The following is a 111,958-nucleotide window of genomic DNA, read 5'->3' as shown; positions in this document are numbered from 1 at the left end:
GAACCGATCGGCTCCGGTTCGGGGAGGGTCAAGTCCCGCACGGACAGGGCGACATGGATGACGACGGGCAGCAGCAGGCTCCCGGTCGACACATAGAGCCCGGCGAGCAGCGCCCCCACGACGGCGAAGGCGATGACACCACTGCGGCCCTGGTAGAAGCCCGCGACGGCGTACACGAGCACCGAAAGGGCCGCCGCCGCATAGAGGTCGAGGCCGAGCACGCCGACGCCGAAGGCGATCAGGAGCCCGCGGTAGACGAGTTCGGCGCAGATGCCGTCGGTCACGGCGACGGCGATCGCGAGGCGGCGCTCCTGTGCCGTGCGCGGCAGCATCGCCCGGATGGAGGCGAGCCCCGGCACGTTCCTGCCGCCTTCGGCGAGGTCGTGCATCTTCCGCCCGGACACCACGGTGACGGCCACCACCGCGACGATGACGACGGCCGTGGACACCGGCGATTCGGGCGCCGCGATGCCGAGGTCGGACGCGGCCATGGCCGGCGAGAGCAGCAGCGCCAGCAGGGCGAGCGCGGCGAAGAGCCACCAGAAGACGAGCACGAAGGTGAAATAGCCGACGAGAGCGCGTGGTTCGGTGTCGCGGCGGCGGGCGAGCGAGTCATAGAGACGGCGGCCGAGCCAGGGCTCACCGAGCAGCAGATAGGCGCCGAGCGCGGCCGTGACGGCCGTGGACGCGGCCGAGAAGTCCGGCGAGACGGTCATGGCGGGATCCCCCTTCCCGAAGGGGCCGCGACGGCGTTCCGCGCGGCCCCATGAGCATGTGAGCTACCTAGACCGTAAGGCGACCTAGTCAGGAATGCAACCTATCTCGCGATGCCGACACCGGCCCTGAGACCGGCACCGGCACTCCCGCACCGGGCCTACTCCACGAAGTACGTCGGGTTCGGCAGCTTGTACGTCTTGTCCGCGTAGCCGCCCGCCAGGTCGGAGACCTGGTCGCCGAAGCTGCCGACGATGTCGTAGCCGGTCGACTCGATGTGCTTGCGGGTGCCTTCCTTGAACTGCACGGTGGTGCACTCCCACTTGGCAGGGGTGGCGCAGTCGCTCAGGTAGGCGGGCGGGTTGGTCTTGTCCTTGGTGAACACGTGCCGCCGGTCCAGCTGCGTGTCGTACCCGGCCTTGGCGAGGTTGGTGACCGCGCCCTCGCGCTGCGACTCGCTCAGGCCGGTGAGGAAGAAGACCTCGACGCCCTTGCCCTTGGCGTACTCGACGAGTTCGGGCATGCCGAAGACGGCGGGGCGCTTGGCCGCCTTCACATAGGCGTCCCAAGTGGTGTTGTTGTAGGTGTAGTTGGTGGTCTTCTCGTAGTCGAAGCTGAGCAGCGAGGTGTCGTCCACGTCGAGCACGATCGCGGGCTTCTTGCCGTGGCCGCCACCCTTGCCGCCATGACCGCCGCTCTTCGCGCCGTGCGCCGCGGCCTTCCTGATGTCCTTCTTCGCCTTCGCCTGGATGCGCGCCAGGTCCTTGGCGTACGGACTGTCGGGCGAGGAGCGCCAGACGCCGTCGGCGTCCTGGTACGCGCCGTAGTAGTCGTCGATCTCGCCGACGAGCACGCCGATGTTCTGGGGTTCGGCGGTGTGCCGCGCCGAGGCGTTGTCGGCGGTGGCGGCGCCGGTGCCGTACAGCGCGGCGCCGGCGACGGCACAGGCGGTGGCGATCCCGGCCATCCGTAGGGACTTGCGCATAGGTCGATTTCTCCGGATCAGAGTCAGATTCAGGGTGTGTACAGGGCGACAAGTTCGAGCAGGTCAACACCTGTCTACGCGCACTGTCTACGCGCATCACTCCGTACCCCGCGAGACCCTTTACCCGATCGATACTCGATCCTGGGAAAGCCTGGGCCTACGTCCCTGGCCCGCGCCCCCGGCCTACACCCCTGACCTGCGTCCCCGACCTACGCCCCGGGCGACCACCCCGGGTCCCGCCCGCTGAGACCGATCACGCGGTCGAGCAGCGGGGCTCCGTCCGGCACCGGAACCACGGGCCCGAACAGGCTGTTGCCGGACGTGTCGCCCTCCTCGGGCGTGAGCAACGCCTCGGCCACCCCGAGGCTCGCCTCGTCGGGGTCGTACGCCTGGCCCGTCGCCCGCGCCAAGTCCCAGCCGTGCACGACGAGTTCGTCCATGGCGACGGCTCCCGCGACGGCGCCCGGCAGATCGAGGCCGCCCGCCCGGGTCATGCCCTCCCACGCGGCCGGATCGCGCCACACCTCCACCAGCTCGTCGAGCAGCTTCGGCAGGTCGGTGCGCCAGCCGGGGCCGAGCTCCGGCACGGCGCTGCCCGGGTCCTGGTCGAGCCCCGGCCCCAGGTCCTTGCGCCCGGCGTCCCGGAACGCGCCCGTGAGCCCGACGAGATGGCCGAGCAGATGGCGCACCTCGTACTCAGGACAGGGCGTGGGCCCCGAGAGCTGCGATTCGGTGACGCCCTCCGCGATGCCCGCCACGAGCCGGGCCTGCGGCGCGAAGTCGATCATGTCCGTCATGGATCCTCCCGCTTCTCGGCGGCCCTGTCCCACGGACCGCTGCTGTCCTGCCCTGCTGCCCTGCTGCCCTGCCCTGTAGACCGGCCCGGAGCCCGGAACTCATCGCCGAATCCGAGGGGCACGTCTACCGCACCTGCCCTATGCCCGGCCGGGTTCCTTAGCGCCACCATCACCTGCCATGACATCCACGATCACGCGGGTCCTGCGCAACCGCGACGCGAGCCTCTGTCTGGCCGCGGTGGTGGTCTCCGGCTTCGGGAGCTCCGCGATGTGGCTGGTCTCCGGGATCTGGGTGAAGGAACTGACCGGCTCGGACGGCCTGGCCGCCCTCTGCACCTTCGCCCTCTGGGCCCCAGCTCTGATCGGCCCCCTCCTGGGCACGATCGCCGACCGCACCCGCCGCGTCCCCCTGCTCATCGGCACGAACCTGGCCCTGGGCGCTCTCCTGACGTCCCTGGTGTTCGTCGACTCCCCGGCCACCCTGTGGATCCTCTACACCGTGCTCTTCCTGTACGGGGCGTGCGGCGCCGTCACCGACGCGGCGGAGGCGGCCCTGGTGACGGCGGCCGTCGGCAAGGACCTGACGGGCGACTTCAACGGCCTGCGGATGTCCGCGAACGAGGGCATGAAGCTCATCGCTCCGCTCGCCGGAGCCGGTCTCTTCGCCGCCTTCGGAGGCGCCCGGGTGGCGCTCCTGGACGCCGCCACCTTCGTACTCGCGGCAGGGATGTTCACGCTGCTGCGGGTGCGGGAGGACGTGCCGGTGCGCGCCGCGTCGGGCTGGCGGGCGCAGACCGCGGAGGGGGCACGCCACTTGTGGAACAGCCCGCAGCTGCGCCCCCTCGTCCTCGCGGGCGGCCTGACGATGCTGACGTCGGGGATCAGCGGGGCGGCGATCTACGCGGTCGTGGAGGGACTCGGCCGCTCCCCCGCGTACACGGGCGTGCTGTACGTCGTGCAGGGCGCGGGGTCGGTGGCGGTGGGCGTCGCTTCGGGCACGCTGATGCGCCGCTTCGGAGGGCGCCGCTTCGGCGGGGCGGGCATCGCGCTCACCGCGCTCGCCGTGGTCCTGCACGCGCTGCCGTACGACGCGACGGCCCTGGCGGGCAGCCTCGCCAACGGTCTGGGGCTGCCGTGCGTGCTGATCGCGGGCATGACGGCGGTGCAGCGCGAGACACCGCAGGCCCTCATCGGACGCGTGGCGGCGACGGCGAACACGCTGATGTTCACGCCGACGGCAGTGGGCATCGCCATGGGCGCGGCCCTCGTCGAGACCGTCGACTACCGGGTCCTGCTGCCGGTCCTCGCAGGGGCACGGCTCCTGATCGCCGCGCCCCTGTTCATGTCCCGTTCGCGGCCCGCTACTTCACGTCGGCCCAGCGCTTGATGGTCGCGATGGCCTCGGCCTGTTCGGCGGCGGGCAGTTTGGCGATGGAGGCGCCGTGGTTGGAGCCGGGGACCTCGTAGCGGTAGGAGTCGCGGTGGCTCGGGGTGAACTTCTCCGCGCTCCACGGGTCGTTCTCGCCGTAGATGAACATCATCCGCTGGCCGCGGGTCTTCACCCAGCGGTCCACGTCGGCGATGGTCCTGTTGTTGTACGAGCCGCGCATCGCCTCGGGAAGCACCGAGTTGGGCTGGTAGATGTCCGGGTAGTGGCGGACGTCCTTGAGGTGCTTGAACTTCAGGTCGGCCCAGCCGAGTTGGGTGGCGGCCTGGCGGTAGTAGGGGCCGGTGCCGTTCGTGCCGAGCGTCTCGTCCTGGTAGACGCTGAAGCCGTGCCCCTTCGACCAGTCGTAGAGCTCGTCGTCGGTTGCCTTCTTGGCGTCGGGCACGGTCGGGCAGTTGTCGACGGTGCCGCTCTGCCAGAAGTTCCACACCTGGTCGAGCACGGCGAACTCGTAGGCGCGGTCGGTGGTGCCGAGCGTCTCCTCGAAGGTGTCGCCGTTGGCCTTGGCGTCCGCCTCGAACTTGGGGATCAGCGCCTCACGGCGCAGCAGCATCTCGCGCTGCACGGCGTTGAGCGCGCTCCGGCACTCGGCCGTCCCCACCGTCCTGAAGAACCGCTCGTAGCCGCTGTCGTCCTTGTTGTTCGCGTCGTTGGGCGCCACGAACGCGACGACCGCGTCCAGGTCGCCGGGGTAGAACCGCTCGTGGTACGTCACCGTCATCCCGCCCTTGCTGGCGCCCGTGCCGAGCCACTTGCCCTTCTCGATGCCGCGCAGCGCCTGGGTGAGGCGGTGCTCGTCGGCGGCCTCCTGCTGGACGGTCATCTTGGACCAGTCCGAACCGGCGGCGCCCGAGGGACGGGACTGCTCGAAGTAGCGGTGCTCGATGCTGACTTGGTTGCCGTCGATCAGCTTGGTGAGGGCGGTGGTGTTGGACGCCAGGGTGTATCCGCCGGTGTAGAGGACGGTCGGCTTGTCCGTGGCCTTGTGCCAGAGCGTGGCGCGCTGGGTGAACGTACCGGCGCGGGGGTTTCCGTGGTCGACGGGCTGGGCGTACGTGAGCGAGTAGAGGGGGTAGCCCTCCCTGTCGGCCACGGAGACGACCTTCATGCCGGGGATCTTCTCCAACTGCTCCCGGATGTCGGCCTTGGCGTCCGCCGCCGGTCTCGCGTCGCCCTGCGCGGCCGCGGGTGCTGCCCCGCCGAGCACGGCCGCGCCGGCCATGAATCCGGCACAGACCAGCGCGGATATCCCCTTGTTGCGCACCTTGTCTCCTCGTCCTCTTGTCGCCGCCCGTCCGCTCGTGGCTGGGGCGACGGTGGTGTGGTGCGCGGATGGTAACCGCTTCCACTTACGGTGCGACAGAGGCTATTTGAGGTGGGCGAGGGCCTTGGTCACCTGCGCGAGATCCGCGCCGGATGCCAGCCCCGCGTGGTAGAGCCGCAGTTCGTCCGCGCCAAGGGTGGCCGCGTGCGCGGCGTCGGCGGCCAGGGTGGCTGGGTTGCCGCCCATGCCGGAGACGACCGTGAGGTTCGCGGCGAGGGTGGTGCGGGCCGTGCGGTGTTCATTGAAGGGCGCAAGCGCCTGCGCGCCGCCCGTGCAGGGCACGACCACGCCGTCGGCCACGGAGAGGACGTGCTCCGGGTCGACTCCGGCGTTGGCGCCGCAGTGGTACGCCACCGGGTCGGCGTGCAGCAGCACCCGGAAGCCGTCCGGGGCGGCGGCACGCACGGCCGCGATCGCCGCCTCCTGGAGCGTGCGTGCGGTTTCCTCGCGCCACGCGCGCGTGGCGTTGGCCGTCTCGGCGCCGATGAGCTTCTCCACCGCCTGCCAGCCGCCGGGGGGTTCGTCGCCGCGCCACACGGGTTCCAGGGCGCGGCGGACTTCGGCCGCCAACTCGTCGGGGGCGAGTCCCTGTTGCGCGTACCCCGCACGGCAGTCCGCGCAGAAGCACAGCGACATCAGGTACTGCCCGGCCTCCCCGAGCGGCACTCCCGCGATCTTGTCGTGGGCGTGCAGATGCGCGAGGCCGTACCAGCCGAGGGACTCCAGTTCGGTGCCGCGCGCACCGGGGCGCACGGCAGCCTCCGCCGCGAGGTCGACGAGGTACGCGCGCGTGGCGGGCTGTGCGATGCAGGGCGCCCAGGGGTAGCGGTCTCCGTAGGCATTGACGACGGAGGTGCCCGGATGGTCGGCGCCCATACGGGAGTTGTGGGCGAGGACGACCCAGGTGTGCACGTCGAGCCCGGCGGCCGCCAGCGCGTCGGCGGCCTCTCCGTAGGCATCGCCCGGGGCCCAGGCCCCGGCCGCGTACGGACGCAGCTCGCGTCCCTGCCACCGGTCACCGGGCTCGTACAGGACCGCGGCGTGCTCGGCCGTGACGATGCGGTGGCGGGGGTGGCGGGGGGTCAGCGCGCGCGTGGAGTGGTAGGCGGAGGCGAGGGTGACCTGCTGGACGCCGAGGTCCGCGACGCGCGCGGGCGCCGCGGGGTCGCCGACGACGTCCCAGGGGTACAGGAAGGCGGAGGCCCTCATGCGCTCTCCTCCCGCAGCAGGGCGCGCCCGCGCTCGGTCAGTTCGGCCAGGCGCTTGATGTGTTCGTCGGCGGGTTCGTGCAGCGGCGTCCGCACGCCGCCGACGTCGAGCCCCGCCAGGCGTACGCCCGCCTTGACGAGGGAGACGGCGTACCCGCGCCCCTCGGCGCGCAGCTCCACGAAGGGCCGGTAGAAGCCGTCGATGAGGCGGTTCACGAGGGCGTCGCCCTCGGCGGTCCGGGAGTTGAAGGCACGGTGGAAGGCGAGCGCGATGTCGGGCGCGAAGCAGAAGACCGCCGACGAGTAGAGCGTCACGCCGATGCCGCGGTAGGCGAGCCCGGTCAGCTCGGCGGTGGGCAGGCCGTTGAAGTAGAGGAATTCCTCCGGGACTTCCGTGCGCACGGCGCTGACGATGCGCTGCATCAGGTCCATGTCGCCGAGGCCGTCCTTGAAGCCGATGATGCCCTCGGTGCGGGCGAGCTCGACCACGGTCTCCGGAGTGAACACGGCGTTGTCGCGCTGGTAGACGATGGTGTCGAGGGAGGTCGCCGCGGCCAGTTCGGCGTAGTGCCGCAGCAGGCCCTCCTGCCCGGCGACGACGAGGTAGGGCGGCATCGCGAGCAGCCCGTCCGCGCCCGCCTCCTCGGCGATCTTCGCGTACCGCACGGCGAGCGCGGTACCGTACCCGGCGCCCGCGACCACCGGCACCCGTCCCGCCGACTCCTCGGCGGCGGCGGTGACGCACGCCCCGAACTCCTCGGGCGTCAGGGCGTGGAACTCGCCGGTGCCGCAGCAGGCGAACACGGCGGCGGCACCCGCCTCGATCCCCGCGCGCACGTGCGCGCGGAAGACGTCGAGGTCGATGGAGCCGTCGAGGCCGTAGGCGGTGACCGGGAAGAACAGCGGCCCGCTGGGGATGTCGAGTCGAGCGGCGAGGGGTGCTGACGTCACGGGCTCTCCCTTAGCGTGCACGTTTCTGATCCACGTCCATATTTCTGAACGCACCCACGCTAAGCTGCCCTCTGAGCCCCGGTCAAGCAGCAAGGTCGGCAAGAGAACCGCGATTTCAAGAGCGGATTCCCCGCCTCCGTACGACACTTGACGCGACGAGGCGTTGATCCCTAGCGTGTCCACACATGTGAATGCTGTACGTACACGCGAATATACGTACACACGAATGTGCGCACACGCGACCGCAGCCGCTGATCCGAGGAGACCCCCTCATGCCCGCTCCCCGCACCGTCCTGCTCACCGGCGCCGCAGGCGGCCTCGGCACCCTGATGCGGGGACTGCTCCCGGCCTACGGCTACGACCTGCGGCTGCTCGACGTGCGGCCCATCGAGGGCGAGCCGGACGCGATCACGGCGGACCTCGCCGACAAGAAGGCGCTGCGGGAGGCCGTGCGGGGCGTGGACGCGGTCGTCCACCTCGCGGGGATCTCCCTGGAGGCCTCCTTCGACAAGATCCTGCGGGCGAACATCGAGGGGACGTACAACCTCTACGAGGCGGCGCGCGAGGAAGGCGTGGGCCGTGTCGTCTTCGCGTCGTCGAACCACGCGGTGGGGTTCACGCCGCGGCCCGTCGGCGACGATCCGCTGATCGCGGTGGACGCGCCGCACAGGCCCGACACCTTCTACGGCCTCTCGAAGTCCTTCGGCGAGGATCTCGCCCAGTTCTACTGGGACAAGCACGGGATCGAGACGGTCTCGGTGCGGATCGGTTCGTGCTTCCTGGAGCCGTCGAGCGTGCGGATGCTGTCGGTCTGGATGAGCCCCGGTGACGGCGCCCGCCTCTTCCACGCGGCGCTGACCGCTCCCGCGGTGGGGCACACGGTGGTGTACGGCTCGTCCGCGAACACGCGCCTGTGGTGGGACCTCTCGTCGGCGCGCGCGCTCGGCTACGAACCGCGGGACGACTCCGAGCAGTACGCGGACAAGCTCGTCGCCGAGCAGGGGGAACTGGACCCCGCGAACCCGGACCACGCGCATCTGGGGGGCCACTTCTGCACGAACCCTCCGGTGTGGCCGTACTGAGAGCTCCCCACGGCAGCACGACAGGCTGAAACCAGCCGTCCGGTGGGGTGCGCCGAGCCGCCTCAGCCCGCATACGGGCACCGAACGGGCAGACCGCACCCCCCGAACGGGCACCCCTGTCCCCCGGCACACAGGCCGTCGCCCCGCCAAGCGGGCAGAAGCGGGCATCATCGCCCCGGTTTCGAGCCTGTTCACACACCGTCCCCCGCTGTAGAACTTTCCACCAGGGCCCGAACGGGCACAGCGAGGGAAAGAGGCGGCACCCATGACCGCGGAAGAGCGCCAGCGGGAAATCGTCCGGGCAGCACGGACCTCCGGCTCCGTGGACGTCACCGCGCTCGCCACCAAACTGGGCGTCGCCAAGGAGACCGTCCGCCGTGACCTCCGCGCCCTGGAGGACCACGGCCTGGTCCGCCGCACCCACGGCGGCGCCTACCCCGTGGAGAGCGCGGGCTTCGAGACCACCCTCGCGTTCCGCACCACCATGCACGTCCCCGAAAAGCGGCGGATCGCCACCGCCGCCGCCGAACTCCTGGGCGACGCCGAAACGGTCTTCGTCGACGAGGGCTTCACCCCGCAGCTCATCGCCGAGGCGCTCCCGGAGGCCGCCAAGGGCCGCCCGCTGACCATCGTCACGGCGTCCCTGGCCACCGCGGGCGCCCTCGCCGAGGCCGACAACATGTCCGTCCTCCTGCTCGGCGGCCGCGTCCGCCCCGGCACCCTCGCGACCGTCGACCACTGGACGACGCGCATGCTGGCCGGGTTCGTGATCGACCTCGCGTACATCGGGGCGAACGGCATCTCCCGCGAGCACGGCCTGACCACGCCCGACCCCGCCGTCAGCGAGGTGAAGACGCAGGCCATCCGCGCGTCACGGCGCACGGTGTTCACGGGCGTGCACACCAAGTTCGGGGCGACCAGCTTCTGCAGGTTCGGGCACGTCGGCGAGCTCGAGGCCATCGTCACGAGCACGCAGCTGCCCGCGTCCGAGGCCCACCGCTACTCCCTCCAGGGCCCGCAGGTCATCCGCGTCTGACTCACCCCCGCTCGCCCTCCCCCGCTCAGCCCTCACCCGCCGCACGCCGGCACCTCCCGTGATCCCGCACGCCCCCATGCACCCAAGACGCACCCCCGCACACCCCCACACACCTCCTCCCACCCCATACGTCCCCATACGTCCAGGAGCATTCATGCGAACCCAGAGCCGACGGAGGCCGCGCGCACTCGCCGCGGCAGCCGCAGGGACGCTGCTTGCCCCGCTGCTCTCCGGCTGCTGGGCCGGGGCGGGCGGGACCGGTTCAGGCGGCGACTCCATCAACGTACTGATGGTGAACAACCCGCAGATGGTCGAACTGCAGAAGCTCACCGCCGCCCACTTCACCAAGGAAACGGGCATCAAGGTGAACTTCACGGTCCTGCCCGAGAACGACGTCCGCGACAAGATCAGCCAGGACTTCGCCAACCAGGCGGGCCAGTACGACGTCGCCACGCTCAGCAACTACGAGATCCCGATCTACGCCAAGAACGACTGGCTGCACGAGCTCGGCTCGTACACCCGCAAGGACAAGGCGTACGACGAGAAGGACGTACTGCCGTCCATGCGCCAGTCGCTCACGGGCGACGACGGCAAGCTCTACGGACAGCCCTTCTACGGAGAGTCGTCCTTCCTGATGTACCGCAAGGACGTGTTCAAGAAGGCCGGTCTCACCATGCCTAAGCACCCCACCTGGAAGCAGGTGGCGCAGCTCGCGGGTGACGTCGAAGACGCCGGCGTCGAGTCCGGGATGAAGGGCATCTGTCTGCGCGGACTCCCGGGCTGGGGCGAGTTGATCGCGCCCCTGACCACCGTGGTGAACACCTTCGGAGGGACGTGGTTCGACAAGGGGTGGAAGGCGCGCCTCGACTCCCCCGAGTTCGAGAAGGCAACTCGCTTCTACGTGGACCTCGTTCGCGAGCACGGCGAGTCCGGAGCCGCCCAGTCCGGCTATGCCGAGTGCCTGAACAACCTCACCCAGGGCAAGACCGCCATGTGGTACGACGCCACGGCCGCCGCCGGTTCGCTGGAGTCCGCCAAGTCCCCGGTCAAGGGCAAGATCGGCTACGTACCCGCGCCCGTGGAGAAGACCAAGAGCTCCGGGTGGCTCTACACCTGGGCATGGGGCCTGCAGAAGGCCTCGCGCAACCCCGACAAGGCCTGGAAGTTCGTCTCCTGGGCGTCAAGCAAGGAGTACGAGCAGCTGGTCGGCGAGAAGATCGGCTGGTCCAACGTCCCCGCGGGCAAGCGGGCTTCGACGTACGACAACCCCGCTTACCGCAAGGAGGCCGCCGCCTTCCAGGACGTCACCCACGACGCCATCGAAGGCGCTCGGCCGACCGATCCCGGCGTGCAGCCCCGGCCCGCGCCCGGCATCCAGTTCGTCGGCATCCCCGAGTTCACCGACCTCGGCACGAAGGTCTCCCAGGAGATCAGCGCGGCCATCGCCGGGCGCCAGTCCGTCGAATCGGCCCTCAAGAAGTCACAGAAGCTCGCCGAGAAGATCGCCGAGGAGTACGAGGGACGATGACCGCCACCGCGAGTACCCCCACCGTCGCGCCCAAGACCGCGCGCGCCCCCGGGCCCAAGGCGCCAGGAAGGCTGCGCGCCTGGGCCACCAGGGCCCCTCTCCTGCCCGCCCTGATCTTCATGGTCGTGGTGACCCAGCTGCCCTTCGTGGCCACGCTGGTGATCTCCTTCTTCGACTGGAACGCCCTCTACCCCGACGCCCGCAGCTTCGCGGGACTCGACAACTACTCCGAGGTCCTCACCGATCCGGACCTGCGCAAGTCGGTCCTGACGACCATCGTGCTCACGGCCACCGTGGTCATCGCGAGCCTCGTCATCGGGCTCGGGCTCGCCCTGCTCCTGGACCGGAGGTTCCGGGGCCGGGGTGTGGTCCGCACGCTGCTCATAGCGCCGTTCCTGCTCGTTCCGGTGGCCGCCGCGCTGCTGTGGAAGCACGTGCTCTACAACCCCGAGTACGGCCTCTTCAACGGCCTGCTCCACTGGGTGGGCGGTGACGGCGCGACCCAGCCCGACTGGGTGTCGAACACCCCGCTGATCGCCATCGAGGCCTCCCTGATCTGGCAGTGGACGCCCTTCATGATGCTGATCCTGCTCGCCGGGCTGCAGAGCCGCGACAGTGAACTCGTCGAGGCGGCCCGCATGGACGGCGCGGGGCCCTGGCAGGTGTTCCGCTATCTGACGCTGCCGCATCTGCGCCGCTATCTGGAGCTGGGGTCGCTGCTCGGCTCGATCTACATCGTGCAGAACTTCGACGCCGTCTTCACGATCACCTCGGGCGGCCTCGGCACGGCCAACCTGCCCTACACCGTCTACCAGAGCTTCTACCAGGCCCACGAGAACGGCCTGGCGTCCGCCGCCGGCGTCCTCGTCGTCATCGGTTCCCTCATCATCGCGACCTTCGCGCTGCGGGTCGTCTCGTCCCTGTTCCGTGAGGAGGCGTCCCGCTCATGAGCACTGCCGTGACGCGTGACAAGCCACGCACCCGGACCCCGCTGAAGATCCGGGGCTCCGCGGGCCTCGGCCTGGCCGCCTGGCTGGCCGGAATCCTGTTCTTCCTGCCCATCGCCTGGATGGCGCTGACCTCCTTCCACTCGGAGGAGGACGCCGCGACCAATCCGCCCTCGCTCGCCGCCTCGCTCACCCTGGACGGCTACCGCGACTTCTTCGGCGCGGGCGGCGGCGCGAGCCCCTGGCCCTCGCTCATCAACTCGACCGTGGCGTCGGTCGCGTCGACGCTACTCGTGCTGCTCCTGGCGCTCCCTGCCGCGTACGCGCTGTCCATCAGGCCGGTGAAGAAGTGGACGGACGTCCTGTTCTTCTTCCTGTCGACGAAGATGCTGCCGGTCGTGGCGGGACTGCTGCCGATCTATCTCTTCGCGAAGAACACCGACATGCTCGACAACATCTGGCTGTTGGTCATCCTCTACACGTCGATGAACCTGCCGATCGCGGTGTGGATGATGCAGTCCTTCCTCGCCGAGGTGCCGGTCGCGATCATCGAGGCCGCGCAGATCGACGGGGCGCGCCTGCCCACCATCCTCACGCGCGTGGTGGCCCCCATCGCGCTGCCGGGGATCGCGGCGACGTCCCTGATCTGCTTCATCTTCAGCTGGAACGAACTCCTCTTCGCCCGAGTGCTCACGGGCGTCGTCGCCCAGACCGCGCCCGTGTTCCTGACCGGCTTCATCACCAGCCAGGGCCTGTTCCTGGCGAAGGTGTGCGCCGCGTCGCTCGTGATCTCCCTGCCGGTGCTCGCCGCGGGGTTCGCCGCCCAGGACAAGCTGGTCCAGGGCCTGTCGTTGGGAGCCGTCAAGTGAAGGCCGCCATCATCGAGTCCGTCGGCAAAGCCGTCGTCGGCGAGGTGCCCGACCCCACCCCGGGGCCGCGCGATGTCGTCGTCGAGGTCGCCGCGTGCGGACTGTGCGGGACCGATCTGCACATCCTGCAGGGCGAGTTCGCGCCCACACTGCCGGTGGTGCCGGGGCACGAGTTCGCCGGGGAGGTGGTGGGGCTCGGCCGCGAGGTCACCGAGCTCGCGGTCGGCGACCGCGTCGCCGTCGACCCCTCGCTCTACTGTTACGAGTGTCGCTACTGCCGCACCGGCCACAACAACCTCTGCGAGCGCTGGGCCGCGATCGGCGTCACCACCGCGGGCGGCGCCGCCCAGTACGCGGTCGCGCCCGTCGCCAACTGTGTGCGGCTCCCCGAGAACGTACGCACCCAGGACGCGGCCCTCATCGAGCCCCTGTCGTGCGCGGTGCGCGGCTATGACGTCCTGCGGGCCCAGCTCGGCGCCCACGTCCTGATCTACGGCTCCGGGACGATGGGCCTGATGATGCTGGAGCTCGCCAAGCGGACGGGAGCGGCGAGCGTGGACGTCGTGGACCTCAACCCGGACCGCCTCGCCACGGCGCGGCAGCTGGGCGTCTCGGGGTCGGCCGCCGGGGCGGACGAGCTCGACCGGCCCCAGGGGTGGGACATCGTGGTCGACGCCACCGGGAACGCGGCGGCGATCCAGGACGGCCTCGGGCGGGTCGCCAAGGCGGGAACGTTCCTGCAGTTCGGGGTGGCCGACTACGCGACGCGGGTCAGCATCGATCCGTACCGCATCTACAACCAGGAGATCACCATCACCGGGTCGATGGCGGTGCTCCACAGCTATGAGCGGGCGGCGGAGCTGTTCGCCGCGGGTGTGCTGGATCCTGATGTGTTCATCAGTGATCGGATGCCGCTGGACTCTTATCCGCAGGCGCTCGAGCGGTTCGCCTCCGGGGTGGGCCGGAAGATCGTGGTGGTGCCGTAGATCACCGGCTTCGCCGAGTTCGTCCTCAAACGCCGGACGGGCTGAGATCCAGCCCGTCCGGCGTTCTGGGGGCAAGGAAAAGAAACTTCCGCGGGTAAGGGAACGGCAAAGCCGGGACGTTCGTTACCCCATGCATGACAGCTATGACCCCCGGCTCGAACATCCCTCTCACCGCCACTCGCGTAGCGGTGGACGTCGCCGCACCGGTGCGGCTCGACGTATCGGGCCTGCTGCTCACCGCCGACGGCAAGGTGCGCTCCGACGACGACTTCATCTTCTTCAACCAGCCCTCCGGGCCCGGTGTCACCTACCAGTCGGGGGGCGGCACGACCCCCGACAAGATCACGGTGGACACCACGGCCGTGCCCGCCGGCATCGAGAAGATCGTCGTCACCGCCAGCCCGGACGCGGCGGGCCAGACCTTCCAGGGCGTCGAGCCCACCGCCACCATCCGCAACGCGGACGACGGTTCCGTCCTCGCCACGTTCACGCCCCCGCAGCTCGGCGGCGAGACCGCCCTGGTGATCGTCGAGGTCTACCTGCGCAACGGCGCGTGGAAGGCGCGCGCCGTCGGCCAGGGGTACTCGAACGGCCTGGCGGGCATCGCGACCGACTTCGGCGTCTCGGTCGAGGAGCCCGCGGCCCCGGCCGCTCCGGCCGCCGCCGCGCCCGCCGCCCCGATGGCGCCCCCGTCCGGCGCCCCGGTCCAGGGCCCGCCCCCGCCGGTCGCCGACCCCCGCCTCGCCGCCCCGGCAGCGCCCGCGGCTCCCCCGGCGCCGCCCGCGCCCGGCGCGGGGAAGATCAACCTGGACAAGGGCCGGGTCAGCCTCCAGAAGAACCAGACCGTGTCCCTGGTCAAGGGCGGCAAGCCGCTGCTCTCGCAGGTCAAGATGGGTCTCGGCTGGGAGCCCGCGTACGGCGGCAAGGACATCGACCTGGACGCCTCCGTCATCGCGTACGGCCCGCAGCGCAACCACGTGGACAGCTGCTACTTCGGCAAGCTGTCGATCGTGAACGGCGCGATCAAGCACTCCGGCGACAACCTCACGGGCGAGGGCGGCGGTGACGACGAGGTGATCGTCGTGGACCTGGGCCGTCTGCCGCAGGACGTGACGGGTCTCGTCTTCACGGTGAACTCGTTCTCGGGCCAGAAGTTCACGGCCGTCGCCAAGGCGTACTGCCGCCTTCTGGACGCGGCGACGGGCGAGGAGCTGGTCCGCTTCGACCTCACGAACGCGGAGGCGCAGACGGGCGTGATGATGGCCAAGCTCATCAAGCAGTTCACCGGAGAGTGGGAAATGACCGCGATGGGCGACTTCGTGAAGTCACGGACCGTGCGCGGAATGGTGAAGCCCGCGGCGCAGGCGCTGTAGCCGCGGCGGGAGTGAGCAGGGGCGGCCGCCGGGAGGGTTCTCCCGGCGGCCGCCCCTTTGTCGTACGCAGATCAGGGAATCAGAGCTTGGACAGCTTGGGGTACGGGCTCAGGAACCGTCCCTGGCGGCCTGCGAAGTCGATGACCACCGCTTCCTCGCCTTCGACTCCGACGATCCGCCCGAGTCCGTACTGGTCGTGCGAGACCCGGTCGCCCACGGCGAACTGCTCGATGGGCGGTGCGGGGGGCGGCGGAACGTTAAAGGGGCTGTTCGGCAGGTGGCGTCGGGTACCGGGGGGCCTCGTCATGTTCTGAGTATGCGCCCTCCGGACCCCGACGCACCATGCTCCGACCTCACACGGTCCTCACATCGGCATCAAACCGACACACAATTTCCCGTTCCCCGTAGCGTTACGTAGTTGCTCCGTGGCACCGCGCGCACATGTGTGCCCCAGGCGCCCCTCGGTCAGAACAAGGCGCTGTAGGCGTTCAGCGCGGGCTGCCCGCCGAGGTGGGCGTAGAGCACGGTCGCGTCGCGCGCGATCTCTCCCCTGTCCACCAGGTCGATCATCCCGGCCATCGACTTCCCCTCGTAGACCGGGTCGGTCACCATGCCCTCCGTGCGGGCCGCGAGCCGCATCGCGTCGAGGGTCGCCTCGTCGGGGAGGCCGTAGGTGCCCGCGTGATAGCGCGCGTCGAGCTCGATGTCGGCGTCCTTCACCTCTGCCTGCACGCCGATGAGTTCGGCCGTCCCGCGGGTGATCCTGGCGATCTGCTCGCGGGTGCGGTCGGGATCGGCGGATGCGTCGATGCCCAGGACACGGCGCGGGCGCTCGCCCTCCTCCGCGAGCGCGGCGAAACCGGCGACCATCCCCGCCTGCGTGGACCCGGTCACCGAGCAGACCACGACGGTGTCGAAGAAGACCCCAAGTTCCGCTTCCTGCTCCGCCACTTCGTACGCCCAGCGCGCGAAGCCCAGACCACCCAGACGGTGCTCGGAGCAGCCGGCCGGGATGGCGTACGGCCTGCCGCCCGCCTCCTCGACCTCGCGCACCGCCCGCTCCCAGCTCTCCTTGATGCCGATGCCGAATCCGGCGCGTACGAGGCGTACGTCGGCGCCCGCGAGCCTGCTGATGAGGATGTTGCCGACCTTGTCGTACACGGAGTCGGGCCAGTCGACCCAACTCTCCTGGATCAGCACGCACTTGAGTCCGGCGCGGGCGGCGACGGCCGCGACCTGGCGGGTGTGGTTGGACTGGACGCCGCCGATCGACACGAGGGTGTCGCAGCCCTGCGCGAGCGCGTCGGCGACGAGGAACTCCAGCTTGCGCGTCTTGTTGCCGCCGTACGCGATGCCGGAGTTGCAGTCCTCCCGCTTGGCCCAGAGCGCGGCGCCGCCGAGGTGGTGGGTGAGGCGGTCCAGGGGGTGGACGGGTGAGGGGCCGAAGAGGAGGGGGTAGCGGGCGTAGGAGTCGAGGGGTGCGGGCACGGGGGCCTCCGGCGGGTTCAGGGGTGGGCGAGCTCTTCCAGGACGCGCCAGATCTCCGTGGTGACGGCCACCGCCGCCTCCGGGTCGCCGTCCGCGCACGCGTCGATGAGGCGCTCGTGCAGCTCGGCGGAGCCGCAGGTCACGCCCTCACCGAAGCGCTGCCTCTCCAGGCGGCGGATGAGGGGGGTGTACCGGGTGATGGTGGCCGTGGCCGCGTGGTTGCCGCAGGCCGCGACGAGGACGCCGTGCAGGTCGTCGTCGGCCCGCAGGGCCCCCTCCACGTCGCCGGCCGCGACGGCCGCCGCGAACCGGCGGCTTGCATCACGCATCGCGTAGAGGTGCGCGGGCTCCAGGCGGGGCACCGCGCCGCGGGCGACGAGTTCGTGCATGGCGCGGACGACGGCCGCCGCGTCCCTGACGCCTGCCTCGTCCAGCGCCGTCACACGGGTGTGGCTCTGCGGTTTGGACTCCAGGAGGCCTTCGTCCACGAGCCGCGAGAACGCAGCGCGGACGGGAGCGCGCGACAGGCCGAGCGAGGCGGCGAGGTCGGCGTCCCGCACCACGCTGCCCGGCGGGATGTCCCCGCCGACGATCGCGTCACGGATCGATGTGTACGCCTGGTCCCTGAGGAGGGTGCGGCGCACCGGTTGCATGGCTCCCATGCACTGAAATGTTAGATACCAATTCCCGGCGCGCACAAGGGTCTTGCCCTCACTTCAGTCGTCTCCTCACCTGAGCCGTACCCTCACTTCCGCGCCCACGGCCAATCGCTCGAAGCCCCCGCCTCGAGCAGCGCCACCATCCGGAACGCCGCGTCCGAAAGGCCGCCGAACACATGGCGGTTGCCCGTGCCGGACGCGCCGTGGCCCACCCGGTATCCCGCCAGGTTCCAGGTGTAGACCGGGACGTGCGCCGGAACCTGCTCGGTCGGGTCGCCGTAGTGGTGGTACGTCGCCTGCTCGTCGGTGACGATCAGGACGCGGTCGTGGTTCTTGTGGAAGCGGCGCACCGCCTCGGTGGTGTTCGTGCCGCCGAGGCTGCCGAACCGCTCAAGGACCTTCAGGACGGACTCGCCCTTGCGGTACCTCACCTTGGCGCTGCTCGTGCCGAACTCGACCAGGTCGGCGTCCGCCGCCCGCAGCGCGAGCGCCGTGCCGAAGACCGCGGCCGCGTCCGCGCGGTTGAGCTGCGAGCGGTCCGAGAGCGGCGACCACATCGAGCCCGAACGGTCGACCAGGATCAGTGAACGGCCGGGCAGCGCCGGCACGTTGCCCAGCGAGTGGCCGAGCGCCTGCTCCAGCGGGTACGCCCAGCGCAGCGACGGCGCGTGCTGGTAGGCGGCGAGGTAGCGGAAGGGGAACTGCCGCGACCTCGCGACCTGTACCGGGTCCGAGAGCTTCGCCGCGACGACGCCCGCCACCTCGTCCGAGACGCCTGCCTCGTCGAAATTCCGCAGGTTGCGCACGAGTGCCATCGCGCCCATGGAGGGAATGACCGCCTCCCAGGCCGCCTTGTCCATCGGCCCCTGCAGCCAGCCCGCGAGCGCCTCCCAGGTCATGCCCGCCGAGGCGAGCCGCTCCGCGCCGCCCGCGCCGGTCACCACCGCGCGCCGCTCGGCGACCGGCACCGCCATCAGCTCGCGGTGCGCGGCCAGGATGCGGGCGGACGCGGGCGGCATGGCCGTGTCGGGGTGGTGGCGGCGGTCGAGCGCGTACCGGAAGAGGTCGCCCTGCCACGGCCTGTCCGGGTCGGGCGCGGCGTGCACGAGGTTGAGGATGTCGCCGAAGCGGTAACCCTTGGACGCCGTGTCGTACTTGAGCAGCGCCTTCTCGCCGTACAGGCGGCGCACGGCATCCGCGATGCCCCGCTTCACGGGCTTGGGGACGTTGCGGCCGTACGTCGCCGTCCAGTACCCGAGCAGCTCGCCGGGCTCGTCCGGGCGGCGCAGCACGGAGGCGACGACCTCGCGGTTCGCGGGGCCCTCGGTGGCGCCGGCGTCGAGGCGCGCCTTGACGTACTCGGCGGCGCCGACGATCGATGCCGTCCGCATGTTGCCGTCGCCGCGCAGCCAGCCGAGGAGGCCCGCGGTCCACTCCGGGTCCTCGACGGCGAGGCGTCGCACGAGCGCGGAGAAACGGTCGTCGCGGTCGCCGCCGTTCTCGTAAAAGGTCTGCTGGGAAACGAAATTCGCCACCGCGAGCAGAAAGAGCTCGGAGCGCGGGTCACGCAGGTGACCTCGGCCGCCCTGCTGGGTCGGCGCGGTGCGCCCGGTCGACTTCACGACGGAAGTGACGAGCGCCTTCGCGGACTTGGTGTTGAAGCGTGCCATGTGAATTCCCCCGAAATGATTCTTCCGAGATCAGAAAGGGATGCGGCGTGATTTCTTGAGAGGAAGTAGCCGCTGCCCGCGCACCGGAAGGAGTTTCACTTTAGGAGATTGAATTGGCGGGGCACCAATTCTTTTTCGGCACGACCGCGGTCAGTCACGACCGCGGTCAGTGGCGTTGGCGCCGCCACGGTCCGGTGATCGCCAGCAGGATGCCGGGTGTCTGGATACTGGCGTAGAGCGTCTTGCCGTCGGGCGAGAAGGTGACGCCGGTGAACTCGCTGTAGGAGGGTTTCTCGGGTGTGCCCGCGTTGAGTTCGTTGCGCGCGATCGGGTACGTACGGCCGTGCTCGGTCGCCCCGAAGAGGTGCTGGATGCCTTCGCCGTCCTCGGCGATGACCAGGCCGCCGTACGGGGAGACGGTGATGTTGTCCGGGCCGTCGAAGGCGCCGTCCTTGCCGGGGTCCGGGTTGACGCCGAGGAGCACCTTCAGGGTCAGGGTGCGGCGCGAGGGGTGGTAGAACCACACCTGTCCGTCGTGCGGGGCGGGGCTCTCGTCGCGGGCGAACGAGGCGACGATGTAGACGCCGCCGTCACCCCACCACATGCCTTCGAGCTTGCGGGCACGCGTGATGTCGCCGTCGTCGAACTGCTGGCGCACCGGGACCGTGCGGGCGTCGCGGTCCGGGACCTCGACCCAGTCCACGCCGTAGACCGTGCCGATCCTGGTGGCGCGGGACAGGTCGTCCACGAAACGGCCGCCGGAGTCGTAGCACTTGGGCGCCTTCAGGACGCCCGCGTCGTCGGCGAGGGTACGCAGCTTGCCGCGGCCGTGCTTGAAGCCGTGCGGAGGGGTCCAGCGGTAGAGCAGGCCGTTGGGTCCTGAGGCGTCCTCGGTGAGGTAGAGGTGGCCGCGCCTGGGGTCGACGACGACGGCTTCGTGGGCGTAGCGGCCAAGGGCCTTGATCGGCTTGGGTGCCCGGTTGGCGCGCCTGTCGTAGGGATCGACCTCGAAGACGTAGCCGTGGTCCTTGGTCATGCCGTTCTGGCCGGCCTTCTCCTCGGTCTCCTCGCAGGTGAGCCAGGTGCCCCAAGGAGTGCTGCCGCCCGCGCAGTTGGTGGCGGTGCCCGCGATGCCGACCCACTCGGCGACGTGTCCGCCGCGGCGGACCTCGACGACGGTGCAGCCGCCGGACGCGGCCGGGTCGTAGACGAGGCCTTCGGTGAGCGGGACCGGGTGCTTCCACTTGGAGCGGGGGCCGCTCAGCTCGTGGTTGTTGACGAGCAGCGTGACGCCGCGCGGGCCCTCGAAGGTGGCCGTGCCGTCGTGGTTGGAGGGCGTGAACTCGCCGGTCTCCAGTTTGGTCTTTCCGCTGTGGGTCAGGACGCGGTACGAGAATCCGGCGGGCAGTGCGAGCAGGCCCTCGGGGTCGGGGACGAGGGGGCCGTAGCCGAAGGCGCCGCCGAGCATGTCGGCCCCGTCCTCCGTCGTCTCCTGGGCGGCGAGCGCGCCGGGCGCGGTGGCGAGTGCGCCGACGCTGCCGGCAAGGGCGACCCCCGCGCCGGTGACCGCGGAGCGTCTGGCGAAGTCCCTGCGAGTGAGCGACATGATGTCTCCTGAGGCGCGTACGAGCGGGCTACGGGCTGACTGTGCACGTGCTGCGACTCTCGGCCTGCGTTCGATTCTCGGCCGGGCTGCTGTCGGCGTCACGTTCCCGCTCACGTATAAACGGCGGTTGAACGCTGTCCGACATCAAGGGGCTTCCTTCCATGAACCTGCCAGCCACCGGCCGCCGTGTCCTGATCAGCGGAGCCTCCCGAGGCCTGGGGAGAGCCCTCGCGCAGGCCTTCGCCGAGAACGGCGACCGCGTCGCCGTGCACTACGGCTCGCGCGAGGAGGAAGCGCGCGCGACGCTCGCCTCGCTCAAGGGTGAGGGCCACGCGCTGGTGGGCGGGGACCTCTCGGATCCGTCGGGCGCGGCGGACGTCGCGGGGCGGTCCGCCACCGCCCTCGGCGGTCTGGACGTCCTGGTCAACAACGCCGCCGTGAACCTGCCGCATCCCCTCGCCGACACGTCGTACGAGGACTGGGCGGCCCTCTGGCAGCGGCACGTGTCGGTGAACCTCCTGGCCACGGCGAACCTCAGTCACCTGGCGGCCCGCCGGATGATCGACCAGGGCACGGGCGGCCGGATCGTGAACATCGGCTCGCGCGGCGCGTTCCGCGGGGAGCCCGACCACCCGGCCTACGGAGCGACCAAGGCGGCCGTCCACGCGCTCGGACAGTCCCTCGCGGTGTCGCTCGCGCCGTACGGGATCGCGGTGGCGTCGGTGGCGCCCGGCTTCTTCGAGACGGAGCGGGTCGCGCACCGGCTGAGCGGGGACGAGGGGGCCGCGATCCGCGCGCAGAGCCCGTTCGGGCGCGCGGGCACGGCGGACGAGATCGCCGCGGCGGTCCTCTGGCTCGCCTCGCCGGTCGCGGAGTGGGCGTCCGGCACGGTCCTGGACCTCAACGGCGCTTCGCATCTGCGCACGTGAAAGGGAAACGACGCACGGGGGCCACGGGTTGGAAGAATCTTCGTAGACAAGGTCAACAGGAACGGATCACCCGCAAAGCCAAGATTTCGTGCAGAACGCCTTGACCCGCCCTCCACACGGCAATAGACATCCCCTACGTGCATCACCCGTAGGGGGAGGCGAGCCGCGTGGACGCACAGCAGGCACGCAGTCTCCATGAGGACCGGCTGATGAAGCTGGCCAATGTCACCGGTGTCGGCACCGGGAGGGACGAGAACTCGGGTACGGACGTGATCGTCGTCTTCGTCACCCGCAAAGTTCCCCGTGACCGGCTCCGTGACGAAGACGTGGTTCCGGCGGTGCTCGAAGGCGTCCCCGTGCGCGTACTCGCGATCGGCGGCGTCGACGCCCAGGCCCAGGCCTAGGACAAGGCCCAGGACAGAGCACGGACCGGAACTCCGACCCGGCAATGAAGGCGAAGAGGTGGTCTGGCGTGAGCCAGCCCGAATTGATGCGAGGACCCACCGGCGGTCAGCTCAGTGACAGCTCCCGCCAGCAGGCGACATCCGACTTCCTGCGGCCCCAGTCGCCGCTGGCCAACGTCGTCGGCTTCGGCCACGGCGTGAAGTGGACCGAGGGACAGCCCACCGGCGAACCGGCCGTCATCGTGTTCGTCACCCAGAAGGTCCCGGAGTCCATGCTCCCGGAGCGGGACGTCGTCCCGCGCCAGATGGACGACGGCACCCCCACCGACATCGTCGCGGTCGGCCATGTCGCCGCGCAGCGGCAGCAGCGCCAGTCTTCCCGCGCCGATGACCGCTCCTCGGCGGTTTACGGCCCCGACGGCAGCGTGAGCGAACAGCTCGCGGGCCTGTCGCAGCCCCAGCTCCAGGAGCTCGGCGGGCTCGGCGCGTTCGAGCCGCAGCTTCTCAAGCGCCGCATGCGCCCGTGCCCCTCCGGCGCATCGGTCGGCAACGTACGCGTGACGGCCGGCACGCTCGGCAGTGTGGTCTACGACTTCCTGCCCGGCGCCGCCGTCGACCCGCCGGGCCCCGGCCTCGGCGTACCGGCGAAGTTCTACATCCTCTCCAACAACCACGTGCTGGCCGACTCCAACCGCGCGCAGCTCGGCAGCGCGATCGTGCAGCCGGGCGTCTTCGACGGCGGCCAGGACCCGGCCGACCGCATCGCGACCCTGGAGCGCTTCATCACGATCCAGTTCGCCCCGCAGATTCCGCTGGAGCGTCACAACAACGTCGTCGACGCGGCCCTTGGCACCGTCGACTTCCAGGACGCGACCCGTGAGACGTACTTCAGCGGTGCGCCGCGCGCCTGGCGCCGCAAGGCGAACGTCGCGGTCGGCGACCAGGTGAAGAAGACCGGCCGTACGACCAACATCTCCTTCGGCCGGATCATCGCCGTCGACGCGACCATCGACGTCAACTACGGCACGGCGGGCACGGCCCGCTTCAAGGACCAGATCCTGACGACGAACATCTCCGCGGGCGGCGACTCGGGGTCCTTGGTGACCTCGCTCGACAACGTCGCGATGGGGCTGCTGTTCGCCGGATCGTCCACCGTGACGGTGCTCAACCACCTCGAGAACGTCCGCGCGCTGCTGCGGGTCGAGGTCTCCGAGCAGCTGGCCTGACCGGCCTCACCACGAGAGGAGGGCTTCATGACCACTCAGTCACGCAAGCAGAAGGGCCAGGCCCGCGCGGAGCACCGTTTCCACAACCCGCAGGGCGCCGAGGTCAAGACGCGCGACGAGGCGTTCGCCGCGCCCCAGGACGTGTCCGCCGAGGCGGTCTCCACCACCTGCAAGCTGGAGCTGCACAACGGCGCGATCACGTTTGCCATCGAGGCGAAGTACAACCCCAACACCCACCCGCACGTGGTGACCGGCGGCCAGATCACCTCCGGCATCTGCGGCGCCCCCTGGGACATCACGGGCGGCTTCATCGGCGACACGATCCGCCTGGACGCCAAGCGCACGGGCCAGGGCTCCTGCGCGAACACGATCACGATCGTGGGCGAGTACCAGAACCCTCCGGCGTACCGGGGGACGTACGGCTTCGACGGCGCGACGTCGTCGTTCAAGCACACGACGAGGTACGAGTGCTGAGCTGACACCACTACCGGGCGGGCCGGGAACTCCGGCCCGCCCGGTACGGCTCTGTGCTCATCACATCCCTTGCTGCGACCGGGCCTTGAACGCCGCCTTCCGCGCTTCCTTGGCCACCTTCTTGTCGGGGTGCAGCCGCCCCATCGCCTCCAGGACATCGGCGGTGGCGGGGTGCTCGACCCGCCAGGCCGCGGCGAAGAACCCGCTGTGCTGCTCCGAGAGCCCCTCGACCAGGCCCTGCAGCTCGTCCGAGTTGCCCTCGGCGGCGAGCTGCGCGGCGATCGTGTCGATGGTCAGCCAGAAGACCAGCGCCTCGGAGGGCGCGGGCACGTCCGCCGCCCCGTGCTCGGCAAGCCACACCCGGGCGAGCCCACCGAGCTCGGCGTCGTCGAGCACGTCCCGCAGCGCGGGCTCGGCCTCCCGGCCCACCAGCGAGAGCGCCTGCTGGCAGCGGAGCCGCCTGAGCGGCGCGCCCTCGTCACCGCCCCGCGCGGCGGCCAGCAACTCCCGTGCCGCGTCCAGCGGTTCGTGCCGGGCGAGCCACAGCTCGATCTCGGCCTGCGCGGCTGCCTGCGGGAAACCGGCCGTCCCTTCGAGCAGCGCGTCGGCGCCCTTGTCGGCGAGATCGCCGACGGCGGGGGCGTCCACGCCCGCCTCCAGCATCCGCGCCCGGATGCCGTACACACCGAGCGGGGTAAGCCGGACCATGCCGTACCGCGTGACGTCCTCGTCGTCCGGCAGCGGCGCCTCGGCCTCGTCGATGTCGGCCATGAGGGCCTCGTCGACCGGCTGGTACTCGACGAGCCCCAGCGGCTCGAAGAGCCGGAACTGGTCGTCGAGCTTCATCATCGCGTCCGACACCTGCTCCAGGATGTCGTCCGTCGGCTCGCCCATGTCGTCGGGCACGATCATCGACGCGGCGAGCGCGGGCAGCGGCACCGCCTCGCCCGCGCCCGCGTCCCCGGCGGTGAGCAGGTACAGGTTGCCGAGCACGCCGTCCAGGAAGTCCGCCTCCGCCTGCGGGTCCCAGCCGAGCTCCTCGAAGTCGATCTCGCCGTTCTCCTCCAGGACGTCCAGGAGGTTGTCCATGTCGGGCACGGTCGCGTCCCCGTACACGGTGTCCAGGGCGCCGAGCCAGACAGCGAGGATGTCCTGGGGGCTGCCGGAGGTGAGGGCGGCGAGGTCCTCACCCGCGGTCACCGTGCCGAGCGCGTCCGCTCCGTCGGGGCCCTCGGCCTCGTCCCCGTCCGTGACGTCCACCAGGCCGGTGTCGACGGCCACGCGCCAGGCCTCGCTCGCGTACGCGGCGGCGTCCGGGTCGTCCACTGCGAGGCCCAGTTCCGCCGCGGCGGCCGGCAGCTGCTCCTCGACGAGTTCGCCGCCTGCTCCGACCCGTGTCTCGGGGCCGGCCCAGCGGGCGAGCCGCGCGGCGCGGGAGAGCAGCGGCGTGGCGAGCGCGGCCCGCGCGAGTTCCGCTTCGGAGTGCAGCAGCACCGGCGGCAGGGTGGCGGGACTTACGGACATCGGCTGATTCTCCTCCGAAGGATGGGGCCTCCCCTGGTCGAGCTGAGTCGGGAGCCTGGGGAAGGGTCGGCTGGGCTGAAGCCTAGACGGATTTGAACCCATGCCGCCCGGTTCATGTCCCTGTCAGAAGACATACACGGTGAGAACACCCGCCGAACCTTGACAACTCCCCTGGCCACGCAAGAGATTGACGCGCGTAGAGCGCTGGGCGCGGCGGGTCACCTCCCTGGCTCCGTCCGCCCGTCCGACCTGTCTGCCCCGTCTGCCTCGTCCGCCCCAGCAGCTCTCACTCGCTTCATACGACCTCACCCTCATCCGGAGTCCCTCCATGCCGCACATATCCCGTGCCACCCGGCCCGCCGTGAGATCCGCCGCCGTCTCCGCGGTCGTGGCCACCGCCCTCGCGGCCGGTCTGCTCGCCGTGAGCTCCTCGTCCGCGTCCGCCGCCGAGGTCCGCGTCCACGACATCCAGGGCACCACCCGCCTCTCGCCCCTCGCGGGCCAGCAGGTCAAGGACGTGACGGGCATCGTGACCGGTGTCCGTTCGTACGGCTCGAAGGGCTTCTGGATCCAGGACCCCGAGGCCGATGCGGACCCCTCGACCAGCGAGGGCGTCTTCGTCTACACCGGGTCCGCAGCCCTGACAGTGAAGGCCGGTGACGCGGTCCGTGTCTCCGGGACCGTCAGCGAGTACGTTCCCGGCGGCGAGGCGTCCGGCAACCAGTCGCTGACCCAGCTCACCAAGCCGACGGTCACGGTCGAGTCGTCCGGCAACGCGCTGCCCGCGCCGGTCACGGTGAGCGCCAAGTCGGTGCCTTCCCGGTACGCGCCCGACGGCGACCCCGGAGACGGCGGCAGCGTCAACGCGCTCCCGCTGAAGCCCCGCTCGTACGCCCTCGACCTGTACGAGTCCCTGGAGGGCATGAACGTACGCGTCGGCACCTCGCGCGTGGTCGGGGCCACGGATCCGTACTCGGAGCTGTGGATCACCGTGAAGCCGCACGAGAATCCGAGCCGGCGCGGCGGCGCGGTGTACAAGTCCTACGACGACCAGAACACCGGGCGCCTGCAGATCCAGCAGCTGGCTCCGGTCTCCGAGCAGCCGTTCCCGAAGGCGAACGTCGGCGACGCGCTGTCCGGTGGCGCGGAAGGCCCCCTGGACTTCAACCAGTTCGGCGGATACACGCTGGTCGCGCGGACGCTGGGCAAGGTCACGGACAAGGGGCTCGTACGGGAGAAGACGCGGCGGCAGGCCAAGGACGAGCTCGCCGTCGCCACGTACAACGTCGAGAACCTCGACCCCGGTGATCCGCAGACGAAGTTCGACGCACTGGCGGAGGCCGTCGTCTCGAATCTCGCCTCGCCCGACATCCTCGCCCTGGAGGAGATCCAGGACGACAACGGCGCGAAGAACGACGGGACCGTCTCGGCGGAGGCGACTCTGAAGAAGTTCACGGACGCGATCGTCGCGGCGGGCGGGCCCCGCTACGCGTGGCGGTCCATCGACCCGGAGAACAACAAGGACGGCGGGGAGCCGGGCGGGAACATCCGCCAGGTGTTCCTCTTCAACCCCGAGCGGGTCTCGTTCACGGACCGGGGCGCGGGGGACGCGACGACGGGCACGGGTGTCGTACGTTCCTCCTCCGGACGCGCCGCGCTGACCCTCTCCCCCGGGCGCATCGACCCGGCGAACACGGCCTGGGCGGACAGCCGCAAGCCGCTGGCCGGGGAGTTCAGCTTCCGGGGGCGGAGTGTGTTCGTGGTCGCCAACCACTTCGGGTCGAAGGGCGGCGACGAGGGTCTGACGTCGCGGCATCAGCCGCCGGTGCGGTCGTCTGAGGCGAAGCGGCTGCGGCAGGCTCAGGCGGTGAATGCGTTTGTGCGGGATGTGGAGAAGGTGCAGAAGGGGGCGGATGTGGTGGTCGTGGGGGACGTGAACGACTTCGAGTTCTCGGCGACGACTGCGGCGCTGGAGGCGGGGGGTGCGTTGAAGTCTGCCGTCAAGTCCCTCCCGCGGGCGGAGCGTTACTCGTACGTGTACCAGGGGAACTCCCAGGTCCTGGACCAGATCCTGACGAGTCCGGGGGTGGGGGGTTCAAAGGGCTCGAAGGGCTCGAAGGACTCGAAGGGTTCGAAGGGCTTCGCGTACGACAGCGTGCACATCAACGCGGAGTTCGCGGAGCAGAACAGTGATCATGATCCGCAGGTGCTGCGGTTCCGGCCGTAGGCCGGCTGCTGGGCGGTTCGGTCTCTCTCGCTACGCGTAGAGCCTGAGCAGCCAGTCCCTCCAAGCCATTTCGGTGCCCTTGGCGTCCGCCTGCGGGGCGAAGTCGTGGATGCTGATTCCCACGGGGGCACCGAAGTGGTTGCGGCCGAAGAAGCGGTGGAGCGCGGTGTCCGTGCGCAGGCCTATGAAGTGCCGGCTGCGGAAGTCGACCACCGCGTCCAGGGATTCGCCGGGGGCGTCCACGCGTACGCGGGCGCCTTCCGCCGCGTCGTCGGGGAGGCCCAGGCGGCGGCCCAGTTTGGCGAAGGCGTCCGGGGCGGTGGCGGGGGCGGGGCCGTCGAGGGCGGTGAAGGTGACGGGCAGGCCCGTGAAGTACGTCAGGTACTGGCGCAGGGTGTGCAGGTAGAAGTCGGTGTGCTTGCCGGCTCCGTCGTACTGGTTGGCCCAGTCGGTGGTGAGGATGCCGCTGTGCACGTAGCGGACCCAGGAGCGGCGGCCTCCGTCGCGGGGTTCGATGGTGCGGTCGAGCTGGTTGAAGGTCTGGCCCGGTGGGAGGCCTGCGGGGTTCTCGACTCGGTCGGTGAGGCGGTGCGGTGGCTCCCAGTGGGTGACGATGCCGCCGGAGGGGGCGGCGCCGCCTTCCCGGGGTTCGTACTCCATGGGCCACAGCCAGCCGCCGGTGCCGGTGGTGAACGCGTCCCAGACCTCAACAGGAGAGGCATCGACCTCAAACTCCCGCTCGATCTCAAACTCCTTGCCACTGCTCATGGCGACTCCTTAGGGGTGCGGGTGCGGATGGTGCTGCGGGGCTGGTGCGTCGTGGGGCGGGGCGAGGCGGGGCCGCACCCCACCATCTCGGCCTGAGCGCTTGCCACTTCGGCGGGTGCGGTGCTGGTCCGTCCGTGGGTGCGGGGCCGCGCCGGTATGTCCGTCCTCGCCATCGTCCGGTGACCGCAGAGCTACTTCGCTACCGGAACGCCGCGAACCGTGCTCCGGGCAGACATACCGCCACGACCCCTCGGGCGCGCTCCCGACCGCAGGAGCATGCGAGCTACGGCACCCGTCCGATTGTGGGTGCGGGGCCGCGCCGGTATGTCCGTCCTCGCTATCGTCCGGTGGCCGCGGGGTTGCTTCGGCACGGGAGTCCTGCGAACCGTGCTCCGGGCAGACAAACCGGCACGTCCCCTCACGAGCGCCGCCGACTGCAGGTGCATGCGAGCTACGGCACCCGTCCGATTGTGGGTGCGGGGCCGCGCCGGTATGTCCGTCCTCGCTATCGTCCGGTGGCCGCGGGGTTGCTTCGGCACGGGAGTCCTGCGAACCGTGCTCCGGGCAGACAAACCGCCACGACCCCTCGGGCGCGCTCCCGGCTGCTGAAGAGTCGCCGCATCCCGAGGGCAGGGCCCCCTCACGCCAGTGTGGGTCGGGTGCGTGGCAGCCACAGTGGGTGTTCATGCCCCGCTCGTACGGATCGCCCAGCCGCCCCACTGCCGTAGGCACCCCCCACCCGCCCCGCTGCTCCATGCCCCCGCCCACCCCCATCTCGCTGCTCACCCGCCTGTCCCGGCGCCCCCCATCCGCCCTCCTCAACTCCCCGACACCGCAGGGCAATCGGGTGGGTGGGCGGGAGAGCTTGTTCGTGTGGGGGATGCGGGGATCGAGTTGGTGGGGAAGGCTTGTTCGGGGGCTTGTGCCGGTGGGGACTCCACCGTCCCACCGGCGATTGTTCTCGTCCAGAGGGCTGTTGTCGTGGGGGACGACGGGGAGTGCGGGGGCTGAGGCCACCGGCAACGGGTGCTCCGTGGCCTCCTCTCAGCGCCCCGGCTCGAAGCCGTACGCCAAGCGGTAGCTGTCCTCCTCGGGCAGGCCCTCCCCGCTCTCCCACTCCTCGTAGCGGAGCACCCGCCCGCCCTCCGTCGTCTCATGGAAGTGGACGGAGATCAGGCCCGGCGCCGCCCCCGGCAGCCCCTCCCCCTCACTGATCACGACCACCCCCACCACCCGCACGTCACCCGCCGCCCGCGCCACCCCACCCCGCAGCCGCGTCTTGTGCAGCCCGAGCCGTTCGATGCCCGGCACCGCCTTGTCGATCTCGGCGTTCCGCTCGTCCCTGCCGTGGGCGAAGAAGTCCTGGTACGCCTCGTCGTCACGCCAGTGCGAGCGATGCGCCACCGTCGAGCCGTCCGCACCGGCGTACACGGTGTACGAGAGCAGGCCCTCGTGCGGCCACGGACGGCTCCCCCAGGCCTCGGCGATGGCCTCGACCGTCGCCCGCTGCCGCTCCGCCGTACCCGTGCTCCACGTGCTGAGGAAGACGAGTCCGCCCTCCGCGCGGGCCGGGTCGGGGAGAGTCGTGGTGTCCGTGCGTGTCTTCGTCATGGGCTGCTGCTCCTTCAGTGTGTGCGCCGTACGCCGGTAGGCGGTACGCGGTACGCGGGTGGCTCCGCGTCCGTCACGTACACACTGCGACCTCAAGTTTGGTTGACGTCAAGCCCGTTCAGGCGAAGCCACCGGACCCAGATCCGGCCGCTTCGCCTCGCGGCCGTCGCCCGACGAGCGCCCCCTGACCCGTCGCCACAGCCACGGGCCCATGAACCCCGCGAACCATGCCGCCTCCGCCACCGCCGTCCGCAGCACGGACACCGCGGGCGGCGGTGGCAGCAGCGGCCGCACCCAGTCCTCGTGGCCGGGGACGCCCAGCGCGTCCGCCATCCCGGCGGCGATCCGGGCGTGGCCCAGCGGGCTCGCGTGCAGGCGGTCGACGCTCCACAGGCGAGGGTCCGTGGTGACCCGGTGCGGGAACGTGTCCAGGACGACGACTCCGTGGCGGTCCGCCGCCGCGCGGATGCGGGCGTTCAGGTCGAGGACGCGGGGCAGCGCCCTGCGCGCGAGCGGCGAGATCCGCCCGAGGTCAGGGAACGTCACCGTGGCCACACGCGCGCCCGCCGCGGTCAGCTCGGTGAACATGTCCTCGATGTCGCGCGCCACCTGAGCCGCGTCGAAGCCGGGACGCACCAGATCGTTCATGCCCGCCATGACCGTGACCAGGTCCGGGCGCAGCGCCAGGGCGGGGCCCAGTTGCTCCGCCTTGATGCCCGCCGTCAGCCTGCCCCGTACCGCGAGGTTCGCATAGCCGAACTCCGGGTTCCCCCCGGCCAGGATCTCGGCCAGCCGATCGGCCCAGCCGCGGTAGCCGCGGGTCTCGTCGCCGTCGCCGACACCCTCCGTCTGGCTGTCACCTATCGCGACATAGCGAGCGTACGAATGTGTCGTCATGGCCAGAGCCTCCCCCCGGAGTCAGGGCACGTCAACGCGGTGGTGACCGGGCGTGGACCCGGCGCCGGCCGCCGTCGACGCCGTGCCCGTGCGGCTGCGCGCCGGCCCCTTTGGGAAGTGGCCTCAGAGGAGGTGGCCGCCGCCGTCCACCAAGAGAACCTCACCGGTGATGTACGAGGCGTTCACCAGGTCGAAGACCGCGTCCGCGATGTCCTGCGGCCTGCCCACGCGACGCAGCGGGAGCCGCGCCGCCGTCTCCTCCATCGCGGACTCGATGCCCTCCACGCCGTCGAACCACGGGGTGTCGATCATGCCGGGCGCGACGGCGTTGACCCGTACGTCCGGGCCGAGCGTCTTGGCGAGCAGCTTCGTCATGTGGTTCACGGCGGCCTTGCTGACCGAGTACGGGATCGAGCTGCCGCCGGGGCGCACTCCCGCCTGGGAGGAGATCGTGACGATGCTGCCCGTGCCGCTCGCCCTGAGGTGCGGGACGGCGGCCGTGATCGTCTGCCATACGCCGATGACGTTGATGTCGTACAGCTCGCGCCAGACCTGGGGGTTGGCGGACTCGAAGTCGTCATGGGCGATGAAGCGCGTGGCTCCCGCGCAGTTGACCAGGATGTCCAGGCGTCCGTACGCGTCGACGGCGGACTGCACCAGGCGCTCGGCGTCGGTCTCGTCGGCGACGTTCGCCTGTACGTAGACGGCGTCGGGGAGTTCGGCGGCGAGTTTCTCGCCCGCCTCGACCGAGCGGGCGGAGTTGACCACCACCCGGACTCCGGCCGCGGCGAGGCGTCTGGCCACCTCCGCGCCGATGCCCGACGACGAACCCGTCACCAGGGCCACGCGCTTTTCTTCTGTCTCTGTTCGGTTGTCGCTCTTGTTCATCAAGCCTCATGCCCTTGTCATGTCGGCCTGCCGCGCCCCGCCGCCGATCATGCCAGACGGCGCGCGACTACCCCTTCTCCTCCCCCGCACCCTCTCCCGAGAGACGTGCCAACTCGCCCTGGAACAGGTCGAGCCTGGCCTGGAGCAGCGCCGCCTCCGCGACCAGCTCGGGCACCCCCATGGCCTCGGAAGGCGTCCCCGGCACAAAATCGGGGCGCGCCGCGGTGACCGTGAGGCCCTCCCCGGCGAGGCGGGCGAACTCCGCGAGCCGCAGCGACGCACGCCTGCCCGCGCAGCCGCCGCACGCTCCTTCGACCACCCGCCACCCGGGCCTGCCCCACCCCGCGTCCGCCAGGACCGATGCCCGCGCGCCGCAGCCGCACGGCCGCACGGTCACCGAGCGCACCCGCTGCCGCGCGTACCGGAAGCCGCGCTCGAAGCGGATGTACGCGCCGAGCACCGTCACCTCGAGCAGCGCCGCCCCGCGGTGCCCGCCGGTGCACAGGAGCGCCTGAGCCGCGGCCCGCTCGTGGACGCAGTGGAAGCCGCAGTCGCAGCGGCGGTGCGGGGCCGTGTGCCGCCGGCCGTAGACGCAGTGGGCCACGTCGAGCGTGCCGTAGGGCAGGGCCGCACCCAGGGAGATGCCGGTGAACCCGGCCCTGGCGCCGTCGTGGGACAGCGCCAGGCGGGCGATCTTGTATCCGGTCGGCGGCTCCTTCGGACGTTCCTCGGGGAGCCGCAGCCTCATCGTGCCGCCGACGCCTCGGCCGCCAACTCCTCGGCCACGGCCTTCTGTTCGGGCTCCGGAGCCACGTGCTCACGTACTTCCTGCCGCGGCTGCTCCCGCGGGGCTTCCTCGGCGATCCCGGTGGCGAGTGCTTTGCCCAGCCTCATGACGCCTCCTGTGGCCGGCGGCCCTGCGGCCGCCCGTCGACTACCGTCCGGCCCATGGTGGCTCATACGGGGGCGAGTTGGCACTAGGGAGTGTGCCGACCGCCCCCGGGGACCAGTGGGTCGGGGGCGTCCTGACGCGTGCGGTAGCCGTCCTGGAAGACGGTGGTGTAGACGTCGTCACCCAGAGCGAGACGAGCCTGCTCCTCACAGGTCCGCCGGGTGGCGATCCATTCGGCGACGCCGATCTGCGATGCGCCGAGTGTGTCCCACAACTGCTGCGCGAGGCCCAGGAGATGGGCGGTCTGCCGGGCATCGCCGGCCGCGGCCGCGGCCGCGCCGAGTACGTCCAGGGCGACCGCCATCCCGAGCGAGTCGTCGAGGCGCCGCTTGGCGACCCACGAGGCCCTGCCGTGTTCGAGCGCGGCCTGCACCCGGCCGCGGGCCAGCTCGGCGCGTGCGCACATGTAGTCGGCGAAGGCACGCGACCACTGCTCACCGTGCCGGTCGCAGTCGGCACGTACGTGCTCCAGCACGCCGACGGCCTCGTCGATGCGGCCTTCGCCGATGTACACCAGGCTGCGTACGAAACCGGCCGAGTGTGCGGGCTGGGCCAGCGGGGTGCACCGGTGCCGGTCAAGTACCGCCTGGGACAGGGTCGCTGCGCGTGCGTGGTCGCCGAGCATCACCGCCGCGATCGAGGCCAGGGTGTCGGCGCGGTCGGCCGTCGCCGCGCAGCCGAACCCGGCGCCCGTCGCCGCGATCTCAGGGACTCGCGCCCCTGCCGCCGCCGGCTCTCCCAGGGTGACGAGCACCAAGCCCTCGGCCCACAGGGCCTTGGCGCGCTCCGGACACGGTTCGGGGTCGGCGGCGATGGCCTGTGCCAGGTAGTACTCGCCCTCCCTCGGGAACCCGCAGGCGTGCCAGAAGAACCAGAGGTTCCCGGCCAGCTCCAGCGCGGCGTGTCCCACGGGCCGCAGCAGGCTGAGGTCCAGGGCGGCGCGCAGGTTGGCGTGTTCCGATGTCGTACGCGCGTACCAGGTGAGCTGCTCCGGGCCGAGCCACCCGGAGTCCGCCCGGTGGGCGAACGCGCGGTAGTAGGCGAGGTGCCGGTGGCGCAGGCGCTCCTCCTCGCCCAGTTCGCGCAGCCAGTGGGCGCCGTACTCCCGAAGCGTGTCCAGCATCCGGAACCGCTCCGAACCCTCGGGGCTCGGCCGCCAGTTGGCGACGGAGTTGTCCACGAGCACGCCGAGCAGCCGGGGGATGTCGTGACCGGGCAGGTGCTCGTCGGCGCAGACGGCGACGGCCGCCTCGGTGTCGAAGGACCCGGCGAAGACCGAAAGCCGTGCCCACAGCAGCCGTTCGGCCGGTGTGCACAGCTCGTGGCTCCAGCCGATCGTGGTGCGCAGCGCCCGATGCCAGGGGGGTGTGTCCCTGCCCGGTCGCGACCGGGAGGCCGGGGACGGTCCGGCGTCCGGCGTCTCGTCGGCGTCGTGCAGGACGCCGAAGCGGTCCGGCAGCCGCTCGAGAAGTTCGCCGACGGGGATCTCGCCCAGCCGGGCCGCGGCGAGTTCGATGGCCAGAGGCAGCCCTTCGAGGAGCTGGGAAAGGTGGACGACATCGGCCCTGTCGGCGGTGGACACAGTGAAGCCGGGCACTGTCTCCGCGGCCCGTTCGACCAGCAGCGTCACGGCCTCCGACGCGTCCATGTCTTCCCGGCCCCGGGGCACCGGCAACGGCTCCAGGGTGAAGACCTCCTCCGCCACGAGCCCGAGGCGGCGGCGGCTCGTGGCCAGGATCCGCAGTCCCGGCGCGGCACGCAGCAGGGCCTCGACGGCGATCGCGCACGTCTCGGTCAGGTGCTCGCAGGTGTCGAGCACCAGCAGCAGTTCCCGCTCGGCCAGGTAGTCGGCCACCACGTCGAGCATGGGCCGGGTGGACTGATCGGCCAGGGGCAGGGCTTCCGCGATCGAGTGGGCGAGGAGTGCGCCCTCCCTCAGCCCGGTCAGTTCCACCCACCACACACCGTCCGTGAACCGGGGCCACAGTCCGGCGGCCGTCCGTCGGGCGAGCCTGCTCTTGCCCACGCCGCCGACACCGGTCAGCGTGACGAGCCGGGAGCGGCGGCACAGCCGTTCCAGCTGCTCAAGCTCGGTGCTGCGGCCGACCATGCTGGTGGTCTCCGTCGGCAGGTTTCCCGGCCGGCGCTCAGTCGGCTCCATCGCTGCGCCTCCCTGGTTGCGGAGTCATGAGCCGCTCATGGGCGACGGGGGAATCGTGGGTCCTGCCCGCATCGCCCGTGGGCGTCGCGCAGCGGGGCTCACACATGATCAGGGCCAGGTCGTCCTGGAGCGCGCCTCCGGCGTGGGCGGTCGCCAGGGAGAGCAGGGCGTCGAGGCACTCCGGCAGTCGGGGCCGGCACGCGGCCTGCCTGACCCGGTCGTCCAGGGGGAGCATCGTCCCTTTCGCGTCGCGTGCCTCGCTCAGGCCGTCGGTGTAGAGCAGCAGCCGTTCGCCGACGCCCAGCCGGGCCCGTTGCAGCTGGGGCAGGGGGTCGAGCCCCAGCGGGGCCGACGGCCGGATCGGTGTCAGCGGCTCGGCGCGCAGGCCGATGCGCAGCGGGGCCGGATGCCCGCAGTTCACCAGCCTCACCTCGCCCGGTGCGAACTCGCCGAGCAGGACGGTGACGAAGTCCTCCGGGCCGAGATCGCCGCTGATCCGAGCGTCGAGGTGGGCGGCCAGGTCCACCAGGGCGGGCGTGCTGCAGGCGCCCTCACGGAACGCTCCGACCGTGGCCGCGCACAGCGCGGCGGCCTTCGGCCCGTGGCCCCGCACGTCCCCGATCAACACCCTTGGCCCGTACGGCGATGGGGCCAGGTCGTACAGATCGCCGCCGAGGCCGACTCCCGAGACGGCGCGGTACAGGGAGGAGAAGCCGACCCCGTCGACCTCCGCCCCCAGTGGACGCAGTACCGCGTCCCGCGAGCACTGTGCGACGTGGATCAGCTCGGCTTCCCGCCCGACGCGGCAGCGCGCACCGTAGACGGCCGCACCACCGCCGATGACCAGCAGGAGGCAGTCGAGGACGACGGCGGACGGGGAGACTCCGCCCGTCAGCCGCCACTCCGTGACGGCGCCGTGGGCTGTCAGGGCTCCGCTGGTGAGGACCACCCACATCTCCGGGGCCCACCACACCCCAAGGGCTTTTCGCCGAGCCGCAATTGCGCCCACCCCCTCACGTTCTGTGAGCGGGAGATTAGCGGGATCTCTCCCGTAGCTGGTGGTGTGGGCCGGAGGTGCCTCGAAATGACAGATCAAGGTCGGATGTCGCCACAATCTGTCACGGCATATGCCGGATGGGCGTACATCGGCGGGTGCTCCACCGCTGCCGGGAGGGGAGTCGGCGCAGCGGGACCACTGCCTCCCTGGGCGGCACCTCGACGGCCACCTCGTAGCATTCCTGTCGAACATCTCGTAGCAGAATTAAGTGGAGCTTCAGCGTCGATGTGCCGACACTGCCTCCATGGCCCCTCCCTCATCAGCGCTTCCCCTCTTCGGCCGCGCCCTCTGCGCGATGGTCACGCCCTTCACGGACGACGGTCTGCTCGACCTCGACGGCGCCCAGCTGCTCGCCGAGCGCCTGGTGGCCGACGGCTGCGACGGGCTCGTGCTCTCCGGCACCACCGGCGAGTCGCCCACCACGTCCGACAGCGAGAAGGCCGCGCTCGTGCGCGCCGTCGCCGAGGCGGTCGGCGACCGGGCCACGGTCGTCGCGGGCGTCGGCAGCTTCGCCACGCGGCACACCGTCGAGATGGCGCTACAGGCCGAGAAGGCGGGCGCGGACGGCCTGTTGGTGGTCACGCCCTACTACAGCAAGCCGCCGCAGGACGCCGTCGAGGCGCACTTCCTGGAGGTCGCCGACGCGTCCGGTCTTCCGCTCGCGCTGTACGACATCCCGGGGCGCACCGGCACCCGCATCGAGCCGGAGACGATGCTGCGCCTCGCGGAGCATCCGCGGATCGTCGCCGTGAAGGACTGCGCGTACGACCTGATGGGCAGCCAGAAGGTCATGTCCCGGACGGACTTAGCGTACTACACGGGCTGCGACGAGTTCATCTTGGCGCTGTACGCGGTGGGCGGAGTCGGCTACATCAGCACGGTGGCCAATGCGGTGCCCCGCCAACTCCGGGCGATCCTCGACGCGTTCGACGCGGGCGACACGGACGGAGCCCGGCGCCGTCAGCAACAGTCCATGGAACTCATCGAGTTGATGATGGGCTCTGGCCTTCCGGGCACGGTCACCTCCAAGGCACTGCTCGGCTCGCTCGGTCTGCCCGGCGGCCCGGTCCGCGCACCGCTGCGGCCCGCTGGCCGCGAGGCGACCGACGGGCTGCTGAGTGCGTACGAAGCGCTGCGGCAGGCGGACCTGGTGTCAGCGGGTGGCGAACAGGGGTGACCAGCGGCCCGGGTAGGTGTCAGACGCCTTGCGGAAGTCGCTCAGCGGCACGACCTTCTTGCTGCCGACCGTCACCAGCAGGAGCTGATTGCGGAACTCGCCCTTGCCGCCGCACTTCTTCGGGTCGCAGCCCCACGCGATGATCCGCTTGTTGTCGGCCCAGGCGAGCAGCTGCTGTCCGGGCACCTTGGTGATCTCCTTGCCGGTCCTCGGGTCGAGGACCGGTGAGCCCTTGTCGTTGCCGTCGCTCGCGAGCAGCTTGCCGTCGGGCGACAGGCCAGCCTCGGGCCAACCCGCGTACCGCTCGGCGGCGGGCTCCTTGGTCTTGTCGCCCTTCAGCGTGTACCAGGCGCGGTTCTCGCCGTCGGCCCCCATCGCCAGCTGTACGTAGAGCAGCTTGCCGTCGCGGCTCCACTCCAGGTCCTCGCGCGAGTTGCCCTCGAAGAAGCCGAACTCGCTGTCGGTCTTCTGCGGCAGTTCACGGAACGTGCCCACCTGGCCCGACGAGGAGTCGATCACGTAGAACCCGGTCCGGCTGCCGTGCCGCTGGGGTTCGTTGTCGGGGTGGTCGCCGGGCAGGTCGATGAGCCGGTCGGGGTTCTTGCTGTACGCGGTGGCGACCAGCTTGCTGCCGTCGGGTGACCAACTCACCCCCGCCACCTGGTGGTCGACCGGGATCCAGCGCGCCACCTTCCCGGTGATCAGGTCGAGGATGCCGATGCGCCGGGCGGGGAGTTCGCCCTCCAGGACGGCGGCGGTCCGCATGCCCGGCGCGACATCGATCCAGGCCCACTTCTCGGGGGCCTTCTCGTACTTTCCGGTCTTCTGGTCCAGGAGCCCGTACGTGCGGGTCATGAGCTCGTCGCCGCCGGGCTGCTTGGTGTTCTTGACGGTGTAGAAGGCCGCGAGCGCGGTGTTCCCCGCCGCGATCAGATCTCGCGGCGGCGACTGGTCGGGGTGGGCGATGACATCGCCGGGCTGCTTGTCGCTCGCCGGGCGTACGTCCTCGCCGCCCCCGTCGAGCGCGGGTACGCCCACCGCGGCGGCGACCACGGCCGCGGTGGCCACCGCGAGGCCGGCGATGGCCCGCGTCCTGCGGCGGCGCCGCACGGTCAGCACCCGGTCGGCGAACCCGGCGGGGGGCCGCATGCCGTCGTCCGCCTGCTCCCGGAGCGAGGCGCGCACCAGTTCTTCCACGTTCACGGCTGTACCTCCACGGACGACACGGGCGACACGGGCGAGTGGTCACGGGACGGCTGCCGGCCGGTGCCGGGGTCCGGCCCGTCGAGCGCCGCCAGTTCGGGGGCCAGGCCCCGCAGCTTGGCGAGCGAGCGGTGCGTGGTGCTGCGCACGGTGCCGACGGAGCAGCCGAGGAGCCGGGCCACGTCGGCCTCCGGCAGGTCCTCGAAGTAGCGCAGGACCAGGACGGTGCGCTGCCGCGTGGTGAGCCGGGCGAGCGCCGCCCGCATCACGATCCGCAGCTCGGCGGCGCCCGCGCCGTCCCGCACGGCGCTCTTCGGGCTCTCCGGCGGTTCGGCGACGGCCAGTTCGCGCCGCGGCCACTTCAGGCGCCAGCGGCTGACCTGCTGCCGGTAGAGGATCTGCCGGACGTACGCCTCCGGGTCGTCGATCCTGTGCCAGCGTCCCGCGGCCTTGACCAGCGCGTTCTGCAGCAGGTCCTCGGCCGCGTGCCGGTCGCCGCCGCTGAGCAGCACAGCGGTCTTCAGCAGCGCCGGCGTACGGGTCGCCACGAACTCCCGGAAGCTCTCCTGTGCCTGGGCATCCATCGTCACCTTCGCTCCCTGGCGGGCCTGGTGCCCCCCTCACCCATGAAGACGGTCCCGGGCGCCCCCGGCTATGCCTGCGTCCCGGAACGGAACGCGGAGGGAGCGGCCACCCCCGAGGGGTGGCCGCTCCCTGACGTACGGAATGTCAGCCCGCGGCGGGGAAGCCCCCGGCCTTGGTCCACAGGAGCGTGTCGCCGCCCCCGCTGAACGTGACCTTCTTGCCCCCGGCCGCGACGGCGATCTTCTCCCAGCCGTCGAAGTCCTTCGTGAGGTGCGTGGCCCACTTCGTCAGCGGGCCCGTGGCGACCGCGGCGACCGACTCGGTCGGCGGCTCGCCGTCGGCGCAGTACACACCGAAGTCCCCGAAGGCCGCGACGGTGCCGTCCTTGGCCTTGAGCGTGATCCCCTGGCAGGCGTCGGTCTTCGTCTTGTGGACGAGTGCCGACTTGGACCAGCCCTTGGTCTTGGGGCTGTAGTCCTGCACGAGGAGCCCCTTGCCCTTCATGTAGTGCATCGCCACGCGGCGCCCGTCGGTGAGCTTGACCTGGGCGTTGAACGGGCTCGGGCTCCCGCTCCACGGGATGTCGCTCTTCTCCAGGGGATGGCCGTGGTCGCCGGTCGAGATCCGGCTCGCCCCCTGCGCCGCCCCGCTGCCGACGCCCGCGCTCTGACCGCACCCGGCCACCAGCGCGAGCGCCACCGTTCCACTGAGGGCCAGGGCCCGGACACCCGCTCGCTGCATGTCGCTCTCCTTGTCTCCGGCGCGACATACGCGCGCATGACAGGGCAGCCTACGCAGGCACGGCGGCCCCAGGGGAGTCACCGGGCCCGTCCGCACCACGCGAAAGAGCGCCCTCCGGCTGACCGGAGGGCGCTCTCGACAAGCGGAGGTGCTCAGTTGTGGCTGTGCAGCACGTCGTTCAGGCCGCCCCACACCGCGTTGTTCGGGCGGGCCTCGACGGCGCCGGTGACCGAGTTGCGGCGGAAGAGGATGTTCGAGGCGCCGGAGAGCTCGCGGGCCTTGACGATCTGCCCGTCGGGCATGGTCACCCGGGTCCCGGCGGTGACGTAGAGCCCGGCCTCGACGACGCACTCGTCGCCGAGCGCGATGCCGACGCCCGCCTCGGCGCCGATCAGGCAGCGCTCGCCGATGACGATGCGGACGTTGCCGCCGCCGGAGAGGGTGCCCATCGTGGAGGCGCCGCCACCGATGTCGGAGCCGTCGCCGACGACGACACCGGCGGAGATGCGGCCCTCGACCATGGAGGTGCCGAGCGTGCCCGCGTTGAAGTTCACGAAGCCCTCGTGCATGACGGTCGTGCCCTCGGCGAGGTGCGCGCCGAGCCGCACGCGGTCGGCGTCGGCGATGCGGACGCCCTTGGGCGTGACGTAGTCCGTCATGCGCGGGAACTTGTCGATGGACGTCACGGCGAGGTGCAGGCCCTCGGCGCGAGCGTTGAGGCGCACCTTCTCGACGTCGTCGACGGCCACCGGGCCGAGCGAGGTCCAGGCGACGTTGGGCAGGAAGCCGAACTGGCCGTCCAGGTTCAGGCCGTGCGGCTTCACCAGGCGGTGGCTGAGCAGGTGCAGACGCAGGTACACGTCGTGCGCGTCGAGCGGCTTGTCGTCGAGGGACGCGATGACCGTACGTACGGCGACGATCTCCACGCCACGGCGGGCGTCCTGGCCGATCGCCTTGGCCGCGCCCTCACCGAGGAGCTGCACGGCGCGCTCGGCGGTGAGCCGCTCGGAGCCTGCGGGGCCCGCTTCGGCGACGAGCTCGGGCGCGGGGAACCAGGTGTCGAGGACGGTGCCGTCGGCGGTGACGGTGGCGAGGCCTGCGGCGACGGCGCCGGTGGTGCGGGAAGCGTTCGTGTCGGTCATGGGGAAAACCTAACCGGCGGCGCGCCGCGCGGGCGAACCGGTCTCAGTGACCGGGCCGCGACGTGGGGAGGACCGTGCCCCGGACGGGGACAGCTGCGTCCCGGATCGCCGGACGCGTCCCGCCGTCCGCGGCGGTCAATGGCCCGCCGGGGACGGCGGCGCGCCGCGCGGGCGAACCGGTCTCAGTGACCCGGCCGCGACGTGGAGCGGACCGCACCGACGACGGGGACGCCCGCGCACCGGCTCACCGACGGCGGCCCGCCGTCCGCGGCGGTCAATCGCCCGCCGGGGACGGCGGCGCGCCGCGCGGGCGAACCGGTCTCAGTGACCCGGCCGCGACGTGGAGCGGACCGCACCGACGACGGGGACGCCCGCGCACCGGCTCACCGGCGGCGGCCCGCCGTCCGCGGCGGTCAATCGCCCGCCGGGACGAGCCGGTTGAACACCTCCCGCGCGTACGCCTCGTCGTACGGCACCCCCGTGAGCAGCACCTGCAGACAGATCCCGTCCACGAGCGCGACCAGCGCCTGCGCGGTGACGGGGTCGGTGCGCCGCCGCAGCACCTCGGCGAGCCCCTCGCCGCACTCGGCGGCGACGGGCTTCAGGGCGGGCTTGCGCAGGGCGGCCAGATAGAGCTCGTACTCCAGCTCCAGCTCCGTCCGGTCCCCCGCGAGCCACTCACCCAGCAGCGAGGCGAGCTCACCGGCGATGCCGACCCGCGTGTCCTCGAACGCGCCGCTCGCGGTGACCGCCTTGGCGAACCCCTCGTTGGCCTGCCGCAGCGCGGCCACCATCAGCTCGTCGAGTGTCTTGAAGTGGTAGGTGGTGGAGCCGAGCGGCACATCGGCCTCGGCGGCGGCCGAGCGGTGGCTGAGCCCGCCGATGCCCTTCTCCCCCACCACCCGGATCGCGGCGTCGATGATCCGCTGCCGCCGCTCGGGATCGTAACGCCGGGCCATCAATGCGCCCCGCCGAGATTGAGCACGACGACGCCCGCGATCACGAGGGCGATCCCCGAGATCTTGACGAGGCTGGCGGACTCGCCCATGAAGAGCATCCCGATGGCGGCGACCGCGGCCGTCCCGATCCCCGCCCAGATCGCGTAGGCAGTGCCGACGGACAGCGTCTTCAGGGTCTGCGCGAGCAGCGTGAAGGCGATCACGTATCCGACGACGGTGATCAGCGAGGGCCAGAGCTTGCTGAACCCTTCGCTGTACTTCATGGCCGTCGTCCCGGCCACCTCCGCCGCGATGGCCGCGGCCAGCAGTCCGTATCCCATGCGTACGAGTGTACACAGCGTTGCGTACGAGCGTACATAACGCGGGCGAACGGACCGGCTAAGGTGACGCGATCACTGTGGGGGGCCACAGAGGACACGCGGCGAGAACCGCACGACACCACGGAGCGCAAGAGCGATGTCAGACACATCGGGGTGGGGACCACAGGCGCCGTATCCGGGGCCTTATCCGGGGCCTTATCCGGGGCCTTATCCGGGGCCTTATCCGCCGGGACCGTACGGCGGGCCACCAGGTCCGTACGGCGTGCCGCCGGGCTGGGGCTGGACGCCGCCGCCCCCGCCGCCCAAGCCTGGCGTCGTCCCCCTCGCGCCGCTCGGCGCCAACCACATCATCGGCGGCGCGTTCGCAACGATGCGGTACTACGCCAAGCCGCTGTTCGGCACCGCCGCCGCGGCCTACGGCCTGCTCGCCGTCGGCCTCGCGGCCGGTCTCGGGCTCGCCTACGTCGCGACCCAGGAGCACGTCAGCGCCATGTACGAACCGGGCGCGGACTTCTCCTGGGACGACGGCAGGCCGATCCTCGTCGCGTTCGGCCTTGCGTGGCTGCTGTTCATGCTCGCCACGCTGGTCGTCAACTCGTTCATCCAGGCCTCGTGCGCCGCCACGCTGCACGAGGCGGTCCTCGGCCGCCCGGCGACGTTCGCCGCGGTCTGGCGCAGAGCGTGGTCACGGACGCCGTCCGTGCTGGCCGTGACCTTGCTGCTCTCGCTCATCCTGATGCTGCCGGTGGCCGCTTTCGCGCTGGTCCTCTTCTCCATCCTCTTCCTGATGATGACCCAGTCGATCATCCCCATCGGCCTGGTCTTCCCGCTGTTCCTGGTGACGATGCCGCTCGCGGCCTGGCTGTACGTCCTGTTCGCCTTCGCCCCGGCGGCCGCGGTCCTCGAAACAGCGGGCCCCTTCACGGCGTTGCGGCGCTCCGTGCGCCTGGTGCGCGGCGCCTGGTGGCGCACCTTCGGCATCTCGCTGCTCGCGGGCCTCATCGTGGTGGGCGTCTCCCTCGCCCTGCGGCTCCCCCTGCAGTTCGCCGCGCCGACCCCGCCCCCGGTCGACCCGGACGACTCCGCGTCGGCCTACCTCCTCGACCAGCTGCGCTCCCAGTTCGGCCTGTACGCCGTCCTCGGCCTGGTCGGCAGCTTCCTCACCCAGCTGGCAGCCACGGTGTTCCTGCCGCTGGTGACCGCCCTGCTGTACATCGACCGCCGCATCCGCAAGGAGGGCCTGGCGCACACCCTGACGGAAGCCTCATCGGCCCCGCGGCCCGTGCCGTAGAAAACAGTTCGGCCCCCCGCGCCGAAGCGCGGGGGGCCGAACCATGCGTACGTGCCTCAGACGTTGAACCCGAGCGCACGAAGCTGCTCGCGGCCGTCGTCCGTGATCTTGTCCGGGCCCCACGGCGGCATCCAGACCCAGTTGATCCGGAGCTCGTTGACGATGCCGTCGGTGGCGGACTTCGCCTGGTCCTCGATGACGTCCGTCAGCGGGCAGGCCGCCGACGTGAGCGTCATGTCGATCGTCGCGATGTTCGCGTCGTCGACGTGGATGCCGTAGATCAGGCCGAGGTTGACGACGTCGATGCCCAGCTCGGGGTCGACCACGTCGTACAGCGCCTCGCGGACCTCTTCTTCCGAGGCCGGCTTGGTCAGGGTCTCGTTCTCGCTCATGCGGTCTTCCTCTCAGCGACGTCGTCGGTACCGAGTGCCTGCGCCGTCGCGTCCTTCCACGCCATCCAGCTCAGCAGAGCACACTTCACACGCGCCGGGTACTTCGAGACCCCGGCGAACGCGACGGCGTCCTCCAGGACCTCCTCCATCGCGTCGTCCGGCTCCAGCTTGCCCTTGGACTGCATCAGCTCCAGGAAGACTTCCTGGACCTTCTGCGCCTCGGCGAGCTCCTTGCCGACAAGGAGGTCGTTCAGGACGGATGCGCTGGCCTGGCTGATGGAGCAGCCCTGGCCCTCGTACGACACGTCGGCGATCGTCGACCCGTCGTACTTCACGCGCAACGTGATCTCGTCGCCGCACGTCGGGTTGACGTGGTGCACCTCGGCGTCGCCATCACGCAGACCGCGCCCGTGCGGGTGCTTGTAGTGGTCCAGGATGACTTCCTGGTACATCGAATCCAGCTTCACGTTCCCGGTCAGCCCCTCAGCCGAAGAAGTTCCGTACGTGCTCCAGGCCGTCGATCAGCGCGTCGATCTCGCCGGGCGTGGAGTACAGATAGAACGACGCTCGCGTGGTCGCAGGAATTCCGTAGCGGAGGCAGACCGGGCGGGCGCAGTGGTGACCCACGCGGACCGCGATGCCTTCCTCGTCCAGGACCTGGCCCACGTCGTGCGGGTGGATGTCGCCGAGCGTGAAGGAGATCGCGGCGCCGCGGTCCTCGGCCGAGGCCGGGCCGATGATCCGGAGGTCGGGGACCTCCAGGAGGCGCTTGACCGCGTACTCGGTGATCGCGTGCTCATGAGCGGCGATCTTGTCCATGCCGATCGCGGAGAGGTAGTCCACGGCCGCGCCCAGGCCGACGGCCTGGGAGACCGGGGGCGTACCCGCCTCGAACTTGTGCGGCGCGGGAGCGTATGTCGACGAACTCATCGACACCGTCTCGATCATCTCGCCGCCACCGAGGAACGGCGGCAGGTCCTCGAGAAGCTCCTGGCGTCCCCACAGCACGCCGATGCCCGTCGTGGCCAGCATCTTGTGGCCGGTGAAGGCCACGAAGTCGGCCTGCAGCGCCTGCACGTCCAGCACCATGTGCGGGGCGGCCTGCGAGGCGTCGATGAGGACGAGCGCGCCGACCTCCTGCGCACGGCGCACGATCGCCTCGACGGGGTTGACCGTGCCCAGGATGTTCGAGACCAGGACGAAGGAGACGATCTTCGTCTTCTCCGTGATGATCTCGTTGATGTTGGACAGGTCGAGCCGGCCGTCGTCCGTGAGACCGAACCACTTCAGCTTCGCGCCCGTGCGCTGCGAGAGCAGCTGCCACGGCACGATGTTGGAGTGGTGCTCCATCTCCGTGATGACGATCTCGGTCTCGTGGTCCACGCGGTAGGGCTCGTCGGCCCAACCGAGCATGTTGGCCACGAGGTTGAGCGACTCCGAGGCGTTCTTCGTGAAGATCACCTCGTCGCGGCTCGGCGCGTTGATGAACGCGGCGACCTTGTCACGGGCGCCCTCGTAGAGCTCCGTGGCCTCCTCCGCGAGGACGTGCACTCCGCGGTGGACGTTGGCGTTGTGCTTCTCGTAGTACTCGTTGAGTACGTCGAGCACCTGGCGCGGCGTCTGCGACGTGGCCGCGTTGTCCAGGTAGACCAGCTTCTTGCCGTCGTGGATCGTGCGATCCAGGATCGGGAAGTCCTTGCGGATCGCCTCGGTGTCGAGGAGGCCCGGCAGCTGTGTCACGCGGATACGCCACCCTTCGTGTAGGCCTCGTAGCCCTCGGCCTCGAGCTTGTCGGCGAGCTCGGCGCCGCCGGACTCGGCGATGCGGCCGTTCGCGAAGACGTGCACGAAGTCGGGCTTGATGTAGCGCAGGATGCGCGTGTAGTGCGTGATCAGCAGAGTGCCGACCTCACCGGTCTCGCGGACGCGGTTGACGCCGTCCGAGACCTGGCGCAGGGCGTCGACGTCCAGGCCGGAGTCGGTCTCGTCGAGGATCGCGATCTTCGGCTTGAGGAGCTCCATCTGAAGGATCTCGTGGCGCTTCTTCTCACCGCCGGAGAAGCCCTCGTTCACGTTGCGCTCGGCGAAGGCCGGGTCCATCTGGAGCGTCTCCATCGCGGTCCTGACCTCCTTCACCCAGGTGCGCAGCTTGGGGGCCTCGCCGCGGATCGCCGTCGCCGACGTACGCAGGAAGTTGGAGACCGAGACGCCGGGGACCTCGACCGGGTACTGCATGGCGAGGAACATGCCGGCGCGGGCGCGCTCGTCGACGGACATCTCCAGGACGTCCTCGCCGTCGAGGGTGACGGTGCCCTGCGTGATCGTGTACTTGGGGTGACCCGCGATGGAGTAGGCGAGCGTCGACTTGCCGGAGCCGTTCGGGCCCATGATGGCGTGCGTCTCGCCCTGCTTCACGGTGAGGTCGACGCCCTTGAGGATCTCCTTCGTGGCGTTGTCGGCCTCGACGGTGACGTGCAGGTCGTGGATTTCAAGCGTTGCCATGTGCCTCAGGACTCCTGGGTGAGGGAGACGAGCACATCGTCCCCTTCGATCTTTACGGGGTATACGGGGACGGGGCGCGTCGCGGGGAGGCCGGACGGCTTGCCGGTGCGGAGGTCGAAGGCGGAGCCGTGCAGCCAGCATTCGATCTGACAGTCCTCCACCTCGCCCTCGGAGAGGGAGACGTTCGCGTGCGAGCAGATGTCGTTGATCGCGAACACCTCGCCCTCGGTGTGGACGACCGAGACCGGCGTGCCGTCGAGTTCCACCCGCTTCGGGGTGTCCTCCGACAGCTCGCTCAGGCCACAGGCGCGTACAAAGGTCATGCGGCGGACGCCTCCAGCTCCTCTTCGATCTTGGTGAGGAGGCGCTCTTCGACGTCGGGCAGGCCGATCTGCTGGATCAGCTCGGCGAAGAACCCGCGGACGACCAGGCGGCGCGCCTCGCCCTCCGGGATACCACGCGACTGCAGGTAGAAGAGCTGCTCGTCGTCGAAGCGGCCGGTCGCCGATGCGTGACCCGCGCCGACGATCTCGCCGGTCTCGATCTCCAGGTTGGGGACCGAGTCCACGCGGGCGCCGTCGGTCAGAACCAGGTTGCGGTTCATCTCGTACGTGTCCGTGCCCTCGGCGGCGGCCTCGATGAGGACGTCGCCGATCCACACCGCGTGGGCGTCGTCGCCCTGGAGCGCGCCCTTGTAGACGACGTTCGACTTGCAGTGCGGCTGGTTGTGGTCGACCAGGAGGCGGTGCTCCTGGTGCTGGCCGGCGTCGGTGACGTACAGACCGATGAGCTCGGCCTCGCCGCCCGGGCCCGCGTACTCGACGCGGGGGTGCAGGCGCACGACGTCGCCGCCGAAGGTCACGACGACCGACTTGAAGGTGGCGTCCCGGCCGATCAGCGCGTTGTGCTGCGCGATGTGCACGGCCTTGTCGTCCCAGTCCTGGACGGAGACGACGGTGAGCTTGGCGCCGTCGCCCAGGAGGTAGTCGACGTTGGCCGCGAGCACGGCGTCACCGGTGTGGTCGATGACGACGAGGGCCTCGGCGAACGCGCCCACCTCGATGACCTGGTGCGCGAAGGCGGTGCCGCCCTCGCCGTGCACGGCGATCCGGATCGGCTCGGTCAGGACCGTCTCCTTGGGGACGGTCACCACCGAGGCCTTCTCGAAGGAGCTGTAGGCCTGCGCGGCCACGCGGTCGACGGGCTTGCCCGCCTTGCCCACGCGGGCGTCGTCACGGCCGACGGTCTCCTGGGTCACGCCGGCCGGGGCGCTCACCTCGACGCGGATGCCGCCGGTGGCGACCGCCGTGCCGTCGTGCAGCCCGCGCAGGCGCTCCAGCGGCGTGAACCGCCACTCCTCCTCACGGCCGTGGGGGACCGGGAAGTCCGCCACGTCGAAGGACGGGGGCGCGCTCATGCGGGTGGCGACGGTGGACTCGGCGGCCACCGCGATGGACCCGGCGGTGGTGGACCCCACCGGAATATTCTGAGCCTCAGCCATGGCTGTCGTCGTGCTCTCTCTCTGCGTCACTGCGTAAGAAGTCAGTCGCTGCGGGGGACGGCGGCCGGTCTTAACCGACCGAACCCTCCATCTGCAGCTCGATCAGCCGGTTCAGCTCCAGGGCGTACTCCATGGGCAGCTCCTTGGCGATCGGCTCGACGAAGCCGCGCACGATCATCGCCATGGCCTCGAACTCCGTCAGACCGCGGCTCATCAGGTAGAAGAGCTGGTCGTCGGAGACCTTGGAGACGGTCGCCTCGTGGCCCATGGACACGTCGTCCTCGCGGACGTCCACGTAGGGGTAGGTGTCCGAGCGGGAGATCGTGTCGACGAGCAGTGCGTCGCAGAGCACGTTCGACTTCGATCCGGCGGCGCCCTCGCCGATCTCGACGAGACCGCGGTAGGAGGTGCGGCCACCGCCACGCGCCACGGACTTCGAGACGATGTTGGAGGACGTGTTGGGCGCCATGTGGACCATCTTGGAACCGGCGTCCTGGTGCTGGCCCTCGCCCGCGAAGGCGATGGACAGCGTCTCGCCCTTGGCGTGCTCGCCCATGAGGTAGACGGCGGGGTACTTCATCGTCACCTTGGAGCCGATGTTGCCGTCGATCCACTCCATGGTCGCGCCCTCGTACGCCACGGCGCGCTTGGTGACCAGGTTGTAGACGTTGTTCGACCAGTTCTGGATCGTCGTGTAGCGGCAGCGGCCGCCCTTCTTGACGATGATCTCGACGACGGCGGAGTGCAGGGAGTCCGACTTGTAGATCGGCGCTGTGCAGCCCTCGACGTAGTGAACGTAGGCGTCCTCGTCCACGATGATCAGGGTCCGCTCGAACTGGCCCATGTTCTCCGTGTTGATGCGGAAGTAGGCCTGGAGCGGGATCTCGACCTGTACGCCCTTGGGGACGTAGATGAACGAGCCACCGGACCACACGGCGGTGTTCAGCGACGCGAACTTGTTGTCGCCGACCGGGATGACGGTCCCGAAGTACTCCTTGAAGAGCTCGGGGTGCTCCTTCAGCGCCGTGTCGGTGTCCATGAAGATGACGCCCTGCTCCTCCAGGTCCTCGCGGATCTGGTGGTAGACGACCTCGGACTCGTACTGGGCCGCGACACCGGCGACGAGGCGCTGCTTCTCCGCCTCGGGGATGCCGAGCTTGTCGTACGTGTTCTTGATGTCCTCGGGCAGGTCCTCCCAGGACGCCGCCTGCTTCTCCGTGGACCGCACGAAGTACTTGATGTTGTCGAAGTCGATGCCCGACAGGTCCGAGCCCCAGTTGGGCATCGGCTTCTTGTCGAAGAGCCGCAGGCCCTTGAGGCGCAGCTTCGTCATCCACTCGGGCTCGGACTTCTTCTGCGAGATGTCCTTGACGACGTCTTCGTTGATGCCGCGCTTGGCGGAGGCCCCGGCCACGTCGGAGTCGGCCCAGCCGTATTCGTACGTGCCCAGACCCTCGAGTTCGGGGTGGGCAGTCTCCGTGGGGAGCGTCATGCGGGGTTCCTCCCGGCCGTGCTTGCGGATGCGTTGTCTGTGGACTCTGGGGGCTGCGAGGCGTTGCGGGGAATGAACGTCGTGCAGACGCCGTCGCCGTGGGCGATGGTGGCGAGCCGCTGGACGTGCGTCCCGAGGAGGGCGGAGAAGATCTCCGTCTCCGCCTCGCAAAGTTGTGGGTACTGCTCGGCGACGTGAGCGACCGGGCAGTGGTGCTGGCACAGCTGCTCGCCTACCGGCGCCGTGCGGGCCGTAGCAGCGTACCCGTCGGCGGTCAACGCCTTCGCGAGAGCCTCCGTGCGCTGCTCGGCAGGTGCCGCGTCGATCGCCTTGCGGTAGGCCACGGCCTGGGAGGCCATCCGCTCGCGGGCGAATTCGACGACCGCTTCCTCGCCGTGCCGCTCGCTGATCCAGCGCAGGGCGTCGGCGGCGAGCTTGTCGTACGACTGGTCGAAGGCGTCCCGGCCGCAGTCGGTGAGCGCGAAGACCTTGGCGGGGCGGCCACGTGTCCGGGCGCCGTAGACCCGCTGCTCACGGGGCTCGACGACGTTCTCGTGGGCCAGCGTGTCGAGGTGGCGGCGGACCGCGGCCTGGGTCAGGCCGAGGCGCCCTGCGAGGTCGGCCACCGTGGAGGGGCCGTGGTCCAGGATGGAGCGCGCGACCCGGTTGCGTGTCGATCGCTCCCCGGTCGCGAGTTCCTCCTGCGGAGCCTCGCCAACGTTTTTCACAACGCCATTGTTGCGTAATTCCTCAGAGCCTGACAACCCGCGTCCGGATCACGGTCCGGTGCGCTGCATCACTTAGGCATACCTAAGCTGACCTGCGGAAATGATCACTGATCGATCAAATCGGTGGCGCTCGCGGGCCGGGGCGACCAGACTCCCTGACCATGCCGACACCCCCTCCCACCGGCCCTTTGTGCACGCGAGCGACCCTCGCGGCCGACCTCCGCGAGCTCGGTGTGAGCCCCGGTGAGACCCTCCTCGTGCACTCCTCGCTGAGCGCGCTCGGCTGGGTCTGCGGCGGCCCTGTCGCGGTCGTCCAGGCACTGCTGGACGCACTGGGCCAAAAGGGCACCCTGGTGGTCCCCACGCAGTCCGGCGACAACTCCGACCCCGCCGAGTGGGAGAACCCGCCCGTTCCCGAGTCCTGGTGGCCCCAGGTCCGCGCCTCGATGCCCGCCTACGACCCGCGCACCACCCCCACCCGAGGCGTCGGCGTGATCCCCGAGACCGTACGGAGCTGGCCGGGCGCCCTGCGCAGCGCCCACCCGCAGACCTCCTTCGCCGCCGTCGGCCCTCGCGCCGAGGCCCTCCTGGACGGGCACGCACTGGACTGCCGCCTCGGCGAGCGCAGCCCGCTGGCCCGCCTGGAGGAATCGGGCGCCCGGGTGCTGCTCCTCGGCGCGGGATTCGACTCCTGCACCGCCTTCCACCTGGCCGAGTACCGCCTCCCCGCCCCCGAGGCCGAGAACTCCTTCGCGGTGATGACCCCGCAGGGCCGCCGCTGGACGACCGTGCGCGAGACCTCCATCTCCGAGGAGCGCTTCGACGAACTCGGCTCGGACTTCGAGCGCGACCGCCCCGTGCTGCGGGGCACGGTGGGCGCGGCGACGGCCCGGCTCTTCCCGGTGACCGACGCGGTCGCGTACGCACAGCGGTGGCTGGACACCCACCGCTCACGGGCCGAGTGGGCGGGCTGACAGCCCCCTGCCCGCGGCCCTCATCGGCCTCTCTAGACTTCCCGCCATGGGAAATGAGTCCGTCGTCCAGGTCACGGGACTGGTCAAGCGGTACGGCAAGAAGACCGCGGTGGACGGCCTCGACCTCCGGGTCCGCGCGGGCACCGTCACCGCGGTCCTCGGCCCGAACGGCGCCGGCAAGACCACCACGATCGAGACCTGCGAGGGCTATCGCAGGCCGGACGCGGGCACCGTCCGCGTCCTCGGCCTCGACCCGGTCCGCGAGGCCGGCGCGCTGCGCCCCCGCATCGGCGTGATGCTCCAGTCCGGCGGCGTCTACTCCGGCGCACGCGCCGACGAGATGCTGCGCCACATGGCGAAGCTGCACGCGCACCCGCTGCACGTGGGCACGCTGATCGAGCGCCTCGGCCTGGAGAGCTGCGGACGCACCACCTATCGGCGCCTGTCCGGCGGCCAGCAGCAGCGCCTCGCGCTCGCGATGGCCGTGGTCGGACGGCCCGAACTGGTCTTCCTGGACGAGCCGACCGCGGGCCTGGACCCGCAGGCACGCCGGGCCACCTGGGATCTCGTACGCGATCTGCGCGCCGACGGCGTCAGCGTCATCCTCACCACGCACCACATGGACGAGGCCGAACAGCTCGCCGACGAGGTCGCGATCATCGACGCGGGCCAGGTCATCGCCGAGGGCACACCGGAGGAGTTGTGCCGCGGCGGCGCAGAGAACACCCTGCGCTTCTCGGGGCGCCCCGGACTCGACGTCGGCTCCCTCCTCAAGGCGCTCCCGCCGGACTCCGCCGCGGCCGAACTCACCCCGGGCGCCTACCGCGTGAGCGGCACGGTCGACCCGCAGCTGCTCGCCACGGTCACCTCCTGGTGCGCGCAGCACGGCGTGATGCCGGAGAAGATCGCCGTCGAACGCCACACCCTGGAAGACGTCTTCCTGGAGCTCACAGGCAAGGAGCTGCGCGGATGAGCGCCGCCGGTACGTACACACCGAAGCCGGGCGCAGCCCCGCTCCCCCGCATGATCGCCGCACAGGCGGCGCTCGAGACGAAGATGCTGCTGCGCAACGGCGAACAGCTGCTGCTCACCGTCGTGATCCCGACTCTGCTGCTCGTGCTGTTCAGCGCGGTCGACATCGTCGACACGGGCAAGGGTGAAGCCGTGGACTTCCTCGCGCCCGGCATCCTCGCGCTCGCCGTGATGTCGACGGCGTTCACCGGGCAGGCCATCGCCACGGGCTTCGAGCGCCGCTACGGCGTGCTCAAGCGGCTCGGCGCCTCGCCCCTGCCCCGCTGGGCGCTGATGGCCGCGAAAACCCTGTCGGTGCTGGTCACCGAGGTCCTGCAGATCGTGCTCCTGACGCTGATCGCCTTCGCGCTCGGCTGGTCGCCGCAGGGCAACCCCTTCGCCGTACTGCTCCTCCTGATCCTGGGCACCGCGGCCTTCTCCGGGCTCGGCCTGCTGATGGCGGGCACCCTGAAGGCGGAGGCGACGCTCGCCGCCGCGAACCTGGTCTTCCTGCTGCTCCTTGTGGGCGGCGGGGTCATCGTGCCCCTGGACAAGTTCCCGGACGCGGCCCAGTCGGTGCTCGGCCTGCTGCCGATCTCGGCCCTCTCGGACGGCCTGCGCGACGTGCTGCAGGACGGTGCGGGGATGCCGTGGGGGAACCTCGCGATCCTTGCGGTCTGGGCGGTGCTCGGGCTCGGCGCGGCCGGGAAGTTCTTCCGCTGGGAGTAGGAACCGGCGTAAGCCGCGTCACAGAAGCACCGGATACGTCCCCCTCGTGAAGCCGTGCACAAGCGGCCCCCTACGATGGTCCCCGTGCCAAACGTGACCCGAGCCGACGCCGTCTCCGCCGTGCGTAACCCGCTCGCCTTCATCGCCGAACGCTGGACCCCGCAGCAGCGGACCGTCCGGCACGCCGCCCTCATCTCGCTCGCGATGACGGTGTGCATCGTGGTCACCGGCGGCGCCGTCCGCCTCACCGGCTCGGGCCTCGGCTGCCCGACCTGGCCCAAGTGCACCGACGAATCCCTCACCGCCACCAGCGAGATGGGCTTCCACGGATTCATCGAGTTCGGCAACCGCATGCTGACGTACGTGCTGTGCGCGGCCGTCGGCTGGGCGATCATCACGGCCCGCTCGCAGAAGCCGATGCGGCGCAGCCTGACGCGGCTCGGCTGGATCCAGTTCTGGCTGGTCATGGGCAACGCCGTGCTCGGCGGCATCGTCGTGCTCGTCGGCCTGAACCCGTACACGGTCGCGGCGCACTTCCTGCTCTCCACCGCCCTGATCGCGGTCGCCGTCACGATGTGGCAGCGCACCCGCGAGGGCGACGGCGACGCACGCCCGCTGGTCGGCAAGGCCGTCGCGCAGCTGGTGTGGTTCCTGATCGCGGCGTCCGTGCTGCTCATCGCGGTCGGCACGGTCGTGACGGGCTCCGGGCCGCACGCAGGTGACTCCAGCGAGGTGCCGCGGATGGGCTTCGACTGGGAGACGGTCAGCAAGCTGCACGCCGTGCTCGCCTGGATCGTGGTGACGCTGACGTTCGCGCTGTGGTTCGTCCTCAAGGCGGTCGACGCCCCCAAGGGCCCCCTGCACCGCACCCGCGACCTGTTCCTGATCCTGCTCGCGCAGGGCGCGATCGGCTACGTCCAGTACTTCACGGACCTGCCCGAGGTCCTGGTCGGCCTGCACATGTTCGGCTCGTGCGTGGTCTGGATCGGCGTGATGCGCGTCCTGCTCTCGCTGCGCGAACGCCCGTACACGACGGCGGAGGTCCCGTCCCAGACCGGCGACTCCCAGCTGTCGGCGGTCTGAAGCACCGCCGCGTCAGCTCTCCGAAAGGCCGTACACGCGCCCGGCGTTGCCCGCCGCGACGAGCCCCGCCACCCGCTGCGCGTCCGGCAGCGACCACGCCCCCTCCGCGACCCACCCGCCGAGCACGCGCCCCAGCGCCTCCCCGAAGAGCCGCGCGCCCACCACGTGCAGCTCGGGAAGCCCGTGCGCGCCGCTGGAGAACAGCAGCTTGCCGAAGGGCGCCAGCTCCAGGATCTCCGCGAGCACGGCGGCGGCGCGGGCGCCTGTGCGCACCAGGGCGGGCCCCAGATCGGCGTACACGTGCGGGAAGACACCCGCGAGGTCCGCGGCATTGCGGTGGTACGGATAGCCGTGCAGCAGGACCAGGTCGGTGCCAAGACCCGCGGTCGCCCGCGCGAAGCCCCCGAAGTACCCCTGCGGGTCGCCCGCCCCCGCGTGCAGTTGCAGCGGACGCCCCGACGCGACGGCGATCCACAGCAGATGCCTGAGCAGTACGGGGTCCTGGAGCGCGCCGCCCACCTGCCGCCCGGCGAGCCAGCGGCCCGCCGCGCCCCGCACCTCGCCGGGTCCCGGCGGTTCGGGGGCCAGCGCGAGAGAGCGCCGCACGCCCGCGACGGAGGTGAAGGCGACGGCGTTCGCGGCGGCCGCGTGCACGGACTCGGCGAGATTGGCCAGGAACGAGTCGACCGTGCCGGAGGTGTCGGCCACCTGTTCGGCCAGTAATTCCAGGCGGACGATCTCGTGGGCCTCCGCGTCGCCGGTGGACGCCATCTCGCCCGGACCCGTCAGATCGCCGGGCAGCCCCGTGTCCACGAGATACGTCGTGATGCCGCTCCCCCGCAGCAGCCGCCGCCCCGACTCCAGTACACCCAGCTCGCGACGGCGGGCGAGGTAGCGCGCGGGCGTGCAGTGCGGTTCGAGACCGAGCAGCGGGGGGCACCAGCGGCGTACGGCGAAGCCCGTCTGGGTGTCGAAGAAGGTGGTGCCGGGCGCGGGAGGCCCCTCGCCGCGGCCGAGGTGGGCCTCGAAGGTGCCGAGGCCCAGCTCCGTACGCAGCACACCATGGCAGTACTGGTCCACCAGGGACGGCGTTTCGATCATCCGGGCTCCCTGTAGGCGGACCGTGCTCCTACGGTCCTAACGGGTGACCCGGGCGTCAGGTGTTGCTTTTGGCCAGTCTGTCCGCGGCGGGACGTGCGGGACGCTCAGCCGTTGCTCGGACCACCGAGCTGAATGCCCGCCATGCGCGACCACTCGTAGGGGCCGGTCTTCACCTTGGCCGCGAAGTCGCCGTCGAAGTCCTCGTGGACCGTGATCCCGGCCTTCTCGACGGCGCTCTGCGCGATCGCGTAGGTGGGCGCCACCAGGTCGCCCCAGCCGCCGTCCTCGCCGACCAGGACGATGCGGGTGCCCTCGTGCCCGATGTACGCGACCTGCGCCTCGGCACCGCCGTGCGCCCGCGTGAAGGTGCCGATCTGCTTGGCCAGCTTGGCGGCCTTCCGCTCGGCGCGCGCGGCCTGCTTGCTGTCCTCAACCTGCTGCGTCTCTGCCATGAGCAGGATGCTACCGACGGGTAGATCAACTGGCGACGGGCGGGGCACGTGGCGTTCAACACCACGTGCCCCGCCCGTCGGCGAAGCCCGAAACGCTCAGCGCAGGAAGGGGTCCACCGCGACCGCCACGAACAGCAGCGAGACATAGGTGATCGACCAGTGGAAGAGCCGCATCTCCTTGAGCTTGCCGCCCGTGACCTCGGCCTTGGCGCGGTTCTGCAGGCCGTGCGCCTCCCACAGCCACCAGCCGCCGGTCACGAAGGCCACCACCGTGTAGAACCAGCCGGTGTAGCCGAGGGGCTGAAGCAGCAGCGAGACGGCGACCATCACCCAGCTGTAGAGGACGATCTGACGGGCGACCACTTTGTTCGACGCGACGACCGGGAGCATCGGAACGCCCACGCGCGCGTAGTCGTCCTTGACCTTCATGGACAGCGGCCAGTAGTGCGGCGGCGTCCAGAAGAACATGACGAGGAAGAGGATGACCGGCGCCCACGACAGCGAGTTCGTGACCGAGGACCAGCCGATGAGGACCGGCATGCAGCCCGCGATGCCGCCCCAGACGATGTTCTGCGACGTACGGCGCTTCAGGATCATCGTGTAGACGACCACGTAGAAGAGCAGTGCGCCCAGGGCGAGCCAGGCGGACAGCCAGTTGACGACGAGGCCGAACAGCAGCGTCGAGGCGACCGCGAGGCCGACGCCGAACACGAGGCACTCGCGCGGGCTGACCATTCCCGTGACCAGAGGCCGCTGGGACGTACGGTCCATCAGCGCGTCGATGTCCCGGTCGATGTACATGTTGAGCGCGTTGGCGCCGCCCGCCGACAGGTAGCCGCCCAGGCAGGTCACGAAGACCAGCCAGAGGTCGGGTACCCCCTGTTCGGCGAGGAACATCACCGGAACGGTGGTGATCAGGAGGAGCTCGATGATTCGCGGCTTGGTCAGCGCCACGAACGCCATGACACGGGCCCCGAGCGGCCGGTGGCTTGGGCTAGAGCTCGTCCCAATTGCTCCCGCTGGACGGGATTCAACGGCCGTCACGCACACCCCTGACAGAGACTTCCCAGCAAGCCGCGTCGGACGTTCAGACATGAAGTTCCGGTAAAGGCTCGCGCGTACCACGCCACTGTAGACGTTGCCCATACCTCGCCCTTCGCGGGGGTGGGGTCGTGTTGAGCGGCGTGTTGAGCGGCCCGAAACACGGCCCGACACCCGTTCAGATGAGCGGTCCGGCACTCGTTCTGAAAGTCCAGATGAGCGGCTCCGAGATCACATGGTGAACACCGTGGATCCCTTTCGGGAGGCGGATACCGGCACACCCCGGCACTCTGGAATGACTCGAAAAAATGCACGTCTTTACAGCGGTAGGCTCGACATCGGCCGGTGGGATCTACATCGCCGGCATTCGACATGTGGAGAGGAGCCCTGACTCAGGGTGAGCACCAAGCCGACCACCACAGACCTCGAGTGGACCGAACTGGACCAGCGGGCTGTTGACACCGCCCGCGTCCTGGCCATGGACGCAGTACAGAAGGTCGGCAACGGCCATCCTGGTACGGCCATGAGCCTCGCGCCCGCCGCGTACACCCTCTTCCAGAAGGTGATGCGGCACGACCCCGCGGACGCCGAGTGGACCGGCCGCGACCGGTTCGTTCTCTCCGCGGGCCACTCGTCCCTGACCCTCTACATCCAGCTCTACCTGGCCGGCTTCGGCCTGGAGCTCGATGACCTGAAGGCCTTCCGCACCTGGGGTTCCAAGACCCCCGGCCACCCGGAGTACGGGCACACCACGGGCGTGGAGACGACGACGGGCCCGCTCGGCCAGGGTGTCGCGAACGCCGTGGGCATGGCGATGGCCTCCCGTTACGAGCGTGGCCTGTTCGACCCGGAGACCGCCTCGGGCGAGTCGCCGTTCGACCACCACATCTTCGCGATCGCCGGTGACGGCTGTCTCCAGGAGGGCATCTCCGGAGAGGCGTCCTCGCTGGCCGGGCACCAGAAGCTCGGCAACCTCGTACTGCTGTGGGACGACAACCACATCTCCATCGAGGGCGACACGGAGACCGCGGTCTCCGAAGACACCATGAAGCGGTACGAGGCCTACGGCTGGCACGTCCAGCGCGTGGAGCCCAAGGAGAACGGCGACCTCGACCCGGCCGCCCTCTACAAGGCGATCCTGGCCGCGAAGGCCGAGACGGAGCGCCCCTCCTTCATCGCCATGCGCTCGATCATCGCCTGGCCCGCGCCGAACGCGCAGAACACCGAGGCCGCGCACGGCTCGGCGCTCGGCGACGAAGAGGTCGCGGCCACCAAGCGCGTCCTCGGCTTCGACCCGGAGCAGAACTTCGAGGTCGCCGACGAGGTCCTGGCGCACACCCGTGCCGCGCTCGACCGCGGCCGTGACGCCAAGGCCGAGTGGGAGAAGGGCTTCGCCGCCTGGCGCACCGCTTCCCCCGAGCGCGCCGCCGACTTCGACCGCATCGCCGCGGGCGAGCTCCCGCAGGGCTGGGAGGAGAAGCTCCCGGTCTTCGAGGCGGGCAAGGGCGTCGCGACGCGTGCCGCGTCCGGCAAGGTCCTTCAGGCGCTCGGCGCGGTGATCCCCGAGCTGTGGGGCGGCTCCGCCGACCTCGCGGGCTCGAACAACACCACGATCGACAAGACGTCGTCGTTCCTCCCCGCGGGCAACCCGCTGCCGGAGGCCGACCCGTACGGCCGCACGATCCACTTCGGCATCCGCGAGCACTCCATGGCCGCGGAGATGAACGGCATCGCGCTGCACGGCAACACCCGCATCTTCGGCGGCACCTTCCTGGTGTTCTCCGACTACATGCGCAACGCCGTCCGGTTGTCCGCGCTGATGCACCTTCCGGTGACGTACGTGTGGACGCACGACTCCATCGGTCTCGGCGAGGACGGCCCGACGCACCAGCCGGTCGAGCACCTGGCCTCGCTGCGCGCCATCCCGGGCCTGAACGTGGTCCGCCCGGCGGACGCGAACGAGACCGCCATCGTGTGGCGCGAGATCCTCAAGCGCTACACCAAGGAGTTCGGCAAGGGCGCCCCGCACGGCCTCGCGCTGACCCGTCAGGGCGTGCCGACGTACGACCGCGAGGTCACCGAGGGCGCCGTCAAGGGCGGTTACGTCCTGTTCGAGGCCGACGGCGGCACTCCCGAGGTCGTCCTCATCGGCACCGGCTCCGAGGTGCAGCTCGCCGTCGAGGCGCGCGAGCAGCTCCAGGCCGCGGGCGTTCCCACGCGCGTCGTCTCGATGCCGTGCGTCGAGTGGTTCGAGGCGCAGGACAAGGAGTACCGCGACAGCGTGCTTCCGCCGTCCGTCAAGGCGCGCGTGGCGGTCGAGGCGGGCATCGGCCTGACCTGGCACCGCTTCGTGGGTGACGCCGGGCGCATCGTCTCGCTGGAGCACTTCGGTGCGTCGGCCGACGGCAAGGTGCTCTTCCGCGAGTTCGGGTTCACCGCCGATCACGTGGTGGCCTCCGCCCGGGAATCGATCGACGCCGCTCAGCGCTGACGCCGACATACGACCAAGTAGGAGATGTAATCCTCATGACAGACGCACTCAAGCGCCTCTCCGACGAAGGCGTCGCGATCTGGCTGGACGACCTGTCGCGCAAGCGGATCACGTCCGGCAACCTCGCCGAGCTGATCGACCAGAGCCACGTCGTGGGTGTCACGACGAACCCGTCGATCTTCCAGAAGGCGATCAGCAGCGGCGACGGCTACGAGCAGCAGCTCACCGACCTCGCCGCCCGCAAGGTCACCGTCGAAGAGGCCATCCGCATGATCACGACGGCGGACGTCCGTGACGCCGCCGACATCCTGCGCCCGGTCTTCGACGCGACGGGCCAGGACGGCCGCGTGTCGATCGAGGTCGACCCGCGCCTGGCGCACAACACCGAGGCGACCGTCGCCGAGGCCAAGCAGCTCGCCTGGCTGGTGGACCGCCCGAACACGCTCATCAAGATCCCGGCGACGAAGGCGGGCCTGCCCGCGATCACCGAGGTCATCGGCAAGGGCATCAGCGTGAACGTGACGCTGATCTTCTCCCTCGAGCGCTACCGCGAGGTCATGGACGCGTACCTGGCGGGCCTGGAGAAGGCGAAGGCCGCGGGCCTGGACCTCTCCAAGATCCACTCGGTGGCGTCCTTCTTCGTGTCCCGCGTGGACACCGAGATCGACAAGCGCCTGGACGCGCTCGGCACCGACGAGGCCAAGTCCGCCAAGGGCAAGGCCGCGCTCGCCAACGCCCGTCTCGCGTACGAGGCGTACGAAGAGGTCTTCTCGTCCGACCGCTGGGCCGCGCTCGACAAGGCGCAGGGCAACAAGCAGCGTCCGCTGTGGGCCTCGACCGGCGTCAAGGACCCGGCGTACAAGGACACCCTGTACGTCGACGACCTGGTCGCGCCGAACACGGTGAACACGATGCCGGAGGCGACCCTGGAGGCCACCGCCGACCACGGCCAGATCACGGGCAACACCGTGGCCGGGACGTACGACGCCTCGCGCGGCGAGATCGAGGCCGTCGAGAAGCTCGGCATCAGCTACGACGACGTGGTGCAGCTGCTCGAGGACGAGGGCGTCGAGAAGTTCGCGGCGTCCTGGAACGACCTGCTCAAGTCCACCGAGGCGGAGCTCAAGCGCCTCACCCCTTCGGAGGGCTGACCATCTTGTCAAGCAGCAATCCGCTGCGTGACGCCGCAGACCGACGGCTCCCGCGTATCGCGGGGCCGTCGGGCCTGGTCATCTTTGGCGTCACGGGCGATTTGTCCCGTAAAAAGCTGATGCCCGCTGTCTACGACCTCGCCAACCGAGGCCTTCTTCCGCCGGGCTTCTCCCTCATTGGTTTCGCCCGCCGCGAGTGGCAGGACGAGGACTTCGCGCAGGAGGTGCACGACGCGGTCAAGGAGCACGCGCGCACGCCCTTCCGCGAGGAGGTCTGGCAGCAGCTCATCCAGGGCATGCGCTTCGTCCAGGGCAACTTCGACGACGACGACGCCTTCGAGCAGCTCAAGGCCACCATCCAGGACCTCGACAAGGCGCAGGGCACGGGCGGCAACTTCGCCTTCTACCTCTCCGTGCCGCCGAAGTTCTTCCCCCAGGTCGTCCAGCAGCTCAAGAAGCACGGGCTCGCGGACGCTCCCGAGGGCTCCTGGCGCCGCGGGGTCATCGAGAAGCCCTTCGGGCACGACCTGGCGTCCGCCAAGGAACTCAACGCGATCGTGCACGAGGTGTTCGACCCGGACCAGGTGTTCCGGATCGACCACTACCTCGGCAAGGAGACCGTCCAGAACATCCTGGCGCTCCGCTTCGCCAACCAGATGTTCGAGCCGATCTGGAACCGGTCGTACGTGGACCACATCCAGATCACGATGGCCGAGGACATCGGCATCGGCGGCCGCGCCGGCTACTACGACGGCATCGGCGCCGCCCGTGACGTCATCCAGAACCACCTGCTCCAGCTGATGGCGCTGACCGCGATGGAGGAGCCCGCCTCCTTCGACGCGGACGCCCTGGTCGCCGAGAAGGCGAAGGTCCTCGGCGCCGTGAAGCTGCCCAAGGACCTCGGCGAGAGCACGGTCCGCGGGCAGTACGCCGCGGGGTGGCAGGGCGGCGAGAAGGCCGTCGGCTACCTCCAGGAAGACGGCATCGACCCCAAGTCGAAGACCGACACCTACGCGGCCATCAAGCTGGAGGTGGACAACCGCCGCTGGGCGGGCGTCCCGTTCTACCTGCGCACCGGCAAGCGTCTGGGCCGCCGCGTCACGGAGATCGCGGTCGTCTTCCAGCGCGCGCCCCACTCCCCCTTCGACCACACGGCGACGGAGGAACTGGGCCAGAACGCGATCGTCATCCGCGTCCAGCCCGACGAGGGCATCACGGTCCGGTTCGGCTCCAAGGTACCCGGCACCTCGATGGAGATCCGCGACGTGTCGATGGACTTCGCGTACGGCGAGTCCTTCACCGAGTCCAGCCCGGAGGCGTACGAGCGCCTGATCCTGGACGTCCTGCTCGGCGACGCCAACCTCTTCCCGCGCACGGAGGAGGTCGAGCTCTCCTGGAACATCCTCGACCCGATCGAGGAGTACTGGGACAAGCACGGCAAGCCCGCGCAGTATTCGTCCGGGACCTGGGGCCCGACCGAGGCGGACGAAATGCTCGCACGAGACGGACGGAGCTGGCGTCGCCCATGAGGATCGACCTGACGGACATCACGTCCAGCAAGATCAACAAGGCGCTCGTGAAGGGCCGCCGGGCGATTGGCACCCCGGCCGTCGGCATGGTGCTCACTCTCGTCATCGTCACCGACGAGGAGAACGCCTACGACGCCCTGAAGGCCGCCAACGAAGCGTCCCGCGAGCACCCTTCGCGCACGCTGGTCGTCATCAAGCGCGCCGCGCGCTCGCCCCGCGACCGCACGACGTCGCGCCTCGACGCCGAGGTGCGGGTCGGCGCGGACGCGGGCACCGGCGAGACGGTGATCCTGCGGCTGTACGGCGAGGTCATCAACCACGCCCAGTCGGTCGTCCTGCCGCTGCTGCTCCCCGACGCCCCCGTGGTCGTGTGGTGGCCGGTCAACGCGCCGCTCAACCCGGCCAAGGACCCGCTGGGCGCACTCGCCCAGCGCCGCGTCACGGACACGTACGCCGCCGAGCAGCCGATCCACGAGCTGACCGCGCGCGCCGACGCCTACAGCCCCGGCGACACGGACCTGTCCTGGACCCGGATCACCCCGTGGCGCTCGATGCTCGCGGCGGCGCTCGACCAGATCACCTGCAAGGTGACCTCGGTCGAGGTGGAGGGCGAGGAGTTCAACCCGAGCTGCGAGCTGCTCGCCATGTGGCTCGCCGACCGGCTCGGCGTCCCCGTCAAGCGCTCGCTCTCCTCGGGCCCCGGCCTGACCGGCGTACGCATGGACACCGACTGCGGTCCCATCGTGCTCGGCCGCGCCGACGGCTCGCTGGCCACGCTCTCCATGCAGGGGCAGCCCGACCGTGCGGTGGCGCTCAAGCGCCGCGAGACGGCCGAGCTGATCGCCGAGGAGCTGCGCCGTCTCGACCCGGACGACACCTACGCGTCCGCGCTGAAGTTCGGCGTGGACCGCCTGGGCGAGCCGGCCGAGCAGACGTCGGTTCCCGCGGTGGAGGAGCCCGCCGAGGCGGCCAAGAAGGCGGCCCCGGCGAAGAAGACCGCGGCCAAGAAGGCGGCGGCGAAGTGAGCGCGGCCCCGCAGCTGGTCGTGCACCGCGACAAGGAACTGATGGCGCAGGCCGCGGCGGCCCGCCTCATCACGAAGATCGTCGACGCGCAGGCCGCCCGCGGCTACGCGTCGGTGGTCCTCACCGGCGGCCGCAACGGCAACGGCCTCCTTGCGGCGCTGAGTTCCTCCCCGGCGAAGGACGCGATCGACTGGTCGCGCCTGGACCTGTGGTGGGGCGACGAGCGCTTCCTGCCGGACGGCGACCCGGAGCGCAACTACACCCAGGCCAAGGAGGCACTGCTCGACTCGGTGCCCCTGAACCCGGCCCGGGTGCATCCGATGCCCGCCTCGGACGGTGCCTACGAGGTGGACGCGGCGGCCGGGATGTACGCGGCCGAGCTCACCGCGGCTGCGGGGCCCGAGCATTATCAATCAGTGGCTGCCGCCACGGGTGTCCCGGTGCCGACGTTCGACGTGCTGATGCTTGGCGTCGGCCCGGACACCCATGTCGCCTCGCTCTTCCCGGAGTTGCCCGCGGTCCGCGAGACGGAGCGGACGGTGGTCGGCGTGCACGGCGCGCCCAAGCCGCCGCCCACTCGCATCACGCTCACACTCCCGGCGATCCGGGCGGCCCGTGAGGTGTGGCTGCTCGCGGCCGGCGAGGACAAGGCGAACGCCGCGGCGATCGCCCTGTCGGGCGCGGGCGAGGTACAGGCGCCCGCCGCGGGCGCGTACGGCAGGTCGCGGACGCTGTGGCTGCTCGACGCCGCCGCGGCCGCGCAGCTGCCGCGCGATCTGTATCCGCCGGCTTCTCCCTGAACGGCGCACACAGCACTGCGGCCCGGTCCACCTCCCTGGCGGACCGGGCCGTACTGTTTCAGCGGCTCAACGCCCGCGCAGCGTCCGGTACTTGGCGACAAGCGCCGTCGTCGAACCGTCGAGGTCCGGCACGTCCGCGCCCTCGGTCAGGGCGGGCTCGATGCGCTTGGCGAGAACCTTGCCGAGCTCGACGCCCCACTGGTCGAAGGAGTCGATGTTCCACACGGCGCCCTGCACGAACACCTTGTGTTCGTAGAGCGCGATGAGTTGGCCGAGAACCGACGGCGTCAGGTCCTTGGCGAGGATCGTCGTCGTCGGGTGGTTGCCCTTGAACGTCTTGTGCGGGACGAGTTCGTCCGGCACACCCTCGGCGCGTACCTCGTCGGGCGTCTTGCCGAAGGCCAACGCCTGCGTCTGCGCGAAGAAGTTGGCCATCAGGAGGTCGTGCTGGGCGACCAGACCCGGCAGCAGATCGGCGACGGGCTCGGCGAAGCCGATGAAGTCGGCCGGGATCAACTTCGTGCCCTGGTGGATGAGTTGGTAGTACGCGTGCTGGCCGTTGGTGCCCGGCGTGCCCCAGACGACCGGTCCGGTCTGCCAGTCGACCGGCTCGCCGTCACGGCCGACGGACTTGCCGTTGGACTCCATGTCCAGCTGCTGGAGATAGGCGGTGAACTTGGAGAGGTAGTGCGAGTACGGCAGGACCGCGTGTGACTGGGCGTCGTGGAAGTTGCCGTACCAGATGCCCAACAGCCCAAGGAGCAGCGGCACGTTGGACTCGGCGGGGGCGGTGCGGAAGTGCTCGTCGACGAGGTGGAAGCCGTCGAGCATCTCGCGGAAGGCGTCCGGGCCGATCGCGATCATCAGCGAGAGGCCGATCGCGGAGTCGAAAGAGTAGCGGCCGCCGACCCAGTCCCAGAACTCGAACATGTTGGCCGTGTCGATGCCGAAGTCGGAGACCTTCCCGCCGTTCGTCGACAGGGCCACGAAGTGCTTGGCGACCGCGCTCTGGTCGGCGCGCAGGCCGGTCAGGAGCCAGTCGCGCGCGGAGGTCGCGTTCGTGATCGTCTCGATCGTGGTGAACGTCTTCGAGGCGATGATGAACAGCGTCTCGGCCGGGTCCAGGTCCCGCACGGCCTCGTGCAGGTCGGCGCCGTCGACGTTCGACACGAAGCGCACGGTGAGATCACGGTCGGTGAAGGACCGCAGCGCCTCGTACGCCATGGCGGGGCCGAGGTCCGAGCCGCCGATGCCGACGTTCACGATGTTCTTGATGCGCTTGCCGGTGTGCCCGGTCCACTCGCCGGAGCGGACCTTGTCCGCGAAGACGGCCATCTTGTCGAGCACGGCGTGCACGGCAGGCACGACGTTCTCGCCGTCGACCTCGACGGCCGCGTCCCGCGGGGCGCGCAGCGCGGTGTGCAGGACCGCGCGGTCCTCGGTGGTGTTGATCTTCTCGCCACGGAACATGGCGTCCCGCAGGCCGAAGACATCGGTGGCCGCGGCAAGCTCGCGCAGGAGGGTCAGCGTCTCGTCCGTGACGAGGTGCTTGGAGTAGTCGACGTGCAGGTCGCCGACCTGGAGCGTGTACGCCGTGCCGCGCGCCGGATCCTTGGCGAACAGCTCACGCAGCTGCACCTCCCCCAGCTGCTCCCGGTGCTTGCCGATCGCCGCCCACTCGGGCGTCTGGTTGAGCCTGGCGCGGCTTTCTGCGTTCATCTCGGACTTCAGCCTTCTCTCGTACCTGTGTACGTACCTTGCCCCGCTGCACGTTCCAACCTAATTGATCAGGGCCCGGTATGAGATGTCTGGAGCTGTCTGTCCGGACACGTGCCGGTAAACCTCACGTGAAAGCGTGAAAGCCGGACGACTCCGTGAAAAGCACAGCGGCCGGACATCCGAAGATGTCCGGCCCCGTCGCAAGTCCTAGATCTCGCCCCGCAGTTTGGCGAGCGCCTCCGCGAGAATCGCCTCGCCGTCCGCATCGCTGCGCCGCTCACGTACATACGCCAGGTGCGTCTTGTACGGCTCGGTGCGGGGCGGGTCCGGCGGGTTGTCCCGGTCCTGACCAGCCGGGAAGCCGCAGCGGGGGCAGTCCCAAGTATCGGGGACCTGCGCGTCGCTGGCGAAGCTGGGCACCGTCTCGTGTCCGTTGGAGCACCAGAAGGAGATGCGCAGTCGCGGCGCGGACTCACCGCGCTCGGCCTCGCCCATCGGCCCCGCCCCGACCCGACTTCCTCGGATCGCGTTGCCACTTGCCACGGTCGTAACTCCCTGCGTGATGGTGCTGCTGCGGGCGCCTCAGTCTACGTAAGGCCCAACGCGCGTCCAGTGTTCGGAGTTACACCCTCACCCCGACACGCAAGCCCCATGATAATCCGCGCTCGTGAGCGCGCACCGTACATGGGGCTTTAAGCGAAGCTTTCGCAAGGTGGCAATCAAGCCGCTTTCGCGGTCAGTTGTTCACCTTCATCAACAGGCCGAGCACGACAATGCACGCGAACCAGAGAAGACCGACCACGACAGTGATGCGGTCGAGGTTGCGCTCGGCGACCGACGATCCGCCGACGGAGGACTGCATGCCGCCACCGAACATGTCGGAAAGACCGCCGCCCTTGCCCTTGTGCATCAGGACAAGAAGCATCATCAGCAGGCTGAAGACGATCAGGGCGATCGAGAACCCCATAACCACGGCTGGACCAACTTCCTCGGATCTGAATCGACTCTGTATCGACGACGGGGGCCGGATGCCTCTGAAGGAGAAGCCGCCCGGCCCCCGCAAGGGTACGACGTATCGGCGCTACCGCATACTCACTGGTCGCGGAAGCGGACGATCTTGACGAACTCGTCCGTGTCGAGCGCCGCGCCGCCCACCAGGGCGCCGTCGACGTCGGGCTGCGCCATGATCGCGGCCACGTTGCCGGACTTCACGGAGCCGCCGTACTGGATGCGCACCTTGTCGGCGAGCTCCTGCGAGTACAGCTCGGCGAGGCGGCCGCGGATCGCGCCGCACACCTCCTGGGCGTCCTCGGGGGTCGCGACCTTGCCGGTGCCGATGGCCCACACCGGCTCGTACGCGATCACGATGGACTCGGCCTGCTCGGCGGGGAGGTCCTTCAGACCGCCGTCGAGCTGGGCCAGGGTGTACTCGATCTGCTGGCCGGCCTCACGGATGTCCAGGCCCTCGCCGATGCAGAGGATCGGGGTCAGGCCGTGCCGGTAGGCGGCCTTCACCTTGGCGTTGCAGATCTCGTCGGTCTCGTCGTGGTACTGACGGCGCTCGGAGTGGCCCACGGCCACGAACGTGCACTTCAGCTTCGAGAGCATCGGGCCCGAGATCTCACCGGTGTAGGCACCGGTGTCGTGGGCCGAGATGTCCTGGGCGCCGTACTTGATCTTGAGCTTGTCGCCGTCGACCAGGGTCTGCACCGAGCGCAGGTCGGTGAAGGGGGGCAGGACGGCGACCTCGACGGCCTCGTAGTCCTTGTCGGCCAGGGCGAAGGCGAGCTTCTGGACGTGGGCGATGGCCTCGAGGTGGTTGAGGTTCATCTTCCAGTTGCCCGCCATCAGCGGGGTACGCGTAGTCATCAGGTGTCAGTTCTCCAGTGCGGCGAGGCCGGGGAGCGTCTTGCCCTCGAGGTATTCGAGGGAGGCGCCGCCGCCGGTGGAAATGTGGCCGAATGCGTTCTCGTCGAAGCCCAGGGTCCGGACGGCCGCGGCGGAGTCGCCACCGCCGACGACCGTGAAGGCCGGGGAGTCGAGGAGTGCCTGGGCGATTGCCTTGGTGCCCTCGGCGTAGTCGGGGTGCTCGAAGACGCCCATCGGGCCGTTCCAGAAGACGGTGCCCGCGTCGGCGAGCTTCGAGGCGTAGAGCTTACGGGTCTCGGGACCGATGTCGAGACCCTCCTGGTCGGCCGGGATGGCGTCCGCGGCGACCGTGGTGGGGTTGGCCGGGGCCTTGGTCTTGAGGTCCGGGAACTCGGTGGAGACCAGCACGTCGACGGGCAGGACCAGCTCGACGCCGCTCTCCTCGGCGCGCTTGATGTACTCCTTGACCTTCGGGACCTGGTCCTCCTGGAGGAGGGAGATGCCGACCTCGTGGCCCTGGGCCTTGAGGAAGGTGTACGCCATGCCGCCGCCGATCAGGAGGCGGTCGGCCTTGCCGAGCAGCTGGTCGATGACGGCCAGCTTGTCGGAGACCTTGGCGCCGCCGAGCGCGACGACGTACGGGCGCTTGACGTCCTCGGTGAGCTTCTTCAGGACGCCGACCTCGGTGGCGATGAGGAAGCCCGCGTAGTGCGGAAGGCGCGCCGGCAGGTCGAACACGGAGGCGTGCTTGCGGTGCACCGCGCCGAAGCCGTCGCCTACGTAGACGTCCGCGAGGGCGGCGAGCTGGTCGGCGAACTCGCCGCGCTCGGTGTCGTCCTTGGACGTCTCGCCCGCGTTGAAGCGGAGGTTCTCGATGACGGCGACCTGGCCGGCCTCCAGGCCGTCGACCGCGTCGTGCGCGGCGGGGCCGACGGTGTCCTGGGCGAACGCCACGGGCTTGCCGAGGAGCTCACCGAGGCGCTCGGCGGCGGGCAGCAGCGAGAACTGCGGGTCCGGGGCACCCTTGGGGCGGCCGAGGTGCGAGGCGACGATCACCTTGGCGCCCGCGTCGGCGAGCTTGGTGACGGTCGGCAGGACGGCGCGGATGCGGCCGTCGTCGGTGATGGTGCCGTCGGCGAGCGGCACATTGAGGTCGGCGCGGACGAAGACCCGCTTGCCTTCGACCCCTTCGGCGAGAAGTTCGTCAATCGTCTTCATGGCTGGACTCCAGGACTCCTTAAGAGGGCTGACGTGCAACAAGGCCCGGACCACGCAGTATTGCGCGGTCCGGACCCTGTGCTCACATCGAGGTGCCTGCTCTGGTGATCAGAGCTGACCGCCGACGAAGACCGTGAGGTCGACGAGGCGGTTGGAGTAGCCCCACTCGTTGTCGTACCAGCCGAGGATCTTCACCGTCTTGCCCTCCTGGACCATGGTCAGGGAGGAGTCGAAGGTGCAGGAGGCCGGGTCGCTGACGATGTCGGACGACACGATCGGGTCCTCGGTGTAGAAGAGGATGCCCTTGAGGTCACCGTCGTCGGCGGCCTTCTTGAACGCGGCGTTGACCTCGTCCTTGGTGACATCGCGCTGCAGGTCGACGACGAGGTCGGTGGCGGAGCCGGTCGGGACCGGGACGCGCATCGCGATGCCGTCGAGCTTGCCCTTGAGCTGCGGAAGGACCAGAGCGGTGGCCTTGGCGGCACCGGTCGTGGTCGGGATGATGTTCTCGGCGGCGGCGCGGGCGCGGCGCAGGTCCGAGTGCGGGAAGTCCAGGATGCGCTGGTCGTTGGTGTACGCGTGCACCGTCGTCATCAGGCCCTTGACGATGCCGAAGTTCTCGTCGAGAACCTTCGCCATCGGCGCCACACAGTTGGTGGTGCAGGACGCGTTCGAGATGACGTGGTGGTTGGCCGCGTCGTACTTGTCCTGGTTGACGCCCATCACGATGGTGATGTCCTCGTCCTTGGCCGGAGCCGAGATGAGGACCTTCTTCGCGCCACCGGCGATGTGCTTCTCGGCATCGGCCTTCTTGGTGAAGATGCCGGTCGACTCGATCACGATGTCGACGCCGAGCTGTCCCCACGGGATGTCGGCGGGGTTGCGCTCGGACAGCACCTTGATGGTGTGGCCGTCGACCGTGATGGTGTCCTCGGTGTGCGACACCTCGGCCTTGAGACGGCCCAGGATGGTGTCGTACTTCAGGAGGTGCGCCGTAGTCGCGGTGTCACCCAGGTCGTTGACAGCCACGATCTCGATGTCCGCACCCTGCTCAAGCAGCGCTCGGAAGTAGTTGCGCCCGATGCGGCCGAAGCCGTTGATGCCTACGCGGATCGTCACGAACCGATCTCCTCGTTGGTACGCCGGTTTCAGACGCCGGCGAGTTGTATGGGATGTCCCCGACCGCCTCCGACCCTACCTCTCTGAGGGCCTTTGGGTGACATCGACAGGGGGCCCGAGCGGCACGGTGGCTCGTACCCCCGAGTAGGGGGCACGAGCCACCGGAACCTTGGCCCTGATTACGCAGCGTCAGCGGCGCAGATGTGCAAGGGAGGCGCCCATAAGAGCGGCCCGTTCGGCGTTTCCGGGTACATGCTCGAACCCGAAGCCGAGCAGCACGCTGTCACGCGCTGTGACGGCCGCGTAGGGCTTGTAGAGCTCCCCTGTGCGGGCCCAGTCACCCGTGATGTTGGGGCTCCCGGGGGGTGCCGGAGCGACGCTCCAGGTGCCCAGCGAGGCCTCGAATCTCTCGGTCTGCGTGGCGTTGCCCCCTATCACGAGCTGGGCGTTGTCGGCAAACAGTCCGCGGCCCCCGCTGGAGGGGTCGGTGATGGAGCTGAGCGACACCTCGACCGTCTTGCCCGCGTAGGCGCTCAGGTCGAAGGAGACGGGCTTCCAGCCGCTGGAGGACCCGGTGAAGCTGTTCCAGGCCCCACTGGTGCCCGACGCCGTGCAGCCGGTCGCCGACTGCGTCAGGTAGTGGCGCAGGAACGGGTGGCCGTTGATGAAGAACCCGGCCCCGCACTCGGCGGGCACGGCCGCGGACGAGTTGCCGTTCGTGTCCGGGAGCGTGGTCCAGTCGTCGGCGCCGGTGGTGTGCGCTTCCAGGACCCCGTGGTCGTAGCCGGTCTCCAGGTTCCAGTTGAGCGCGAACCGCAGCTCCGGCTTGTCCGCGGCCGAGACCCCGGTCAGGTCGATGGTGCGGGTCAGCCGCTTCCAGTCCTGGTCGGCGTGGCTCGCCGACGCCATGCCCTGGCCCTCGAAGGGCGCGTACGGGTTGGTGAGGCCGGGGTAGCTGCCTGCCGCCGCGCTCTTGAACTGCGGGAACTCGTCGGCGGGCAGACTGTCGGACGTGACGGTGTAGCGGCCCGCCTTGTCCAGGGGGTTGGCGTCGGCCGCGGCGAGCGGCGTGTTCACGCCGTCGAGCGCGCCGCTGCCGGCGAAGCTGCTGGCGCCGGGTGCGGAGAGGCGTTCGTACGCCCCCAGGTAGTACTGCGCGAAGTCGTCGGAGAGCGCGTCCCCGAGGTCCACGTTCGAGCCGGTGCGCTCACCGGACTCGATCAGCTTGCCGCCCTCGTTGAGGTAGGCGCGCAGGGCGAGTTGGGTCGCCGCCGACGGCACCGGGTCGCCGGTGTAGTGCACGACCGCGGAGAAGTGCGACAGGACGCCGAGCGGGTGCGGGGTGCCCTGCTTGGCGACGTCCCAGACCACGGCCGACCGGCCGTTGGCCCTCAGGGCGTCGACGTACTTCTGGGCCTGTGTCGCGGGGGCTCCCTCTTCGGCGACGACGAGGGTGTTCGCCTTGGCCCGCTCGGTGACGGTGTACGTGAAGTGGGGGCTCTGTGTGCGGCCCTTCTTGGTGCGGCCGGTGAACCACACCTCGACCTTGGCACCCACGCGCGCGTCCTCGACCTCGGCGCGGTACTGGTCGAAGTGGAGGTTGTCCTCACCGCCGTAGGTCTCGCCGCCCTTCCAGGCCTTGAGGTCCTCGGTGTGCGTACGGCCGCCGTTGACGCGGTAGTTGAGCTCCTTGTCCCGCACCGACTTGCGGGCGGTGACGGCGACCTCCTGGTCACCGCCGCGAGCGTACGACGTGGTGAAGGCATCAGGGGTGAAGTCCGGGGCCTCGATGCCGGAGACGGAGACCGGCTGGTCGGGGTGGAGTGCGGTCTCGGCGACGGCGAGTGCGAACGGGACGTTCTTCGCGAACTCCTGCTGGATCAGCTTCTCGTCGTCCGGGAAGGTGAAGATGGAGGCGCAGTCCTCGGGCTTCCAGGGGTCGTTCGGGTCGAGGTTGGAGACGGTCTGGCAGGTGGACATCTCCGGCGTGAACATCGAGATGCCGTTGATGTTGCCCGCGTGGCCGTCGGCCTCGCCGTTGGTGGTGTAGAGCTCCGAGGCGACCTGCGGGTGGTAGCCGGGGACTGCGGGCTTCTCCGGGGTGCCGTTGAGCGCCTTGTACAGGACGTCGTCCGGGGTCGGCGTGGCGACCTGCCAGCCCACTCCGTAGAGGAGCAGTTCGGCCGCGGAGTGGTAGTTGATCCCGTACGTGAAGCCGATGCGCTTCTGGAAGCGGTCGAGCGCCTTGGTCTCGGGCTCGGAGATGGGGCCCGTGCCGCGGTAGGTCTCCGAGGAGGGCGCCGGGGACGAACCCTCGTTGTCGTAGCCCCACTTGTAGGCGAAGTTGCGGTTGAGGTCGACGCCGTCGCCCGCCGCGATCCTGCCGTCGCCGTCGATGTCGCGGAGGTTCTTGCGCCACTGGCGCTCGCCGTCGGCCGCGTGCGTGAAGTCGTAGCCGTCGGGGTTGGCGGAGAGCACGAACCACAGCTCGGTGGAGTCCACGAGCTTGGTGATGCGCTGGTCCTTGCCGTAGTTGTCGAGGTAGTGGTGCAGCAGGCGGCGGGTCATCTCGGGGGTGATCCACTCGCGCGCGTGCTGGTTGGACATGTAGAGCGTGGACGGCTTGGAGCCGTCCTTGGACTTCTTGGCGCCCTTGGAGAGCTTGAGCGCGAGGATGTCCTGGCCCTTGATGGTCTTGCCGATGGACACGACCTTGGTGAGGCCGGGGTTGGCCTGACCGGTCTTGACGATCTCCTCCTTGAGGCCGCCCTTGCCGCTGTACGGCCGGAACACGCCGTCCCCCGCGGCCTTGAGCTTCTGCGCCGTACTTGCGGACACCTTCTGCTCGGTGAGCTCGACGCCCTCACGCTCGACGCCCTTGGCCTGCGCCTGGGTCAGATAGACCTCGACGCGGGCGGTGCCGCGCTCGGGAGCCTGCCCCGCTAGCTCGTGGGCGTCCTGGCCCGCCTCGATGAGGATCGGGATCTGCTTCTTGGTGACCTCGGCCTCGTAGACCTTCACGGCCGCCGGGTCATCGGTGGCCGGGGCCTTCGCCCCGCTGTCGGCCTGGGCGTGCGGCACGGCGACGAGGCCGCCGACGAGCAGTGCGCCCGCGGCGACGACCGATCTGAAACCGGCCCTGGATCTCTTGGATCTCGCTCTTCGTCTCATGAGCCCCCCTTGCGGTTGTCCGGCACATTTGTGCGCGAACGCCAGGCTCGTGACACTTCATGATCATGTCAATATGGCGTGAAGGCCGAGGCGGAAAGGGACGCAAAGAAGCCGTCGGGGCCTCAGCGGCCCCGACGGCTTGCGTGACGTACGACGGCGGTCAGACCGCCATGTTGTCGGCGAGCTCCTCGCTCAGGTTGGACTCCGTGCCCGGAATCCCCATGTCCTGCGCCCGCTTGTCCGCCATGGCGAGCAGCCGGCGGATACGGCCCGCGACCGCGTCCTTCGTCAGGACCGGCTCGGCGAGCGCGCCCAGCTCCTCCAGGGAGGCCTGCTTGTGCTCCATGCGCAGCCGTCCGGCCGCCGCGAGGTGCTCGGGGACCTCGTCGCCGAGGATCTCCAGGGCGCGCTGCACACGGGCGCCCGCGGCGACGGCCGCGCGGGCCGAGCGGCGCAGGTTCGCGTCGTCGAAGTTGGCCAGGCGGTTGGCGGTGGCGCGCACCTCGCGGCGCATCCGCCGCTCTTCCCAGGCGAGCACGGACTCGTGGGCGCCGAGCCGCGTGAGCAGGGCGCCGATCGCGTCGCCGTCCCGGACGACGACGCGGTCCACGCCGCGCACCTCACGGGCCTTGGCCGCGATCTGCAGCCTGCGCGCGGCGCCGACCAGGGCGAGCGCCGCCTCCGGGCCCGGGCAGGTCACCTCAAGAGAGGAGGAGCGCCCCGGCTCGGTCAGCGAGCCGTGCGCGAGGAAGGCCCCGCGCCACGCCGCCTCGGCGTCACAGGTGGCCCCCGAGACCACCTGGGGCGGCAGTCCTCTGATCGGGCGGCCACGGCCGTCCACCAGGCCCGTCTGCCGGGCCAGCTGGTCGCCGCCCGCCACCACCCGTACGACGTAGCGCGAGCCGCGCCGCAGGCCGCCGGGAGCCATCACGATCAGCTCCGAGCTGTGCCCGAAAATCTCAAGAATGTCCCGCTTCAGCCGCCGCGCGGCCATCGCCGTGTCCAGCTCCGCCTCGATCACGATGCGGCCGCTCACCAGGTGAAGGCCGCCCGCGAACCGCAGGATGGCCGAGACCTCTGCCTTCCTGCAGCAGGTCCGGGTGACGGGAAGCCGGGAGATTTCGTCCTTCACCGCTGCCGTCATCGCCATGGGCCGATCCTTCCATGCATCCGAAAAATACGGTCGTACGCGGTGGCCAGGAGCTCCGGATCGTGCCTCGGAGTGCCATCGTGCCTGGCCACCGGCGCCAGCTCGACCGTGGCGCCGAGCCGCTTGGCGGCATCGGTGAGTGACTCACGGTCGGGCACGGCGGCGTCGTCGGCCAGCACCACGTCCAGGGCGAGTTTAGGGGCGTGTCGGGCCAAAACCTCCAAATGACGCTGCGGAGAGAACCCATCGGTTTCACCGGGTTGTGGCGCGAGGTTGAGCGAGAGGACCCTGCGGGCCTTCGTCTGGATGAGCGCGTCGAGCAGTTCGGGGACCAGCAGATGGGGGATCACCGAGGAGAACCAGGAGCCGGGGCCGAGCACCACCCAGTCCGCGTCGAGCACGGCGGCGACCGCTTCGGGGACGGCCGGCGGGTCGTGCGGAACCAGGTGCACGGACTGCACCTCACCCGGGGTGAGCGCCACCGTGGCCTGCCCGCGCACCGTGTCCACGTCCTCAGGGCGCTGCGGGTCGTGCCCCTTGACCAGGGCCTGGAGCTCCAGCGGGACCGCGGACATGGGCAGCACGCGGCCGTGCGCGCCGAGCAGCTTGCCGACCAGGTCGAGGGCCTGGACGTGGTCGCCGAGCTGCTCCCACAGGGCGACGATCAGCAGATTGCCGACCGCGTGCTCGTGCAGGTCGCCCTTGGACTGGAAGCGGTGCTGGATGACGCGGGCCCAGGTCTGGCCCCAGTCGTCGTCCCCGCACAGGGCGGCGAGCGCCTTGCGCAGGTCGCCGGGCGGAAGGACGCCCAGTTCGTCACGGAGCCGCCCGCTGGAGCCGCCGTCGTCGGCGACGGTGACCACGGCGGTGAGGTCACCGGTGATGCGGCGCAGCCCGGCCAGTGACGCGGACAGGCCCATCCCGCCGCCGAGCGCCACGACCTTGGGCTGTGCGCCCCGCTTGCGGCCCAGGCGGTTCAGCCGCAGGGAGGATTTCACTCTCGCCCCATGTCCCGATGGACGAGGACGGTCTCGACACCCTCGGACACGAGGCGCGCCGCGAGCTTCTCCGACATGGCGACGGAGCGGTGCTTGCCGCCCGTGCAGCCGACCGCGATCGTCACGTAACGCTTGCCCTCGCGGCGGTAGCCCGCGGCGATGAGCTGGAGCAGTTCGGCGTACCGGTCGAGGAACTCCTTGGCCCCCGGCTGGTTGAAGACGTACGCCGACACCTCTTCGTTGAGCCCGGTGTACTGGCGCAGCTCCGGGACCCAGTGGGGGTTGGGCAAAAAGCGCATGTCCACGACGAGGTCCGCGTCGACCGGCAGGCCGTACTTGAAGCCGAAGGACATGACGGTGGCCCGCAGCTCCGGCTCCTCCTCGCCCGCGAAGGAGGCGTCCATCTTGGCGCGCAGCTCGTGCACGTTCAGGCTGGACGTGTCGATCACCAGGTCGGCGTCGCCGCGCAGCTCGCGCAGGAGCTCGCGCTCGGCCGCGATGCCGTCGACGATGCGGCCGTCGCCCTGCAGCGGGTGCGGGCGGCGGACGGACTCGAAGCGGCGCACCAGGGCGTCGTCCGAGGACTCCAGGAAGACGATCCGCCGGGTGACGTGCTTGGCCTCCAGGTCCGCGAGGGACTGGCGCAGATTGTCGAAGAAGCGGCGGCCTCGCACGTCGACGACGACCGCGATGCGGGCGACGTTCCCCTGCGAGCGGGCGCCGAGCTCCACCATGGTGGGGATCAGCGCGGGCGGCAGGTTGTCGACGACGAACCAGCCGAGGTCCTCAAGACACTTCGCCGCGGTGCTGCGTCCGGCTCCCGACATGCCGGAGATGATCACCAGCTCGGGGACCACTTCTCCGGTCTCACCTGGCGTGATGGTCGTGCCCGTACTCACTTGCTCGCCGCCTTCGTCGTGCTCGGTCATGTCTCCTGCCCCCGTCGTTCCTCTGAGGTGCCCGCGGACACGGGCTCCTCGCCATCGCTGGAGGATCCCGCGCGTGCGGGCTCCTCGTCTTCAATGATCTCTCCGGTCGCCGTGTTCACGGCGGGCGCCACGGGTGCCGCGGCGGCCAGGGCCACGACGATCGCCTCGGCCGTCTTGCGGCCTATGCCCGGAACCTCGCAGATCTGGTCGATTGTCGCGGATCGCAGCTTCTTCACCGAACCGAAGTGCTTGATCAGCGTCTGCTTGCGCGCGTCGCCCAGGCCGGGCACGGCGTCCAGCGGTCCGGCCTTGAAGCGCTTGGCCCGCTTGGCCCGCTGGTACGTGATCGCGAAGCGGTGCGCCTCGTCGCGCACCCGCTGGAGAAGGTACAGGCCTTCGCTGGTGCGCGGCAGGATCACCGGGTCGTCGTCGCCCGGCACCCAGACCTCTTCGAGGCGCTTGGCCAGGCCGCACACCGCGATGTCGTCGATGCCGAGCTCGTCAAGCGCCCGCTGGGCGGCCGCGACCTGCGGCTGGCCGCCGTCCACCACGACGAGCTGGGGCGGGTAGGCGAAGCGCTTGGGGCGGCCGTCCTCCTCGGTGAGGCTCTCCTCCGCGCCGTCGGGGTCCCACTCCCCCGTCTTCTCCTTGTCGGAGAGGTAGCGCTTGAAGCGGCGCGTGAGCACCTCGTGCATGGAGCGGACGTCGTCCTGGCCCTCGAAGCCCTTGATCTGGAAGCGCCTGTACTCGCTCTTGCGTGCGAGGCCGTCCTCGAACACGACCATCGAGGCCACGACGTCGTCACCCTGGAGATGCGAGATGTCGTAGCACTCGATGCGCAGCGGGGCGCTGTCCAGTTCGAGCGCCTCGGCGATCTCCTCCAGGGCGCGGGAGCGGGTCGTCAGGTCGGATGCGCGCTTGGTCTTGTGCAGGACGAGCGACTGCTGGGCGTTGCGCGCCACGGTCTCCATGAGCGCCTTCTTGTCGCCGCGCTGCGGGATGCGCAGCGAGACGTTCGAACCGCGGCGCTCGGTGAGCCACTCCTGGACGGGCTCTATGGGCTCGGGCAGCGCGGGAACGAGGACTTCCTTCGGTACGGAGTCCCCGCTCTCCTCTCCGTAGAGCTGCTGGAGCGCGTGCTCGACGAGGTCGCCGCTGGTGACCGCCTCGACCTTGTCGGTGACCCAGCCGCGCTGACCGCGCACGCGGCCGCCGCGGACGTGGAAGATCTGGACGGCCGCCTCCAGCTCGTCCTCGGCCAGCGCGATCAGGTCGGCGTCCGTGGCGTCGGCGAGGACGACGGCGCTCTTCTCCATGGCCTTCTTGAGGGCGCCGATGTCGTCCCGCAGACGGGCCGCCTTCTCGTACTCCATGTCCTCCGCGGCGTCCGCCATCTGCCGCTCGATGCGGCGGATGTACGCACCCGTGCGCCCCGTCATGAACTCGCAGAAGTCCTCGGCCAGTTCGCGGTGCTCCTGTGGGGAGACCCGCTCCACGCAGGGCGCCGCGCACTTGCCGATGTAGCCGAGGAGGCAGGGACGGCCGGTGCGCTCGGCGTTCTTGAAGACGCCGGCCGAGCAGGTGCGGACGGGGAAGACCCGCAGGAGGAGGTCCACGGTGTCGCGGATCGCCCACGCGTGGCCGTACGGGCCGAAGTAGCGGACGCCCTTCTTCTTGTGGCCGCGCATCACCTGCACGCGCGGGAACTCCTCGTTCATCGTCACCGCGAGGTACGGATAGCTCTTGTCGTCGCGGTACTTGACGTTGAACCGGGGGTCGTACTCCTTGATCCAGGAGTATTCGAGCTGCAGCGCCTCGACCTCGGTGGAGACCACGGTCCACTCGACGGAGGCGGCCGTCGTCACCATCGTGGCGGTGCGCGGGTGCAGGTTCGACAGGTCCTGGAAGTAGCTGGCCAGGCGCTGGCGGAGGCTTTTCGCCTTGCCGACGTAGATCACCCGGCGGTGTTCGTCGCGGAACCGATAGACCCCCGGCGAGTCGGGGATCTGTCCCGGCTTGGGGCGGTAGCTGGAGGGGTCTGCCATGCTCCACACCCTACTGGCGGGGGCTGACAGTCAGGGCTCGGAGGGGGCCGCCGCTCTCCCTCCAGACCCAGCGCCTGGGGCACCCGCTCTCCCTCCCCCGCCCTTGAGCCCACCCGCCCTGAAGGGCGGGTGGGTGGGGAAGCCCCGGCCGGAGGCCGGGGCAGGTCAGCCGTGCTGCCGGGCGCGACGTCGCCGGACGGCCACCCCGGAGAGGCCGAGGGCGAGCAGGGCCCCCGCTCCGGCCACGGAGGAGGCGACCGTGACGGGGCCTTCGGGGGACGGTTCAGAGGCCCGCTCCTTCGGGGCGAAGCCCCCCGCCTTGCCGGACTTCGCGTACGCCGAGCCGGGCAGCTTGTCGGCGTACGCGGCGTGCACCCGCTTCTGATAGGCGGCGACCGAGGCCCCGCCCGAGCCGACGGCACGCACCGCGTCGGCGTCGAGCGGCAGCACCCGCCCCCGCCCCTGCACGTACCAGGCGTTGATCTGCGGCTCGTGGAAAACGGTGCCCCCGGGGAGCTTGTCGGCGCCCACGCGCGCGTAGTGCGTCTCGTCGTCCCCGGTGGCGATGTTCACGACCTGCCAGGAGCCGCCCTGCTTCACCGTCCACAAGGAGGCCTCCTGTCCGTCGGAGGAGACCGCCTTGCTGGCCAGGAACTCGACGCGGGCGATCGGCGCGCCCTTCTTTCCGGCGACGAACTCCGGGGAGAGGTAGCGCACGGGAACGGCGTCGGCGCCCTGCACGCGCGGGTCCGCCGCGGCCCTGCTGACCGCCCCCTCCCGTGCGAAGAAGCGGGAGAGCGTGTCGAGGGTCCTGGGGGCGGCCGCGGCATCGTGAGCCGCTTCGAGCGAGGCGTCCGAGGGCCCGGAGTCCGCGCCCGCGTGCGGCGCGGCGAGGCCGAGCAGCAGGGTGGCGGCGGAGCCGGCGAGCGCCGCCCTCAGCAGAGGGCGGGGAAGGTGACGGTTCATCGCGCTCACGCCCCGATCCGGTACAGCGAGTGGGTCCAGGAGAAGGTGTTGTTGTTGACGTACCAGCTGTGCGAGGCCCAGTTGTAGCGGTCGTTCGACGGCCACGGATCGCCCCAGTAGACCCAGCTGCTCGCATCGTCGTACCCGTAGAGGACGTGCATGTGACCGCCGCCGTTCGACCACTGGATGCGGGTCTCGACCGGGCGGCCCGCATTGATCTCGGCCTGCACGGTCGGGTAGCGCAGCCAGCCGCTGACGTACGAACCGGCGCTGATGCCCGCCCAGTCCAGGCCGTTCTGGACGTCGCCGAGCGTGGCCTGCGAGTTGGGGCACTCGGTGTTCTGGCCCCGCCCGAAGGCCGCGTTGCAGAACTGGTTCTGGCTGTAGTTCTTGCCGTAGAAGGTGGCGATCGTGTTCCCGGCCGCGGCCCAGCACCAGTTGGTCTTCTGCTGGGCCTGCATCGTGATGTTCAGCCGCTTGGCGGCCAGGAGAGAAGGGGCGTCGGTGCCGGTGCCCGGCGCGGAGGCGGACGGAGGGCTGTCGGGGGCGGCCGTGGCCGTGGCCGCCGGTGCGGCCACCAGGGCCGCTGCCACCACGGCGAGCGCGGACAGACGTCTGCGTCCGCTGTATCTGCTGATTCGTTGGCGCATCGCGTTCCTCCCAAGCGGGGGGTGAGGGGTGGAGGAGCGCGTCCGGACGCTGCGATTGAGCATCGAGTGTTGTCGGGTACGGGTCAACAAGGTTCAATGCGGGATTACTTGGGCCGTGAACGGCGGCGTACGGATGTGAACACCCCTCGTACGCCCACCTGGTGGCCCGCCCCGACCGGCGCGCACGCCCGGACGACCGATGTGAATGTTCACAGAAGGGCCTTGCGATGCGGCACGGCACACAGCTCGCGGACGGCGCGCCTGCGGACCTGGAGGCCGCGCTGCGCACCGGTCCCTTCCACGTGGCGCTGCGGGCCGCGATCGCCGCACGGCGCCTTCCCCTGCAACGCGTACGGCATCATCTCGCGCGCCAGGGCGTCAACGTCGGGGTGACGAGCCTGAGTTACTGGCAGCAGGGTGCCCGGCGCCCCCAGCGCACCGAGTCGCTGCGTGCCGTGCGCGCCCTGGAGGAGATCCTCCAGCTCCCCGAGGAGTCACTGATCCGGCTCCTCGCCAAGCCCTCCGGCCACCCCGACTGCGAACGCCCCGCCGCCCGCTCCTACCGCTCCCTCCTGGAGGCGTCCGACGTCCTCCAGGAGCTGATCACCGACCTCGGTTCGCCGCTCGACGGCGGCCTGCACACCGTCGGCCACCACGAGCGGGTGCGGATCGGCGGGCGCCGCGAGATGCTCGGCCGCGACTCGCAGCACGCCGTGCGCGCCCACCGGGACGGCGTGGACCGCTACCTCGCGATCTACCGCGGCGACCCCGGCTGCGTACCGGAGCGCATCGGCGTGCACGCCCTGGAGAACTGCCGCACGGGGCGCGTGCGCCTGCACCACGAGACGGGGGTGCTCGTCGCCGAGCTGCTGTTCGACGCGCGCCTGCGCGCGGGCGACACGCATCTGTTCCGCTACGGCTTCGAGGACGGCACGGCGGGGGCGGCCACCGAGTACTTCCGTGGCTTCAGCTTCGCGGGCGGGCAGTACGCGCTCCAGGTGCGCTTCGACGAGGCCGCGCTGCCCGTACGCTGCCACCGCTTCACCCAGCATTCGGCCGCCGCGCCGCGCGGCGGGCGCCAGGAGCTGACGCTGAGCGGCAGCCATCGGTCGGTGCACCTGGTGGAGACGCAGGTGCGGGCCGGGATCCTGGGGATCGCGTGGGACTGGGAGTGAGCCGCCGCCCGCCGGTCCCGGGCTAGGCCCCGGGGCCCGCGACGATCTTGCCGTCCTCCACCTTCACCGGCAGTTCCTGCAGCGGCCTGACGGCGGGGTCGTGCAGCACCTTGCCGTTCGTGGCGTCGAACTGGCTTCCGTGGCAGGGGCAGATGAGCTTGTGCCCCTCCAGCTTGTTGATGGGGCACTTGGCGTGCGTGCAGATCGTGCTGAACGCCTTGTACTCGTCGTCCGCGATGCGGCTCACGACCACGTTCTCGTCGGTGTAGAGCTTCGATGCGCCCACCTTCACCTCGTCGGAGCCACCGAGGTCCACCGGCGCGGTCGGCGCCGAACGGTTGGAGCCACCGCCGTCGCCGCCGGACGAGCAGGCCGTGATCCCCAGGCCGGCGGCCGGGGCGAGAGCGGCGGCGCGCAGCACCGTGCGGCGGGCGGGGGGCGGCGTACCGGGCATGGAATCTCCACAGGTCAGGCGCTTCGGTGACGGATCAGACCCTACCGGTGGGGTGCCCTTTGCCCGCGTTGGGCGCGGCCGTGCCCGAGTGCCGCCCGTGTCGGGCCGAGCGCCCGGGGAAGCCCTAGCCTGTGGCGGAAGCCGGGGAGCACGAACGCTGAGCCACGCCCCCTGAGCCACCGCAGAGCCGAGAGGAACCACCCGTGATCGTCGTCGCCGGAGAGGCCCTGATCGACCTCGTCCCGCAGGAGTCCGCAGGTGCCCCGGGGCGTGGTGACGCAGGGCTGCCCGCACTCGCCCCGCGGCTCGGCGGCGGTCCGTACAACACCGCGGTGGCCCTCGGCCGTCTCGGCTCCCCCGTCGCCTTCTGCTCGCGGATCTCGGCGGACGCGTTCGGCGACGCGCTGGTCGACGGGCTGCGGACCGCGGGGGTCGACGTGTCGTACGTCCAGCGGGGCGCCGAGCCGACGACGCTCGCGGTGGCCTCGATCGGCGCGGACGGCTCCGCCGGTTACTCCTTCTACGTCGAGGGCACGGCGGACCGGCTGTTCACGGCCCCGGAGCGGCTGCCCGACGGCGTACGCGCGGTGTCGTTCGGCACGTGCTCGCTCGTCCTCGAACCGGGCGCGAGCGCCTACGAGAAGCTGATGCGCGGAGAGGCGGCGCGGGGCGTCTTCACGGCCCTCGACCCCAACATCCGTGCGGGACTGATCCCGGACGCGGACGCCTACCGGGCCCGGTTCAAGAGCTGGCTGCCGTCAGTCTCGCTGCTCAAGTTGTCGGAGGAAGACGCGAGTTGGCTCGGCGGCACGCCGCGCGAGTGGCTCGCGTCCGGTCCCGGCGCTGTGGTGATCACGCGGGGCGGCAAGGGTCTCACCGTCTTCACGCGGGACGGCGGTGAGTGGTCGGTGCCGGGCGAGCCGGTCGACGTGGTGGACACCATCGGGGCGGGCGACACCGTCAACGCGGCTCTGCTGCACGGGCTTCGCGCGCGGGACGCGCTCTCGGCCGAGGCCCTCTCCGGGCTCGGCGCGGACAGCTGGGGCGAGGTCCTGCGCTTCGCCGCACGCGCGGCTGCCGTCACCGTGTCCCGCGCGGGGGCGGAGCCGCCGTACGCGGCGGAGCTGGGGTAGGGCGCTCAGCCCGTCACCGCGCGAAGACCGCCGGGCCGGCGGCCGTCGAGGCGGTCGAGCGCGGCCGACGAGGCCTCGTCGGCGGGCAGTTGGACGACCAGGCGCTGGCCGTCGGCGTCGGGCAGCGTCAGCGTCTCGTACGAAAGGCGCACCGCACCGACCTCCGGGTGCGCCATGCGTTCGACTCCACTGCGCCGGGGCAGCCGCGGCACGGCCGCCATGCGGTCGGCGAACGGGGCGCCGGCTATGAGGGTCAACTCGTCGGCGAATCCCTCGGCGTGGGGGTCGGTCAGCATGGACTCGGCCCGGAACGAGGCGACCTGCTCGTCGGCGACGCCGTCCCACTCGGGGTAGGCGGCGCGGGCCCGCTCGTCGGTGAAGAGGAACCGGATGAGGTTGGGCCGCTCGTCGTCGAGGAGGCCGACGGGCCCCATGATCCGCTCATAGCCCGCGGTGTACGCGAGGACGTCGCTGAGCCGGTTGAACAGGACGGCGGGGGTGGGCTCCATGCGGTCGATGAGCGCCCGCACGGTGGGGCGCACCGAGTGGGAGGGCGCGCTCGCCGTCGGGCAGCACGGATCGCCGCTCGTCTCCTTCTCCAGGCGGCGCAGGTGGAAGCGCTCCTCCACCGACAGCCGCAGGGCATCCGCCAGCGCGCCCATCACCTGCGGGGACGGGTGGCGGTCCCGGCCCTGTTCCAGGCGGGCGAGGTACTCGACGCTGACACCGGCGAGCGTGGCGACCTCGGAGCGGCGCAGGCCCGGCGTGCGGCGCCGGGGGCCGGTCGGGAGCCCGACTTCGGCGGGCGTGACCGCTTCACGGCAGGTGCGCAGGAAGGTGCCCAGCTCGTTGTCGCTCACCGGCCGAACGTACCAGCCGTCACCGGCCCGGATCGTGGCCCTGTCACTACCAGTCTCGGCTCGGCCTTCCTCGGGTGCGGGCGGCCTCGCATCGTGGACGGCATGACTTCTGACACGAGCACCGCCGCTTCGACGACCGCACTTCCCCTGCCCGCGGGGGACTGGGAGATCGACCCGTTCCACTCCGCCGTCAACTTCACCATCCGCCACCTCGGGATCTCGAAGGTGCGGGGGCGGTTCGCCGAGGTGACGGCCGCTCTGGTCGTGGGCGAGAGCGCCGAGACCTCATCGGTGACGGCGACCATCGACCTGGCGTCGATCGACACCGGCAACAAGGACCGTGACGCGCACGTCCGCGCGCCGGATCTGCTGGACGTGGAGCGCCGCCCCACGATGACGTTCCGCTCGACTCAGGTCATCGGCAAGGACGAGGAGTGGACGCTGGAGGGCGAACTGACCATCGGCGAGGTGACGAGGCCGATCACGCTCGCCGTCGAGTTCGGCGGGGTCCAGGCCTTCCCGGGCTCACCGCGACGGCATGCGGGGTTCGAGGCGACCGGGGAGATCAGGCGCAGTGACTACGGGCTCGACTTCGGCGCCGGGCTGCTCGGTGACGTGGTGAAGATCCAGCTGGACATGCAGTTCCTGGAGCCGGAGACCGCGCCCGCCGAGGGCTAGTCAGCGGGCGGTCGCGTCCCCCGCGCTGTCCGTGAAGGCCCCGTGCCGCCCCTCCCCCGCGGCGAACCTGGCCGCGCCGTCTCCCGCTTCGACGAGAGATCGCAGACCGTGGCGCAGCTCGCCCGCCATCGCGTCCTCCTCGGTCAGGCCGCCCTGTTCCCGCACGGACAGCCGGTCGTTGCGGAGGCAGGCCTGGGGGAACGCCGCGATCTCCGCGGCGAGGCGTTCGGCCGCGGCGCGGGACGTGCCCGGCGGCACGGTCCGGTTGACCAGGCCCATCGCGAGGGCCTCGGTGGCGGGGACGGGGCGGCCGGTGAGCACGAGGTCCATGGCGCGGCTCTCCCCGATGAGCCGGGGCAGCCGCACCGTGCCGCCGTCGATGAGCGGGACGCCCCAGCGGCGGCAGAAGACTCCGAGTACGGCGTCCTCGTCGGCGACCCGCAGATCGCACCAGAGCGCCAGCTCCAGGCCTCCGGCGACCGCGTGTCCGGAGATCGCGGCGATGACGGGCTTGGAGAGACGCATGCGGGTGGGCCCCATGGGCCCGTCGCCCTTCTCTGCGACCTCGTTCCCGGCGGGCGTTCCGATGGCCTTGAGGTCCGCACCGGCACAGAAGGTGCCGCCCTCGCCCCACAGCACGGCGACGGACGCGTCGGGGTCGGCGTCGAAGGCACGGAACGCGTCGGCGAGGGCACGGGCGGTGGGCCCGTCGACGGCGTTCCGCACGTCGGGCCGGGACAGCACGATGGTCGTCACTGCGCCTGCGCGTTCAGTACGTACGGTCATGCGACCCAGGCGACCACGGCAAAGGGCTGCCGGACAAGGGGGGGAAACCCTTGTCCGGCAGCCCTTCAGGGCGCCCCCAAAGGGGCGCGAGGAACTGCGCGACCAGCCACGACAGACCTGCGGACGCAGGCAGCTCCGTCAGGCCTTACGAGCCTTGGTCGTCTTCTTGGCGGCAGCCTTCTTCGGGGCAGCTTTCTTGGCCGCGGCGGTCTTGGCGGTGGCCTTCGCCGCCGTCGGCTTCTTCACCGCCGCCGAGGCCACCACCTTCTTCGCCGCAGCCTTCCGCGCCGGTGTCCGCCCTTGCGAGGGAATCTCCGCCACAAGGATGTTCTGCAGGAACTTGCCCGTGTGGCTCGTCGGAACCCCGGCGACCTCCTCGGGCGTGCCCTCGGCGACGACCAGACCGCCGCCGTTGCCGCCCTCGGGGCCCATGTCGACGACCCAGTCCGCGGTCTTGATGACGTCGAGGTTGTGCTCGATGACGATGACCGTGTTGCCCTTGTCGACCAGGCCGGACAGGACCGTGATCAGCTTGCTGATGTCCTCGAAGTGCAGACCGGTGGTCGGCTCGTCCAGGACGTAGACCGTCCGGCCCGTCGAGCGCTTCTGGAGCTCGGAGGCCAGCTTCACGCGCTGGGCCTCGCCTCCGGAGAGAGTCGGCGCGGACTGGCCGAGCCGGACGTACCCGAGGCCCACGTCGTTGAGCGTGCGCAGGTGCCGGGAGATGGCCGGCACCGCCTCGAAGAAGTCGAGCGCCTCCTCGATCGGCATGTCCAGGACCTCGGCGATGGACTTGCCCTTGTAGTGGACGTCCAGCGTCTCGCGGTTGTAGCGCGCCCCGTGGCAGACCTCGCAGGGGACGTACACATCCGGGAGGAAGTTCATCTCGATCTTGATCGTGCCGTCACCGGAGCAGTTCTCGCAGCGACCGCCCTTGACGTTGAAGGAGAAGCGGCCGGGGAGATAGCCACGGACCTTCGCCTCCATCGTCTCCGCGAACAGCTTGCGGACGTGGTCGAAGACTCCGGTGTACGTCGCCGGGTTCGACCGCGGGGTGCGGCCGATCGGCGACTGGTCGACGTGCACGACCTTGTCGACGAGGTCGTCGCCGTCCACGCGCGTGTGCCGCCCGGGGACGGAGCGTGCGCCGTTCAGCTCGCGCGCCAGGTGCGTGTAGAGGATGTCGTTCACGAGCGTCGACTTGCCGGAGCCCGAGACGCCCGTGACGGCCGTGAGGACGCCGAGCGGGAAGGAGACGTCGATGTCCTGGAGGTTGTTCTCCCGGGCGCCGTGCACCGTCAGCCGGCGGGAGGGGTCCGCGGGGCGGCGGATGTCCGGCACCGGGATGGACTTCTTGCCCGACAGATACTGCCCGGTCACCGAGGCGGGGTTGGCGAGCAGCTCCTTCATGGAGCCGCTGTGCACGACCTTGCCGCCGTGCTCGCCCGCGCCGGGGCCGATGTCGACGACCCAGTCGGCGACCTTGATGGTGTCCTCGTCGTGCTCGACGACGATGAGCGTGTTGCCCATGTCGCGCAGGCGCACGAGGGTCTCGATCAGGCGGTGGTTGTCGCGCTGGTGCAGGCCGATGGACGGCTCGTCCAGTACGTAAAGGACGCCGACGAGGCCCGAGCCGATCTGCGTGGCCAGGCGGATGCGCTGGGCCTCGCCTCCGGAGAGGGTGCCCGCCGCGCGGTTGAGCGAGAGATAGTCCAGGCCGACGTCGACCAGGAACCTCAGCCGTTCGTTGACCTCCTTCAGGACGCGCTCGGCGATCTTCTTGTCGCGGGCGCCCAGCTTCAGCTCGGCGAGGAAGTCCGCGCAGTCGCTGATGGACATCGCGGCGACCTCGGCGATGGACCTGCCCATGACCGTGACGGCCAGGACGATCGGCTTGAGTCGCGTGCCCTCACAGGTGGGGCAGGGCACCTCGCGCATGTAGCCCTCGAAGCGCTCACGGCTCGTGTCGCTCTCGGCCTCGCTGTGGCGGCGCTTGACGAAGGGGACGGCGCCTTCGAAGGCGGTGGTGTAGACCCGCTCGCGGCCGTACCGGTTCCGGTAGCGCACCTCGATCTGCGTCTTGTGGCCGTTCAGGAGGGCCTTCTTGGCGCGCTGCGGGAGTCCGGCCCAGGGCATGTCCGTGGAGAAGCCGAGGGCGTCGGCGAGGGCTCCGACGAGCCGGCCGAAGTAGTCCTTGGTGTGGCCGTGCGACCAGGGGTGGATGGCGCCCTCGTCGAGCGACTTGTCCTCGTCCGGGACGATCAGCTCGGGGTCGACCTCCATGCGCGTGCCGATGCCGGAGCAGTCCGGGCAGGCGCCGAAGGGCGAGTTGAAGGAGAAGGAGCGGGGCTCCAGCTCCTCGAAGGACAGGTCGTCGTACGCGCAGTACAGGTGCTCCGAGTACATGCGCTCGCGCTCGGGGTCGTCCTCGGGGAGGTCGACGAAGTCGAGCACGACCATGCCGCCTGCCAGGCCGAGCGCGGTCTCCACGGAGTCGGTCAGGCGGCGCTTGGCGGAGTCCTTCACCGTGAGGCGGTCGATGACCACCTCGATGGTGTGCTTCTCCTGCTTCTTCAGCGTGGGCGGCTCGGAGAGCTGGATCGTCGTGCCGTCGACCCGCGCGCGGCTGTAGCCCTTGGTCTGGAGGTCGGCGAAGAGGTCGACGAACTCGCCCTTGCGCTCGCGCACCAGCGGCGAGAGGACCTGGAAGCGGCTGCCTTCCGGCAGCTCCAGGACCTTGTCGACGATGGCCTGGGGCGACTGCCGCGCGATGGGGCGCCCGCACTCGGGGCAGTGCGGCTTGCCGATGCGCGCGAAGAGCAGGCGGAGGTAGTCATAGACCTCCGTGATGGTGCCGACCGTGGAGCGCGGGTTGCGCGAGGTCGACTTCTGGTCGATGGAGACCGCGGGCGAGAGGCCCTCGATGAAGTCGACGTCCGGCTTGTCCATCTGACCGAGGAACTGCCGGGCGTACGAGGACAGCGACTCCACGTACCGCCGCTGGCCCTCGGCGAAGATCGTGTCGAACGCGAGCGAGGACTTGCCCGACCCGGAGAGCCCGGTGAAGACGATGAGGGAGTCGCGCGGGAGGTCGAGCGAGACGTTCTTGAGATTGTGCTCGCGCGCGCCACGGACGATGAGACGGTCGGCCACGCCGGTCCGCACCTTTCTTGAGAGAAGTGACAGGGGCGGGACCCCCGTCATTCACAGACTAGGGCGAGCCACTGACAACGCCGGGACGGATGCCCTGGGTGATAACAAACCCGGACTGCCAAGAATGCCCGATGCCGCACCCGACCATATAGCACGTGCATTCGATTTGCGGTGCCGCTCCGACACCTTCACCCGAACGTGTGGCGCGGCTATCGTCGGGCGCATGATTGATCATGTGCGCGACCTGGCGTCTGTACGTGACGCGACCGACCGGCTGCTCACCGCAGCCGCGAAACTGAACAACGATTCGACCGCCGAGCCGTCACGCCTTCCGGGCTGGACCCGCGGCCACGTCCTCGCCCATCTCGCCCGGAACGCGGACGCGCTCGTCAATGTCCTCGCCGGGCGGCCCATGTACGTCAGCGGCGACGCGCGGGACGCCGACATCGAGCGGGACGCGCCCCGGCCGCAGGCCGAGCAGCTCGACGACGTCCGCGAGAGCGCGGCCCGCTTCGAGGCGCAGGCCGCGGTCCCCGCCGACTGGTCCCGCACCATCGAGATGCGCAACGGAGTCACCGACTCCGCGTCGCGGGTGCCGTTCCGGCGGTGGGTCGAGGTCGAACTGCACCACGTCGACCTGGGGATCGGGTACGAGCTGGAGGACCTGCCGCAGGAGTTCGTGCAGCGGGAGATCGCGTTCCTCGCGGCGCGCTTCTCGGGGAACCCCGATGTGCCGCCCACCCGGATCACGGACGGCACGCACGCGTGGCGCACCGGCCGGGACGGCGAGCCCGAGGTCACCGTCTCCGGCCCCGCGTCCGACGTGGTGGGCTGGCTCTCCGGCCGTCGCGACGGCTCCGCGCTGACGGCCGAAGGCGGCCTCCTGCCCCCGCTGCCCCCGCTATAGGCTGAGGAACATGACGTACAGCGGAGCAGTGAAGGTCGGCGGCGGCGCGGACGTGCACGAGCTGCAGGACCTGATGATCTCGAAGGTCGCGGTCGGTCCGATGGACAACAACGCCTATCTGCTGCGCTGCCGGGACACCGGCGAGCAGCTCCTGATCGACGCGGCGAACGACTCCGCGACGCTGCTCACGCTGATCGGTGACGACGGCATCGCGTCCGTCGTCACCACGCACCAGCACGGCGATCACTGGCAGGCCCTGGCCGCGGTCGTCGCCGCGACCGGCGCCCGGACCTTCGCGGGCCGCGAGGACGCGGTGGGCATCCCGGTGCCCACGGACGTCCCGCTCGTGGACGGCGACACCGTCCAGGTCGGCCGGGTCCCGCTCACCGCGCGCCACCTGGTGGGCCACACGCCGGGCTCGATCGCCCTCGTGTACGACGACCCCCACGGCCACCCGCACGTCTTCACCGGCGACTGCCTCTTCCCCGGCGGCATCGGCAACACGCACAAGGACCCCCAGGCCTTCGCGAGCCTCCTGAACGACGTCGAGACCAAGATCTTCGGCACGCTGCCCGACGAGACCTGGGTCTATCCCGGCCACGGGAACGACACGACGCTGGGCACCGAGCGCCCGCACCTCTCGGAGTGGCGCCGGCGCGGCTGGTGAGCCGCGTCCACCGACGGGATCAGGCCGCGCCGAGCAGCGCGGCCACCCGCTCCACGGCGAACGCGTACCCCTGCACACCGCACCCGGCGATGACGCCGTCGGCGCGCTGGGAGACGTACGAGTGGTGCCGGAACGCCTCCCGCTGATGGATGTTGGAGATGTGGACCTCCAACACCGGCAGTCCGTCACAGGTGTTGAGCGCGTCCAGGATCGCGACTGACGTGTGCGAGTAGGCGGCAGGGTTGATGACGATCCCCGCGTGGTGCTCGCGTGCCTCGTGGATCCAGTCCACCAACTGACCCTCGTGGTTGCTCTGCCGCAGGTCCACGGTGCCACCGTGCGCCGCCGCGGCCTTGGCGCACAGCGCCTCGACATCGGCGAGGGTGTCCGAGCCGTAGATCTCCGGCTGGCGCTGGCCGAGCAGGTTCAGGTTGGGGCCGTTCAGGATCATGATCGGAGCGTTGGCAAGAGTGCGCGTCATGCCGTCAGCGTACTGACGAACCTCTCCGCGCCTCCGCACGCCCCCGTAACCGGCCGTCACAGCGGGTAGTTGACGCGGCATGCGCAAGACCCACTCCCCTGCCGGGGCTCCTCCCGAGGCTCCTTCCCTGCCACGGCTCGCGGCCGCCTCGCTCGCCGGGACCGCCATCGAGTTCTACGACTTCTTCATCTACGGGACGGCCGCGGCCCTTGTCCTCGGCCCGCTGTTCTTTCCGACGTTCTCACCGCTGGCGGGAACTCTCGCCGCCTTCGCGACATTCGGAGTGGGCTTCGTGGCGCGGCCCCTGGGGTCCGTCCTCTTCGGGCACATCGGTGACCGGCGCGGGCGGCGGCCCGTGCTCGTCGGCTCGCTGCTCCTGACGGGCCTCGCCACGGTCGCCGTCGGCTGTGTGCCCACGTACGACTCGATCGGGACGGCCGCTCCGGTGCTGCTCCTCGTGCTGCGGTTCCTTCAGGGGCTCGGGCTCGGTGGGGAGTGGGGCGGGGCCGTGCTGCTGACCGCCGAGCACGCGCCGGCCGAGCGGCGCGGGCTGTGGGCGAGCTTTCCGCAGATGGGGCCCTCGCTCGGGTTTCTCCTTGCCAACGGGATCATGCTGGTGCTCTCGGCGACCCTCACCGACGCGCAGTTCGCCTCCTGGGGATGGCGGGTGCCGTTCTGGGCCGCGGGCGTGCTCGCGGCGGCCGGGCTCGCGCTGCGCACGTCCCTCGCGGAGAGTCCGAGCTTCCTGGAACTGCGGGAGCACGCGCGCGTGCCGCTCGCCGAAGTGGTGCGCGACCACTGGCGGCTCGTGCTGCTCACGGCGGGCGCGCTGGCCGTCGGGTACGCCGTGTTCTACGCCGTGACGACGTGGTCCCTCGCCTACGCGGTGGAGCGGCTCGACGTGAGCCGTACGGTCATGCTCGCCTGCATCATGGCGGCGGTCGTGGTGAAGGGCGCGCTGACACCCGTGGCCGCGGTGCTCGGCGACCGGTACGGACGGCGGCCCCTGTGCCTGCTGGGATGCGCGCTCTCGGCACTGTGGATGTTCCCGATGATCGCGCTGCTCGCGACCGGTGAGCCACTCCTGATGTTCCTCGGGTTCCTGGTGGCGATGCTCGCGTTCATCACGATGTTCGCCGTGATCGCCGCGTACCTGCCCGAGCTCTACGAGCCGCGGGTGCGCTGCACGGGCGCCGCGGTGGGCTACAACCTGGGCGGGGTGCTCGGTGGGGCGCTCACCCCGATCGTGGCGACGGCGGTGGCACAGGGCGAAGGCACGCCTTGGGGTGTGGCGGCCTATCTGACGGCCGTGGCCCTGCTGAGCCTGGGCTGCTTCGCGCTGCTGCCCGAGACGCGGCCGGTTCCGGAACCGGCGCCCGTCACCGCGTGACGGAGACCCACAGGGCTGGCCACCGGCTCACGGCGTGACCGCGAGCTCCAAGTACGCCGCGAACAGCACCAGATGGACCCCGCCCTGCAACAGCGTGGCGCGCCCCGGCACGACGGTGAGCGTGCCGACGATCACGGTGAGCGCGAGCAGCACCATGTGGGTCGGGCCGAGCCCGAGCACCAGCGGCCCGGAGAGCCACACCGAGGCGACCGCGACGGCCGGGATGGTCAGGCCGATGCTGGCCATCGCGGACCCGAGGGCGAGGTTGAGGCTGGTCTGCACGCGGTCGCGGCGGGTGGCACGCACGGCGGCGATGGTCTCCGGGAGCAGCACGAGCAGCGCGATGATCACGCCGACCACGGAGTGCGGCATCCCGGCGCTCTCCACGCCGGACTCGATGGTCGGCGAGACCCCCTTGGCGAGGCCGACCACGCCGATCAGGGCAAGGGCGAGCAGGCCCACGCTGATCAGGGCGGTGCGGCTGGAGGGCCCTGAGGCGTCCTCGGAGTCGATCACCTCGCCCTTGCGGGTGATCGGCAGGAAGTACTCGCGGTGCCGCACGGTCTGGGTCGTCACGAAGAGGCCGTACAGGACGAGCGAGGCGAGAGCCGCGAAGGTGAGCTGCGCCGTGGAGAACTCCGGGCCCTGCTTGGTCGTGGTGAAGGTCGGCAGGACGAGACTGAGGGTGGCGAGCGTGGCGACGGTCGCGAGGGCGGCGCCGGTGCCCTCGGACTGGAAGATGACGACGCGGTGGCGCAGGGCGCCCACCAGGAGGCACAGCCCGATGATGCCGTTGCAGGTGATCATCACGGCGGCGAAGACGGTGTCGCGGGCCAGTGTGGCGCTCTTGTCGCCGCCGTCGGCCATGAGGGTGACGATCAGCGCGACCTCGATGATCGTCACGGCGACCGCGAGGACGAGCGAGCCGAAGGGTTCACCGACGCGGTGCGCGATCACCTCGGCGTGGTGCACGGCGGCGAGCACGGCCCCGGCGAGCACGAGCGTGACCACGGCCACGACCGCGCCCGGCACATCGCGTCCCCAGGTGAAGGCGAGCAGCACGACGGCGAGGACCGGCACGGCCGCGGTCCACTGTGTGGCGAGCGCCCGGAGCCGAGTGATCATGCCTCCGATGCTGCACCGGACGCCTGGGCTCCGCTACTTCAGCTCTGTCATCTCCCGTACGTCGCAGTCCGTGAAGGACGGACCGCTGGTGCACAGCGCGGCGAGCTGTTCGGCCATCCTCGCCGTCTCGGGAGAGTCACTGTTGCGCTGCGCGTCCTCGGCCGATGCGAACTCGATGAGGACGTGGAAGCGGCGGGGGTTGCCCCGGTCCTGAAGGACGAGGCGGTGCGTGGGGCCGCCCTCGCGGCCCGGCGCCTGCTGGTCGGCCTGCTGGTCCGCCTGCTCGACCAGGGCCCGCATGTCGTCGATGCGGTCGGTCTCGAACTCGATGATCTGAACGAACTTCATGGATCCAAGCAAGCACGGGGTGTGGCCCGCGGCAATCCGCCGCGGGCCACACCCCGTGCTGGTAACTCCTACGTCCGATGCCGTCAGGCCTCGATGCTGTCCTTCGGAGACTCGTCGGCCGCCTTCTCCGCGGCCTCCTTCTTCGCCTGCCTGCTGGTGGCCATGAGGCTGGTGATCGTCGTGATGACCAGGACACCGCAGATGACGCCGAGCGAGACCGGGATGGAGATCTCGGGGACGTGCACCCCGTTCTCGTGCAGTGCGTGCAGGACCAGCTTCACGCCGATGAAGCCCAGGATGACCGAGAGGCCGTAGCTGAGGTGGACCAGCTTCTTGAGCAGTCCGCCGATGAGGAAGTACAGCTGGCGCAGACCCATCAGGGCGAAGGCGTTCGCCGTGAACACGATGTACGGGTCCTGGGTGAGGCCGAAGATCGCGGGGATCGAGTCCATCGCGAAGAGCACGTCGGTGGTGCCGATGGCAAGCATGACGATCATGAGGGGCGTCATGATCTTCTTGCCGTTCTTCTGGATGAACAGCTTGGTGCCGTGGTACTGGTCGGCGACGCCGAACTTCTTCTCGGCGGCCTTCAGGAGGCGGTTCTCCTCCCACTCCTCTTCCTCATCACCGGAGCGCGCCTCCTGGATGAGCTTCCAGGCGGTGTAGATCAGGAACGCGCCGAAGATGTAGAAGACCCAGGAGAAGTTGGCGATGACCGCTGCGCCCGCGGCGATGAAGATCGCTCGCAGTACGAGCGCGATCAGCACACCGAACAGCAGCACCCGCTGCTGGAGATGGGTGGGCACCGAGAACTTCGCCATGATCAGGATGAAGACGAAGAGGTTGTCGACGCTGAGCGACTTCTCGGTGATGAAGCCCGCGAAGAACTCGCCGCCCGCCTGTCCGCCGCCCCAGATCAGCAGGCCCACTCCGAAGAGCGCGGCCAGCACGATCCAGACGATCGTCCAGATTCCGGCTTCCTTGATCGATACGTCGTGCGGCTTGCGGCCGATGAAGAAGTCAACCGCGATCAGGGCACACAGACCAAGAATGGTCAGCACCCAAAGGGTCATTGAAACGTCCACTGCGCCTCCGGCGTCGTACGGCTACTGATCAGCGTCGTCGCTGCCGGAGGTCTCTTCCACCCGAGGCGGCTCACCGCCCCGCGGGCCGACGCCCCGGGACCGATGGCGGTCCGTATTGACGGGTACGTCGCGTTCGGGAGTACTCCCCTCCGCTGCAAGAAGAGTACGCGAAACACCAAGGGTTGGTAAAGGAGAATCCAAACAAGAGCCAAAAGGCCAGGTCAGGCAGAGCAAAAGTCGCTTTACCGTCAGCGGCCCCGACGGCTCATCGGGCCCGGAAACGCGTCAGCGGCCGCCCGTGCGCCGGGCGTGCGCGACCTGGTTCAGGACCTGCTGGAGCACCCGGCTGCCGGGCGGCGTCATCGGCGGTTCGTACGTCCACGCATGACCGACCCAGGGGTCGGCGAGGTGGTCGTCGGCCACCGGGGTCAGGCGCAGGAGGGCGCGCCAGAGCGGGTCGAGCAGCGGGCCGTACTCGGCGGCGTCCTCGCGGTCGGCGACCAGCATCAGGTGCACGCCGACCGCCGGGCCCTCGTCCGCGAGGTAGCGGAGCTGGGTCACGGCGCGGTCGTCGAAGCCGTGCGGGAAGTCGTTGACGATCAGGAGCTGCTCGGCGGTGTCCAGGTCCGGCGGCAGCGCGTCGGCGGCGCCCGCGCGGATCGCCATCTGCACCAGGTCCACGCGCTGGGTGAGCTTGGCGAGCACGCCGGAGACGCCTGCCGCGCCGGCGGCCGGGGGCTCGTCGAGCACGCCCGCGGTCACCAGCGGGGAGAGCGCGCCGGCCGCGGAGCCCGCGGCGTCGATGACGTGCACCGTGAACTCGCCCGCCGGATAGACGGCGAGCAGCCGCGCGGCGTGCGCGACCGCGCTGTCCATGGCGAGGCGGCGCAGCTGGTCCGTGTCGGCCACGGAGTCCGTGCCGGACGAGCGGCCGCTGTCGATCCACAGGCCGCGCTCAAGGGGCAGCCGGACCAGCATCGGGATGTGCAGGTCGGGGCGCTCGGGCAGGTGGAGGTCTCCGAGGCGCAGCGCCATGGGGATCTCCATGGGGGTGCGGTAGGCGTGCCAGACGGGGCTGTCCCAGCCTGCGTACGCCATGGGCAGCGCGGGCTCGACGACCTCGGACTCGGCGGCGAGCTGGCCCAGGTCGCGGTCGAGGGCGGCCCTCGCCCGGTCGACGAGCAGGCCGTGCTTGGTGCGGGCGGCCTCGCGCGCGACGTCTCCGGTGTTGCCGATGCGGCTGCGCGGGTCGGAGAGGACCTTGTCCAGCTCCTGGTCCATGCGCGACTCGGCGAAGTCGACGGCGCTTCGGTACGCGGCTGTCGTGCGGGCCAGGTCCTCGAACATGCCCCACACCTGGTTGTAGAGGCGCTCCTCCAGGGACCAGCCGGTCGCGTCGCCCGCCACGGGCTGGGCCGGCCTGCCCGGCTCGGCCGGGGCCGCGGTCGGCGGGGGCGGCGGCGGTGCGGTGGCCTGACGGCCCGGATGGGTGTAGTTGACGGGGCCGCCGGACGAGGGGCTCGCGTCGCCCGGCTGATGCGTCGCCGGGGCGGGCTGAGGGGGCTGGGCCGGCTGGGCGGCGGCCGTGCTGTCCGGGCCCTGCGTTCCCGGGCCGGGGGCGGCGGTCTGTCCCGTCGTCCGCACCCGGGCCTCGTCCGAGGGGCGGGGCGGTGGCGCGGCCACCGAGCGGGCGAGGCCCTGGGCCACCGCTTCGTTGATCGTGCCCGCCAGTTCGTGGGCCTGCGGCAGGCCCTGGTCGGTGAGCATGTCAGCGAGGCCGCCCGCATACCCCTGGCCGACGGCGCGCACCTTCCACGCGTCCTGCCTGCGGTAGAGCTCAAGGGCGACGACGGCGGACTCGGCGTCCAGGTCGGTGATGGTGTAGCTGGCGACCTCGGAGCCGTCAAGGCCGGTGACGGCGACGAAGGGGGCGGCGAGCGAGCCGAAGCTGACCGGTCCCCCGACGCCGACCGGCAGCGCGAGGAGGACGTTGACCCGGTGCACCGCTTCCGGCACGGCGCCGAGGTCCACCGCGAGGCGGTGGTCGGCGGCCGCCTGCTTGGGCACTTCGAGCCCCGGCAGCGTGGGCGAGCCGGGATGGGCCACCCACTCAATGCCGCGCACCTTGCCCTGGTCGTCGCTGAGCGTGACCCCCGCCACGATCGGCTTGCCGACCGAGACCCGGATCTCCAGTCGGGTCTCGGGAAGCGGGTGGTTCTGCCCCCGGACCAGCTCGGCCGTCATCGCCTTCGTCCCCCTCGTGCCCTCTGTACCTACTGGTGCCGCGTGTCTACAGGTGCGGCAGGATCGACGGCATCAGGTCCTGGAACGTGCGGCCGTTGGCGGGATTGCCGATGGCCGTCATCTGCCAGCCCGTGCCCGCGCGGTGGACCTTCGCCATGATCTGCGCGGTGTACTGACCGCCGCCGTCGAGCGTGTACCGAGCGAGCTCCTGGCCGTTGGTCTCGTCGACCAGGCGGCAGAACGCGTTCTGCACCTCCTGGAACGTCTGACCCGTGAAGGAGTTCACCGTGAAGACGATCTGGTCGATGTGGACCGGGATCCGCGCGAGGTCGACGAGGATCGCCTCGTCGTCCCCGCCCTGGCCGACACCGCCGACGAGGTTGTCGCCGGTGTGCCGCACGGAACCGTCGTCACTGACGAGGTGACGGAAGAACACGACGTCCACCGGCTGCTTGTCGGCGAACAGGACCGCCGACGCGTCCAGGTCGACCTCACGCGTGCGGGTGCCGAACAGGCCGCGCCTCGGGGCCGCTTGCCAGCCGAGCCCCATGCGCACCGCGGTCAGGGCGCCCCCGTCGTCCTTCTGCAGGCTGATGGCCTGACCCTTGGTCATGTTGACCGTCACGCGCTGTCCCCTCTCGAACTGCCTCGGCAACCGCCGGTCTGTGCGGTTGCCCAGCACCCTACGCAGAGGCACTGACAGTGCCGCAGTGCGGGCGGCACTTTGTGTCGGTCTTGCAACACACCAGGCAGTACGCCTATGCCTGCCCCGCCTCCCTCATCTGCCTGAGCTCCTTCTTCATCTCTGACACCTCGTCACGCAGCCGTGCCGCGATCTCGAACTGCAGGTCGGCGGCTGCCGCGCGCATCCGCGCGGTCATCTCCTCGATCTGCTCGGCCAGTTCGGCAGCGGGTCGGTCGGTGGGCACCTTCTCGGCGGCCTTGCCCTTGCCCGCCTTCCCGCCGAGCGCGGGCACGGGCGCCTTGGCCGCTGTTTTCGCGTCGGCGCCCTTCCCCTTGCGGTAGTCCGTGCCGAGCAGCTGCTCGGTGTCGACCTCCTCGCGCGCGATCGCCGACACGATGTCGTTGATCTTCTTGCGCAGCGGCTGCGGGTCGAGCCCCTTCTCCTTGTTGTACGCGATCTGCTTCTCGCGGCGGCGATTGGTCTCGTCGATGGCCTGCTCCATCGCCGGGGTGACCTTGTCCGCGTACATATGGACCTGACCGGAGACGTTACGAGCCGCGCGGCCGATCGTCTGGATCAGCGAGGTGCCGGAGCGCAGGAAGCCCTGCTTGTCGGCGTCGAGGATGGCGACCAGGGAGACCTCGGGCAGGTCGAGTCCCTCACGCAGGAGGTTGATGCCGACCAGCACGTCGTACTCACCGGCACGCAGCTCGCGCAGGAGCTCGACGCGGCGCAGGGTGTCGACGTCGCTGTGCAGATAGCGGACCTGGATGCCCAGTTCGAGGAAGTAGTCGGTGAGGTCCTCGGCCATCTTCTTCGTGAGCGTGGTGACCAGGACGCGCTCGTCCTTCTCGGTGCGCGTGCGGATCTCGTGCACCAGGTCGTCGATCTGGCCCTCGGTGGGCTTGACCACGACCTCCGGGTCGATGAGGCCGGTGGGGCGGATGATCTGCTCGACGAAGCCGTCGCCGCGCGAGAGTTCGTACTTCCCCGGGGTCGCCGAGAGGTAGACGGTCTGGCCGATGCGGCCGAGGAACTCCTCCCACTTCAGCGGGCGGTTGTCCAGCGCGGACGGCAGCCGGAAGCCGTGGTCCACCAGGGTGCGCTTGCGGGAGGCGTCCCCTTCGTACATCGCGCCGATCTGCGGGACCGTGACGTGCGACTCGTCGATGACGAGGAGGAAGTCCTCGGGGAAGTAGTCGATGAGGGTGTTGGGTGCGGAGCCGGGCTCGCGGTCGTCGAAGTGCATCGAGTAGTTCTCGACGCCGGAGCAGGAGCCGATCTGGCGGAGCATCTCCAGGTCGTACGTCGTGCGCATGCGAAGGCGCTGGGCCTCCAGCATCTTGCCCTGCTTCTCCAGCTCGGCGAGGCGCTCGGCGAGCTCCTTCTCGATGCCGGTGACCGCCTTCTCCAGTCGCTCAGGACCCGCCACGTAGTGCGAGGCCGGGAAGACGTACAGGTGGTCGTCGTCGCTGATGACCTCGCCGGTGAGGGGGTGCAGCGTGGAGAGCGCCTCGATCTCGTCGCCGAACATCTCGATGCGGACGGCCAGCTCTTCATAGACCGGGAAGATCTCGATGGTGTCGCCGCGGACCCGGAAGGTGCCGCGGGCGAACGCCACGTCGTTGCGCGTGTACTGGATGTCGACGAAGCGGCGCAGGAGCTGGTCGCGGTCGATCTCGTCGCCGACCTTGAGCGAGACCATCCGGTCGACGTACTCCTGCGGGGTGCCGAGGCCGTAGATGCAGGAGACGGAGGCGACCACGATCACGTCACGCCGGGTGAGCAGCGAGTTCGTCGCGGAGTGGCGCAGGCGCTCGACTTCCTCGTTGATCGAGGAGTCCTTCTCGATGTACGTGTCCGACTGCGGGACGTACGCCTCGGGCTGGTAGTAGTCGTAGTACGAGACGAAGTACTCCACCGCGTTGTTCGGCAGGAGCTCTCGGAACTCGTTGGCCAGCTGGGCGGCCAGCGTCTTGTTCGGCGCCATCACGAGGGTGGGGCGCTGAAGCTTCTCGATCATCCACGCGGTGGTGGCCGACTTGCCGGTGCCGGTCGCGCCGAGCAGGACGACGTCCTTCTCACCTGCGTTGACGCGCCGCTCCAGGTCGGCGATGGCCGCCGGCTGGTCGCCGCTTGGCGTGTAGTTGCTGACGACCTCGAAAGGTGCCACCGTGCGTTCGATCTTGGATACGGGCCGCATGGAACCCACCGTACGACCCCGCACTGACAACGGGGTCGGATCACCAGCTCTGCGGCGCCTTGGGGCCGGCGCGCGGCGGGGGCCTGCGGCCCGCCCGCGGGTCGTGCCGGTCGCCCGAGCGCGGGACGGGATAGGGCGCGTGCTGCCCCTGCGCGGCGCTCTGGAGGTCGGCCTTGCCCATCACCATCAGCGGGTCGAACATCACGATCACGCCCGCCAGGAGCAGGAAGGCGAGCGGGCCGATCATCATGGGCGCGAGCAGCTCGGCGGGCGAGTCCCCCGCGGTCGGCGCCGCGGACGACGAGCCGTGCAGATGGACGCTGAGGGCGGCCATCCCCACGTAGTGCATGCCGCTGACGGCGAGCCCCATGACGAGGCTCGCGCCCAGACTCCAGAGGAAGCCTCTGACCTGTGCGGCTGCCCACAGGGCCGCGCTGGCGGCGACCACGGCGATCACCACGGACGCCGAGACGGTGAAGGTGTTGTACTCCAGCGTCCCGCGCAGACGCATACCGGCCATTCCCAGATAGTGCATCGACGCGACGCCGAGGCCGGTGATCGTTCCCCCGGTGAACAGTGCGGCCCCGGTCGCGCCGCGGTAGCCCACGATGAAGATCCCTATGCCGACCATGACGATGGCGACGGCGAGACTCGCGAAGGTCAGCGCCTTGTCGTAGTGGATCGGGGCTTCCTCGACGGTGAAGCCCATCATCGCGATGAAGTGCATGGTCCAGATGCCGGAACCGATGGCCGCCGACCCCAGTGCGAGCCAGCCGGGCCGCCAGGAGTGCGCGACGAGGAGCGACCTCGTGGTGCAGCGCAGACCGAGCGCTCCCCCGAGGCAGGCCATGAGGTACGCCGCCACCGGTGTGACCAGTCCATAGCTGAAACCGTCGACTGTCCCCTGCATGCGCGGTAGCCCTTCCGCCTGTTGTGTCCAAATGCCCGGGATTGCCCCCAAGTGGCCCCAGCCGACCGTCCACTGACAGGCCATGGGCTGACGCAGAGAGTAAAGCTCACTCCGGAACTTGCGAACGATTTTCCGGGAAAGAAACCCGGCTGTCTCCGTTCAACCTGTGGCCATCCTGCACCTGTCTCGCGTTGGCCGTGGACTGTCACTCTCATCCGGTCCGTGCCCGCACATCGCGAGGAGTCACCGTTGTCCGCACGCGTTGCCGCTGCCACCACCGCCGCTCTTCTTGGAGCCGGTGCACTCGCTCTCCCATCCGCCACCGCTCACGCCGCCGACCAGACGTCGGCGCCGACGTCCACGCGGGCGTCCGCCCAGACATCCGCCTCGCACGACAGACCGCTGGTCGTCGCGCACCGTGGCGCTTCCGCGTACGCCCCCGAGAACACTTTCGCAGCCATCGACAAGGCGGCTGACATGGGGTTCCGCTGGGTCGAGAACGACGTCCAGCGCACCAAGGACGGCGAACTCGTGATCATGCACGACGACACCCTGAAGCGGACGACGAACGTCGAGCAGCTCTTCCCCGACCGCGCGCCGTGGAAGGTCGCGGACTTCACCGCGGCGGAGATCGCCAGGCTGGACGCGGGCAGCTGGTTCGCTCCCAAGTACGCGGGGCAGCGGGTGCCGACGCTGAAGCAGTACATGAACCGGGTCTCGCGCAACCACCAGAGCCTGGTCTTCGAGTTCAAGAAGCCCGAGCTGTACCCGGGCATCGAGAAGCAGGGCCTCGCCGTCCTGCGCAAGACGGGCTGGCTCGACCGGCACCACGTCAAGAGCAAGCTCGTCATCCAGAGCTTCAGCGCCGACAGCGTCAAGACGGTGCACAAGCTGCGGCCCGACATCAAGACCGGCTTCCTCGGCACGCCCGCGGTCGCCGACCTGCCCGCGTACGCCAAGTTCTCCGACCAGATCAACTCGACCCACACCTCCATCTCCCGCGAGTACGTCGCCGCGATCCACTCGCTCAAGGGGCCGCACCGCAAGCGCCTGGAGATCTTCACCTGGACCGTGAACGACGCTGCCGCCGCCCAGCGGGTGGCGGGCTTCGGGGTGAACGGCATCATCACGAACACGCCGGACGTCGTGCGCAAGGCCATCTCCTAGGGCCCGGGGACGGGCGCGGGGCGGCGTTGTCAGTGCCCGGTCGTACGGTGGTCCACATGAACGCCAACGGGCAGCACGAGCAGGGCGGGCCGGGTCCGGACGGTCTGCGGCAGGTGGTGTGGGCCGTCGTCGCGAGCGACATCGGCCCGCTGATGCTCGCCGCGACCGACGACGGTCTGGTCAGCGTCGTCTTCCACGCCACGGACGAAGTGCGCGACAAGGCACTCGAGCGGCTCGGCTCCCGACTGGGGGCCGAGCCGGTCGAGGCACCCGGCTCTCCCCTTCTCGCCGAGTCCATACGCCAGCTCACGGCATACTTCGCGGGCGAGCGGCACGACTTCGAGCTGCCGCTCGACTGGTCCCTGATCTCCGGGTTCAACCGCCAGGTCCTGCGCGAGCTGACCACCGTTCCGTACGGCGCCGTCGTGGGGTACGGCGACCTGGCCCGCCGCGTCGGCCAGCCCGGCGCGGCCCAGGCGGTCGGCATGGCGATGGGCGCCAACCCGCTGCCGATCGTGGTGCCCTGCCACCGGGTGGTCGAGAGCGACGGCGGCATCGGCGGCTTCGGCGGCGGCGTCGAGACCAAGCGGCAGCTCCTCGCCCTGGAAGGGGTGCTGCCGCAGCCGCTCTTCTGACGCTCCCGGGGTATCAGGCACCAGGCGGCCGGCGGCTCGCAGCCGGCCGGGCCAACTCTGTTTCGCGCGTATGAACGTCCTGGCACACTGCGCCAGTGACTTCGACCCTCGACGCTCCTGACATACCCACGCCAGAGGCGCTGCCCGCCCTGCGCCGCCGCACCACCGCGGTGCTGGTGGCCAGCCAGATCCTGGGCGGGCTCGGAGTACCGATCGGCATCGCGCTGGCCCCGATGCTCGCCACCGAGGTGAGCGGGACGGAGGCGCTGTCCGGCCTCGCGCCCACCGCGTCCGTGGCCGGCACGGCCCTGCTCTCGCTGCCGCTCGCCGCTCTGATGACGTCGCGCGGACGGCGGCCCGGCCTCGTCCTCGCGTATCTGATCGGCGCGCTGGGCGCCGGGCTCGTGGTCCTTGCCGCCGTCGTCGAGAACTTCCCCCTGCTGCTGCTCGGCATGGCGGGCTTCGGAGCGGGCTCGTCCGCCAATCTGCAGGCCCGGTTCGCCGCGGCCGACCTCGCCGAGCCCGACCGGCGCGGCCGCGCCATCTCCCTGGTCATCTGGGCCACCACCATCGGCTCGGTCCTCGGCCCGAACATCGCCGCGCCCACCAGCCGCGCCTTCGCCGGCACCTCCATACCCGAGGCGGCGGGCCCCTTCCTCTTCGCCGCCGGGATCTTCGCCGTCGCCGGTCTCGTGGTGGCGGTACTGCTGCGTCCCGACCCGCTGCTCACCGCCCGCGCGCTCGCCCCGCAGGAGAACCAGTCCGCGCAGAGCCGTTCGCTGCGGGCCGGGGTCGCCGCGGTGGCCGCGTCGCCGATGGCCCGGCTCGCGCTGGTGACGGTGGCCGCCTCGCACACCGTGATGGTCTCGATCATGGTCATGACCCCGGTCGACCTGGGGCACCACGGGGCGAGCCTGCAACTGGTCGGCCTGGTCATCAGCGGTCACATCGCGGGCATGTACGCGCTGTCGCCGCTCATGGGCTGGCTCTCCGACCGGTTCGGGCGGCTCTCCGTGATCGGCCTCGCGGTCGGGCTGCTGTGCTGCGCCGCACTCCTGGCCGGCACGGCGGGCCCCAGCCACGGCCGGACCGCCGCCGGTCTCTTCGTGCTCGGCCTCGGCTGGTCCGCGGGCCTGGTCTCCGGCTCCGCGCTGCTCACCGACTCGGTGCCGCAGCCCGCCAGGGCCGCCGTGCAGGGCCTCTCGGACCTGACCATGAACACGGCGGCGGGCATCGGCGGCGCGGCGGCCGGCCTGATCGTCGCGCAGGCCGGCTACGGCTGGCTCAACCTCATCGGCGTCTGCGTGCTGCTGCCGATGGCGGCGCTCGCGATGCGCCGGGCGGTCAAGAAGGCCTGAGACGGGGAGGGCCGAAGGCTCGTGACCTCGGCGGCCACGGTCACGGGAGCGTGATGTGGTACGCCTTGCGCAGCGTCTCGTGCACGGTCCACGTCGTACGGTCGCCCTCGCGCAGGACGGCCGCGTCGCCGGGGCCGATCTCGATCACGTCCCCGCCCTCGACCTCGATCGTGGCGCGGCCGCTGACGACCACGAAGAGTTCGTTGGCCTCGGTGTCGGTGACCACGCCGGGCGTGATCTGCCAGATGCCGCGCAGCTGCTTGCCGTCGGCCGACTCCCACAGGACCTTGCCGGTGACCTCAGGGGTGCCGGAGACGATCTGCTCGGGGTCGAGCGGCTCGGCCTCCAGTTCGGCATCCGGAATGTGCACGGCAAAGGACGGCGCGAGGGCTTGATCATTCGTGGTCATGGCCGGTCACCCTAGCCGGGCGCCGCGCGGCTCCATGGAAGGGGTCAGCTTTCCCCGCCTCGCGCTCCTTCGCGCCCTCTCGCCCTCTCGCCCTCTCGCCCTCTCGCCCTCGTCGGTCCTACCCGTCCTCTCCGTAGTGGCGCGCTTCGAAGATGTTCCCGTCCGGGTCGCGGAAGTAGAAGCTGCGGCGGGCCGTGCCGCGGGCGCCGAACGCATCGTGCGAGATGTCCGACACCGGTGTCCCGCGCTCCTCCAGGCGGGCGCGCAGCGCTTCGAAGTCGGTCTCCGCCAGGGCGAGGCAGACGTGGTTCACCGGGTGGCCCGCGCTCTTGTCCGCGCCCGGCACGACGTTCATGCGCTCGGCGAGTGTGAGCGGGGCGAGGTCGAAGATGGTCTCCTCGTTGAGCCGCACGGAGGGGAACGCGGCCTTGCCCGCCGTGAACTCGGCGACGCGCAGAGGTTCCAGGCCCAGCACCTCCTCGTAGAAGCCGACTGCCGCCGCGGGGTCGCGCACCCACAGGACGACGTGGTCGAGACGTGTCGTGTTGTCCGTCATGCCCCTCAGGCTGCTGTCCCGTCCCGGGCGCCGCAAGTGTTTGGCGGGGCGCGCCGACCGCCAGGGATGAGGGGAGACCCGACAGGCAGGAGGCAGGCCCGTGTTGGTGGTGTCCGACGTGGTGGTGTCCGACGAGGTACAGGCGGCTGTGGCGGACCGGCGGCCCGTCGTGGCCCTGGAGTCCACGATCATCGCGCACGGGCTGCCGCGCCCGCGCAATCTCCAGGTGGCTGGTGAGCTCGAAGAGGCCGTACGTGCGGAGGGCGCCGTCCCTGCGACGATCGCCGTCCTGGACGGGCGGCCCCATGTCGGCCTGGACAAGGAGCAGTTGGAGCGGGTCGCGAACGAGGACGGCATCCGCAAGCTGGGCCACCGCGACCTGGCGCTCGCGGTCGCGGCGGGTGCGAGCGGGGCGACGACGGTCTCCGCGACGGCGCTGCTCGCCGCGCGCGCGGGTGTGCGGGTGTTCGCCACGGGCGGGCTCGGCGGGGTGCACCGGGAGTGGACGGTGACCCAGGACGAGTCCGCCGACCTGGGGCTGCTCGCCCGGACGCGCATCACGGTCGTCTGCGCGGGCGTGAAGTCGATCCTGGACGTGGCGGCGACGCTGCAACGCCTGGAGACGTTGGGTGTCGCGGTGGCGGGGTACGGGACGGACCGCTTCCCCGGCTTCTACCTCACCGACTCCGGGCACCCGGTGGACTGGACGCTGCGTACGCCCGGGGAGGTCGCGGCGGTGATGCGGGCCCAGGACGCGGTCGGCGGCCCGGAGTCCGCGCTGCTCGTGGCGAATCCCGTGCCGGAGGCCGAGCAGCTCGATCCCGCGCTGCACGCGCGCGTGCTGGCCGAGGCGTTGGAGGCGTGCGCCGAGGGTGGCATCACCGGGCAGGCGGTCACGCCGTTCCTCCTGGACCAGCTGGTGCGGCGGACCGAGGGTGCGTCACTGAGCGCCAATCTCGCGGCGGTGCGGGGCAATGTGCGGCTCGCGGGGCGGATCGCAGCGGCGTGGGTGGAGCGATGACGTCGCTGCGGGGCGAGGTCAGGGCCGGGGGTGGGGGCGGAAGCGGGGCACTGCTGGTCGTCGGGGACGTCGTCACGGACATAGTCGCGCGGCACGGTGCGCCGCTCGCCGTGGGCACGGATACGGCGGCGGCGATCCGTACGGTGCCGGGTGGCGCGGGCGCCAATGTGGCGTGCTGGGCGGCTTCTTGGGGGTGCGGCGACGTACGTCTCCTGGGGCGGGTCGGCGTCGATTCGGCGGCGTGGCACGAGGAGGCGCTGACGCGGGCGGGGGTGCGTTCGCAGCTCGTCGTGGACTCCGACGCGCCTACGGGGACCGTGATCTGCCTGGTCGACGGGGGTGCCGGGGGCGGGGCAGAGCGGACGTTCCTGACGGACAGCGGCGCGGCGCTGCGCCTGTCGGGCGCCGACTGGTCGCCCGAACTTCTGGACGGCGTGGGGTGGCTGCACCTGTCGGGGTACTTGTTCTTCGCGGGCCCGAGCCGGGCGATGGCCGAGACGGCGTTGACGGCGGCACGCGCGCGTGGGGTGCCGGTGAGCGTGGATCCGGCGTCGGCGGGGTTCCTTGCGGGGCTGGGGGTGGGGCGGTTTCTGGCGGCGACGGAGGGGGTGGATGTGTTGTTGCCCAGTGAGGGTGAGGCACGGTTGCTGGCGGGGGCGCCTGGGCTGGGGGAATCGGCGGGGCTGGGGGGTTCGCCTGGGCTGGGGGATGGGGCGGGGCTGGGGGAATCGGCAGGGCTGAAGGGCTCGCCTGGGCTGGGGGAATCGGCAGGGCTGAAGGGCTCGTCCAGGCTGGGGGATCCGGCGGGGCTGGCGGATTCGGCGGGGCTGAGCCGCCGGTACCCGGTGGTGGTGGTCAAGCGGGGCGCTGCGGGTGCGGTGGTCGCACGCGGCGGTGAGGTGCGGGCCGAGATTCCCGCGCTGCCTGCCGCTGCGCGGGACTCGACGGGGGCGGGCGACGCGTTCACGGGGGCGTTCCTTGCCTCGCGACTCGGCGGCGCGGGGCTCTGCGAGGCTTCGGCGGAGGGGTGTCGGGCGGGGGCGCGGGCGGTTGAACTGGTGGGCGGAAGGCCGGGTTAGGTTGCGGGGCTGGTCCGTTTGGGGGGGGGCGGGGCCGCGCCGGTGCAGGGCTTTTTCGGCACCGAAGTCCGCCGAACCACGCTCTGGGCACGCCCCTACAAGAACGCTGCCGACTGCGGGTGCGTGCGCGCTGCGGGGCTGGTCCGTCTGTGGGGGCGGGGCCGCGCCAACGTCCAGTGGCCGCGGGGCTGCTTCGCTGCTGAAGCGCCGCGAACCGTGCTCCGGGCAGACATACCGCCACGTCCCCTCGTGTGCACCGCCGACTGCGGGCGCGTTCGTACTGCGGCGCCACTCGGCCTCGGGGCGGGGCCGCGCCGGTATGTCCGTCCTCGCCATCGTCCAGTGACCGCGCAGCTACTTCGGTGCTGGAGCGCCGCGAACCGTGCTCCGGGCAGACATACCGCCACGCCCCCTCGTGTGCACCGCCGACTGCGGGCGCGTTCGTACTGCGGCGCCACTCAGCCTCGGGGCGGGGCCGCGCCGGTATGTCCGTCCTCGCCATCGTCCAGTGACCGCGATTGCTGCTTCGGCACGGGAGTCCTGCGAACCGTGCTCCGGGCAGACATACCGCCACGTCCCCTCGTGTGCACCGCCGACTGCGGGCGCGTTCGTACTGCGGCGCCACTCAGCCTTCGGGGCGGGGCCGCGCCGGTATGTCCGTCCTCGCCATCGTCCAGTGACCGCGCAGCTACTTCGGTGCTGGAGCGCCGCGAACCGTGCTCCGGGCAGACATACCGGCACGTCCCCTCACAAGCACCGCCGACTGCAGGCGCGTGCGCGCTGCGGGGCTGGTCCGTCTGTGGGGGCGGGGCCGCGCCGGTATGTCCGTCCTCGCCATCGTCCAGTGACCGCGATTGCTGCTTCGGTGCTGGAGTCCTGCGAACCGTGCTCCGGGCGGACATACCGCCACGTCCCCTCGTGTGCGACGCCGACTGCGGGTGCGTGCGGGCGATCCCTCCCGGCTGGGGTACGTCGCTTCCGTGCCGTACGTTGCTGCCCGCCCCTGCCCCCTACCTGTGCCCCGTGCTGCACGCTCCCCCACCCACTCCGTCTCTGCGCGCTCCCCACCCACCATCCCGTTGTCGTACGTATCCCTCACCCGCTCCGCCTCCCCGCCCATCACCACCGCTCAGGCATCCCCACGGCCGGACGCATCCCCCACCCACCCCACAGCCCGGACCACCCAACCGCCCACCCATCCCTTGGCACCGCGGGGCAATCGGGTGGGTGGGCGGGAAAGGCTTGTTCGGGCAGGGGTGGATGCGGGGAGGGGGATGGGGCCCGCAGGGGGTGTTACGGCTTTCGGGCCCAGGTGGAGATCATGGGGGCCGCGGCCAGGTCCATCGGCTCTGCGGCGATGTTCGCGAGGTGGGCGGTGATGTCGTCGTCCGTGGCCAGGTCCGCGGAGGTCAGGGCCGCGCGGGACTGCTGGATCGTGGCCGTCTCCAGGGCCGCGCAGGCGGGCGAGGCCAGGGGGAAGTACACGTCGGCCTCCACCTGACGCAGGCCCGCCGCACGGAGCAGGCGGGGCAGGCCGCGCCCGTACGCGAGGTCGGTCCCGTACTGGGTGAGCAGCGCGTGCCGCAGACGGTTCGCCAACTGCTCCGCAGGACCGCACTCGTCAGGACAGGCCAGCGGCTGCAGGGCCGGGTCGGACTCCTCGATCAACAGGCGGCCCCCAGGGCGCAGCGCCCGGATCATCGAACGCAGCGCCAGCTCCTGGTCCGGCGCCCCGGCGAGGACGAGCCGCGCGTGGACGAGGTCGAAGCCCCCCTGGGCGGGCGCCGCGTCCACCCCCACGTCGTGCCTGCGCACCTCGACCGGCGTACGGGCCGCCGACGTCTGCCAGGAAATGTCCGTGTCCGTCGCGAGGATCCGCCCGGTGGGGCCGACCCGCTTCGCGAGCCAGGAGACGACGGATGTGCCGCCCGCGCCGACCTCCCAGCAGCGCCACCCCGGCCCGATGCCGAGCCGCTCGATGTGCCGGAAGGTCGTGGGGTCGAAGAGCGCGGAGAAGGCTTCGGAGCGCTGCCCCGCACCCGCACCCGCCCCCTCGGCGTGCCGATTTCGATTGCCGGTCAAATAGCCGTCAATGAGGGTCATGCCGCGATTATCCCAATTGCGGCGCTTGCTCCGGGGAGGCGGCCCCGAAGGTCTGGAGCGGAGTCTTCCGTTCCCACAGGCTCCGGCCGCGCCGTCGGAACGTACTGGCAGACTGGCACGTCAAGTCACCAGAACGAGGAGCCACGCATGTCGATGGCAGGCAACCTGCGAAAGGTAGGGAACCTCCGCAAGGTGGGCGGCCTGCGGAGAGTCGCGCGGGTCGCCCAGTTCGTGCGCAAGCACAGCCGTGTCGACCTGAGCCACCCCGCCCGCTCCCCGCTGGGCTCGGCGGTGGTGAAGTGCGTGACGTACCGCGGCGGCGTGCGCCAGGAGGACGGCCGCGATCTCGTCGAGGAGGTCGAGCGCGTCCGCAAGAGCGGTGACGGATTCGTCTGGCTCGGGCTGCACGAACCGACGGAGCAGGAGTTCGCCGGCATCGCCGACCTCTTCGACCTGCACCCGCTCGCCGTGGAGGACGCGGTCCACGCCCACCAGCGGCCGAAGGTGGAGCGGTACGACGAGACGCTGTTCGCCGTCTTCAAGACCGTCTGTTACGTGGAGCATGCCGAACTCACCGCGACCAGCGAGGTGGTGGACACCGGCGAGATCATGGTCTTCGTCGGCAAGGAGTTCGTGATCACCGTGCGGCACGGCCGGCACGGCTCGCTCGGCCCGCTGCGCGAGGAGCTCGAGTCGGCGCCCGAGCAGCTCGCCAAGGGCCCGGCGGCGGTCCTGCACGCGCTCGCCGACCACGTCGTGGACGACTATCTCGTCGTGACGGACGCGGTGCAGGCGGACATCGACCAGGTGGAGATGGACGTCTTCTCCAAGGACGGGGAGCGCGCCGACCCGGGCCGCATCTACCAGCTCAAGCGCGAACTCCTCGAACTGAAGCGGGCCGTGGTCCCGCTCGGCCGCCCCCTGCAGATCCTCGCCACCCAGCCGATGCAGGCGGTCGCCCCGGAGATACAGGCCTATTTCCGCGACGTCGACGACCACCTCAAGCGCGTCACGGAGCAGGTCGCCTCCTTCGACGAGCTCCTGAACTCCATCCTTCAGGCCCATCTCGCACAGGTGACGGTCGCGCAGAACGAGGACATGCGGAAGATCACCGCCTGGGCCGCCGTGATCGCCGTACCGACGATGATCTGCGGTCTGTACGGAATGAACTTCGACTACATGCCCGAACTGCGCTGGAAGTACGGCTATGGGCTGGTGATCGGCGTCATTGCCACCATCTGCTTCTCGCTCTACCGCGGCTTCCGGCGCAACGGCTGGCTCTAGGCCGTAGTGGCCGCCAAGGGATGGACCCCGGCGGATCAGCGGGCTGGGTGGTTGGCGCGGGGCGGCCTCGGGGTCAGCCCTTCGCGTACACGCTCTCGACCCAGCTCGCGAGCTGGTCGTCGGCGAGGTGCGTGGCGAGGTCGGCCTCGCTGATCATGCCGACCAGGCGTTTGTTCTCGATGACGGGGAGCCTGCGGATCTGGCTGCCCTTCATCTCCTGGAGGACTTCGTCGACGTCCGCGCCCGAGTCGATCCAGCGTGGCGTGCCCTTGGCCATGTCCCCCGCGGTCACCCGCGACGGGTCGTGTCCCATCGCCACGCAGCCGACCACGATGTCGCGGTCGGTGAGGATGCCGCAGAGCCGCTCGTTCTCGTCGCTGATGGGCAGCGCGCCCACGTCGAGCTGGCGCATCAGTTGTGCGGCGCGGTCCAGGGTCTCGTGTGCGGGGATCCACTGGGCGCCGCGGTGCATGATGTCTCCGGCGGTGGTCATGAGGTACCTCCCGGTGCCGGGCGGCCGGCGCGGCGCGGAGGCACCGCTAGTCCCGGCGCCCTTCATTCTCGCCGCGCCCCCGGAGGTCCGCACGCCGGAGCCGGGCGCCCCTGACGGGACAGGGCCTCGGGCGCGGGCGCCGCCGGGAATCAGGCGCCGCCGGGAATCACGTGGTCGGCCTCAGGCTGAGAAGCCGACGATCTTCTCCGGGGTGACCCTGATGATCACTCGGGCCTCCTCGTCCTTCTCGCCGGGCGGGTCGATGCCCAGGTACTTGTGCGAGAGCTCGTGAGGCAGTCGCTTCTCCGGATCGGGGAGGATCTCGGCGACGCCGCGGATCTCGGTCGACGTGTACGGGTTGGCCAGGTCGAAGACCGAGATGCTGATGCGCGGGTCGCGTTCGAGGTTGCGGACCTTCTGCCGCCGCGCCGTGGAGGAGAACAGCACGGTGTCGCCCTCCCGTTTGATCCACACCACCGAGTTCTGGGGTGCGCCGCCGGGGCCGAGGGTGGCGACGCTGGCGAAGTTCTTGCCGTCGAGGAGAGTGCGGACCGATTCGCTGAAGTGGAGCGCTGTCGTTGCCATGCCCAGACTCTAACTACATGCACGTGCATATAAAAGGGTTTTGGCGTTCCCAGTGTTCTTGGCGTTCCCGGTGTTCCCGGTGTTCTCGATGCGCCTGGGCCCGCGTCAGCCACCGCTCCATGCCGGGTGCCGCGGATCATCCGCGCGTACGACCACGTCGGCCGCCGCACCGGGATCCGCCTCCGCCTCGTACCGCTCGAAGGCGGGCAGCGTCCATCGCTCGCTCTCCGCCGTACGTCGCCGCAGGGCGCCCGGCGAGAGGCTCGTGTGGACCGTCAGATCGAAGGGGAACCAGTGGCCGAGCAGGAATGGCCCGTGCAGCAACAGCATTGATCCTGGCTGGAGTTGGACGTACGGGCTGCGCGTCGCGCGGTCCGTTGCCGGGTCCCACAGGTCGGGCAGCACCCTGCCCGTGCCGCCCGGGTCCAGCGGCCCGAAGACCTCGCGCCAGAGCGCGCCGGTGTCGAACCAGCCGCTGTAGTACGCCTCCACGTCCTCGCGCCCGTATTCGAGGCGCAGCGAGGCGGGACGCAGGAAGCCTTCCGTGCCGACCACGAGCGCGGACCGCCCGCGCACGCGCAGCGCGTCGGCGACGCCGCGGGCCAGGTCGCCGGGCCTGCCCGCCGGGGCACCGTCGAAGGCGACGCGGGGCCAGGGGCTCGCGTCGGCCGTCTTCAGGTCGAGCAGCCGGTCGGCGAGGGTGTCCGTGAGCCGGTCCCAGGTGATCGCTTCGAGTCGCACCCGTCCCATGATGCCGGGCCTTCCCAGCGTGGCCTCGGGGCTCCCGCCCCTTCCGCCTCCATGGCGGTACGCGCCCGCCGGCCCGGGGAATGAACTCTTCATGGCACCAACTCCCCTCGCCCGAAGAGGACTTCTCGCCATCCAGCCCCTGAAGCGCCGCCACTGCGCGGAATGCCGCGGCGGGCCGCTCTCCCTCCTGGTCATCGAGGATGCCGAGCCACGCTGCCTGGACTGCGCCGACCTGGGGCATCTCGTCTTCCTGCCGCGCGGAGACACCGCGCTGACGCGGCGGGCCCGCGAGGGGAGTGGGCTCTCGGCGGTGGTCGTCCGCTTCAACCGGCGCCAGGGCCGGTACGAGCGCCAGGGGGTGCTCGTCGAGGAGGCGGCGCTCGCGCGGGCCGAGGAGCGGTGCCTCGCGGACGCGGAGGCGCGGGCGCGCTGCCGGGCTCGGGACGCGGTGCGGCGGGCCGCGGAGGACGTCCGCTTCACGGCGGCCTTCGCGGACGAGATCCGGCGCCTCTTCCCGGGGTGCCCCGGGGAGCGGTCCCGGGCGATCGCCGCGCACGCGTCCGTGCGGGGCAGCGGGCGGGTGGGGCGGAGTACGGCGGGGCGGGCGCTGTCCGCTGCGGCGGTGACGGCGGCGGTGGTGGCCGCCGTCCGGCACACGGATACGCCGTACGACCGCCTCCTCATGAGCGGGGTCTCCCGGGGGGAGGCGCGCCGTCGGATTGGGCCGGCGGTGGATGCGGTGCTTCGGTCCTGGCAGGGGCCTGGGCGGGAGGGGGTGGCGGGCTGAGTCTCCGGCGGGCGTGGCCCGCCGGAGCCTTCCTCGCCTCGCCTCGCCTCGCCTTGCCTTGCCTTGCCGCCTTGGCAGGGGGCATGCGCTGGGCCGCTCGTGTCGCGACCGCTTGCGCCTGCTGAGGCCTTGCCTCGCGTCTGTGCGTCGTATGCGGCGGGTCTGAACCGCCGCTTCGCGGCGGAGTTTTCCCGCCCACCCACCCGATTGCCCCGCAGCGTCATCGGCTGGGTGCGCGGAGTTCCGCGCGATGCCCCCCCCCAGGGCAACCGGGCGGGTGGGCGGGGACGCCCCGTCGCGAAGCGGCGGAACAGGAGCAGCCCGCGACGGGCGGGGACGATCCGCCGCGCAGCAGGCGGAACAGGCGCACCCCGCAACGGGCGGGGACGATCCGCCGCGCAGCAGG

General features: G+C 70.5%; 105 protein-coding genes (1 of these 105 only partly in view). 37 read left to right on the top strand and 68 right to left on the bottom strand.

The features are described 5' to 3' along the window. The 3 genes from M4V62_RS32010 to M4V62_RS32000 form a co-directional block, all read right to left on the bottom strand. Positions 1-716, bottom strand: partial view of a CPBP family intramembrane glutamic endopeptidase gene (locus M4V62_RS32010; RefSeq protein WP_249590671.1) — the 5' portion only. It extends 37 nt beyond the left edge of the window; only the first 716 of its 753 coding nucleotides appear in the window; it begins with the start codon at positions 714-716; the stop codon falls past the left edge of the window. Positions 717-874: 158 nt separating this feature from the next. Further along, on the bottom strand, positions 875-1,699 hold the full coding sequence (locus tag M4V62_RS32005; protein WP_249590670.1) for an HAD family acid phosphatase: 825 nt from the start codon (positions 1,697-1,699) through the stop codon (positions 875-877). 209 nt (positions 1,700-1,908) lie between these two features. Continuing rightward, a complete protein-coding gene (locus tag M4V62_RS32000) occupies positions 1,909-2,496 on the bottom strand; it encodes a TIGR03086 family metal-binding protein (RefSeq protein WP_249590669.1) in 588 nt (195 codons plus the stop codon). Positions 2,497-2,674: 178 nt separating this feature from the next. Between M4V62_RS32000 and M4V62_RS31995 the strand changes: the two genes are divergently transcribed. After that, positions 2,675-3,883 carry an MFS transporter gene (locus M4V62_RS31995; protein WP_249590668.1) on the top strand — a complete coding sequence of 403 codons (1,209 nt, stop codon included), beginning with the start codon at positions 2,675-2,677 and terminating at the stop codon, positions 3,881-3,883. Here M4V62_RS31995 and M4V62_RS31990 read toward each other — a convergent pair. From M4V62_RS31990 to M4V62_RS31980, 3 genes are all read right to left on the bottom strand, one after another. Then, the gene (locus M4V62_RS31990) at positions 3,858-5,207 is read right to left on the bottom strand and encodes a S28 family serine protease (RefSeq protein WP_249590667.1); all 1,350 of its coding nucleotides are present in this window, start codon (positions 5,205-5,207) and stop codon (positions 3,858-3,860) included. The genes M4V62_RS31995 and M4V62_RS31990 overlap by 26 nt on opposite strands. A 102-nt stretch (positions 5,208-5,309) precedes the next feature. Then, on the bottom strand, positions 5,310-6,476 hold the full coding sequence (locus M4V62_RS31985; RefSeq protein ID WP_249590666.1) for a hypothetical protein: 1,167 nt from the start codon (positions 6,474-6,476) through the stop codon (positions 5,310-5,312). Beyond that, positions 6,473-7,426 carry a 5-dehydro-4-deoxyglucarate dehydratase gene (locus tag M4V62_RS31980; protein ID WP_249590665.1) on the bottom strand — a complete coding sequence of 318 codons (954 nt, stop codon included), beginning with the start codon at positions 7,424-7,426 and terminating at the stop codon, positions 6,473-6,475. Before M4V62_RS31980 ends, M4V62_RS31985 begins: the two co-directional genes overlap by 4 nt. A gap of 272 nt (positions 7,427-7,698) precedes the next feature. Here M4V62_RS31980 and M4V62_RS31975 point away from each other — a divergent pair, with 272 nt between their 5' ends. The 7 genes from M4V62_RS31975 to M4V62_RS31945 all read left to right on the top strand — a co-directional run bounded on the left by M4V62_RS31975 (position 7,699) and on the right by M4V62_RS31945 (position 15,247). Next, positions 7,699-8,508 (top strand): NAD-dependent epimerase/dehydratase family protein, encoded by an 810-nt coding sequence (locus M4V62_RS31975; RefSeq protein WP_249590664.1) that lies wholly within the window; start codon positions 7,699-7,701, stop codon positions 8,506-8,508. Between the two features lie 265 nt (positions 8,509-8,773). Then, entirely contained in the window at positions 8,774-9,544 is a 771-nt protein-coding gene (locus M4V62_RS31970; RefSeq protein ID WP_249590663.1) for a DeoR/GlpR family DNA-binding transcription regulator, read from the top strand. Between the two features lie 154 nt (positions 9,545-9,698). After that, entirely contained in the window at positions 9,699-11,072 is a 1,374-nt protein-coding gene (locus M4V62_RS31965; protein WP_249590662.1) for an ABC transporter substrate-binding protein, read from the top strand. Then, positions 11,069-12,022, top strand: coding sequence for a carbohydrate ABC transporter permease (locus M4V62_RS31960; RefSeq protein WP_249590661.1), 954 nt, complete (start codon positions 11,069-11,071; stop codon positions 12,020-12,022). Before M4V62_RS31965 ends, M4V62_RS31960 begins: the two co-directional genes overlap by 4 nt. Next, entirely contained in the window at positions 12,019-12,888 is an 870-nt protein-coding gene (locus M4V62_RS31955; protein ID WP_249590660.1) for a carbohydrate ABC transporter permease, read from the top strand. The genes M4V62_RS31960 and M4V62_RS31955 overlap by 4 nt, the downstream gene beginning before the upstream one ends. Further along, the gene (locus tag M4V62_RS31950) at positions 12,885-13,874 is read left to right on the top strand and encodes a zinc-dependent alcohol dehydrogenase family protein (protein ID WP_249590659.1); all 990 of its coding nucleotides are present in this window, start codon (positions 12,885-12,887) and stop codon (positions 13,872-13,874) included. Before M4V62_RS31955 ends, M4V62_RS31950 begins: the two co-directional genes overlap by 4 nt. Before the next feature lie 143 nt (positions 13,875-14,017). Beyond that, the gene (locus M4V62_RS31945; RefSeq protein WP_249593097.1) at positions 14,018-15,247 is read left to right on the top strand and encodes a TerD family protein; all 1,230 of its coding nucleotides are present in this window, start codon (positions 14,018-14,020) and stop codon (positions 15,245-15,247) included. 79 nt (positions 15,248-15,326) lie between these two features. Here M4V62_RS31945 and M4V62_RS31940 read toward each other — a convergent pair whose 3' ends face one another. The 5 genes from M4V62_RS31940 to M4V62_RS31920 form a co-directional block, all read right to left on the bottom strand. Further along, entirely contained in the window at positions 15,327-15,554 is a 228-nt protein-coding gene (locus M4V62_RS31940) for a CarD family transcriptional regulator (protein WP_249590658.1), read from the bottom strand. A 158-nt stretch (positions 15,555-15,712) separates the two neighbouring features. After that, positions 15,713-16,735, bottom strand: coding sequence for a 1-aminocyclopropane-1-carboxylate deaminase (locus M4V62_RS31935; protein WP_249590657.1), 1,023 nt, complete (start codon positions 16,733-16,735; stop codon positions 15,713-15,715). Between the two features lie 17 nt (positions 16,736-16,752). Continuing rightward, positions 16,753-17,397, bottom strand: coding sequence for a GntR family transcriptional regulator (locus M4V62_RS31930; protein ID WP_249590656.1), 645 nt, complete (start codon positions 17,395-17,397; stop codon positions 16,753-16,755). 83 nt (positions 17,398-17,480) lie between these two features. Continuing rightward, entirely contained in the window at positions 17,481-19,064 is a 1,584-nt protein-coding gene (locus tag M4V62_RS31925) for a TROVE domain-containing protein (protein WP_249590655.1), read from the bottom strand. A 166-nt stretch (positions 19,065-19,230) separates the two neighbouring features. Continuing rightward, positions 19,231-20,670 carry an alkaline phosphatase PhoX gene (locus tag M4V62_RS31920; protein WP_249590654.1) on the bottom strand — a complete coding sequence of 480 codons (1,440 nt, stop codon included), beginning with the start codon at positions 20,668-20,670 and terminating at the stop codon, positions 19,231-19,233. Between the two features lie 161 nt (positions 20,671-20,831). Between M4V62_RS31920 and M4V62_RS31915 the strand changes: the two genes are divergently transcribed. The 4 genes from M4V62_RS31915 to M4V62_RS31900 all read left to right on the top strand — a co-directional run bounded on the left by M4V62_RS31915 (position 20,832) and on the right by M4V62_RS31900 (position 23,703). After that, complete coding sequence (locus tag M4V62_RS31915) at positions 20,832-21,599, top strand: SDR family NAD(P)-dependent oxidoreductase (RefSeq protein WP_249590653.1); 768 nt, start codon at positions 20,832-20,834, stop codon at positions 21,597-21,599. A 167-nt stretch (positions 21,600-21,766) separates the two neighbouring features. Continuing rightward, complete coding sequence (locus tag M4V62_RS31910) at positions 21,767-22,003, top strand: hypothetical protein (RefSeq protein WP_249590652.1); 237 nt, start codon at positions 21,767-21,769, stop codon at positions 22,001-22,003. A 68-nt stretch (positions 22,004-22,071) separates the two neighbouring features. Then, complete coding sequence (locus tag M4V62_RS31905) at positions 22,072-23,229, top strand: S1 family peptidase (protein ID WP_249590651.1); 1,158 nt, start codon at positions 22,072-22,074, stop codon at positions 23,227-23,229. Positions 23,230-23,256: 27 nt separating this feature from the next. Further along, positions 23,257-23,703, top strand: coding sequence for a hypothetical protein (locus M4V62_RS31900; protein ID WP_249590650.1), 447 nt, complete (start codon positions 23,257-23,259; stop codon positions 23,701-23,703). Positions 23,704-23,763: 60 nt separating this feature from the next. On the opposite strand, the gene M4V62_RS31895 is transcribed toward M4V62_RS31900, so the two are convergent. Further along, the gene (locus tag M4V62_RS31895) at positions 23,764-25,227 is read right to left on the bottom strand and encodes a hypothetical protein (RefSeq protein ID WP_249590649.1); all 1,464 of its coding nucleotides are present in this window, start codon (positions 25,225-25,227) and stop codon (positions 23,764-23,766) included. A 328-nt stretch (positions 25,228-25,555) separates the two neighbouring features. On the opposite strand from M4V62_RS31895, the gene M4V62_RS31890 reads away from it, so the two are divergent. Further along, on the top strand, positions 25,556-27,454 hold the full coding sequence (locus M4V62_RS31890; protein WP_249590648.1) for an endonuclease/exonuclease/phosphatase family protein: 1,899 nt from the start codon (positions 25,556-25,558) through the stop codon (positions 27,452-27,454). A gap of 30 nt (positions 27,455-27,484) precedes the next feature. Here M4V62_RS31890 and M4V62_RS31885 read toward each other — a convergent pair whose 3' ends face one another. The 8 genes from M4V62_RS31885 to M4V62_RS31850 form a co-directional block, all read right to left on the bottom strand. Then, positions 27,485-28,222 carry an SRPBCC family protein gene (locus M4V62_RS31885; RefSeq protein ID WP_249590647.1) on the bottom strand — a complete coding sequence of 246 codons (738 nt, stop codon included), beginning with the start codon at positions 28,220-28,222 and terminating at the stop codon, positions 27,485-27,487. A gap of 1,044 nt (positions 28,223-29,266) precedes the next feature. Further along, positions 29,267-29,833 (bottom strand): hypothetical protein, encoded by a 567-nt coding sequence (locus M4V62_RS31880; RefSeq protein ID WP_249590646.1) that lies wholly within the window; start codon positions 29,831-29,833, stop codon positions 29,267-29,269. A 108-nt stretch (positions 29,834-29,941) separates the two neighbouring features. Then, a complete protein-coding gene (locus M4V62_RS31875; RefSeq protein WP_249590645.1) occupies positions 29,942-30,730 on the bottom strand; it encodes an SGNH/GDSL hydrolase family protein in 789 nt (262 codons plus the stop codon). Between the two features lie 123 nt (positions 30,731-30,853). After that, a complete protein-coding gene (locus M4V62_RS31870) occupies positions 30,854-31,618 on the bottom strand; it encodes an SDR family NAD(P)-dependent oxidoreductase (protein WP_249590644.1) in 765 nt (254 codons plus the stop codon). A 67-nt stretch (positions 31,619-31,685) separates the two neighbouring features. Further along, on the bottom strand, positions 31,686-32,366 hold the full coding sequence (locus tag M4V62_RS31865; protein WP_249590643.1) for a hypothetical protein: 681 nt from the start codon (positions 32,364-32,366) through the stop codon (positions 31,686-31,688). Further along, the gene (locus M4V62_RS31860) at positions 32,363-32,512 is read right to left on the bottom strand and encodes a hypothetical protein (protein WP_249590642.1); all 150 of its coding nucleotides are present in this window, start codon (positions 32,510-32,512) and stop codon (positions 32,363-32,365) included. The genes M4V62_RS31865 and M4V62_RS31860 overlap by 4 nt, the downstream gene beginning before the upstream one ends. A gap of 83 nt (positions 32,513-32,595) precedes the next feature. Next, positions 32,596-34,731: an ATP-binding protein gene (locus tag M4V62_RS31855; RefSeq protein WP_249590641.1), complete on the bottom strand. Its 2,136-nt coding sequence runs from the start codon at positions 34,729-34,731 to the stop codon at positions 32,596-32,598. Continuing rightward, entirely contained in the window at positions 34,718-35,680 is a 963-nt protein-coding gene (locus tag M4V62_RS31850; RefSeq protein ID WP_249590640.1) for a PP2C family protein-serine/threonine phosphatase, read from the bottom strand. The genes M4V62_RS31855 and M4V62_RS31850 overlap by 14 nt, the downstream gene beginning before the upstream one ends. A 352-nt stretch (positions 35,681-36,032) precedes the next feature. Between M4V62_RS31850 and dapA the strand changes: the two genes are divergently transcribed. Continuing rightward, positions 36,033-36,965 (top strand): 4-hydroxy-tetrahydrodipicolinate synthase, encoded by a 933-nt coding sequence (gene dapA, locus M4V62_RS31845; RefSeq protein WP_249590639.1) that lies wholly within the window; start codon positions 36,033-36,035, stop codon positions 36,963-36,965. Here dapA and M4V62_RS31840 read toward each other — a convergent pair. From M4V62_RS31840 to M4V62_RS31815, 6 genes are all read right to left on the bottom strand, one after another. Continuing rightward, complete coding sequence (locus tag M4V62_RS31840) at positions 36,942-38,168, bottom strand: WD40 repeat domain-containing protein (protein WP_249590638.1); 1,227 nt, start codon at positions 38,166-38,168, stop codon at positions 36,942-36,944. The two genes, dapA and M4V62_RS31840, sit on opposite strands and share 24 nt — an antisense overlap. Next, entirely contained in the window at positions 38,165-38,752 is a 588-nt protein-coding gene (locus tag M4V62_RS31835) for a SigE family RNA polymerase sigma factor (protein WP_249593096.1), read from the bottom strand. Before M4V62_RS31835 ends, M4V62_RS31840 begins: the two co-directional genes overlap by 4 nt. A gap of 145 nt (positions 38,753-38,897) precedes the next feature. Continuing rightward, positions 38,898-39,494 carry a hypothetical protein gene (locus M4V62_RS31830; protein ID WP_249590637.1) on the bottom strand — a complete coding sequence of 199 codons (597 nt, stop codon included), beginning with the start codon at positions 39,492-39,494 and terminating at the stop codon, positions 38,898-38,900. A gap of 152 nt (positions 39,495-39,646) precedes the next feature. Then, entirely contained in the window at positions 39,647-40,636 is a 990-nt protein-coding gene (dapD, locus tag M4V62_RS31825) for a 2,3,4,5-tetrahydropyridine-2,6-dicarboxylate N-succinyltransferase (protein WP_249590636.1), read from the bottom strand. Positions 40,637-41,049: 413 nt separating this feature from the next. Continuing rightward, positions 41,050-41,595 carry a TetR/AcrR family transcriptional regulator gene (locus tag M4V62_RS31820; RefSeq protein WP_249590635.1) on the bottom strand — a complete coding sequence of 182 codons (546 nt, stop codon included), beginning with the start codon at positions 41,593-41,595 and terminating at the stop codon, positions 41,050-41,052. Further along, a complete protein-coding gene (locus M4V62_RS31815; protein ID WP_486388575.1) occupies positions 41,595-41,933 on the bottom strand; it encodes a DMT family transporter in 339 nt (112 codons plus the stop codon). The genes M4V62_RS31820 and M4V62_RS31815 overlap by 1 nt, the downstream gene beginning before the upstream one ends. A gap of 244 nt (positions 41,934-42,177) precedes the next feature. Here M4V62_RS31815 and M4V62_RS31810 point away from each other — a divergent pair, with 244 nt between their 5' ends. Beyond that, positions 42,178-43,206 carry a DUF7847 domain-containing protein gene (locus tag M4V62_RS31810; protein ID WP_249590633.1) on the top strand — a complete coding sequence of 343 codons (1,029 nt, stop codon included), beginning with the start codon at positions 42,178-42,180 and terminating at the stop codon, positions 43,204-43,206. A 56-nt stretch (positions 43,207-43,262) separates the two neighbouring features. Here the strand turns inward: M4V62_RS31810 and M4V62_RS31805 are convergent, their stop codons facing one another. From M4V62_RS31805 to M4V62_RS31770, 8 genes are all read right to left on the bottom strand, one after another. Next, positions 43,263-43,598, bottom strand: a complete 336-nt coding sequence (locus M4V62_RS31805) for a metal-sulfur cluster assembly factor (protein WP_160504340.1) — start codon at positions 43,596-43,598, stop codon at positions 43,263-43,265. After that, positions 43,595-44,065: a Fe-S cluster assembly sulfur transfer protein SufU gene (sufU, locus tag M4V62_RS31800; RefSeq protein ID WP_160504341.1), complete on the bottom strand. Its 471-nt coding sequence runs from the start codon at positions 44,063-44,065 to the stop codon at positions 43,595-43,597. The genes M4V62_RS31805 and sufU overlap by 4 nt, the downstream gene beginning before the upstream one ends. Before the next feature lie 16 nt (positions 44,066-44,081). Continuing rightward, entirely contained in the window at positions 44,082-45,338 is a 1,257-nt protein-coding gene (locus M4V62_RS31795) for a cysteine desulfurase (protein WP_249590632.1), read from the bottom strand. Next, the gene (gene sufC / locus M4V62_RS31790; RefSeq protein WP_249590631.1) at positions 45,335-46,099 is read right to left on the bottom strand and encodes a Fe-S cluster assembly ATPase SufC; all 765 of its coding nucleotides are present in this window, start codon (positions 46,097-46,099) and stop codon (positions 45,335-45,337) included. The genes M4V62_RS31795 and sufC overlap by 4 nt, the downstream gene beginning before the upstream one ends. Before the next feature lie 5 nt (positions 46,100-46,104). Next, positions 46,105-46,422, bottom strand: coding sequence for a bifunctional 3-phenylpropionate/cinnamic acid dioxygenase ferredoxin subunit (locus M4V62_RS31785; RefSeq protein WP_190083272.1), 318 nt, complete (start codon positions 46,420-46,422; stop codon positions 46,105-46,107). Then, entirely contained in the window at positions 46,419-47,600 is a 1,182-nt protein-coding gene (sufD, locus tag M4V62_RS31780; protein WP_249590630.1) for a Fe-S cluster assembly protein SufD, read from the bottom strand. Before sufD ends, M4V62_RS31785 begins: the two co-directional genes overlap by 4 nt. Before the next feature lie 70 nt (positions 47,601-47,670). Next, positions 47,671-49,092: a Fe-S cluster assembly protein SufB gene (gene sufB / locus M4V62_RS31775; protein WP_160504346.1), complete on the bottom strand. Its 1,422-nt coding sequence runs from the start codon at positions 49,090-49,092 to the stop codon at positions 47,671-47,673. Then, positions 49,089-49,820: a helix-turn-helix transcriptional regulator gene (locus tag M4V62_RS31770; RefSeq protein ID WP_249590629.1), complete on the bottom strand. Its 732-nt coding sequence runs from the start codon at positions 49,818-49,820 to the stop codon at positions 49,089-49,091. Before M4V62_RS31770 ends, sufB begins: the two co-directional genes overlap by 4 nt. 161 nt (positions 49,821-49,981) lie before the next feature. On the opposite strand from M4V62_RS31770, the gene M4V62_RS31765 reads away from it, so the two are divergent. The 4 genes from M4V62_RS31765 to M4V62_RS31750 all read left to right on the top strand — a co-directional run bounded on the left by M4V62_RS31765 (position 49,982) and on the right by M4V62_RS31750 (position 53,617). After that, positions 49,982-50,794 carry an AAC(3) family N-acetyltransferase gene (locus M4V62_RS31765; RefSeq protein WP_249590628.1) on the top strand — a complete coding sequence of 271 codons (813 nt, stop codon included), beginning with the start codon at positions 49,982-49,984 and terminating at the stop codon, positions 50,792-50,794. 46 nt (positions 50,795-50,840) lie between these two features. Next, complete coding sequence (locus M4V62_RS31760) at positions 50,841-51,767, top strand: ABC transporter ATP-binding protein (protein WP_249590627.1); 927 nt, start codon at positions 50,841-50,843, stop codon at positions 51,765-51,767. Continuing rightward, complete coding sequence (locus tag M4V62_RS31755; RefSeq protein WP_249590626.1) at positions 51,764-52,534, top strand: ABC transporter permease; 771 nt, start codon at positions 51,764-51,766, stop codon at positions 52,532-52,534. The genes M4V62_RS31760 and M4V62_RS31755 overlap by 4 nt, the downstream gene beginning before the upstream one ends. Positions 52,535-52,609: 75 nt before the next feature. Next, positions 52,610-53,617: a COX15/CtaA family protein gene (locus M4V62_RS31750; RefSeq protein WP_249590625.1), complete on the top strand. Its 1,008-nt coding sequence runs from the start codon at positions 52,610-52,612 to the stop codon at positions 53,615-53,617. 12 nt (positions 53,618-53,629) lie between these two features. Here M4V62_RS31750 and M4V62_RS31745 read toward each other — a convergent pair whose 3' ends face one another. The 3 genes from M4V62_RS31745 to M4V62_RS31735 all read right to left on the bottom strand — a co-directional run bounded on the left by M4V62_RS31745 (position 53,630) and on the right by M4V62_RS31735 (position 56,220). After that, positions 53,630-54,718 (bottom strand): amidohydrolase family protein, encoded by a 1,089-nt coding sequence (locus M4V62_RS31745; RefSeq protein WP_249590624.1) that lies wholly within the window; start codon positions 54,716-54,718, stop codon positions 53,630-53,632. A 104-nt stretch (positions 54,719-54,822) separates the two neighbouring features. Further along, entirely contained in the window at positions 54,823-55,170 is a 348-nt protein-coding gene (locus M4V62_RS31740) for a hypothetical protein (RefSeq protein ID WP_249590623.1), read from the bottom strand. Between the two features lie 96 nt (positions 55,171-55,266). Then, entirely contained in the window at positions 55,267-56,220 is a 954-nt protein-coding gene (locus M4V62_RS31735) for a heme o synthase (protein ID WP_249593095.1), read from the bottom strand. A gap of 388 nt (positions 56,221-56,608) precedes the next feature. Here M4V62_RS31735 and tkt point away from each other — a divergent pair, with 388 nt between their 5' ends. The 5 genes from tkt to pgl are packed head-to-tail and all read left to right on the top strand — an operon-like array spanning position 56,609 to position 63,207. After that, positions 56,609-58,702: a transketolase gene (tkt, locus tag M4V62_RS31730; protein WP_249590622.1), complete on the top strand. Its 2,094-nt coding sequence runs from the start codon at positions 56,609-56,611 to the stop codon at positions 58,700-58,702. Positions 58,703-58,737: 35 nt separating this feature from the next. After that, positions 58,738-59,853 carry a transaldolase gene (gene tal / locus M4V62_RS31725; RefSeq protein WP_249590621.1) on the top strand — a complete coding sequence of 372 codons (1,116 nt, stop codon included), beginning with the start codon at positions 58,738-58,740 and terminating at the stop codon, positions 59,851-59,853. Between the two features lie 5 nt (positions 59,854-59,858). Continuing rightward, entirely contained in the window at positions 59,859-61,382 is a 1,524-nt protein-coding gene (zwf, locus tag M4V62_RS31720; protein WP_425575102.1) for a glucose-6-phosphate dehydrogenase, read from the top strand. Next, entirely contained in the window at positions 61,379-62,407 is a 1,029-nt protein-coding gene (gene opcA / locus M4V62_RS31715) for a glucose-6-phosphate dehydrogenase assembly protein OpcA (RefSeq protein WP_249590620.1), read from the top strand. The genes zwf and opcA overlap by 4 nt, the downstream gene beginning before the upstream one ends. After that, positions 62,404-63,207, top strand: a complete 804-nt coding sequence (gene pgl / locus M4V62_RS31710) for a 6-phosphogluconolactonase (RefSeq protein WP_249590619.1) — start codon at positions 62,404-62,406, stop codon at positions 63,205-63,207. Before opcA ends, pgl begins: the two co-directional genes overlap by 4 nt. A 66-nt stretch (positions 63,208-63,273) precedes the next feature. On the opposite strand, the gene pgi is transcribed toward pgl, so the two are convergent. The 13 genes from pgi to M4V62_RS31645 all read right to left on the bottom strand — a co-directional run bounded on the left by pgi (position 63,274) and on the right by M4V62_RS31645 (position 79,041). Next, on the bottom strand, positions 63,274-64,926 hold the full coding sequence (gene pgi, locus M4V62_RS31705) for a glucose-6-phosphate isomerase (RefSeq protein WP_249590618.1): 1,653 nt from the start codon (positions 64,924-64,926) through the stop codon (positions 63,274-63,276). A gap of 207 nt (positions 64,927-65,133) precedes the next feature. After that, the gene (locus tag M4V62_RS31700; protein WP_078077905.1) at positions 65,134-65,469 is read right to left on the bottom strand and encodes an RNA polymerase-binding protein RbpA; all 336 of its coding nucleotides are present in this window, start codon (positions 65,467-65,469) and stop codon (positions 65,134-65,136) included. Between the two features lie 193 nt (positions 65,470-65,662). Beyond that, the gene (secG, locus tag M4V62_RS31695; RefSeq protein WP_135329442.1) at positions 65,663-65,893 is read right to left on the bottom strand and encodes a preprotein translocase subunit SecG; all 231 of its coding nucleotides are present in this window, start codon (positions 65,891-65,893) and stop codon (positions 65,663-65,665) included. Positions 65,894-66,018: 125 nt separating this feature from the next. Then, positions 66,019-66,795, bottom strand: coding sequence for a triose-phosphate isomerase (tpiA, locus tag M4V62_RS31690; RefSeq protein ID WP_249590617.1), 777 nt, complete (start codon positions 66,793-66,795; stop codon positions 66,019-66,021). Positions 66,796-66,801: 6 nt separating this feature from the next. Then, positions 66,802-68,013 (bottom strand): phosphoglycerate kinase, encoded by a 1,212-nt coding sequence (locus tag M4V62_RS31685; RefSeq protein ID WP_249590616.1) that lies wholly within the window; start codon positions 68,011-68,013, stop codon positions 66,802-66,804. 108 nt (positions 68,014-68,121) lie between these two features. Continuing rightward, complete coding sequence (gene gap / locus M4V62_RS31680; RefSeq protein ID WP_249590615.1) at positions 68,122-69,132, bottom strand: type I glyceraldehyde-3-phosphate dehydrogenase; 1,011 nt, start codon at positions 69,130-69,132, stop codon at positions 68,122-68,124. A gap of 189 nt (positions 69,133-69,321) precedes the next feature. Next, a complete protein-coding gene (locus M4V62_RS31675; RefSeq protein ID WP_249590614.1) occupies positions 69,322-72,303 on the bottom strand; it encodes a M14 family metallopeptidase in 2,982 nt (993 codons plus the stop codon). A gap of 160 nt (positions 72,304-72,463) precedes the next feature. Continuing rightward, a complete protein-coding gene (whiA, locus tag M4V62_RS31670; protein ID WP_249590613.1) occupies positions 72,464-73,453 on the bottom strand; it encodes a DNA-binding protein WhiA in 990 nt (329 codons plus the stop codon). Then, positions 73,444-74,451: a gluconeogenesis factor YvcK family protein gene (locus tag M4V62_RS31665; RefSeq protein WP_249590612.1), complete on the bottom strand. Its 1,008-nt coding sequence runs from the start codon at positions 74,449-74,451 to the stop codon at positions 73,444-73,446. The genes whiA and M4V62_RS31665 overlap by 10 nt, the downstream gene beginning before the upstream one ends. Continuing rightward, complete coding sequence (gene rapZ / locus M4V62_RS31660) at positions 74,448-75,380, bottom strand: RNase adapter RapZ (RefSeq protein WP_249590611.1); 933 nt, start codon at positions 75,378-75,380, stop codon at positions 74,448-74,450. The genes M4V62_RS31665 and rapZ overlap by 4 nt, the downstream gene beginning before the upstream one ends. Beyond that, positions 75,377-77,425 carry an excinuclease ABC subunit UvrC gene (gene uvrC, locus M4V62_RS31655; protein ID WP_249590610.1) on the bottom strand — a complete coding sequence of 683 codons (2,049 nt, stop codon included), beginning with the start codon at positions 77,423-77,425 and terminating at the stop codon, positions 75,377-75,379. Before uvrC ends, rapZ begins: the two co-directional genes overlap by 4 nt. A gap of 165 nt (positions 77,426-77,590) precedes the next feature. After that, on the bottom strand, positions 77,591-78,391 hold the full coding sequence (locus tag M4V62_RS31650; RefSeq protein WP_249593093.1) for a hypothetical protein: 801 nt from the start codon (positions 78,389-78,391) through the stop codon (positions 77,591-77,593). Positions 78,392-78,396: 5 nt separating this feature from the next. Continuing rightward, on the bottom strand, positions 78,397-79,041 hold the full coding sequence (locus M4V62_RS31645) for a papain-like cysteine protease family protein (protein WP_249590609.1): 645 nt from the start codon (positions 79,039-79,041) through the stop codon (positions 78,397-78,399). Between the two features lie 227 nt (positions 79,042-79,268). Between M4V62_RS31645 and M4V62_RS31640 the strand changes: the two genes are divergently transcribed. After that, positions 79,269-80,216, top strand: coding sequence for a hypothetical protein (locus tag M4V62_RS31640; RefSeq protein ID WP_249590608.1), 948 nt, complete (start codon positions 79,269-79,271; stop codon positions 80,214-80,216). A gap of 22 nt (positions 80,217-80,238) precedes the next feature. Here M4V62_RS31640 and M4V62_RS31635 read toward each other — a convergent pair whose 3' ends face one another. Continuing rightward, the gene (locus M4V62_RS31635; RefSeq protein WP_249590607.1) at positions 80,239-80,670 is read right to left on the bottom strand and encodes a Rieske (2Fe-2S) protein; all 432 of its coding nucleotides are present in this window, start codon (positions 80,668-80,670) and stop codon (positions 80,239-80,241) included. A gap of 203 nt (positions 80,671-80,873) precedes the next feature. On the opposite strand from M4V62_RS31635, the gene M4V62_RS31630 reads away from it, so the two are divergent. Further along, complete coding sequence (locus M4V62_RS31630) at positions 80,874-81,803, top strand: carbohydrate kinase family protein (protein ID WP_249590606.1); 930 nt, start codon at positions 80,874-80,876, stop codon at positions 81,801-81,803. Positions 81,804-81,808: 5 nt separating this feature from the next. Here M4V62_RS31630 and M4V62_RS31625 read toward each other — a convergent pair whose 3' ends face one another. Continuing rightward, positions 81,809-82,663 carry a helix-turn-helix domain-containing protein gene (locus M4V62_RS31625; protein ID WP_249590605.1) on the bottom strand — a complete coding sequence of 285 codons (855 nt, stop codon included), beginning with the start codon at positions 82,661-82,663 and terminating at the stop codon, positions 81,809-81,811. A gap of 102 nt (positions 82,664-82,765) precedes the next feature. On the opposite strand from M4V62_RS31625, the gene M4V62_RS31620 reads away from it, so the two are divergent. Further along, positions 82,766-83,341: a YceI family protein gene (locus M4V62_RS31620; RefSeq protein ID WP_249590604.1), complete on the top strand. Its 576-nt coding sequence runs from the start codon at positions 82,766-82,768 to the stop codon at positions 83,339-83,341. Here M4V62_RS31620 and M4V62_RS31615 read toward each other — a convergent pair whose 3' ends face one another. Beyond that, entirely contained in the window at positions 83,342-84,127 is a 786-nt protein-coding gene (locus M4V62_RS31615; protein WP_249590603.1) for a crotonase/enoyl-CoA hydratase family protein, read from the bottom strand. A 138-nt stretch (positions 84,128-84,265) separates the two neighbouring features. Next, a complete protein-coding gene (gene uvrA, locus M4V62_RS31610; RefSeq protein WP_249590602.1) occupies positions 84,266-87,280 on the bottom strand; it encodes an excinuclease ABC subunit UvrA in 3,015 nt (1,004 codons plus the stop codon). Between the two features lie 223 nt (positions 87,281-87,503). Here uvrA and M4V62_RS31605 point away from each other — a divergent pair, with 223 nt between their 5' ends. Both M4V62_RS31605 and M4V62_RS31600 read left to right on the top strand, forming a co-directional pair. Further along, complete coding sequence (locus tag M4V62_RS31605; RefSeq protein WP_249590601.1) at positions 87,504-88,187, top strand: maleylpyruvate isomerase family mycothiol-dependent enzyme; 684 nt, start codon at positions 87,504-87,506, stop codon at positions 88,185-88,187. 10 nt (positions 88,188-88,197) lie between these two features. After that, complete coding sequence (locus M4V62_RS31600) at positions 88,198-88,854, top strand: MBL fold metallo-hydrolase (RefSeq protein WP_249590600.1); 657 nt, start codon at positions 88,198-88,200, stop codon at positions 88,852-88,854. A gap of 19 nt (positions 88,855-88,873) precedes the next feature. Here the strand turns inward: M4V62_RS31600 and aroQ are convergent, their stop codons facing one another. After that, positions 88,874-89,335, bottom strand: a complete 462-nt coding sequence (gene aroQ, locus M4V62_RS31595) for a type II 3-dehydroquinate dehydratase (protein WP_249590599.1) — start codon at positions 89,333-89,335, stop codon at positions 88,874-88,876. A gap of 79 nt (positions 89,336-89,414) precedes the next feature. On the opposite strand from aroQ, the gene M4V62_RS31590 reads away from it, so the two are divergent. Further along, positions 89,415-90,725 (top strand): MFS transporter, encoded by a 1,311-nt coding sequence (locus M4V62_RS31590; protein WP_249590598.1) that lies wholly within the window; start codon positions 89,415-89,417, stop codon positions 90,723-90,725. A gap of 27 nt (positions 90,726-90,752) precedes the next feature. On the opposite strand, the gene M4V62_RS31585 is transcribed toward M4V62_RS31590, so the two are convergent. The 7 genes from M4V62_RS31585 to M4V62_RS31555 form a co-directional block, all read right to left on the bottom strand. Beyond that, positions 90,753-91,850, bottom strand: a complete 1,098-nt coding sequence (locus M4V62_RS31585) for a calcium:cation antiporter (protein WP_249590597.1) — start codon at positions 91,848-91,850, stop codon at positions 90,753-90,755. 33 nt (positions 91,851-91,883) lie between these two features. Next, positions 91,884-92,198 (bottom strand): hypothetical protein, encoded by a 315-nt coding sequence (locus M4V62_RS31580; protein WP_249590596.1) that lies wholly within the window; start codon positions 92,196-92,198, stop codon positions 91,884-91,886. Positions 92,199-92,281: 83 nt separating this feature from the next. After that, positions 92,282-93,271 (bottom strand): TerC family protein, encoded by a 990-nt coding sequence (locus M4V62_RS31575; RefSeq protein ID WP_249590595.1) that lies wholly within the window; start codon positions 93,269-93,271, stop codon positions 92,282-92,284. A gap of 297 nt (positions 93,272-93,568) precedes the next feature. After that, a complete protein-coding gene (locus M4V62_RS31570) occupies positions 93,569-95,527 on the bottom strand; it encodes a TerD family protein (RefSeq protein WP_249590594.1) in 1,959 nt (652 codons plus the stop codon). Positions 95,528-95,573: 46 nt separating this feature from the next. Next, positions 95,574-96,152 carry a TerD family protein gene (locus tag M4V62_RS31565; RefSeq protein WP_249590593.1) on the bottom strand — a complete coding sequence of 193 codons (579 nt, stop codon included), beginning with the start codon at positions 96,150-96,152 and terminating at the stop codon, positions 95,574-95,576. Positions 96,153-96,285: 133 nt separating this feature from the next. After that, complete coding sequence (uvrB, locus tag M4V62_RS31560; RefSeq protein WP_249590592.1) at positions 96,286-98,415, bottom strand: excinuclease ABC subunit UvrB; 2,130 nt, start codon at positions 98,413-98,415, stop codon at positions 96,286-96,288. A 40-nt stretch (positions 98,416-98,455) separates the two neighbouring features. Next, on the bottom strand, positions 98,456-99,325 hold the full coding sequence (locus M4V62_RS31555; protein ID WP_249590591.1) for an MHYT domain-containing protein: 870 nt from the start codon (positions 99,323-99,325) through the stop codon (positions 98,456-98,458). 249 nt (positions 99,326-99,574) lie between these two features. Between M4V62_RS31555 and M4V62_RS31550 the strand changes: the two genes are divergently transcribed. The 3 genes from M4V62_RS31550 to M4V62_RS31540 all read left to right on the top strand — a co-directional run bounded on the left by M4V62_RS31550 (position 99,575) and on the right by M4V62_RS31540 (position 102,485). Then, complete coding sequence (locus M4V62_RS31550) at positions 99,575-100,492, top strand: glycerophosphodiester phosphodiesterase (protein WP_249590590.1); 918 nt, start codon at positions 99,575-99,577, stop codon at positions 100,490-100,492. A gap of 56 nt (positions 100,493-100,548) precedes the next feature. Next, positions 100,549-101,127 (top strand): methylated-DNA--[protein]-cysteine S-methyltransferase, encoded by a 579-nt coding sequence (locus M4V62_RS31545; RefSeq protein WP_249590589.1) that lies wholly within the window; start codon positions 100,549-100,551, stop codon positions 101,125-101,127. Between the two features lie 95 nt (positions 101,128-101,222). Next, entirely contained in the window at positions 101,223-102,485 is a 1,263-nt protein-coding gene (locus M4V62_RS31540; protein ID WP_249590588.1) for an MFS transporter, read from the top strand. 40 nt (positions 102,486-102,525) lie between these two features. On the opposite strand, the gene M4V62_RS31535 is transcribed toward M4V62_RS31540, so the two are convergent. Both M4V62_RS31535 and M4V62_RS31530 read right to left on the bottom strand, forming a co-directional pair. Beyond that, a complete protein-coding gene (locus tag M4V62_RS31535) occupies positions 102,526-102,894 on the bottom strand; it encodes a cupin domain-containing protein (protein ID WP_249590587.1) in 369 nt (122 codons plus the stop codon). 118 nt (positions 102,895-103,012) lie between these two features. After that, positions 103,013-103,450: a VOC family protein gene (locus M4V62_RS31530; RefSeq protein ID WP_249590586.1), complete on the bottom strand. Its 438-nt coding sequence runs from the start codon at positions 103,448-103,450 to the stop codon at positions 103,013-103,015. A gap of 100 nt (positions 103,451-103,550) precedes the next feature. Between M4V62_RS31530 and M4V62_RS31525 the strand changes: the two genes are divergently transcribed. Both M4V62_RS31525 and M4V62_RS31520 read left to right on the top strand, forming a co-directional pair. Then, positions 103,551-104,471, top strand: a complete 921-nt coding sequence (locus tag M4V62_RS31525) for a pseudouridine-5'-phosphate glycosidase (protein WP_249590585.1) — start codon at positions 103,551-103,553, stop codon at positions 104,469-104,471. Next, complete coding sequence (locus M4V62_RS31520) at positions 104,468-105,550, top strand: carbohydrate kinase family protein (RefSeq protein ID WP_249590584.1); 1,083 nt, start codon at positions 104,468-104,470, stop codon at positions 105,548-105,550. Before M4V62_RS31525 ends, M4V62_RS31520 begins: the two co-directional genes overlap by 4 nt. 1,293 nt (positions 105,551-106,843) lie before the next feature. Here M4V62_RS31520 and M4V62_RS31515 read toward each other — a convergent pair. Then, positions 106,844-107,653 (bottom strand): class I SAM-dependent methyltransferase, encoded by an 810-nt coding sequence (locus M4V62_RS31515; RefSeq protein ID WP_249590583.1) that lies wholly within the window; start codon positions 107,651-107,653, stop codon positions 106,844-106,846. A gap of 147 nt (positions 107,654-107,800) precedes the next feature. Between M4V62_RS31515 and corA the strand changes: the two genes are divergently transcribed. Further along, positions 107,801-108,937 carry a magnesium/cobalt transporter CorA gene (corA, locus tag M4V62_RS31510; protein ID WP_249590582.1) on the top strand — a complete coding sequence of 379 codons (1,137 nt, stop codon included), beginning with the start codon at positions 107,801-107,803 and terminating at the stop codon, positions 108,935-108,937. Between the two features lie 73 nt (positions 108,938-109,010). Here the strand turns inward: corA and M4V62_RS31505 are convergent, their stop codons facing one another. The 3 genes from M4V62_RS31505 to M4V62_RS31495 all read right to left on the bottom strand — a co-directional run bounded on the left by M4V62_RS31505 (position 109,011) and on the right by M4V62_RS31495 (position 110,765). Then, positions 109,011-109,430 carry a CBS domain-containing protein gene (locus tag M4V62_RS31505; RefSeq protein WP_249590581.1) on the bottom strand — a complete coding sequence of 140 codons (420 nt, stop codon included), beginning with the start codon at positions 109,428-109,430 and terminating at the stop codon, positions 109,011-109,013. Positions 109,431-109,610: 180 nt separating this feature from the next. Continuing rightward, a complete protein-coding gene (locus M4V62_RS31500) occupies positions 109,611-110,015 on the bottom strand; it encodes a PPOX class F420-dependent oxidoreductase (RefSeq protein WP_249590580.1) in 405 nt (134 codons plus the stop codon). 105 nt (positions 110,016-110,120) lie between these two features. Continuing rightward, a complete protein-coding gene (locus M4V62_RS31495) occupies positions 110,121-110,765 on the bottom strand; it encodes a nucleoside/nucleotide kinase family protein (RefSeq protein WP_249590579.1) in 645 nt (214 codons plus the stop codon). Positions 110,766-110,856: 91 nt separating this feature from the next. On the opposite strand from M4V62_RS31495, the gene M4V62_RS31490 reads away from it, so the two are divergent. Beyond that, on the top strand, positions 110,857-111,552 hold the full coding sequence (locus tag M4V62_RS31490) for a DUF2293 domain-containing protein (RefSeq protein ID WP_249590578.1): 696 nt from the start codon (positions 110,857-110,859) through the stop codon (positions 111,550-111,552). Positions 111,553-111,958: the final 406 nt, after the last annotated feature.

Origin of the sequence: Streptomyces durmitorensis (genome assembly GCF_023498005.1) — a bacterium.
GTDB lineage: Bacteria > Actinomycetota > Actinomycetes > Streptomycetales > Streptomycetaceae > Streptomyces > Streptomyces durmitorensis.
The sequence above is the reverse complement of the archived record's forward strand: the minus strand, read 5'-3'. Positions and strand labels throughout refer to the sequence as shown.

What these genes read in the sequence shown, in the direction of transcription:
- secG (WP_135329442.1), bottom strand. Translation starts at nt 65,893, where the DNA reads ATGGGGTTCTCGATCGCCCTGATCGTCTTCAGCCTGCTGATGATGCTT.
- M4V62_RS31545 (WP_249590589.1), top strand. Translation starts at nt 100,549, where the DNA reads ATGAACGCCAACGGGCAGCACGAGCAGGGCGGGCCGGGTCCGGACGGT.
- M4V62_RS31535 (WP_249590587.1), bottom strand. Translation starts at nt 102,894, where the DNA reads ATGACCACGAATGATCAAGCCCTCGCGCCGTCCTTTGCCGTGCACATT.
- M4V62_RS31505 (WP_249590581.1), bottom strand. Translation starts at nt 109,430, where the DNA reads ATGACCACCGCCGGAGACATCATGCACCGCGGCGCCCAGTGGATCCCC.
- M4V62_RS31605 (WP_249590601.1), top strand. Translation starts at nt 87,504, where the DNA reads ATGATTGATCATGTGCGCGACCTGGCGTCTGTACGTGACGCGACCGAC.
- M4V62_RS31915 (WP_249590653.1), top strand. Translation starts at nt 20,832, where the DNA reads ATGAACCTGCCAGCCACCGGCCGCCGTGTCCTGATCAGCGGAGCCTCC.
- M4V62_RS31930 (WP_249590656.1), bottom strand. Translation starts at nt 17,397, where the DNA reads ATGGGAGCCATGCAACCGGTGCGCCGCACCCTCCTCAGGGACCAGGCG.
- M4V62_RS31860 (WP_249590642.1), bottom strand. Translation starts at nt 32,512, where the DNA reads ATGAGGCTGGGCAAAGCACTCGCCACCGGGATCGCCGAGGAAGCCCCG.
- M4V62_RS31870 (WP_249590644.1), bottom strand. Translation starts at nt 31,618, where the DNA reads ATGAACAAGAGCGACAACCGAACAGAGACAGAAGAAAAGCGCGTGGCC.
- rapZ (WP_249590611.1), bottom strand. Translation starts at nt 75,380, where the DNA reads ATGACCGAGCACGACGAAGGCGGCGAGCAAGTGAGTACGGGCACGACC.
- M4V62_RS31520 (WP_249590584.1), top strand. Translation starts at nt 104,468, where the DNA reads ATGACGTCGCTGCGGGGCGAGGTCAGGGCCGGGGGTGGGGGCGGAAGC.
- M4V62_RS31490 (WP_249590578.1), top strand. Translation starts at nt 110,857, where the DNA reads ATGGCACCAACTCCCCTCGCCCGAAGAGGACTTCTCGCCATCCAGCCC.
- sufC (WP_249590631.1), bottom strand. Translation starts at nt 46,099, where the DNA reads ATGGCAACGCTTGAAATCCACGACCTGCACGTCACCGTCGAGGCCGAC.
- M4V62_RS31640 (WP_249590608.1), top strand. Translation starts at nt 79,269, where the DNA reads ATGCGGCACGGCACACAGCTCGCGGACGGCGCGCCTGCGGACCTGGAG.
- M4V62_RS31890 (WP_249590648.1), top strand. Translation starts at nt 25,556, where the DNA reads ATGCCGCACATATCCCGTGCCACCCGGCCCGCCGTGAGATCCGCCGCC.
- M4V62_RS31575 (WP_249590595.1), bottom strand. Translation starts at nt 93,271, where the DNA reads ATGACCCTTTGGGTGCTGACCATTCTTGGTCTGTGTGCCCTGATCGCG.
- aroQ (WP_249590599.1), bottom strand. Translation starts at nt 89,335, where the DNA reads ATGACGCGCACTCTTGCCAACGCTCCGATCATGATCCTGAACGGCCCC.
- M4V62_RS31920 (WP_249590654.1), bottom strand. Translation starts at nt 20,670, where the DNA reads ATGTCGCTCACTCGCAGGGACTTCGCCAGACGCTCCGCGGTCACCGGC.
- M4V62_RS31880 (WP_249590646.1), bottom strand. Translation starts at nt 29,833, where the DNA reads ATGACGAAGACACGCACGGACACCACGACTCTCCCCGACCCGGCCCGC.
- M4V62_RS31500 (WP_249590580.1), bottom strand. Translation starts at nt 110,015, where the DNA reads ATGGCAACGACAGCGCTCCACTTCAGCGAATCGGTCCGCACTCTCCTC.
- M4V62_RS31960 (WP_249590661.1), top strand. Translation starts at nt 11,069, where the DNA reads ATGACCGCCACCGCGAGTACCCCCACCGTCGCGCCCAAGACCGCGCGC.
- sufD (WP_249590630.1), bottom strand. Translation starts at nt 47,600, where the DNA reads ATGGCTGAGGCTCAGAATATTCCGGTGGGGTCCACCACCGCCGGGTCC.
- M4V62_RS31750 (WP_249590625.1), top strand. Translation starts at nt 52,610, where the DNA reads ATGGTCCCCGTGCCAAACGTGACCCGAGCCGACGCCGTCTCCGCCGTG.
- M4V62_RS31855 (WP_249590641.1), bottom strand. Translation starts at nt 34,731, where the DNA reads ATGGAGCCGACTGAGCGCCGGCCGGGAAACCTGCCGACGGAGACCACC.
- M4V62_RS31600 (WP_249590600.1), top strand. Translation starts at nt 88,198, where the DNA reads ATGACGTACAGCGGAGCAGTGAAGGTCGGCGGCGGCGCGGACGTGCAC.
- corA (WP_249590582.1), top strand. Translation starts at nt 107,801, where the DNA reads ATGTCGATGGCAGGCAACCTGCGAAAGGTAGGGAACCTCCGCAAGGTG.
- M4V62_RS31955 (WP_249590660.1), top strand. Translation starts at nt 12,019, where the DNA reads ATGAGCACTGCCGTGACGCGTGACAAGCCACGCACCCGGACCCCGCTG.
- M4V62_RS31830 (WP_249590637.1), bottom strand. Translation starts at nt 39,494, where the DNA reads ATGCAGCGAGCGGGTGTCCGGGCCCTGGCCCTCAGTGGAACGGTGGCG.
- M4V62_RS31805 (WP_160504340.1), bottom strand. Translation starts at nt 43,598, where the DNA reads ATGAGCGAGAACGAGACCCTGACCAAGCCGGCCTCGGAAGAAGAGGTC.
- M4V62_RS31945 (WP_249593097.1), top strand. Translation starts at nt 14,018, where the DNA reads ATGACCCCCGGCTCGAACATCCCTCTCACCGCCACTCGCGTAGCGGTG.
- M4V62_RS31615 (WP_249590603.1), bottom strand. Translation starts at nt 84,127, where the DNA reads ATGACCGTACGTACTGAACGCGCAGGCGCAGTGACGACCATCGTGCTG.
- whiA (WP_249590613.1), bottom strand. Translation starts at nt 73,453, where the DNA reads ATGGCGATGACGGCAGCGGTGAAGGACGAAATCTCCCGGCTTCCCGTC.
- M4V62_RS31580 (WP_249590596.1), bottom strand. Translation starts at nt 92,198, where the DNA reads ATGAAGTTCGTTCAGATCATCGAGTTCGAGACCGACCGCATCGACGAC.
- M4V62_RS31645 (WP_249590609.1), bottom strand. Translation starts at nt 79,041, where the DNA reads ATGCGCCAACGAATCAGCAGATACAGCGGACGCAGACGTCTGTCCGCG.
- M4V62_RS32000 (WP_249590669.1), bottom strand. Translation starts at nt 2,496, where the DNA reads ATGACGGACATGATCGACTTCGCGCCGCAGGCCCGGCTCGTGGCGGGC.
- M4V62_RS31895 (WP_249590649.1), bottom strand. Translation starts at nt 25,227, where the DNA reads ATGTCCGTAAGTCCCGCCACCCTGCCGCCGGTGCTGCTGCACTCCGAA.
- M4V62_RS31570 (WP_249590594.1), bottom strand. Translation starts at nt 95,527, where the DNA reads ATGACGGCCGAGCTGGTCCGGGGGCAGAACCACCCGCTTCCCGAGACC.
- M4V62_RS31820 (WP_249590635.1), bottom strand. Translation starts at nt 41,595, where the DNA reads ATGGCCCGGCGTTACGATCCCGAGCGGCGGCAGCGGATCATCGACGCC.
- M4V62_RS31940 (WP_249590658.1), bottom strand. Translation starts at nt 15,554, where the DNA reads ATGACGAGGCCCCCCGGTACCCGACGCCACCTGCCGAACAGCCCCTTT.
- M4V62_RS31995 (WP_249590668.1), top strand. Translation starts at nt 2,675, where the DNA reads ATGACATCCACGATCACGCGGGTCCTGCGCAACCGCGACGCGAGCCTC.
- M4V62_RS31785 (WP_190083272.1), bottom strand. Translation starts at nt 46,422, where the DNA reads ATGACCTTTGTACGCGCCTGTGGCCTGAGCGAGCTGTCGGAGGACACC.
- dapA (WP_249590639.1), top strand. Translation starts at nt 36,033, where the DNA reads ATGGCCCCTCCCTCATCAGCGCTTCCCCTCTTCGGCCGCGCCCTCTGC.
- M4V62_RS32005 (WP_249590670.1), bottom strand. Translation starts at nt 1,699, where the DNA reads ATGCGCAAGTCCCTACGGATGGCCGGGATCGCCACCGCCTGTGCCGTC.
- M4V62_RS31590 (WP_249590598.1), top strand. Translation starts at nt 89,415, where the DNA reads ATGCGCAAGACCCACTCCCCTGCCGGGGCTCCTCCCGAGGCTCCTTCC.
- M4V62_RS31515 (WP_249590583.1), bottom strand. Translation starts at nt 107,653, where the DNA reads ATGACCCTCATTGACGGCTATTTGACCGGCAATCGAAATCGGCACGCC.
- M4V62_RS31675 (WP_249590614.1), bottom strand. Translation starts at nt 72,303, where the DNA reads ATGAGACGAAGAGCGAGATCCAAGAGATCCAGGGCCGGTTTCAGATCG.
- opcA (WP_249590620.1), top strand. Translation starts at nt 61,379, where the DNA reads ATGAGGATCGACCTGACGGACATCACGTCCAGCAAGATCAACAAGGCG.
- M4V62_RS31885 (WP_249590647.1), bottom strand. Translation starts at nt 28,222, where the DNA reads ATGAGCAGTGGCAAGGAGTTTGAGATCGAGCGGGAGTTTGAGGTCGAT.
- M4V62_RS31765 (WP_249590628.1), top strand. Translation starts at nt 49,982, where the DNA reads ATGCCGACACCCCCTCCCACCGGCCCTTTGTGCACGCGAGCGACCCTC.
- M4V62_RS31650 (WP_249593093.1), bottom strand. Translation starts at nt 78,391, where the DNA reads ATGAACCGTCACCTTCCCCGCCCTCTGCTGAGGGCGGCGCTCGCCGGC.
- M4V62_RS31755 (WP_249590626.1), top strand. Translation starts at nt 51,764, where the DNA reads ATGAGCGCCGCCGGTACGTACACACCGAAGCCGGGCGCAGCCCCGCTC.
- M4V62_RS31740 (WP_249590623.1), bottom strand. Translation starts at nt 55,170, where the DNA reads ATGGCAGAGACGCAGCAGGTTGAGGACAGCAAGCAGGCCGCGCGCGCC.
- M4V62_RS31495 (WP_249590579.1), bottom strand. Translation starts at nt 110,765, where the DNA reads ATGGGACGGGTGCGACTCGAAGCGATCACCTGGGACCGGCTCACGGAC.
- dapD (WP_249590636.1), bottom strand. Translation starts at nt 40,636, where the DNA reads ATGACCGACACGAACGCTTCCCGCACCACCGGCGCCGTCGCCGCAGGC.
- tpiA (WP_249590617.1), bottom strand. Translation starts at nt 66,795, where the DNA reads ATGACTACGCGTACCCCGCTGATGGCGGGCAACTGGAAGATGAACCTC.
- M4V62_RS31970 (WP_249590663.1), top strand. Translation starts at nt 8,774, where the DNA reads ATGACCGCGGAAGAGCGCCAGCGGGAAATCGTCCGGGCAGCACGGACC.
- M4V62_RS31865 (WP_249590643.1), bottom strand. Translation starts at nt 32,366, where the DNA reads ATGAGGCTGCGGCTCCCCGAGGAACGTCCGAAGGAGCCGCCGACCGGA.
- M4V62_RS31585 (WP_249590597.1), bottom strand. Translation starts at nt 91,850, where the DNA reads ATGATCACTCGGCTCCGGGCGCTCGCCACACAGTGGACCGCGGCCGTG.
- M4V62_RS31985 (WP_249590666.1), bottom strand. Translation starts at nt 6,476, where the DNA reads ATGAGGGCCTCCGCCTTCCTGTACCCCTGGGACGTCGTCGGCGACCCC.
- M4V62_RS31635 (WP_249590607.1), bottom strand. Translation starts at nt 80,670, where the DNA reads ATGCCCGGTACGCCGCCCCCCGCCCGCCGCACGGTGCTGCGCGCCGCC.
- M4V62_RS31965 (WP_249590662.1), top strand. Translation starts at nt 9,699, where the DNA reads ATGCGAACCCAGAGCCGACGGAGGCCGCGCGCACTCGCCGCGGCAGCC.
- pgi (WP_249590618.1), bottom strand. Translation starts at nt 64,926, where the DNA reads ATGAACGCAGAAAGCCGCGCCAGGCTCAACCAGACGCCCGAGTGGGCG.
- M4V62_RS31925 (WP_249590655.1), bottom strand. Translation starts at nt 19,064, where the DNA reads ATGGCACGCTTCAACACCAAGTCCGCGAAGGCGCTCGTCACTTCCGTC.
- M4V62_RS31875 (WP_249590645.1), bottom strand. Translation starts at nt 30,730, where the DNA reads ATGACGACACATTCGTACGCTCGCTATGTCGCGATAGGTGACAGCCAG.
- sufB (WP_160504346.1), bottom strand. Translation starts at nt 49,092, where the DNA reads ATGACGCTCCCCACGGAGACTGCCCACCCCGAACTCGAGGGTCTGGGC.
- M4V62_RS31835 (WP_249593096.1), bottom strand. Translation starts at nt 38,752, where the DNA reads ATGGATGCCCAGGCACAGGAGAGCTTCCGGGAGTTCGTGGCGACCCGT.
- M4V62_RS31975 (WP_249590664.1), top strand. Translation starts at nt 7,699, where the DNA reads ATGCCCGCTCCCCGCACCGTCCTGCTCACCGGCGCCGCAGGCGGCCTC.
- M4V62_RS31685 (WP_249590616.1), bottom strand. Translation starts at nt 68,013, where the DNA reads ATGAAGACGATTGACGAACTTCTCGCCGAAGGGGTCGAAGGCAAGCGG.
- M4V62_RS31530 (WP_249590586.1), bottom strand. Translation starts at nt 103,450, where the DNA reads ATGACGGACAACACGACACGTCTCGACCACGTCGTCCTGTGGGTGCGC.
- M4V62_RS31760 (WP_249590627.1), top strand. Translation starts at nt 50,841, where the DNA reads ATGGGAAATGAGTCCGTCGTCCAGGTCACGGGACTGGTCAAGCGGTAC.
- M4V62_RS31900 (WP_249590650.1), top strand. Translation starts at nt 23,257, where the DNA reads ATGACCACTCAGTCACGCAAGCAGAAGGGCCAGGCCCGCGCGGAGCAC.
- tal (WP_249590621.1), top strand. Translation starts at nt 58,738, where the DNA reads ATGACAGACGCACTCAAGCGCCTCTCCGACGAAGGCGTCGCGATCTGG.
- M4V62_RS31620 (WP_249590604.1), top strand. Translation starts at nt 82,766, where the DNA reads ATGACTTCTGACACGAGCACCGCCGCTTCGACGACCGCACTTCCCCTG.
- M4V62_RS31745 (WP_249590624.1), bottom strand. Translation starts at nt 54,718, where the DNA reads ATGATCGAAACGCCGTCCCTGGTGGACCAGTACTGCCATGGTGTGCTG.
- uvrC (WP_249590610.1), bottom strand. Translation starts at nt 77,425, where the DNA reads ATGGCAGACCCCTCCAGCTACCGCCCCAAGCCGGGACAGATCCCCGAC.
- uvrB (WP_249590592.1), bottom strand. Translation starts at nt 98,415, where the DNA reads ATGCGGCCCGTATCCAAGATCGAACGCACGGTGGCACCTTTCGAGGTC.
- M4V62_RS31555 (WP_249590591.1), bottom strand. Translation starts at nt 99,325, where the DNA reads ATGCAGGGGACAGTCGACGGTTTCAGCTATGGACTGGTCACACCGGTG.